Here is a 115343-nt window from a genome sequence, read left to right as displayed (position 1 = left end):
CAAGCTTGGAGCCAGCTGCTTCACCGGCAACCACGCAGTGGGTGTTCTTGGAGACACTGCCCGCCACCTTGGCGCCAAGTGCCTCAAGCTTGGTCTTGGCCTCGGTGCGGCCAAGACTGGTGAGGGTACCCGTGAGCACCCAGGTTTGGCCAAGCAGCGGCTGTGCATCGGCCGATGGCTTTTCGATGGCAGGCCAGTTCACGCCAGCATTGATCAGCGCATCTATTACCTCAAGGTTATGGGGCTGGGCAAAAAAGTGCGCCACGTGCTGAGCAACCACAGTGCCCACATCCTCCACCTGCATCAGGGCGTCCACATCGGCCTTCCTTATGGCATCCAGGCTCAGGAAATGTTTCGCCAGGTTAGCGGCTGTGGCCTCCCCTACTTCCCGAATACCCAGTGCATACAAAAACTTGGGCAAGGTGGTGGTTTTGGCCTCTTCAATGGCCGCCATCAGATTGGTGGCCGACTTGGTGCCCATACGCTCAAGCATGGTCAGCTTGGACACATTGAGCTTGAACAGATCCGCCGGGCTTTCCACCAGCTCTTTATCGATAAGTTGCTCAACCACCTTGTCACCCATGCCATCGATATACATGGCCTTGCGGGAGGCAAAGTGCTTGATGGCCTCACGGCGCTGGGCTTCACAGAAAAGCCCGCCACTGCAGCGTGCCACAGCCTCGCCTTCAATCCGCTCCACCAAAGAGCCACACACGGGGCAAGTATCGGGGAACAGGATATCCTGCGCATTCTCGGGGCGGCGCTCCGCCACCACGGCCACAATTTGCGGAATAACATCTCCGGCGCGGCGAATAATCACGGTATCGCCAATCTTCACCCCAAGACGGGCAATTTCATCGCCATTGTGCAAAGTCGCGTTGGATACGGTCACGCCGCCCACAAAGACAGGTTTTAAGCGGGCGACAGGGGTGACGGCGCCAGTGCGGCCCACCTGAAAATCAACGCCTTCCAGCAAGGTCATTTCTTCCTGTGCCGGAAACTTAAAGGCAATGGCCCAACGCGGCGCTCGGGCCACAAACCCGAGCTGCTGCTGGGCTTCGATGTCGTTAACCTTGATAACCACGCCATCGATTTCAAAGGCAAGCTCGTCACGTCGCTTGAGGATGTCGGCGTAGTAGGCCATCACCTCGGCAAGGCCTTCACAGAGTTTCACTTCCTTGCTCACCGGCAAACCGAAGGCTGTAAGGCGCTCCAGCTGGCCTTTGTGGGTGGGCGCCAGCACCAAATCGGCACCGTTGTCGTCCTGCACTACGCCCAGGGCGTAGGCATAAAAGGCCAGTGAGCGCTCGGCGGTTATCTTGCTGTCCAGCTGACGCAGGCTGCCGGCGGCGGCATTGCGGGGATTGACGAACAGCTTGTCACCTCTTGCCCGGGCGCGGTCGTTCAGCGCTTCAAAAGCAGCCCTTGGCATAAAGACCTCGCCACGCACTTCCACCAATGCCGGTATATCATCGCCCTGCAGTCTCAAGGGCACCGACTTGATGGTGCGCATATTCACGCTGATATCTTCCCCGACGGCGCCATCGCCACGGGTAGCGGCACGCTCAAGCACGCCATGTCGGTAAATCAGGCTCACTGCGAGGCCATCGAGTTTGGGCTCGGCGCAGTACACCTGGGGACCCACCTTGTCGGTCAGGCGCTTATCAAAGGCAACAAAGTCTTCTTCATTGAAGGCATTATCCAGGCTCAGCATGGGTTTGAGGTGGCTGACCTGCTCAAATTTATTCAGTGCCGCGCCGCCCACACGCTGGGTGGGCGAGTCTGGCTCGGCAAACTCCGGGTGCTCGGCTTCCAGCGCTTTGAGCTGGTTCATCAGCCGGTCGTATTCCGCATCGGGAATACTTGGCGCATCCTGCACATAGTAGGCAATGTTGTGACGATTGATTTCAGCGGTAAGACGTTGAATTTCGGCTTTGACTTGCATGATGGTACCTTGGAAATGCGCGGGGCCGCTCATGCGGCCCCACTTTGTAAATCAATAACTTGTTATGCGCTGGCGCGGATGCGGGCGAGATACTGCGCCTTGGTGGCATCGCTCCAGAGTTGGCGCTGACCGTCAAGCACCAGTGCATCGAGGTCGTCCGCGAGCTGACAGGCAGAGTTCAGCATCAGTGAGAAGTTCATCACCGCTTCACCGTGGCATGGCAGTGTCATAAAGAGCACTATGCCGTGGGTGTTGAACTGCTCCATGGTGTCGGGATCGAAGGTGCCAGGCTTAAGCATATTGGCGAGCGAAAACAGTACCTTGCCGTTACCGGCGTTATCTTCATGGCGATGGAATATTTCCATGTCACCGTATTTGAAATTCAGTTCAAGCAGGCAGGGCAGCAGCTCGGCACCGGCCAGTACCTGGCCTTCCCGGGCCACCACGTGCAACACCAGCACATCGCGGGGATCCGGCAGCGGCTCTTCAGCCTTCACTTGAGGCTCAGTCTGCGTCGCCTGTGCATGAGTCGCTTGCCCCTGGGCAGTCTCTTGAGGATTTACGGACGCAGGCTGGTTTTCATAGGCGTCATACTCATCTTCGTAGTCGGCGCCCGAGGCGTTTACATCTTCATACAAGTCGCCTTGAGAAGGCTCCTGATCCAGCTCGTCCAGAAGTCCCAGCTGTACCTGTCTGGCACTGGGTGAAGGCTCTTCATGGCGGCGAAGCTCATGAACTGTATGGCTTGGTGCCGTTTCAGGGCGCGACTCCAACACGGGTTCCTGACGCTCTTTAACACGGCGAACCTTGGGCTCGTCAGACAGGGAAAAGGCATCGTCCTGAGTCACTTGCACAGGCTCTGGCTTTTTATCGTCAGGGGCCAGTTTACGCACCCTCACTTCACCAATGCCATCGGCATCAAAGCCTTCGGCGTCACGACGCCCGGGAGACATGGCGTAAGGGGTTCTGGGTTGTTCTTTAATGGTTCGGGGCTGCTGCTTTCTAATAGACCAAAACCCATGCACAAGCACCGCCACAATCGCGATGGCACCGAGCACAAACAAAACCAGTTGTAAATCTTCCATTGGATACCCTGTCTTTCCTGAATTCATTCCGTGTGTGCCATGGCCACGGCTTCTTCGATGTCCACCGCAACGATGCGGGATACGCCGGGCTCATGCATGGTCACACCTACCAACTGATCAGCCATTTCCATGGTTATCTTATTGTGGCTGATGTATATAAACTGCACGCTGGCCGACATTTCCTGCAGCAGTCTGCAGAATCGATCAACGTTGGCATCATCCAGCGGTGCATCGACCTCGTCGAGCATACAAAAAGGGGCTGGATTCAACCTGAAAATTGCGAACACCAATGATAAAGCGGTCAGCGCCTTTTCACCACCCGAGAGCAGGTGAATTGTGGAGTTCTTTTTCCCGGGCGGCCTCGCCATGATGGTCACACCGGTTTCCAGTAAATCATTGTCTGTGAGCGCAAGATAAGCACTGCCGCCACCAAACACCTTGGGGAACAAGGTCCCAAGATCGGCATTGACCTGTTCAAAGGTCGCTTTGAAGCGGCTGCGGGTTTCCCTGTCTATCTTGCGGATAGCCTCTTCAAGGCTTTCCAGCGCCTGCTCGAGATCCCTGTCCTGCTCATCCAGATAATCTTTGCGCGCCTTGGCTTCATCGTACTCTTCAATCGCCGCCAAATTTATGGCGCCCAAGCGACTGATTTTACTTCGAAGCTTCTCCAATCTTTGCTGCCACTCCTCCACTGAAGCGTGGGGAGGTACGCTTGGCAACACCTCATTGAGTCGAATATTAGCCTCGGCCAACTGCCCAAGTTGAGTGTCACCCTGCCCCTTTAAACCTTCCCGTCGTAGCTTTAACGATTCGAGGGTATGAGTCAAGTGGTCTATCTTGCCAACTTCTTGTTTTTGCTTCAATAGTAAAGCATCAATCTGTTCCTGAACCTGAGCCTGCCGACTGCGGTTTTCCGCCAGTGCCGTTTGCCTTGTTTGCTGGGTGGCAAGCTGCTCACGCAATTTCATGGATAAGGCTTCGCGGTCGGCGTCACCACTGTGCTCAGACTGGGCTTTAAGTTCGGCATCCAGGGTCGCTTTTTGCGTCAATAATTTTGACAGTTGCTCCTTTCCCGATGCCATTTGCTGGCTGATAAGGGCCAGAGACGTGGCCATTTCGGCACGTGTCGCCTTAGCCGCTTCGACGGATTTATCAATATTTGCGACCGAGGCTCGCCGCTCTTCCGCCATGCGTCTGGCCGGGATGAGTTGCTCCCGTGCCTGTGCCAAGGCCTCTGCCGCCTGCTCCAATGCTTCTTCCTGCTGCATCAGGGCTTCGTCTGCCACTTCCAGCTCCAGCACCGACTGCTCGTGCTGCTGGGTCAAACGCTGGATTTGTTCATCGATGAACGCTCGCTGTTTGGCGCGCTGGGCCTGGTGAGCGACGCTCGCCTCCCACAGGGTTTGCTGGCGAGCCTGAAGTTGTTTGGCTTCAAACAGCTCTGCTTCAACGGCTTCCCGATGAATACGGGCCAGATTCAGCCCATCACGCTGCTCTGCCACTGCCCGTTCAAGTTGAGCAAGCTCAGCCTGTATCAGGCCAAGGCGGGCACCCAGTGCTTCAGCCTCTGCTTTAAGTGCCACCTTGTCGGTGCCGGCACCCTGTTGTTGCAGCACCAATCCATGGCCGACCAGATAGCCGTCCCTGGTGGCGATGAGCGTGCTTTGTGCTGTACCAACCAGGCGCTCCTGTGCCACATTCAAGCTTTCGGCAAAGCCAACGTTATCCAGCCAGGGCGCAAGATTGACCGGCGCCCGCATAATGCCCCAGTCGCGCTTTTCCTGATAACTGAATCCCTGACCATCAAACGCGTCCTGACCAAAGGCGGTGTCTTCAAACAGGGGCTGCTCCAACAGATGCCCAAGCAGTAGCTCTGCGGTCTTCTCCCAGCCCGCTGCCACATCAAGACGCTGCCAGAGTTTGGTACGCGCAGGTCCGGCTGCATTGCCTGCATTGTCTTCAAGCAATCTGGACAGCACCGAATAGCGCCCCTGAGCTTCGCTCTGTTCGCCACGGCACTTTGCCAGTGCCTGTTCACACTCGGCGAGTGCCGTCTTTGCCTGGGCCTGTGCCGCTTTGGCGTTATCCAACCTTTCCATCAGCGGCGCCAGACTTTGCTGCGATGGCGGCGTAACAGAGTCAACGTTCTCATCCACATGGGACGCTTGCTGCTCCCGGTATCCCGACAGCGACTGCGCTTTTTCCTGGCTCACCTGTTTAAGATGGACGAGTCGCTGGGAAGTCAGCTCGCATCTTGCTTTCGTCTCAGCATGGCGGCGCTCTGCCTGGGTCACGGTATCCTTGAGCTGCTCCAACGCGTCTTCGGCGTCTTCCGCACTCTGACTCCAGGCGTCCTGAGTTTCTTCCAATCCCAGTAAGACTTCTTCCTGCCCGGCAAGCTTGTCGGCCGCGTCTTGCTGAGCTGCCTCGAGCGACTCCTGCCTTGCCATGAGCCCGGAAATCTCCTCTGCAAGGCTATCTCCCCGGCTTCGCAGACTGTGACTGCGCTCTTCCAAATGTGACAGTTGCTGCTCAAGGCGCGCCACTTCGGTGCCGGCCAGATAGTAGGCTTCGAGGGTGTCTTGCTCTTCATCCACCAAAGCCGCGAGCACGAGTTTTTGCTCATCGAGCCTGGCGGCGGTGGTATCAAGGGAGGTTTTGGCGCTCTGGTATAAAAATTCCTGCTGCGCAATTTCGCGGCCAAGGGCATCGGCCTGCTGACAGATTTCCTGATAGCGCATCACCAGCAGCTCGGCGTGGGTGGTACGCTCGGCCTGTTTGTATTCGCGGTAACGTTTAGCGGCCTCGGCCTGCACCGCGAGCTTGTCGAGCTGTTTACCCAGCTCCAGTCGAATATCCCCCAGGCGTTCCAGGTTTTCGCGGGTATGGCGGATACGGTTTTCGGTGTCGCGGCGACGCTCTTTATAGCGGGAGATACCGGCGGCTTCTTCGATAAAAACCCTGAGTTCCTGGGGCCGGGATTCAATCAGGCGCGAAATCATGCCCTGTTCGATAATGGCGTAGCTTCGCGGCCCAAGGCCGGTGCCCATAAAGAGATCTGTGATGTCCTTGCGGCGACATTTCTGGCCGTTGAGAAAATACAGCGACTCGCCATCGCGACTGACCTGACGCTTTACCGCAATTTCTTCATAGCTGGCGTACTGGCCGCCAAGACGCCCTTCTCTGTTATCAAATACCAGCTCTACCCCGGCAACAGACACTGGCCTGCGGGCACTGGAGCCATTGAAGATAACGTCGGTCATGGAATCGCCGCGAAGGTGCTTGGCGGAGCTTTCGCCCAGCACCCAGCGCACAGCATCAATCACGTTGGATTTACCACAGCCATTGGGGCCTATGATGGCTGTTAGGGGATTGGGGAATGGGATCCTGGTGGGATCGACAAACGACTTGAAGCCAGCAAGTTTTATTTGTTTCAGTCTCATAATGCCAGTCAAATCGCTTCAGTGGCCGCCAACGCAGCCGTCGCGCCGATGAAAAAATTGCCCCGCCGGTTGGCGAGAGCTTTCATTCCTGTTGTTTGCTGCCAACTTTACCAAAGCCCATTTGAATTTGTAACGTTTTTATCACCCTAAAAGAGGCCCCGGCCACACAAACAGGCGTCAAGGTGAATACGGCTAGGAGTGCCGGACGTATTTCGCCACAATTTCAACCTTGCAACCTTGGCGGACCTTGGCCGACAATGCCTGCAAACACAAACGTTTGGAGCAAAGCCCCTTATGTCACGACCGTCGCTTTCATCTACCCGGGAATCCGCCCGCCAGGCCAAGAGTGGTTTTAACTACTTTGTGGAAGGCTTTCATCTTATTCGCCGCCCCGGCCTGCGTACCTTCGTCTTTATTCCACTGATGATTAACCTGCTGCTGTTTGCCGGTGCCTTTTACGTGGCGTTTGGCCAGCTTGAGCAGCTTTTTGCCTACATCAGCGGCCAGCTGCCCGAATACCTGTCCTGGCTTAACTTTTTGTTGTGGCCGCTGGCGGTCTTGACCATGTTGGTGGTGATGGCCTTTATTTTCAGCTCAGTAATGAATTGGCTCGCCGCCCCCTTCAATGGTTTGCTCGCGGAAAAGGTAGAGCAGCTGCTCACCGGCAAGCCTCTGTATACAGGAACGACTTCGGACTTAATCAAAGACTTGCCGCGGATCCTTGGCCGTGAATGGCTCAAGCTCAAGTACTACCTGCCCCGCGCAATCCTGTTTTTACTGCTGTTTTGGGTGCCGCTTGTTGGGCAAACCGCCGCCCCTGTGCTGTGGTTTTTGTTCAGCAGTTGGATGATGGCGATTCAGTACTGTGATTATCCCTTCGATAATCACAAGGTCCCGTTTAACGACATGCGTTTCGCCCTGCGGCAAACCAAGGGCACCAGCATGAGTTTTGGTGCCGCCGTCACCTTGTTTTCGATGATCCCTGTGGTGAATTTTATTGTGATGCCAGTGGCCATTTGCGGCGCCACCGCCATGTGGGTTGACCGTTATCGCGAAGCCTACCGCCACCCCAACATAGCGCCGGAATAATCGGCCTCAACTTTGCAATCCGCACCACAAAACGCCCGCTTATATGCGGGCGTTTTATTTCCATTCAGAATTTGTAACAAATCCACCTACATAGCGACCTTCGGCTGGGTTACACTCGCCCACAAAATAATGACAAGAACACACTCAATGAAACCCTTTCGTTTCCCTTTAGCCCCCGCTGCGGCGCTGCTGTTTGCCTTAACCCCAGAGCTCAGCCTTGCCGGCAGTGCCAGCCAATTTGATATTCGCATTCCCTCACTTGCCACAGAGGCACAGATTAACGGCGATCTCAGCGACCCTGTTTGGCAGCAGGCATCCAGCACTTTTCTGACATTCGAAACCCGTCCGGCCGAAAATGCCCCCGCAACAGTGCAAACCCAGGCATGGGTATATGCCACAGACTCCACCCTGTATGTGGCATTCAAGGCTGACGATCCCAACCCGGGCGACGTCCGGGCCCACTTACGCCCCAGAGACGATATCTGGGGCGATGACATGGTCGGTATCAAGTTGGATACCTTTAACAATGCCCGTCTTGCCTATCAGTTTTTTATCAATCCACTGGGGGTTCAACTCGACTCCATCGAAAATGAGCTTAATAAGACTGAAAGTGCCGCCTGGGATGGCATCTGGCAGAGCGCGGGGCAAATCACAGACACAGGTTATCAGGTTGAAGTGGCTATCCCACTGTCGCAATTGAGTTTTGATGATAGCCCCGGTGACAAAACCTGGGGATTTGAGCTCATCCGCTTTCATCCCAGAGACGCCGAGCGCAGGCTATCGACCCACGCCATTTCCCGGCAAAACAGCTGCCAGTTGTGCCAGCTCGGTGTGGCGAGCGGTTTGGCCACGGTCAATCTTGGCAACGGGCTTCAGGTGACGCCCTCCCTCGTCGCCAAGGGCCACAGAGTTCGAGGACAAGCCCCCGGCAGTGAATGGCAGGATGAGCAGGATGTGGATGCGGGCGTGGACCTTCGCTGGGCGCTGAGCCCATCTTCCTTGCTCAATGCCACCCTGAATCCCGATTTTTCGCAGGTGGAAGCCGATGCCGGCCAGCTGGATGTCAACTCGAGTTTCGCTCTGTTTTTCGATGAAAAGCGCAGTTTTTTCCTTGATAACAAAGAGTATTTCGACTCTCAGGTCTCACTGCTGCATACCCGCAATCTGGTTGACCCGGACTATGGGGTAAAATTTACCCACAAGTCAGAGGCACACACCTTTGCATTTTTGGGTGCCAACGACAGCGCCAGCCACTTTCTGGTGCCCGGTAACCTGGGCTCTTCGGTTGCCACTATCGACAGCGAGAGCCACAACCTTGCCGGCCGCTATCTCTACACCAGCAGTGAGCGGCTTGCCGTAGGTGCAGTCATCACCGGCAAGCGCAGCAACGATTACCACAATCTGGTGGTGTCGGCGGATATCAAATACCAGCCAACGGCCCAGGACACCTTTATCGGCCAGTTTGCCAGTTCAGACACCCAGTATCCCGTCGATTTGTATCGGGACTTTTGTGGTTCTGATGATGACTGCCTGCCGGCAGACAGCTGCAATCTCAATGATTGCCAACTTAATGAACAGGTACTCAGAACCCATAAAGAGGGTGCGCTTCGGGGCGAGATGTACCGGCTTGGCTATAAGCACGCCACCAGAGACTACTACCTCAAGGCCGATTACGAGTCGGTGGGTGAAGATTTTCGCGCCGATCTGGGCTTTATCGAGAAAGTCGACCAACGTAAAGCCGTGCTGGGAGGCGGTTATATCTGGTACCCCACCGACAGTTGGTTCAATGAAGTGGAGCTTGGCGGCGACTGGGACATTACCCAAAACCAGAATGGCGAGAAAATCGAGCAGGAGCTGGAAGGCTGGCTCTCGGCTGAAGGTGGCTGGCAAAGCTGGGTAGGCGGTGGCTGGTTAACCCGTGAAAAGGTGGGGCGTCGACTCGATGCAAGCTCACTCGCCATTGACGGCAACACAACCCTGTTTGATGAAACCCGTTTCTGGGCTGAAGCCAGCGCGCATCCGCTGTCGTGGGTTGGCGGGGGTCTGGCCGCATCCTGGGGAGACGAAGTTGACTTGCAAAATAACCGCCTGGGAACCAGCCTGCGGGCCAGCGGCGAGCTTGAGCTCAAGCTGACCGACGGCCTGATGATTGAGGCAAGCCACGCTTACTATGCCCTCGATGTGGACGAAGGACGACTCATCACCGCCAATCTCACGGATGTGCGCATCAACTGGCAGCTGAATGTAGAAAGTTTCATTAGATTTTCAGGTATTTATACCCACATTCGCCGTGACCCTGGGCTTTACCTTTACCACACGCCGGATAACCTCAGCAAAGATTTGGGCACAGAGCTGCTGTATGGCTATAAGCTCAACCCGCTCAGTGTGTTTTATCTGGGTTATGCCGATGGCATGCAGGCGGACGACCATTGGCCGGGCTTGACCCGTACCGAACAATCGCTGTTTATGAAGATGAGTTACGCGTTTATTTTGTAACTGACTGAAAGGTATTAAAAAGCGCAGCATGGTTCATCTGCTGCGCTTTCAGTACTCCTGCGACGCTTTCAAAACGAACTTACTCTGCCAACACGCAGCGATTACGCCCGCTTGTTTTGGCTTGGTAGAGTGCCACATCGGCACGTTTTATCAGGCTATCCAGAGTATCCCCGCTGCCTTGCCCAAGCTCAGCAATGCCTATGCTTGCGGTCAATCTCAGTTCCAGCTCACCAAACACAAATGGCTCCATCGCCAGGCGTTCACGAAAGCCTTCCATCAGTGCCAGCACACGCTTGCCGTCCAGCCCTTTCAAAGCCACTACAAATTCCTCGCCGCCAAAACGGGCCACGGTAAAATGTTGCCCGAGCGACTGCTTCAAGCGGGAAGCAAACTCAGTGAGTACAAAATCGCCGACATCATGGCCATGGTTATCATTGACGTCTTTAAAAAAATCGATATCCAGCACAGCGAGCGAAAAACTCGCGCCCTGCTGCCCCAGCACTGGCACCTGCTGACTGAAGCGATTGAAGAAAAAACGGCGGTTATACACTGAAGTCAGGTAATCCAGATTGGCCTGCTCCCAGAGCTGCCTGACCATCTCAAGGGATTCCAGGGTGTTGCTGACGCGACAGTGAAACTCTTCGTGTACAAAGGGCTTTTGCAAAAAATCATTGGCACCGTTTTTAATAAATCGCGCCGTGAGGGTTTCGTCTGTGTCGTTTGAAAGACCGATAATCGCCATTTCCTCACGGCTGAATTTTTCCCGGGCCTTTAGGATAAGTTCAAAACCATCGATACCCGGCATATTGTAATCGGCAATAAGCAGGCGAATGCCGGGCACGGCGTCAAGCAGCTCCAGGGCCCTGGTACCGTTTTCGGCTTCAATCACTTCAAAAAGATGCAGCTCCAGCAGGTTACGGACAAACTTGCGGCTGAGGGCCGAGTCGTCGGCCACCAGCACCTTGGTGTGGCGGTTGCGGGCAAGGGTGGCGATGAGTTTGACGACGTACTCGTAACTGTAACGGTTTTCCTTGTAGACATAATCCACTATGCCCATTTGCAACAAGCGCCGTCGCTGCTGCGCATCCAGGCTGCCGGTCAGCACGATACAGGGCGTTTGACTGCCAAGCACCAGCTCGACACTCTCCCCGCCCGGTGCATCGGGCAGGTTGAGATCGCAGATGGCCACAAAATAGTCATGCTCGGCGAGCAGAGCCGCGGCGCTGGCTAAGTCCGGCGCAACGTCAATGCTGCACTCGAGCTGATGGGTCAGCATATGCTTGAGGACGCGTGCTGCCACGCTGCTGTCTTCGACGACCAGAATCCGCACCCTGAGACTCCTTACACTGCCCGCAAAATAAAGCTGCCAATGGAATAACCCGCGCCGAAGGAGCACAGAAGTCCCAGGTCGCCACTGCCAAGCCCTGCTCTGTGCTGATGCAGCGCAATGACAGAGCCGGCCGATGCCGTGTTGGCATAACGGTCGAGCACCACCGGCGCCTTATCTGCACTCACATCATCCCCCAGCAGCTTCTTCACCACAAACTGGTTCATATTGATGTTGGCCTGATGCAGCCACAGCCGCTTCATGGCCTCAGGCGTGAGGCCTGCCTCAGCAAACTGACTGTCGAGATGACTGTAGATCATAGGCAAGAGTTCTTTGAACACTTTTCGGCCCTGCTGATGGAACAGCTTGTCGGCGTCGTAGGCGGTAGCCGGATCGCAGCGATTGAGAAAGCCAAAATTGCTGCGAATGTTGTTGGAATACTGGGTCACACAGCGATGCCCGAGGATTTCGAAGCTCTGGTGGCTGCGACTGCCGACCAAAGGCTCTACCACCATGGCTGTGGCCACATCACCAAAAATAAAATGGCTGTCGCGGTCTCGGTAGTTGACCTGCGCCGAGCAAATTTCGGGGCAAATTACCAGGGCGCGTCTGGCACTGCCTTGGGCAATCAAGCCCTTGGCGGCAGCCAAACCAAAGGTGGCCGAGCTGCAGGCCACCTGCATATCAAACCCGAAGCCCGATGTACCCAGGGCCTGCTGAATCTCGATGGCCATGGCGGGATACGCCCTTTGGGTATAGGCGCAGGCGACTATGACCAGGTCGATATCTGATGGTTGCAGCCCGGCATTGGCCAGAGCCTCCTGAGCGGCCAACACCCCCATTTCACCCTGCAGTGACAGGGCATCCGCTGGCCGCTCCGGGATCAGCGGCATCATGATTTCAGGGTCGAGGATCCCGTCTTTCACCATCACATAGCGATGCTTAATCCCCGAGGCCTTTTCAATAAATTCGCTGGAAGAGTAGGCAAGTGGCTCAATGTGGCCAAGGTCGATTTGGCCTTCATGCTCCCGGTTAAAGAGATCGACATAGGCATTAAAGCTGGCGACAAGGGCATCATTGTCTATCCCCTCCGGCGGCGTAAAAACGCCGGTGCCGGTAATGGCAATTGACTGAGTCATGTTTTGTTTCCTTCTGGATCTGGGGTCTGCCGTGGTTTGGTTAAATCAATCACCACGGTGGACGATATCTTGTCCTGAATGGCCTGGCGGTTTGCGTCCCAATACACCTGCAAAAAACCCAATAGTCCGGTCGCGAACCCGGCGCCATAGCCGCCATAGCGGCCAAAAGCAGCCCAGAGTCCCAACTTGGAGCCGTCCAATGAAATCACCCGGATCCCAAGGAGTTTTTTGCCCAGTGTCTGGCCATCAAACCAGGCGGTAAACACAGTAAAGTAGAAAGCGGCCCAGCCGAAACCGAGGCCAAGGTCGTTTAAAATGCCTTTTACCCACTGAATGAGGCTGTAATTGCCTATGGGGGCGGCCTCGAAATCTTTAAATCCACTGCCAGACTGGATGTCTCTTTCATCATCCCCAGGGGACATCTTCATGGTTGCGGGCGATGTATCCTGAGACTGTGCAGCGTCCGGAGCCGAACCAGTCTGCAACACGGCTGAAGTGGCTTTATCTTCTATCAAGGCCGCGCTGCCGCGTTCTGGTAACCCGGCCAAATGCACCTTTAGCCGCTCTTTCAGCGCCATACGCTCCGCATCCGTCAGCGAAACCTCATCGAGGGTGCCAAAAAGCAACGCCTCGGCTTCTTCCCGGGACAGTGATGAGGTCGACAGCTTTTGGGCAAGGGCATCTGCCTGTTCCTCGGCACAGCGCTGGTTTTCGCAAAGCGCAAGTGCGGTTGTGTTTGGCGCCAATGCGATTAACTGGGTCACCGATATGCCATCGGACTGTTGCGCACCGGCATTTTCTGCGCCGTCGCCACGCTGCGCCAGCGACTCAGATAACACATAGAGCATAACCAGGGTCATCAAGAGGTAGATAGCCAGCTTGGCATAGCGGCCAACACTGGTGAGGCGTTTATTCAGATAAGAGGCGAGCAATACCAGTAGCACAAACACCACACCGGCTTCCTCTGCGAGCACAGTAATCACCAAACCATCGATGGTGATGGCAAGGGCACGTTTCAGGGGGGATGCCAGCGGCGTGTAAAGCAGGCCTTCATTCACACTGAAGGCGTGGGGCGTAATGATGGTGCGGGGGTCCTTGCCACCGGGCAAGGCACCTGTGTGATTGGCTTGAGGCTCTGTCATGCTTGTGTCCGGCGGTTGTACACCCGTGGATGACAACTCTCTTATTATTGATTCGAGGTTATCACATTCAATTGCCGAACAAATCAGACATTATGAATAAAAGAGGATGCTTTAATAACTAAAAGAAATAACGAAGAACAAAGAATCACTTCTCAACGGCGTAACAGCGATTATGCTTAAATGCGATAAAGTCACAGGAGCTGCATTCCCATGAGCAAAATCTTTGAAGATAATTCATACACGATTGGCAATACCCCCCTGGTGCGTTTGAACCGCGTCAGCAACGGCAAGGTGCTGGCCAAGGTTGAAGCACGTAACCCCAGCTTCTCTGTAAAGTGCCGCATCGGCGCCAACATGATTTGGGATGCCGAAAAGCGTGGTGTGCTGACCAAAGACAAGGAACTCATCGAACCAACGTCCGGTAACACAGGTATTGCGCTGGCCTACGTGGCAGCGGCCCGTGGTTACAAGCTGACCCTGACCATGCCCAACACCATGAGCCTGGAGCGCCGTAAGCTGCTCAAGGCACTGGGTGCCAACCTGGTGCTGACCGAAGGCGCCAAAGGCATGAAAGGAGCTATCGAAAAGGCCGAAGAAATCCGTCAATCTGCACCGGAAAAATACGTTCTGCTGCAGCAGTTTGACAACCCTGCCAACCCGGAAATCCACGAAAAAACCACAGGCCCCGAGATCTGGAATGATACCGACGGTGCCGTTGACGTGGTGGTGGCCGGTGTGGGTACCGGTGGTACCATCACAGGTGTGAGCCGCTACATCAAGAAGGCACAGGGCAAGGCCATAGTGTCTGTGGCTGTTGAGCCTGTAGACTCACCGGTGATCAGCCAAACACTGGCCGGTCAGCCAGTACAGCCTGGTCCACACAAAATTCAGGGTATCGGTGCCGGTTTTATTCCTGGCAACCTTGACCTTGAGCTGATTGACCGTGTTGAAACCGTCAGCAACGAAGACGCCATCGAAATGGCCCACCGCCTGATGAAAGAAGAAGGCATTCTGGTGGGTATTTCTTCCGGCGCTGCCGTGGTTGCCGCCAACCGCATCGCTGCCCTGCCCGAGTTTGCCGACAAAAACATCGTGGTAGTGCTGCCGTCAGCTGCCGAGCGGTACCTGTCTTCTGTACTGTTCCAGGGTCAGTTTGGCGATCAGGAAAACGTGCAGTAACAAGCACCGGTAAATGTCTTACGATGGGTTGTTCATTTGGCAACCCACACAAAAAAGCCCGCCCCCAATAATTTGGGGGCGGGCTTTTCACATAAAGTCGTTATGCAGAAATCGCGGCGAATTGGGATTCGAGCAGGGACGTCACGGCGCTCTTGCACTCTTCTTCGTCCCATGGCCGCACTGTATAGCGATACTCCAGCAGCCTGATAAGTCCCAGCATCTGACACGCCAGCGCCCGCGGCGCACTGGCACCGATTTGACCGAAAAAGCCCATCATGGGGCCGAAAATGGCATCATCGAGTGCGACTATGGCCTGGGCCAGCGCTGGGTTACGCAGCGCCTCTTCATGGAAAGCCAACTCAAGTAACCGCCCTTCCCTGTCTTTGGCATGGCCCTTGATGTGCTCGCAAACAAAGCCGCCCAGCATGGCCACCAATTGCGCCCGGCGACTGCGGTCTTTAAGCGAGGCCGCGTTAAACTCTCCCAGCGCGGCAAAACTCCGCTTTTCCAGGGCCAGATTGGCCGCCATGGTTTTTTCCACGTGAAATGTCAGGGCATCGTGGATCAATTCTTTGATATCACTGAAGTAATACGTGGTTGATGCCAGTGGAACCTGGGCCATTGAGGCCACCGCCCGGTGGCGTACTCCGCGGATCCCTTCGGCCACTATCAGCTTAAGGGTAGCCTCGAGAATGGCAACTCTGCGGGCCTGGCCATCACTGCGACTCGCTTGCCGGCCGATATAAAGTAAGGGTTGTAACATTCGCGCTTCCTGACGTTGGGCCTCACCGCCTTTGTTTTTAAAAGCTATCACCTTTACTGCCTGCATTAAATTCCTGTTTTGAATATTAAAGGGTGATTGCATCCCGCGGTTTATGGCTATTTCCGTGCAGTTCGGCTGCCACAATGGCCCACTGCCGAGGCTTATACCAATTTCGACAAGCCATCTTGTCGTTACACTAAAAACTGCTAATATAATCCATAAGAATTTCATATAACCAATAATTATAACAATTCAACACGAGCACAGAAAAAGCCATGAGCCAGTCAAAGCCGTTGATCTATCTCGACGCCAACGCCACCACTCCCGTATTACCCGCCGCTGCCAAAGCCGCCATGGATGCCATGGAGCATATCTACGGGAATCCCTCCAGCAGCCATATTACGGGTCTGCAGGCCAAAGCCCTGATGGAACAAACCCGCGCAGCCGCCCGCAAACAACTGGGTTCCGGTGCAGGTAAACTGGTGTTCACCAGCGGTGCAACCGAAGGCATCCAAACCGCCATTTTGTCTGCACTGGTGGCAGCCAGGGACAAGGGCGTCACAGCAGGGGCCTGCTTACTGTATGGCGCCACCGAGCACAAGGCCGTTCCTGAATCCCTCAAACACTGGAACAAGGTCCTTGGCATCAATGCCGAGGTGCTGGCGATTCCGGTGGATACCCAAGGTCGTCTGGATATGGCGTTTATCCGCGACAAGGCCCCCAACGCGCTGCTTATCTGTACCATGGCGGTGAATAACGAAACCGGCGTGTATCAGGATCTGAATGCCCTTTCACACTGCATCAGACAGGCCAACCCCACGGTCTTCTGGATGGTCGACTGCGTGCAGGCACTGGGAAAACTCGCTATCGATTTGGCCTGCAGCGGCATTGACTACGCGCCCTTCAGTGGCCATAAACTCTATGCCCCCAAAGGCATTGGCATGCTCTATATTCGCGACGGCGCTCCCTTTACACCCTTTATCGCCGGTGGTGGTCAGGAAGGCGGATTGCGTTCAGGCACCGAAAACCTGCCGGCCATGGCGGCGCTCAAAGTAGTGCTGGATATGCTCAATGGTGATGCCCAGGAGCGCTTTGAGTCCAAGGAAACCCTCAAGGGCTATCGTCTCAAGTTGCTTGCGGCACTTGAGCAAGCCTTCGGCGAAGTGACGCTGAACCACAGCCTGGAAAACACAGTTCCTACTACCCTGAACTTTGCTATTCCGGGCTTTTCCAGCAAGGAAATCATGGATCTCTTTGATGCCGCCGGGATCCGTGTCAGCTCAGGCTCTGCCTGCAGCTCTAAAGTCACCCGCAGCTTTGTGCTGGATGCCATGGGATTGCCCCGCTGGCAGAGTGAATCGGCTATTCGCCTGTCATTTGGCCCGGCCATGACAGCTGCCGAACTGGATGCCGCCTGCGAGCGTATCGTGACCGCCGCGTCCTCCCTGACCCATTCCTGTTTGCTCACCCGCGACTCCCGCAGCAGCGAAGCAGACCGCGAGCCGCTGCAAGGCCTGGTGCAATTTAAAGACGACGGTGCCTGCTGCTGGGTGTACACCGATAAAGACAGCCGTGAAACCCTGATAGTTGACCCGCTGCCAGCCCTGAAACACCGTTTGCTCAATCTGGTTCGTTGTCAGGAACTCAAGGTGGTGGCCGTGCTGGATACCCATGGCCATGGCGACCATCAGAGCATACGTACCGAGCTGACCGGCGAGCTTGGTCTCACAGAAACGTGCGATCACCTGGGCTGGCCTTTGAGCAGTAAAGGCCAGATGTGGCATGACGAACAGGTAAAGCGTCTGGTGCTTGGAAACCAGACCCTGATATCACTGCCAAGCCCCGGTCACACAGACGACAGCCACAGCTTTATCATGCTGGACGATGCTGACACACCTCAGTTTGCCTTTGTGGGCGATACCGTGTTGCCGGGCAGTATTGGCCGCAGCAACTTCCCATCCTCTTCCAGCGTGGCACTCTTCCATACCCTCAAGCGTCTGTACCGGGTGTTGGGAGACCAGAGCCTGCTGCTGTCTTCCCATGATTACCACAATGATTTCTTCACTAATTTTGGCGTCGAACTTAAACAGTCAGCGCTGCTAAAGGACGTTCTGACCGGCGCATTGGATGAAGCAACCTTTGTTGCCCGTAAAGACGCCATGGATGCAACTCTTCAGGATGTGCAGGGTGAAACCATCATGTGCGGTGCCTATGGTCAGTGCCAACAGGCTAAAGGGGTCGAAGAATACAGTGTCGATACCCTGGAGCAGTTGCTTCACAGCAATCCAGAGGCTTTGGTATTGGATATCCGTGAACCTCATGAGTACCAGCTATCCCATCGTGAGAGCCGCTGCGTTAACGTCCCCCTCACCCGCCTGGCCGGGTTTGTGGCGCGGGAGCCTGATGCCCGCAGTCTCCCCCTGGTTTTGATTTGCCGCAGTGGCAGTCGCTCACTGGTGGCAGCAAGGGCTCTCGAGCGTTTCGGTTTCAGCGCAGTTGCCCACGTGGCAGGGGGTTATGCCTTAAGTCAGCGCTGATTGGGCTGATGGCATGAAAACAGCAAAAAAGCGCCTGTGGGCGCTTTTTTTTACTTTCGCGACATGAGCTGCCGCCCACTGTTGCAATCAAGGACACCAAGGCCAGGGCTTTTTTACCCAAGCCTTGGCATAGATCATAAGCCAGGCCAGCAAAGCCTGATACAAATGGCCTTTTTGAATTCAGGGCCGAGCTATGCCTTTCTATTCCAAGCCAAAAGCGCTGCATGCATTCGATGCCAAATGTGAAGCGCAGAAAATCGCCTTTGCTCCTATCAGTTTCCAGGCCGCGCGCTGTCTGCTGCGCTTTGGTGTCCTTGATGCCATAGACCAGACCGGGGGCGCGAGCGTTGCGGAAATACACCAGAAGATCCAGTTTGCCGGCGAGCCATTATCCCCGTATGCACTCGGTGTCTTGCTGGACATGGGACTCAGTATGGGTTTGTTGTGGCACGAAGACGGCAAATATCAACTGGACAAAACCGGCCATTTTTTACTCCACGATGGCATGAGCCGGACCAACCTCGAGTTTGTGCATCATATTTGTTATCAGGGCATGTTTAAGCTGGAAGAGTCATTACTGAGCGGCACCCCGGCCGGACTGAGTCAGTTTGGCGATTGGGACACCCTGTATCCTGCACTGTCATCCCTGCCCTTGGCGGCAAAAGAAAGCTGGTTCGCCTTCGACCACTTCTATTCAGACCATGCCTTCGACAGCCTGTTGCCTCTGGTATTGGCAGATAAGCCCGCGCATCTGGTCGATATCGGCGGTAACACCGGCAAGTGGGCCAGGGCCTGCTGCGGTTATCAGGCAGACCTCAAAGTCACCATCATGGACTTACCTCAGCAACTTGCGCTGGCTAGCGTGGCCTGTGCGGAGGCGGGCTTTGCCGAACGCATCCATTATCACCCGGTGGACTTACTTACCGAGGCTCCGAGTTTTGTCCAAGGCGCAGATGTGTACTGGATGAGTCAGTTTCTCGATTGCTTCAGCGAGGCGCAAATCCGCGCCGTGCTCAGCCACACCCGCGAGGCCATGGGCAGGGACAGCCGTCTCTATATTCTGGAAACCTTCTGGGATAAGCAGCCCAATGAAGCATCCGCCTACTGTGTGAATGCCACCAGTCTCTACTTTACCGCCATCGCCAATGGCAACAGCCGTATGTACCACTCCAGTGTGTTTGAGCGCCTTATCGCTGAGACCGGGCTCGCTATCAGCTGGCAAAAGCACAATATTGGCCTGGGCCATACCCTGCTTTGTTGCGAGATTAAATAATACTTACCTTACGATTAATAACATTCAAATATGATTACCATAGCACCCACCTTAAACTGTTTTCACCCAGGGACCGATTCAGGTTCAGGAACTGACTGTTTATGAGGAGTGCTATATGAACCGGCAATCCATGCAAACCAACCCGACACAGGGCGCCTTTGAGACGGGGCTGCATAAACGCCTCCACGCAAGCGCGGCCAAATTGCCCAGTCCACTGGGGGGGCTGGCACTGGCCATTGCCAGCCTGGGCTGGACGCTGGAGAATGTCCTTCCCTCAGCAAACGGGATGGCCCAGCTTGCGGGCAGCCTGCTCGGTGCCATTTTGCTGATGGCCCTGACCATCAAGTTTATCCTTCACCCCAAAATCCTGGCCGAGGAGCTGGCCCATCCGGTGTTGGGCAGTGTTATCCCCACCTATGCCATGGGATGGATGGTGGTGTCCCGCTGTCTTGGTAATTATGTTGCCGGCGCAGGTGAGTTGCTGTGGTTATTGGCCGTGGCCGCACACCTGGGCTTTCTGACCGTCTTTAGTGTTCATCGCTGCCGTAATTTTTCTCTGGATAGCATGGTACCCAGCTGGTTCGTGCCCCCCATTGGCATCATAGTGGCGGCGGTGGCCTTTCCTCCCCATGGCCCAAGAGTGCTTGCAGAGGCTCTGCTGTGGTTTGGTATGCTGGCCTACCTTGTGATGCTGCCAGTGATGCTGTACCGGCTTATTTTTCGCGCCGCAGTGCCCCAGGCCGCTCAGCCAACCCTGGCGATTCTCGCCGCCCCGGCAAGCCTGTCATTGGCGGGTTACCTGAGCCTTATCCCCGAACCTTCGGTGGTAATAATAGGTTTATTGCTGACCCTGGCAGTGCTGATGACCAGTATCATCTATCTTGCCTTCTTCCATTTGCTGCGGTTGCCCTTCAGCCCGGGGTTTGCGGCCTTTACTTTCCCCATGGTCATTGGCGCCACGGCTCTGTACAAAACCCACGATTGGCTGGCTGGCCAAGGGTATGTCAGCAAGCTGACTCAGGGGCTGTCACATCTGGCAAATCTTGAGCTGACTGTCGCTGCGGCAGTGGTACTTTTTGTGAGCGCAAAATATCTGGCTTTCTACTTCAAACAGCACAAAAGTTAATATTTGAGCAGATTAATTCAATCAAATTTATTAACAACTCCCCAAATGATATTTGTTAACAAATAGGAGTATTTAAAATATTCCGAGGTGGAGCCGACAAAATATACAGAATAGCGACCCTTATATACTTGAAAAAATCTCTCTTTTTGCAGATTTTTTGCTCTTACACATTTTTTTAATTATGACAATTTGTTACTTTTCATTGCGATTTAAAGGAATTTATATCTTCGTAAACACACTAAAAATACGATAATGAAACCTTTATTAAATAATAAAAAACCTTTTATTAACACCTGAAACCATTTAAACCAAAGCCAACGTTCACAAAACGTCACATTGTTTTATTTGTGTTATTTTTTGGTTTTATTTTTGGTTTATATTCATAAACTTCTAATACTTTAGCTCTGTGTTGCACATGTAAATTCGGTGTGGTTATATCTCCAGCCAGACGAATTTCGATCACGGATTTAATTAATTTGTATCGGGATATCGTCCTATAAAAAGCAAAACACATTTAAGTGTCAGGGAGATTATCATGCTCGTTAACAACACTCTGGCCAAAGCGGTACGCTTTGCGCTGATCGGTGGTGCTGCTTCTGTAGCTATCACCAGCGCTACCGCCTTTGCCGAAGAAGCCGATGGTGCAAAAGTAGAACGCATCGAAGTAACAGGTTCACGTATTAAGCGTACCGATCTGGAATCAGCAACGCCTGTTACCGTTCTTAGCTCTGAAGAAATGGCCAAGCAAGGTTTCACCACTATTCAGGACGCTCTGGAAAGCCTGACTTCTACCACAGGCGCCATGACCACTCAGTCTGTGCACGGCTTTACTCCAGCCGCTTCTTCTATCAGCCTGCGTGGCGCCGGTGCCAGCCGTACTCTGACGCTGATCAACGGTAAGCGTCTGAACCAGTATCCAAAGCCAGCCGGCGGTACTGACAACTTCGTTGACACGGCCAACCTGCCAATGGAAGCCGTAGCCCGTATCGAAGTACTGCAATCCGGTGCTTCTGCCGTATACGGTGCTGACGCCGTAGGTGGTGTGGTTAACATCATCCTGAAAGACGATTTCGAAGGCGTTGCCCTGAAATACCGTCACGGTGACACCACTGAGGGTGGTGGCGGTTCAGATCGTATCGCCCTGTCTCTGGGTGCCTCTTCTGACCGTGGTAACGTGTCTACCTTTATCGAATTCACCGATAACGAGCGTCTGAGAGCCTCTGACCGTGAAGTATTCGGTCTGCACACTGATAAAGTGCCTTACAGCGAATACTCTGCCTACAGCTCTTACGGTGCCCGTATCGCCGGTGGTCCAAAAGGCAACACCTTTGCCGGCAGCATCCCAATGGAGCGCTGTATTGCTGAAGGTTACCTGTGGGTAGCCGAGAAGAACCTCTGTGGTTTCGACCGCTCTGCGTGGCGCGATCTGGCACCGGAAAGCAGCCGTTTCATCAGCTCAACCAACTTCACCTATGAGCTGTCTGACGACCTGTCTTTCGTAGGCCGTATGGATTATGCCAAGGCACAGTCCACTACCCGCATCGAACCAATGGGTATCGACAACTACACAGTAACTGTAGCCGGTGACCAAATCACCCTGGGTGTTGACCTGGATCCAAGCCTGACCAAGAGCTTCAACAAGACCACTGGTCTGGGCGGTGACTTTGCTGATGCTCCCGATGGCGAATACTACTATGTTCGTCGTCTGCACGAGTTCAGCAACCGCAGCGGTGAAACCAACACCCAAAACTTCTTCTTTACCGCTGGTCTGGAAGGTGTGATTGCCGACAGCTACAACTGGGATGCGTCTGTTAACTATGGTCGCACTGAACTGGATATCTTCAGCTCAGGTTACGCCAGTGTAGGCAGCATGTTCAGCTACCTGTCTCAGGGTGAGAACGGTGTTTCTGCCCTCAAGCCTATGACTGCCGCTGAAGTAGCCAGCGTGGCTTACTCTCCATTCGAGCGCGCTCAGTCTACCCAGAAAAACGTACAGGCCAACATCTCCGGTACTGCGTTTGAACTGCCAGCCGGTGACGCTGACTTCGCTTTCGGTGCTGAATACACCAAGCAAGACTACGAAACTGACACAGATTCTGAGTCCAAGAAAGGTAACATCCTGAGCCGCGGCGGTTCATCAGGTGCCGGTGAGCGTTCTTACTGGGCAACTTACCTGGAAATGCGTCTGCCAGTTCTGGAAGATCTGGTTGTTGATGCCGCTGTACGTTATGACCGTTACTCAGACTTTGGCGGCAACCTGACTCCTCAGGTAGCTATCGAGTACCGTCCAATGGACGAGCTGCTGGTACGTGGTACCATCGGTAAGGTATTCCGCGCCCCAGACATGCACCGTGTATACGGTGATGCCACCAAGGGCTTCGCCACTGTAATCGACTTCAAGAAGTGTCAGGAACTGGGCGGTTCTCCAGGTAAGACACATCCTGATGCCACCATCAACACAGTGTGTAACGAACTGCACATCGACTCTACCACCGGTGCCAACAAGGACCTGAAGGCTGAAGAAGGCTACACTGCCAACATCGGCGCGGTATGGGGCGGTGAGAGCCTGAACGCCTCTATCGACGTGTGGGAATGGAAACTGGATGACATGGTGAGCGATATCAGCGCCAGCAAAGCTGCCCGCGAATACGAAACCTATGCCAACATGATCACCCGTGATGAGACCGGTACCATCACTCACATCAACGCCGTTGCCCAGAACCTGGCTTTCCAGAAAGTTCGCGGTATCGACGTGACTGCCGGTTACGGTTGGGATATCAACGAGTTCGGTGAACTGAAACTGAACTTCAACGGTTCTTACCTGCTGAAGTCTGAAGGCCAGACCGATCCTACCGCTGCGGTAGATGACGATCTGGACGATGGCGGCCTGCCACAGTACCGCGCCAACATGGTGCTGAGCTGGTTCATCGAAGACTTCGAAGCCACTGTGGGTGCCTACCACACTGCACGCATGCACGGTTCTTCTTACAAGTCATTCAAGTCTGACAGCCCTGAGTTCAACGAAAGCGATTATGAAGTTGCTTCTCAGACCAAGTGGAACCTGACTGCCGGTTATAACATCACCGACGGTATCAAGGTTAAGGCCGGTGTTGTGAACCTGTTCAACGTAGGTCCTAACTTCGACCCAACTGACACCTCTTGGCCACACTACCCACGTTCCGTGTACAACGCGCGTGGTCGTGAGTGGTTCGTAGAAGGCGAAGTGAAGTTCTAATCGACGCTGAGTCCTGAATAAAAACGGCACCCGTGGGTGCCGTTTTTTTTATGTGCTTTGATAGGTTCAATGCCTGAAAGCGCGCTATTCATGTTGCCTGGTTGTTAGTCATAGGCTTACAGGACTTCAGGAATTAGACCTGTAATCAGACAGCTGGCGTTAGATAGGCAGCCGCGCTTAGACTGCAAACTGCGGCGCTTAAATCACCAGTCACCAGAGCGAAGCGGCATTTTTCCGTCAGTTGAAGCCGAGGTAATGTGCCCCAATTACCATCACACTGGCGGCAATCAGCAGCAACAGCATAAAGCGCCAGATAAATTTCACCCAGGCGCTGAATTCAACCCGGCATACCCCCAGGGTTGCCATCAAAGAGGCCGATGTAGGCACCAACACATTGGTAAAACCATCACCCAACTGAAATGCCAGCACAGCCACCTGACGGCTCACGCCGACGATATCGGCGAGCGGCGCCATCAAGGGCATGGTCAGCGCCGCCTGGCCAGAGCCTGAGGTCACAAAGAAGTTGAATACCGACTGAAACAGCAACATAAACCAGGCCGACAGCGCATCGGGTAAATGCCCGATAAAGCCGCCTGCAGCCGAGAGAATACTGTTGAGCACCGAAGGCTCTGTGGGGCCGCCCTTGCCAAGCAAAATCAAAATACCCGCGGCACTGCCCACCAACAAACAGGGCTCCAGCATGGTGGCTGCACCATCTTTAAAGGCCCTGGCCATGCCATTGAGGGTGAGGCCGTTTAAGTTAAAGATCACTGCAATCAAACCGGCAACCAGCCCCATGGTGAAAAATTGGCTGGCAATCTCAGGGATAAACCAGTGTTTGGCTACCACGCCCCAAATCACCCACACCATGGTGGCGATTATGGTGGCGAGCACCAAATAATCACCCAGATTAAACCGGCTGTTGCCAGCATGGTTTTGGTCGTCACTGCCCTGCTGGGCCTGTCTGAAGTGGGTGTCGGTGGCATAGCTGTATGACAACGCCGGCGCTGCCTTGATTTTACGGGCATAAATCATGGTAAAAGCGATGCCAAGCAGGGTAAAACCTATCCACATGGGGATACGCACCGCTGCGCCCGAGAGCACGGGAATACCGGCAATCCCCTGGGCAATGGCCACACTGAAAGGATTCATCCAACTGGCACCGAAGCCCACCTGGGTAGCCACATAGGTCACCATCACTGTGGTAATGCCATCATAGCCAAGACGTATCATTAACGGGCAGATGATGATGGCAAAGGCAATGGCCTCTTCCCCCATGCCGAACACGGCGCCGCCGAGGGAAAACAGGCTAAAGAGCACGGGAATAAACAAAAACTCCCGCCCCTGGGTGTGATGAATAAGCCGCAATATGCCGTTATCTATGGTGCCTGTGGCCATCACAACCCCGAAGGAGCCGCCAATCACCAGCATAAACATGATTACGCCAACGGCACTGCCCCATTTGTCGCCGGATACCAGGCCTTCAAACATGTAGTTGAAGAAGCCTTTACCCTGAGGGTCGAAGGCAGGGATCGGTGCCAATTTCGGCTCACCCTGTTCATCGAGGTCGTAACGGAACGAATCCGGGTCGACCACCTGACGGGTTTTCTCCACCCCGTCCTGCACAAAGGCCACTGTCTGGGTATCAAAAGACCCCACTGGCACCAAATAGGTCATGAGTGCGGCAAAAAGCGCCACAAAAAATATGATCACCAGGGTGTCCGGCATCACCCAGGTACCCGTCCGGGGCGGTGGCGCAATGGCAGTGGCACTCGGTGAAGGGTCAGGTCTGGTCGTCATCGTCTGTACTTATCCAGTTAATCATCCACGAATACATTACATATCCATGAACGCATTGAAACGAAAGGCGCTGACTATACCTCAAAAGCCTTTAACTGTCCTTAACACCGCCCACACCAACAAGGCTCAATAATTTTTTATGCGGTTGAATAAAAAGTAAAAATATAAAGCCACATCACGATTTCCAGGCAGTAGATATCGGCGCCACAGTCTCTGTGGCAGAAAGCCCACGCCCAAAGTGTGCGCCGGGCTGCAGAATTCAAAAACTCTGCCATGGGCCATTTAAGGCAAGGCCGCGCGCCTTATAGAATGACAGGAAACCATCAATTCCTCTGATAGCTGCTGTCATGAAATACACCCTCAAACAAATGTCGGTATTTGATGCTGTCGCCAGTCTCGAAAGTGTGTCCGGCGCAGCCCGTAAACTGTCCATGACCCAGTCCGCCGTCAGCATGTCGCTGCAACAACTGGAAAGCTTGCTCGGCAGGCCGCTCTTTATCCGTCAGGGAAACCGGCTGATGTTGAGCCATTGGGGACACTGGCTCAGACCCCGCGCCCGCAAGCTGTTGGCCGATGCTCAACAAATTGCCATGGGACTGCACGACCAGCACCTGCTATCCGGCAGTTTGTCCATGGGGGCCAGCCAAACGGCGGCTGAACACCTGCTTGGGGATCTCATCAGCCGTCTTGATAGCGACTTTCCACAAATCCATATTGAGCTGATGGTCGAAAACACCGAAAACGTTATCACGGCGGTGCAGGAGTATGAGGTGGACTTTGGCATCATCGAAGGGCGCAGCGACGATGCCCATTTGGTGTTGGAGCCCTGGCTTGACGATCATCTGGTGGTGATTGCCGCGCCCCACCATCCCTACGGCAAGTACGGCAATGTCAGCCTGTCACAGCTGGAGCAGGCCAAATGGGTACTGCGGGAACAGGGCGCCGGAACCCGGCGCATTTTCGATGCTGCTATCCATGGCAATCTCGACAGATTAAACGTATGGCGGGAGTATGAGCAGGTACCTGTGCTGAAGGCGCTGGTAAAAAATGGCCCCTACCTCAGTGCACTGCCCTATTTGGATGTGGAGCGGGATGTGGCAGCCGGGCAACTCATTATCCTGTCAACGCCCAAACTGAACATGAAGCGCCAGTTGTCTTTCGTATGGCGCGCCGATGCCACCGAAAACCCGCTGCGTGACTGTGTAATATCCGAAGCAAAAAGGCTCGCGCGCCACAGGCACACGAGCCAGGAGAAAGTCTGAAAGGAGTTATTCGGGGACTTTTTCTCTGACACTTTGCAGCAATCGCAGCAAGGCATCACGGTGAATGACGCCCTTTAGCACCCCGGCGTCCACCACCGGCAAGGTTGCGGGACTGGCTGCCACAGCGCCCCTCAGACGCTCTTCGTAGGCCTGATATCCCGTTCCCAGCCAATGCCCTTCGCCCGTCACCGGAAAGAGCCGCTGCCTGTCGACCACCCAGTATTCAAGCACGGTCAAAAGCGGCTCATCTGCAGCGACTGTATGCAGCACTTTTTGCATCATGTCCCCTACCCGGTAACTGCCATCGGCGGCAAACTCCTCCGCCCACAGGCCCCGCATGGCGTCCTGGGGTGCGAGCATTCCCACAAGGCGGCCACCGTCGGCCACCACAGGACAGGACACGCCACCCGCACTTTCCATCAGTGCCAACGACTGCCACAGGTTCATATCTGGCGTTAAGGTGACAGCTGGCTCCAACAAGGCGGAAACGGTAAGGGTATTCAGGTGTTTATTCATCATGGTTTGCTCCAACGATAAGGGTGACGCTGCCGCAGGATGAAGCCCATCGGGCAGTGGTGTCAGACAAGGTGAACTGGGTGTGGGTTTTAAATGCGTGTTGGTGAACCGGCTTGGCTGCCCGGAATGGCGGAGGTCTGCCGGAGCACCATCGGCAACAGATACGCAGGCTTCGGTGGTAACCAAACTAAGCCCTGCCCCAATATTGGCAGCGGTAGCAGAGACAGAGTGCGCCGAGCGCTCTCCCAACCTGTGCACGCCCAGGAGCCCCATCCCCACCAGCACAGCGCCGCCAACGATGTTGCCGAGGGTGACGGGCAGCAGATTGAGTTGCAGCATGTTGGCGGGTGTCAGCTCAGCAAGCCGCGCCGGCTCAATGCCATGGGTAAGCAATAACGTATCCGGGATGTGCTGAGCCAGCATGCCGGCAAGAGGCAGCAAAAACAGGTTGGCAATACTGTGCTCAAAGCCGCTGCTCACAAAAAGCGCCACCGGCAGCATCAGGAGCAGCGCCCGGGTGCCCGGATTAGCACTGAGAAAACTGAGCCAAACCCCAAGGCAAACCAAAAAGTTACAAAGTACCCCCAGGAAAAACGCCTCCCACCAGCCGTGGTGCAGCTTGTGAAGTGCCGTGGATATCAGATTAACCCCCCACAGCCCACCATCGAGTTGCCACACTCCCGCAAGCAGCACCAATACGGCCAGACTCAGCGCCCCCAAGGCGTTGCCACAATAAACGCAAAGCCAGCTTTTAAGCAGGGTCGATAACCGGGCCGAGCCCTGAACCCAGGGGATGGCGGTCAGCACTGTGCCCGTAAAAAGCTCCATTCCCAGCAGTACCACCAACATCAGCCCCAAACTGAAGGCGAGCGCACCGGCGAGACGCACCATGCCCCATGGCGCGCCGGCGCTGCCTGTGGTCACCGTCAGGTAAAAGACAAACCCCAGACCGATGAAAATCCCTGCATACACGGCCTCGGCAAACCGTTGCCGCTGTCCCTTGGCAAGCTTCTTTCGGCTTGCATAACAGATATCGGCCATCAGGCCGCCATCGCGTGTCCCGGGCGGTGTCGCGCCCTTGGTTGAGCGCGGCGGCGCCAACGGCGTTTTACGCTGGTGGAGATGAGTTGGCATATCTGGCACCCATATCAATAAAAAGTTTCTGTACCAACAGCTTGGCTGCTGCATTGCCCCAAATGTAGCAAGCAGCAACCATGAGCAATATCGAATACTTTTGATGCTGGATATCAGTTTGTTTGATGGAAAGAGATTGAAAGCGACTTTTTGAACAAGACTGAGTGTCAGTCAGAACACTCGGTAGTCGCCAAAGTCACAAAGTTCACAGAAATAAAGCCAAGAAGTTGAAAATAAATGAAAAGTGCAGAGTTTGGGTTTTCAATTACATCCGTGGCCTGCACGGGCTCGTGAGTGAACCCAGACATGTGAAGCACCTGGCAGTGAAACAAGCCGGTCATGCCGGGATGGCACCTCCGGAATAATCACTCCCAAACCGGTGAGCAGAGCCTTGAAGCAGTGCGCAGAGCTTTTAAGGTAAAAAGGTGGCAATAAGCCAGACTAGCTGACGCGGGATAATTGATACTCAGGTAAAAAGCCGGTGTTCTTCCCTACGTCGGCCCTGCGGCTGCGCCTGGTTGCGGGTGTTACCCCCTGAAACCCTCTCCCCTACGCAATTATTGTGCCCCAGTGCAATAGACTGCATGGCCCAACATCCAGCTATGTTAGCTGTGTCGCAAATCCGTCATCAGGGTGCTTCAGAAAGATTGATAGTTGATGAGAGGCTATAACGGCTGTGGTAACATTTTTAACAGGTAAATTGGTATGACCAATTTGAGCAGATTTTAGGACCCCGGGTTTGGGGTGGTAAAACAGACGCGTTTTTACCATCTAAACCGTTTCTGACAGGCTTTTTACGACAGTAACAGGCCAGAGCAACAAGGATGCTTTCAAAGCTGGTCAAGCAGGCTCAACACGCTGTTGTTTTGGGGATTAACATGTCAGAAACAGCATATCAACCTGAGGCCATCGGCCTCACCGAGACCGACACGGCCACCAGCGATAACGCGGAAAAAAGCTACCGCGAGCTCCATCGTCCTGCGTCGGAGTTTTCATCCCGTGAAGCCTATCTGGATCATGAACTGAAAATCATGAATCCCAGACGCTGGGGCCTCAACCTGCCCGGTCGTGACTTTAACTTTGAATGGGAAGATTTGGTTCCCGCCATTGCCGGCACCATCGGCATTACCGTGATGTATTCTGCCGTGATGGCGGCCTGGGCCTCGGGTCTTACCGAGCGCTGGGATCACATTAACCTTGGTGCCGACTTTATCATCTCTGTGGTGCGGGTCGAAATGCTCATTCCCGCCCTGCTCTTCTGTATCATCAGCTCCGGCTTTATCAATCCCCGCGCCAACCTTGGCGGTAACCATGGCCCCATGATCCCGCTGATTGGTGCCATCGCGCTGGCCGGTGCTCACCCACTGGCACTGGCAATTCTGTTGGGGGTATTTGGTCTCTTGCTGTCCTTCTTTAAAGGGGGGTCGCGGCTGGTGAATCTTACCAGCAGCGGGGTCGCCGGGGGCCTATTGGTGTTCCTCGGTTTTATGGGGGCCAAGAGCCAGATTGAATCCTTGTTCAGCTGGGCTGGCGGCCTCGAAGCCAAGCACGCGCTGGATTACTCCTTAGGCTATGTCGCCTTCTTTATTCTGCTCGCCAACGTGGTGATTTACGCCCTGCTTGCCAAGTTCGGAAAACGCTGGCTCGCCATTCCACTGTGCTCCATTGCCGCCATTGTGATGGCCTTTGCCCTGGGCGCCGGACTTGATCTTAAATTCACCACGGCCCCCGGTTTACCCAACCTGAACCCTGTGTACTGGTGGGGCTCTACCGAAACCGGCTGGCAGCTTGGCCTGCCCAATATGCAGCACTTTATCGCATCTCTGCCCTTTGCCATTCTGGCGGTTGCCATGTGGTCCCCGGACTTCCTCGGCCACCGTATTTTCCAGGAGCTGAACTACCCAAAGGGCGCGGAAAAAGTACTGATGGACGTGGATGACACCATGACCACCTGCTCACTGCGCCAAATGGTGGGTACTGCCGTGGGCGGCGGTAACATTACATCGAGCTGGGGTACATATATGATCCCGGCCGCCATCGCCAAGCGTCCTATTCCTGCCGGTGCCATTTTGCTGGGTAGCCTGTGTATTATCGTGGCGATTGTAGGTTATCCGATGGATCTGACCACCTGGCGTCCAGTGATGTCCATTGCCCTGCTGGTAGGTGTATTCCTGCCGCTGCTGGAAGCCGGTCTGCAGATGGTGAAAGACAACCAAAGCAGCCAGGCTGCCGGGATCTGTATCTTCGGTTCGTTCGTGGCCAACCCTGTGCTGGCCTGGGCACTGACCATGCTTTTGGACAACAATGGCCTGATTGGTGACAAAGAGCGTGCCGCCAACCTGTCATTCGTTGACCGGGTCGTTATTCCCGGGCTCGCGTTCGTTATCTGCCTTGCCGCCATGCTGGCCGTGGGCATGATTGAAGGCATTCCAGCGCTGCTGTAACACTCATGCATAAGATAAAAAAGGGGCAAATGTGCCCCTTTTTCTTATTGTGCTTTCATGGTCTTGAGCGCTATCTAATATGCTGAGCAAGGTGAATTTCAGCGTTATCTGATGCCAACTTGTCATTGCCGGTTAAAAACTGCTAACTCGGTAACAATTTTCGCATTAATCGCCTTAATCTCGAACGCTTTTGGATGCGACCCTATGGGGCTTATGTTAATATGCAAATGGACAATTGGTCTTACCAATTAAATTGGAGATTGGTAAGGCGTTCACGGAATCCACCGGAAAGTCTTCCGGGGTCCTGGCTTCATCAGGGGATGTTTCGCCGGGATGTAACAAGACTCACAAGGGGAAACATCCCCAACCCTTTTCTCAAATAGAAGGTGAAGTACGATGACCGATAAAACTGAGCTGTTCCAAACCGCGTGGGAAGGATTCGTTCCCGGTGATTGGAAGTCCGATGTCAATGTACGTGACTTTATTCAGACCAACTACACCCCCTATGAAGGTGACGACAGCTTCCTGGCCGGTCCCACCGCCGCTACCAACGCCCTGTGGGCCAAGGTAATGGAAGGTATCAAGGAAGAGAACCGCACCCACGCGCCGCTGGATTTTGATACCGACAAGGTATCTACCATCACCTCCCACGATGCCGGTTATATCGAAAAAGCGCTGGAAACCATTGTTGGTCTGCAAACCGATGCGCCACTCAAGCGCGCCATGCTGCCAAACGGCGGTATCCGTATGGTGGAAAGCTCCTGCGCCGCCTACAACCGTGAACTGAATGCCGACATCAAGTATGTCTATTCTGAGCTGCGCAAGACCCACAACCAGGGCGTATTCGACATCTATACCCCGGAAATCCTTGCCTGCCGTAAATCCGGCGTACTGACCGGCCTGCCCGATGCCTATGGCCGTGGCCGTATCATCGGTGACTACCGCCGCGTGGCCCTGTACGGTATCGATTACCTGATGGCCGACAAACTGAAGCAATTCACTTCGCTGCAATCCCGTTTTGAAGAAGGTGAAGATCTGCAGGCCACCATGCAGCTGCGCGAAGAAATCGCCGAGCAGCACCGCGCCCTGGCTCAGATGAAGGAAATGGCCGCCAAATACGGCTACGACATCTCTGGCCCTGCCAAAAACGCCCAGGAAGCCATCCAGTGGACCTACTTCGGCTACCTCGCCGCGGTGAAGAGCCAAAACGGTGCCGCCATGTCACTTGGCCGTACTTCCAGCTTTATCGACATCTACATTGAGCGCGATCTGAAAAACGGTACTCTGACCGAAGAGCAGGCGCAGGAGATGATTGACCACTTCGTGATGAAGCTGCGTATGGTGCGCTTCCTGCGTACCCCTGAGTACGATGAGCTGTTCTCCGGCGACCCAATCTGGGCCACTGAATCAATCGGCGGCATGGGTCTCGATGGCCGTACTCTGGTCACCAAGTCCAGCTTCCGCTTCCTGCACACCCTGTACAACATGGGCCCAAGCCCTGAGCCAAACATCACTGTGCTCTGGTCTGAAAAGCTGCCAGAAAACTTCAAAACTTTCTGTGCCAAGGTGTCCATCGACACCAGCTCCATCCAGTACGAAAACGATGACCTTATGCGTCCGGACTTCGAGTCTGACGACTATGCCATCGCCTGCTGCGTGAGCCCCATGGTGGTGGGTAAGCACATGCAGTTCTTCGGTGCCCGTGCCAACCTCGCCAAGACCATGCTGTATGCCATCAACGGCGGTGTGGACGAAAAGCTGAAAGTGCAGATAGGTCCTAAATCTGAGCCTATCACCAGCGAATATCTGGACTATGACGATGTAATGAGTCGTCTGGACAACCTGATGGAATGGCTGGCGACCCAGTATGTCTCCGCGCTCAACGCCATTCACTTTATGCACGACAAGTATTCATACGAAGCCGCGCTTATGGCACTGCACGACCGCGACGTGCGCCGTACCATGGCCTGTGGTATCGCCGGTCTGTCGATTGCTGCCGACTCCCTGTCTGCCATCAAGTACGCCAAGGTGAAGCCGGTACGTGACGAGCAAGGCATCGCCGTTGACTTCGAAATTGAGGGTGACTATCCCAAGTTCGGTAACAACGATGCCCGCGTGGATGATATCGCCTGTATGCTGGTTGAAGGCTTTATGGCCAAAATTCGCAACAAGAAGATGTACCGCAACGCCATCCCAACCCAGTCTATCCTGACCATCACCTCCAACGTGGTGTACGGCAAGAAGACAGGTAACACCCCCGATGGCCGCCGCGCCGGTGCACCTTTTGCCCCGGGTGCCAACCCAATGCACGGCCGTGATGAGAAAGGCGCCATCGCCTCACTCACTTCAGTGGCCAAGCTGCCCTTTGCCCACGCACAGGATGGTATTTCTTATACCTTCTCTATCGTACCCAATGCCCTGGGTAAGGATGAAAAGGCCCGTGAACGCAACCTGGCAGCCCTGATGGACGGTTATTTCCGCCACAGTGAAAGCCGCGAAGGTGGCCAGCACCTGAACGTGAACGTGATGAACCGTGAAATGCTTGAGGATGCCATTGCAAACCCTGACAAGTATCCACAGCTCACCATCCGTGTGTCTGGTTATGCAGTGCGCTTTAACTCACTGACACCAGAGCAGCAGCAGGATGTGATCACCCGCACCTTTACTCAAGGTTTGTAATTCAGGCGCTGGTAATTCACCGGTCGCTAAAGGACAATTGTGGCTCGCCACAATTGTCCTCAGTTTCAGCCAATCCCAGGAGTTTCAATGACAGTCACAGGCAGGGTTCATTCAGTGGAATCCTTCGGCACAGTGGACGGTCCCGGCATCAGGTTTATCACCTTTATGCAGGGTTGTCTGATGCGCTGCCAATACTGCCATAACCGTGATACCTGGGATTTGGATGGTGGCAAGGAAATGCAGGTCGATGAGCTGATGAGTCAAATCCTCAGCTATCGACCTTTTTTGGATGCCAGTGGTGGCGGTGTCACAGCCAGTGGCGGTGAGGCCATACTGCAGGCCGGGTTTGTGGCCGAGCTCTTCAAGGCCTGCCGCGCCGAGGGCATTCATACCTGTCTGGATACCAATGGTTTCGTGCGCAAGTACACGCCCGCCATTGATGTACTCTTGGACAACACCGATCTGGTGCTCTTGGATATCAAACACATAGATGATGCCAAACATCAGGATTTAACCAAGGTCAGTAATCATCGCACCCTGCAGTTTGCCGAATACCTCGCCAAACGCGGCCAGAAAACCTGGATCCGTTACGTGGTCGTCGCCGGGTTCACCGAAGATGTAGAAAGTGCTGAAAAACTGGCCGATTTTATCGCGCCCATGGGCAATGTGGAAAAGGTGGAACTGCTGCCCTACCACGAGCTGGGCAAGCACAAGTGGGAGGCCATGGGTGAGGAGTATCCGCTCAAGGGTGTTCATCCGCCCACCGCCGATACCATGGAAGCCATCAAGGCCGTGTTTACCCGCCGCGGACTGACCGCGACTTATTAAGACGGTTACAGCGGAATACTCGCAGTTACCGAGGTACTCGTTGAGCCTTGAAGAGGCTCAAAGCTCGTCCCAGTAACTTGCATCGAGTCGGTCGAAGGCTATCTTCAAGAGATTGGCCATATCGAGGTAGCAGGCCTTGGCGCCAAGGGGAATGTAAGCCACGCCTATGGCTTGAAGTCGTTCCTGCACTTGGTTGCCAAAGCTTAACAGAGACAATGGCAACGGATGACGGGCACGCTGCCCAAGCCACAGCATGCCCTGGAGTGGCAGACTGAAGAAAAACAGGCCAATGGCAATCGCCTGAGGCAAAAATGCCCAGCCATGGAGATAAATTTGGCTGGCTGCCGCCAAGAGTGCGAAAGGCGGCATAAAACGTATGGCGAGGGACGTTGCCTTAACGACGCGATATTCCGGGAAAAAATACCCCAGAGGTTTCGCCATCGGCCAGGCCTTCATATAACGATGGCCATCTCGCAGGGTGGAAAACAGCTGCAATTTCATCAACCCGGGAACCTATCGACAACACAGACTGCTTTAACCTTAGCACAAAGGCAGTCGGCTTCCCAAGCGTGGCTCAGGGAAGCAGATGACAAGTTTTAATGGCCTGCCCGCCAGGCAAAGTCGCCGGAACAAGACCCGGCCAACTATTTCATGACGCAAGAAGGTTTTATCATGTCCAATACTTTGGTTCTGGTACTCAACTGTGGCAGCTCTTCACTGAAGTTTGCCATTCTGGACGCCACCAATGGCGACGAAAAAATTTCAGGTCTCGCCGAGTGCTTCGGTCTGGAAAATGCCCGTATCAAATGGAAATTACGTGGCGAGAAACACGATGCCAGTTTGGGCGCCTTCAGCGCTCACCGCGAAGCGGTGGAATACATAGTCAACAAAATTCTGGTGAATGAGCCTGAACTGAAAGGCCAACTCATCGCCATTGGTCACCGTATCGTGCACGGCGGCGAAAAGTTTACCCACTCCGTCATTATCGATGATGCGGTACTCAAGGGCATTGAAGACTGTGCCTCGCTGGCGCCACTGCATAACCCGGCGCACCTTATCGGTATTCGTGCCGCTCAGGCCTCGTTCCCGGCGCTGCCTCAGGTGGCCGTGTTCGATACCGCTTTCCATCAGAGTATGCCAGACCGTGCCTATATCTACGCCCTGCCCTATAAGCTCTATCGTGAGCACGGCATCCGCCGCTACGGCATGCACGGCACCAGCCACCTGTTTGTCAGCCGTGAGGCTGCCAAGGCCCTTGGCAAAGACGTGAGCGACACCAATGTAATTTGTGCCCACTTGGGTAACGGCGCCTCTGTAACCGCCGTGAAAGGTGGCAAGAGTGTAGACACCTCCATGGGTCTGACTCCGCTGGAAGGCCTGGTAATGGGGACGCGCTGTGGCGATCTCGACCCCTCCATCATCTACCACCTGGTGCATCAGCTGGGTTACACCCTGGATGAAGTGAACAACCTGATGAACAAGCAAAGTGGTTTGCTCGGTATTTCTGAGCTTACCAACGATTGCCGTGGTATCGAAGAAGGCTACGCCGAAGGCCACAAGGGTGCGACCCTGGCGCTGGAAATTTTCTGCTATCGCCTCGCCAAGTACATCGCCTCCTACACGGTGCCACTTGGCCGTTTGGATGCTGTCGTATTCACCGGCGGCATCGGCGAAAACTCAGACCTTATTCGCGAGAAAGTACTGAACCTGCTTGAAATCTTTAAGTTTGAAGTCGACAGCGAGCGCAACAAAGCCGCCCGGTTCGGCAACCAGGGCGTGATTACCAAAGATGGCAGCCCCATTGCCATGGTGATCCCCACCAACGAAGAGTGGGTCATTGCCGAAGACTCGCTGCGCCTGGTTAACAAATAAGGCGCCTGCCGCCCCGCGGACACCCGCGGGCGGTTTTGCATTAAAAGCATCTGATGGCCCGACCATCAAAGCAACACCACAAGAGGTACTTTATGTCCCGCAACATCATGTTGGTTCCCATAGGCACAGGCGTTGGCCTCACCTCTCTGAGCCTGGGTATGGTGCGCGCACTGGAACGCCACGGCGTGAAGGTGCAGTTCTTTAAGCCCATCAGCCAGCAGCGCCCTGCCGACTCAGGCCCGGAGCGCTCAACCACTATTCTGTCCAAGTCGCCCACGGTGAACCCGCTTGAGCCCTTCGACATGCAGCACGCCGAGTCGCTTATCCGTACCGACCAGACCGATGTGCTGATGGAGCAAATCATTGCCCGCGCCAGCGAAATTGCTGCCAACACCGAGACTCTTATCATCGAAGGTTTGGTGCCAACCCGCAGCCATTCGTTCTCCGATGACGTGAACTACGCCATCGCCAAGGCGTTGGATGCAGACGTGATTTTCATCGCCACCCCGGGTAACGACACCCCGAACGCGCTGATGAACCGTTTGGAAATCGCCTACAACAGCTGGGGCGGCGCCAAAAACAAACGTCTGATTGGCGCTGTGATCAACAAGATTGGGGCACCGGTGGACGATGAAGGCCGCACCCGCCCTGATCTGTCGGAAGTGTTCGACCATCAGGACATCCAGAAAGGTGATGCCACGGCCATGTTCCAGCTGCCCGGCAAGAGCAAGCTGCGTATTCTCGGCAGCGTGCCTTACAACCTGGATCTGGTTTCACCCCGCGCATCGGACCTTGCCAAGCACTTGCATGCCCGCATCCTGAACGCCGGTGAAATGAACACCCGTCGCCTGCGTAAAGTGACCTTCTGTGCCCGCTCCATTCCCAACATGCTGAGTCACTTCCGTACCGACTCGCTGCTGGTGACTTCAGGCGATCGCTCAGATGTGATTGTGGCTGCCTGCCTTGCAGCCATGAACGGCGTGAAGATTGGTGCCCTGCTGCTGACCGGCTCCTACGAGCCTGAGCCGGAAGTACTGAAGCTGTGTGAACAGGCATTCGAGACCGGCCTGCCGGTGTTTATGATAGACACCAACACCTGGCAAACCTCGCTCAATATTCAGCGCTTTAACCACGAAGTACCCGTGGACGATGCAGTACGAATTGAGCTGGTACAGGAATATGTGGCAAGCCACATCGACCAGAGCTGGATTGAAAGCGTGACCGAAAACTCGCCACGCGAACACCGCCTGTCTCCACCGGCCTTCCGCTACAAGCTGACTGAACTGGCCCGCGCCGCCAAAAAGTGCATTGTACTGCCGGAAGGCGACGAGCCGCGCACCATCAAGGCCGCCAGCATCTGCGCCGAGCGCGGTATCGCCCGCTGTGTACTGCTGGGTAAGAAAGACGATATTTTACGTATTGCCGCAGCACAGGATGTGGTGCTGGGTGAAGGCGTTGAGATCCTCGACCCTGAAGATATTCGCGAGCAGTATGTCGAGCCTATGCTGAACCTGCGCCGCCACAAGGGGCTTACCGAAGTGGTCGCCCGTGAGCAACTGGAAGACAACATGGTACTGGCCACCATGATGCTGGCCGAAGATGAAGTGGACGGCATAGTGTCAGGTGCGGTAAACACCACAGCCAATACCATTCGTCCACCGCTGCAGCTGATTAAAACTGCCCCGGGCTCAAGCCTGGTATCGTCAATCTTCTTTATGCTGATGCCGGATCAGGTACTGGTATACGGTGACTGCGCCATTAACCCGGATCCGAACGCCGAACAGCTGGCCGATATCGCCATTCAGTCCGCTGAGTCTGCCAAGGCCTTCGGCATCGAGCCCCGCGTCGCCATGATAAGCTACTCCACCGGTAACTCGGGCACTGGCTCCGATGTGGACAAGGTTCGCGAAGCCACCCGCATTGCCAAAGAGAAACGCCCCGATCTGGTTATCGATGGCCCGCTGCAGTATGACGCTGCCGTGATGCCAAACGTGGCACGCTCCAAAGCACCCGACAGTCCTGTTGCCGGTAAGGCTACCGTGTTTGTGTTCCCCGACCTCAATACGGGCAACACCACATACAAGGCCGTACAGCGAAGCGCTGAGCTTATCAGCATTGGCCCTATGCTGCAGGGCATGAGAAAGCCTGTGAACGACCTGTCCCGCGGCGCCTTGGTAGACGACATCGTCTACACCATCGCCCTGACAGCCATTCAGGCGACGCAGCAGTAAGCCTGCAACCCATAATGAAAACGCCGTCAACTGACGGCGTTTTTTATGGCTCGCTCATTGACGGCTTTTACGATCCACCAACGTTAAAGGGATCAGGTAAGGGATCTTCGGCGTGGGAAATCGGGAAATGAAGGCGTAGAAAAGTCGACCAAAAAACGTCGAACAAACAAGCGACAATTTTTTAGCCAACCGTCAAAATACTGCGGTAGCAACCACTTAAGATAAATATCCTCATTCTTCAACATACTTGTCCACAGATTCTGTGGATAAGATGCCAAGCACAGCTTTACAGATATGACAGTTTTCGTTGCAGATCGCAAGAGATCAAATCCATCCCTTGTACTGAAAGCTGAAATTTCTGATACTTAGGGTGTTAATCATCAGTCAGCAGGTACCCATGCGCGCATTTTTGTTGATAGTGTTTTTCATGCTTGCAGGTTGCAACGAGTCCGTTGAAAGCGCCACAAGCCCAAACCTGACGCCCGAGCAGGTTAGCCTCGGCTTTTTCAGTGCCATCTATGTCAACCGTGATGTGGCAGAGGCCAAACGCTTTGTGGATGCCCCCATGCAAGAAGTGCTCGGTCACTACCATATTGCCGCCTCTGTGCAGCGGCACATGTTGAATCTGTCAATGACGGATGTGGAGTTGGAAATCGAAGAAATCGATATCGACTTCTTTCGCAAATTCACCGACGACGTCACCGTAAAGGTGAAGCTCAAGGGTCTTAAAGGCGGCCAGCCCTGGCTGGATGACAGAACGGTAAGACTGAACAAGCGCGGAAAAAACTGGGTAATTGTTGAGATAATGACCGAAAAACGCGCCGCGAATGGCTGATACGCCACCGACCATGAAAAAGGCCACCCGAGGGTGGCCTTTTTGCTGATTATTATTTTTTTAGGTCTGCATGTCCCGGGACATGGAGGATTCTCAATCCAAAAACGCTTCTTCGTCCTTTTCCAGAGGCAAAGACTCAATCACTTCATCCTGCACCTGATAATACGCGTTTTCGTACTCATGAATTTCCATAACGGACTCCAGCTTTGGTTTGGGTCGGGTACTGAGGTTCTGTCTATTCTTCGCAGACATGAACTCGGTGTAATCCTTGTCTGAGGGCTGACAGCGCCAACTCTGTGCACATCCCGATGACGTTCCTTACGGTTGAAGGCATCTTGTCCAAGGGTATCGCGAGTGGCTCGATTACGGGGCGCAGTATACCAACTCAAAACCAAAAATTACAGTTTACTTTCACTTTTGTTTCCATTTTTTGGCTAGATGCCACAAAAAAGCGCTCAAAAAGTCACCAATCAGTAGCCTTGCATGAAAGTCTTTCAGAATTACGGGTATTTAAGCGCTCTTATCCTCCTTGCCAACAACAGCTGAATTTATTTGGTAGGGATTGATTTTTACAACGAAACAGTCTAGGCGCTGAGCCTACTGCGGTGCTATTAGTTAAAAGTCAACTGTTGGAGGCTGTCATATGAATGCGCTGATAGACTTTCAAGCCGGTAGGCTTGCGGCCCTTATAGGACGTGGGGACATGTTGGGGATGAGGATGTTTATGGAAAACATGCATATCCCGCTGGATGTACAAGACAGGTTATGTAATGAGATGCACAGTTTGAACGACCCAATGCGCGTCGCATCCTGGCTCGAAAATAACGGACAATCTCTGATCCCGGAACGTTTAACTTACTGACTCAACAGTCAAAAGGGCCAATCATGGCCCTTTTGTTTGCTACTGATTCGACTGCTGTAACCACACAAAACCACCCACACTGATAGCCTCGCCCTGCAAACATCGGGTATCAATAGCAGGTTTCAATAGCCAGCATCAGGCTTCAATGTCGGATGTGCGCTTTTGATAGTGCAGCACCTTCAAGGACTTCTCCTCATCCACGTCGGCATACACGGCTGGATTGGCGATACGTGTTACAAACGCCAGAGATGGTGCCGTCTCTGCGACCTGCGCCATCAAAAAATCACTCCCCAGCTCAGGGGCATTAAGGCACAACAACAGCTCGCCACCTTCTTTTACCAGCTCAGGTAAGCGTCGCAATAAACGCACGTAATCTTTGGTGGCGATAAAACTGCCCTTCTGATTGCTGGGAGGATCGGCAATCACCAGGTCGTAGGGACCGTAGCGGGTCAGTTTGCCCCAGCTACTGAAAATATCGTGACCCAGAAAGCGTGCGCCCCCCACCAGGCCATTGAGTTCATGGTTTTGTTTGCCAATGGAAAGCGCGCCCTTTGCCATGTCGATATTCACCACCTCGGTTGCGCCGCCGGCAAGGGCTGCCACCGAAAAGGCGCAGGTGTAGCTGAAAAGATTAAGGACCTTCTTTCCCCTGGCATGCTCATGTACAAAGCGGCGACCTTCGCGCATATCGAGAAATAGCCCGTGATTCTGGCCACGCATCAAGTGCACCCGAAATTTAAGTCCCTGCTCTTCTATCACGTGATCGTTCGGCAATTCACCGCAGAGGCATTCTGTGCGGGTACCGGCACCACTGCGATACTGATACACCAGTGCCAGGGGAGCGGCTTCTCCCACCCGCTGCCAAAACGTCTCCAAGGCAGCTTTTGCCGTCGCCAGCTCATCTGCGCTGAGTTCACAAAACGAGGTCAACAGCAACGCCGGTGCATACCAGTCAAGGCACAGGTGCTCAGCGCCGGGATAACGGCCACCTCGGCCGTGAAACATACGTCGGCAGTCATCCGGTAATTCGGCCGTCGCTAAAAAGTCGATAAAAGCCTGCATGAAAACCCGGTTCCTCTAAAAAAATAGGCTTCTGAAAATACAATGGGCGGCCAGGCCGCCCATTACTGAAATAGGTTTGGCGTTCAGCCCTTGTCGACAGGTGCGTCATTGGCCGGTTTGAGCTCTGAGTCCACATCATCGGCGAGCAATATCGCCAGCCAGCGGCCACTGCTGCTTCGCTCCAGGGCAATTTTTACAATCATGGTCAGGGGCACCGACAGGAGCATGCCCACAGAGCCAAGGAGCCATCCCCAGAATATCAAGCTGAGGAACACCACCAGGGTCGACAACCCCAGTCCGCGCCCCATGAATTTGGGCTCTATCACGTTGCCCATCACCATGTTGGTGCCAAGGTAGAGCAGCGCTGTGCCCCCGGCAGCGGCGGGACCAAGCTGAATAAAGGCCAGCAGAATAGCGGGAATGGCAGCGATAATCGAGCCTATATTGGGGATATAGTTAAACAAAAAGGCAATCACCGCCCAAAGCAGTGCATAGTCAACGCCAATGGCCGCCAGGCCAATCCCCACCACGACACCGGTAGCCAGGCTCACCAGCGTCTTAATCACCATATATTGGTTAACCGAGTGCAGAAACTTATCGATTTGCTGCAAGCGCATCTCCGGGTCATCCAGCGCCAGGTGCACTTTTTTCGGCAGGGACTGGGCTTCGAACAACATAAAGACAATGGTGAGGATAATCAGGAACAGGTTCGCCATCACGTTCCCCACCCCCGACAGCATGTTGGTCGTCATCGACAGAGCCATGCCCGGGTCAAAATAAGCCAGCACCTGCTCTTTGGAAATGCGGATATTTAATGTCTGCAGCTTTTCCAATATCCAACCGAATTGCTGGATCAGCTGATCCCGATAGTGGGGCAACTGTTTGGAAAACTCGTTGACGGAACTGCCCACCAGGGTGGCGAGCCAAAGCCCCAACATCACAATAAAAAACATCAGCAGCATCACCGCGAGCCATTTGGGCACCCGAAAACGCATCATCCAACTGATAACCGGGTTACAGATCACCGCAATAAAGGCCGACAACACAAAAGGAACCACGATGGGACTGGCCGCTTTAATGCCGGCCAGGATGACCACCACGAAGGCCATGATGGCAAAACCACGGAAGGCTACCGAGGTCTGTTCAAAGGGGTTTGGCAAAATAAAATCCTTCTATTTCAAACAAAACTTGCTAACCTTGCCCTCAATTTCCATTGAAGACAGACAAGTGGACAGGGTTATGAAATCAGAGATCGCCACGATTCGCATCAAAAATCTGCGCCTGCGTACCCATATAGGTATCAAAGAGGACGAGATCCAGAATAAACAGGACGTTATCATCAATGTGGTCATCGCCTATCACGCCGGACGCGCTCAAATGAGCGACAACATGGACGATGCACTGAACTATCGCACCATCACCAAACGCATCATCTCCCTGGTGGAAGAAAACCGCTTTTCATTGCTTGAACACCTGACCACACGGGTACTGGATATCGCCTCTGAGCACGAAAGCGTTATCGACGCGCGGGTGGAAGTCGATAAGCCACACGCACTGCGTTTTGCCGATTCAGTTTCCATGGAGCTCAGTTACCACAAAGACGCCTGATCTCATTATGCCTTTTCAGAGTATATGCTTGTAAGAAGCGGTTTTTTCGGAGCAGCGTATGAACATATTACTGACAGGCGGCACAGGTTTTATTGGTCGGGCACTGGTCAGTGCCCTGTCTGATCACCAACTCACCATCCTCACCCGGGACACCGGCGCCGCAGCTGAGTTATTGGGCGAGCAGCACCATTACCTGCGCTCTCTCGATAAACTGGAAAACCTCAATGGTTTCGATGCCGTAATCAACCTCGCCGGAGAGCCCATAGTCGGCAAACGCTGGAGCGACGCCCAGAAAAAACAGCTCTGCCACAGTCGCTGGGACATGACCGCCTTGCTCACGGGCCTTGTCCAGCAAAGCAGCGAGCCGCCAGCGGTGTTTATCAGTGGTTCGGCTATCGGCTATTACGGTGCCCAGGGTAGCCAAACGCTCACCGAATCCTCAAGTCCACACAGCGAATTTACCCATATGCTCTGCGAAAAATGGGAGCAACTGGCACTGGATGCCGCAAGTGACACCACCCGGGTGTGTATTTTGCGCACCGGTATTGTGCTTGGAAAACACGGCGGCGCCCTGGCCAAGATGTTGCCCCCCTTCAAACTCGGTTTGGGTGGCCCCATCGGCAGCGGTCAACAGGGTATGAGCTGGATCCATATGGCCGATATGATTGGCCTGATACGTTTCCTGCTAAATAACCCCAAATGCAGTGGCATCTTTAACGCAACTGCGCCGAATCCCGTGAGTAACCGAGTCTTTTCGCAAACATTGGGTGAAGTGCTTCACCGCCCGGCTCTGCTCCCGGCGCCCGCCTTTGCACTCCATGCCCTTTTGGGGGAAGCCGCCATCATGGTGCTCACCGGTCAGTACGTGCTCCCACAGAGGGCAATGGAGGCGGGGTTCGGCTTTCGTTTTCCCTATTTACGTCAGGCGCTGGAAGATCTGCTTTAACGCTCAGGTCTCGGTGCGAAGCAGCGACAGGCAGCTCTGGGACAACAGCTCTCTGCAGCGCCAGTAACCGAGCACAGCAACCAGTGCGGCCCCCAGCAGCGGGGCCTGCAGCCACCACTGCAGATGCCAGTTCACGCCAAGCTCGAACACCCAGGTTTTGAGCAGATAAAGCACGGCTTCAGTGACTACCACGGCCACAATCCCTGCCACGGCGCCAAGCACAGCAAACTCAAGCGTGGTTGCCAGCCGCAACAAGCGCCCACCGGCGCCAAAGGTGCGCAGTACCGCAAGCTCACGTCTTCGCACCGACATGCCTGCTTCGGTCTGCGCCCACAGCACCAGGCTGCTGGATGCAATCACCAGCGCCAGCACAACCCCGAGTGCCAGCGACACCTGGGACACTATGCTTCTGAGCTGGGCCACCATGGCGCCTACGTCTATCACGGATACGGTGGGGAATTGCTTAATCAGCGACACGACCAGGGGCCGCTTGGCCTCTTCGAGGTGAAAACTCAGCATCGAGGTGTAGGCAAAGGGTGCCAGGGCTTCTTTTGAAAAAATCATAAAGAAATTGGGCTGCATGGTCTCCCAGCGTACTTCCCGCAAGCTGGTCACCCGCACATCCAGGGTCTGGTTATCGATAACAAAACTGAGACGATCCCCAAGCTTCAGCCCCAGCCGCTCGGCAACCTTGGTCTCCACCGACACCCCATCTGCGGCATTATCAAACTCGCCTGCAATCAGCCGGTTATTGGGTGGCAGACTGTCCCGCCAGGTCATGTTGAGCTCGCGGCCAATCCCTACCCGCCCGGAAGCACCTTCTTCGGCCTGGCGTTCACTGATGAGCGCCTCACCGTTGATGGCCGAAAGCCTGCCACGGATAACCGGATAAATATCGGTGCGTTCGATATGATTTTCAGCCAGGAAATCGGCCATGGGCGCTTCATCTTCCGGGCTGATGTTCACCAAAAAGAAGTTGGGTGCCCCCTCAGGGAGTTGCTGCTGCCAGTCTTCCAGGAGGTCCTGGCGCAACGCAAATATGGTCAGCAGCAACACCAACGCGGTGGAAAAGCCCACCAACTGCACCGAATTTTGCGCCGCGCGGCGCCTCAGCCCCGCCAACGCCAATTGCAGCGGATTGGTGGTTTTAAGCCCGGCGCCATGGCCAAGGCGGATCATCACAAACCCCAACGCAAACAAAATCAATCCCAGCAGCAAAGCCCCAAGTACCACAGCGCCGGTCAGCTGCCATGAGCGGGAATAGGCATACCCCAGCAGCGCCATGGCACTGAGGCTCAGCGCCGCATGCAGCCAGACACCGGCACTTCGCCCGGTGAGTTCACGCTGAAGCACCCGAAGGGGCGGAATGGCGAGGAGGCGCAGCAGCGGATAGGCCGAAAACATCAGCGCACTGATGCTGCCTGTCAGTACGCCAAGCAGCACGGGTCTGAGCAGCGGCGCCTCATAGGCCGTCAGCTCCGGCGGCAAAAAGCGGGCTATCACCGCATCCAGCCCAAGCCCCCCAAGAATACCCACCAATACGCCAAAAGCAGTCACCAAAGACAAATGCAGCGCAAACAGGGTGCGGATTTCCTTTGCTGAAGCGCCAAAGGTTTTGAACATGGCCACCACGTCGTAGTGACGCTGGCAGTATCGCTGCGCGGCGATACCTATGGCAGCGCAGGCAAGCGCAATGCCCAGCAAACTTGCCAATAACAGGAAGCGTTCGGCGCGGGCAACGGCGCTGGCGATGGGGGAATCACCGGACTTTACATCCCGAAGGCGCTGAGAGCTGGTGAGTTCGGCCTTGAGCAGCTCATCCAGTTCAGCCAAGCGCGCGCTGTCACCACTGAACTGATACAAATAGGTGACCCGGCTGCCGGGGCCAACAATGCCGGTGGAGGCCACATCATCCAAGCCCATCAACACCACGGGTGACGAAGCGAAGGGATTAAAGCCTGCATCGGGTAAACGTTTGATTTCTTTGGCTAGCTTAAACTGCCTGTCACCCAGCTCCAGTGACTCTGACTGGCCAATCAGGCCCGCCAGTCGCCCTTCGTACCAGAGAGTACCGGCCTCGGGCAGCGTCTGCGTTGGACCATCCGCCAGCTCAATTTCGCCTTTGAGCGGGTAGCTGTTGCCCACGGCACGCACCGTGACCAATTGAAAGGCATCCCCCGACCAGGCCATGGAGTTGAATAACACGCTGTCGGAACGCTCAAGGCCGATAGCGTCTATCCTGCTCAGCAGCTCTGTACTGAGGGGTTGGGGTGAGTCCACTATCCTGTCGGCGGCGGTAAATTTGGCCGCTTCGCCGCTGATGGCAACCTGCAGCCTTTCACTCACCCGGGCGAGGCCTGTAACAGCCAGCACGGCCAGGGAAATGGCAAACAGGATAAGCAGCAACTGCCCTTGTCTGAGCTCGCGCCAGAAGAGTCGCAATGCCAGAGACTTCAGCATGCGGCCTCCTTCATTTTGGTGTCGCCCTGTGCCGCTGCTTCCTGTCCAGAAGCTTCCTGCCCTGCGGTTGTCTCGGCAAGCTCGCCTTCGGTCATGGTGAACTGCCGCTGGCAGCGCAGCGCCAGTTGATTGTCGTGGGTTACCAGCACCAGAGTAGTACCAAGCTCAGCGTTGAGGGCAAACAGCATATCTGCCACCTTGTGGGCATTGCCGCCATCGAGATTGCCGGTGGGTTCGTCGGCAAAGAGGACCTTGGGTTCACAAATAAAGGCGCGGGCAATGGCCACCCGCTGCTGCTCGCCGCCGGAAAGCTGTTTGGGCAAATGATTTACCCGGTGGGAAAGCCCTACCCGCTCGAGCATGGCTTCGGCCTTGGCTTTGGCATCTTTCATCCCGGCAAGCTCGGCCGGCAGCATCACGTTTTCCAGTGCAGTTAAGGTATCAACCAACATAAACGACTGGAAAATAAAGCTGATTTTTTTCTTTCGCAGGGCCGCTTTGGCTTCTTCACCAAGTTTGGACAAGGCGCTGCCGTCCAGCCAGATCTCTCCTTCCGAAGGTGTATCCAGGGCCGCCAGCAGCCCCAGCAGCGTGGACTTGCCCGAGCCGGATGGCCCGATAATGGCCACACTTTCTCCCGGCTTGACTTCCATATCCACGCCTTTCAGGATAGTGAGCTCCCCTTCCTGGGTTTGAACCTTTTTCTTGAGGTGGACGACTTTGATGGCATGCATGTGTGACATATTTTCCTGTTTCCGTAAATCCCGTGGTGTGGCCGCTTTGCTGGCCTGCCTTGTCCTGGCGTTCCCCCTGAAGGCCGAAACTATATTAATCCTCGGTGACAGCCTGAGTGCAAGTTACGGTATGGAAGAAAACCAAGGCTGGATCAATTTGATGCGCCCTGAATTGCCATCCCATACCCTGATTAATGCCGCCGTAAGCGGCGAAACCAGCGCCGGTGGTCTGCGCCGATTGCCCGCCCTGCTTGAGTCTGCCAAACCCGAGCTGGTGTTTGTGATGCTGGGGGGAAATGACGGCCTGCGGGGTTTTTCACCCGCAGAGCTGAAAAAGAATCTTACAAAAATCATTGACCTGAGCATAGCGTCCGGCGCCAGGGTGCTCTTAAGCGAAGTCATGGTGCCCACCAATTACGGTGGGCGCTACGCCAAAGCCTTTGCCGACGTCTATCAAGAGTTGGGGAGGCGTGAAGGGGTTACCCTGATGCCATTTTTCATGACAGACATCATTGTCGACCCGGCGCTGATGCAAAGGGATGGCATACATCCAAACGAAGCGGCTCAGCCAAAGATAGCCAAGATTATGCTGCCCTATTTCAGCGGCGCACTTACAGCCAAATGAGGGATTGACTTGAGGAGAGTGCCCGGCTCCTCTATAAGCTGTTAGGTAACAGTATTGAGTGATTGTTGAAGGACGCAATCCCGGTCGGATGACATTGCAAGGAGCATCAAAGTGAAATCATCCCCAATCGGCATCAGCACGGCCCCGCAGGCCGCCAGTGTGCCCAAGGCCATCGCCAATCCCAATTTGGCCTGTCTGCTCGCCATTGCCACAATTTTTACGCTGCAAACGCCGCTGGCTCAGGCGGCGCCTCCGCCCTTTGAGGTTTCGGTCGACAGCCAATACGATTGGCTGCTTTTGTCTTCCAATGAATTGCTCAAAGGGGAAATCAAGCACCTCTACGACGACAGACTGGAGTTTGAAAGCGATAAACTCGACACCCTGATTATCGATTGGGAAGACATCAAGGCCCTGAAAAGTGCCGGTACCCTGTCGGTGGGCCTGGTGGACTTAAGCACACTCACCGGTCAGCTCGAAATCCGCAATCAATCGGCCTGGCTGGATGGTAAGCCCTTTGACCGCAGTCAAATCCTCACCATCATTCCCGGCGTACAGCGGGAAGCAAACTATTGGTCGGCCAAAGTATCCCTCGGAGCCAACCTGCGTTCGGGTAACACCAGTCAGGTGGATTACAGCGCCAGCGCTTCCATTAAGCGGCGCACAACCGAATCACGCCTGAACAGCGACTACATTGGCAAATATTCGAAAAGCGAAGGCGAAAACACAGTAAACAACCACAGGCTGGCCGGTAACTTCGACTGGTTTATCTCAAAGCGTTTTTACCTGCGCCCGGTATTTGTGGAGTATTACCGCGACCCGTTTCTCAATATCGACACCAAACTGACCCTGGGTGCCGGTGCGGGGTACGATCTTATCGACACATCCAAAACTGAGTGGACCATAGGCGGCGGTCCGGCCTACAGCTATACCCGCTTCGTTGAAGTGGGTGCCGGTGAGCCTGAAGATGAAAGCTCTGCGGCACTGGTATTGGATACCCGCTTCGAGCACGAGCTGACCGACGATATCGACTTCAATGCCCGCTACCAGATGCTCTATGGCAGCGAGGCCTCAGGGGGATATTCCCACCATGCACTCACCGGTTTTTCCATCGATTTAACCGATATCTTTGATTTGGATGTGTCCCTTGTCTGGGACAGAACCAACAAACCCAAGGCGGATAACGACGGCGCAGTCCCCAAGAGTAACGACTATCAGCTGATTATTGGGTTTGGCATCGATTTGTGAGAATCAGCTCACACATATGCCAAACAGCAACGAAATCCCGCTCACAACCGAGCTTGAGCACCCGCTTTTTAAGCGAAAACTCATGCACCGGGAATAAAGTGAACGAAAGTGTGTGCCGGAACAACATTTCTGCAGCAATTCCCCGGTAGGATCCGCTGCAAAGAAACCAGTCAATGGTTATTGTACCCAAGGAGTGACTATGTCTTTTAACCATCAGCAAAAAGTCTATCTGCCCACGGACGCCCGTACTAACCAGTACATTACGGCAGAAATCAAACTCACGGACGCCCTGCTGAACCAATATCCTGATGTCATGAGCTGCTATCAGGCGCTGGCAAAGCAGTTCTTCGAACTGGCCGAACGCCATGACTTGCGAAACGTTCATGTTATCGCCAACGATAAACTGCCTGTTGTTCGATTTCACACCGAGGCCTACTGTCTGGAAACTGATCAGCAGGTCATTTTCTTCTACAACCCCCGCTACCACGAAGCACAAAACCTGTTTGCCCGCGCCGATTACCGCACCCGCAAAATTCGTTTCCTGTTCCTGGCCGTGGGTGACGAGCTGCGCGCCAACTCCGCCAGCTTCCACACCCAGGTACAGGAGCTGCTCAAAGAGCTCGCGCCCCAGCTGGCTCTGGAGCAGCCCATTAAAATCCGCGACCACCAGCACCTGACCTACGATTTGTTCGCCCGCGCCAAGGGCAACAAGAAAACCTACGGTTACAAGCTGCGTGGGATCCCTCAGCGCTACAAGGCCCGCAAGTGCGAGCTGCCCGCGGATGTGAGCGCGCTGAGCTACGCCACTGTGACTCTGCCGCTGGGTCGCCGCCTCAAACAGCGCCTGGGTGGTGAGCATCCCAGCAACTACGGCGATATCTACGCCAAATTGCAGGACAGCTTCCAGAAGGCCGTACTGGATCATGGCTTTAAACGCGCTGCCATGGTCGCCAACGGTCTGCTGCCCTTGGTCAGAAACAGTAAGTTTGATCGCCTGGAATCCAATAAAGGCGTGCAGATGCTGGGCTTTGATCCCAACGCCAGCGAGCCCCAGTTTTTGGCTCACTGGCAGCCGGACAACCTGGTAGAAACCGCCTACTTTGTGATTGCAGCCGGCAGTGAAGATCACACAGATGCAGGGTTTGGCCGCTTTATGAATGAAGTGGAAGATGCACTGCGCCAGTTTGCCCGGGACATAGATCTCGATGGCGAACGTCAGGACCTGGTTATCCGCTTCCACCAACACATCAGCTACAAGCGTTGATGACATGTGTCACTGCCAAATAATCATCTGCTTTAGATGATTAAAAAGGAGCCTCCGGGCTCCTTTTTTGTTTCCTGTCAGTGTTGTTCTCCCATTCAGAATAAGCCAACGCCTTGGTGCCAACGTGCGCCATCACGCGGGGGCTATTGCCAAGCCCCTCTGGCAATGATAATAATCAACACCGCGTTCAATAAAACAAACAACAAGGAGCCATCACATGACCGCGAGCGGGATCAGTTCACATGCCGTAGAGACGTTTATGAGCCATGAGCGAAGCCACTTCATCGAGCGAAACCCCAAGTCCCGCAGTTTGGCCGAACGTGCTCAAAAATCTCTCTATGGCGGCGTGCCCATGCACTGGATGGCAGACTGGTCAACGCCCTTTCCACTGTTTGTTGAAAGCGCCAGCGGCGCCCGTTTCCGGGATGTGGATGGCCACGAATATGTGGATTTTTGCCTTGGTGACACCGGCAGCATGTTCGGCCACTCGCCCGCACCTGTGGCCTCTGCACTGGCGCGCCAGTCGACCAAGGGCCTCACCACCATGCTGCCCGGCGAAGATGCCATTGTGTGCGGCGAGATTTTAAGCGAGCGCTTTGGTCTGCCTTACTGGCAGGTGACCGCCACCGCTACCGACGCCAACCGCTATGTGGTGCGCTGGGCCCGGGCCATCACCCAAAAGCCGGTACTGCTGGTGTTTGACGGCTGTTACCACGGCACAGTTGATGATGTCATGGTGCGCACACAGGGTGACCAAACCGTGCATCGCCCGGGTTTGGTGGGCCAGGTGTATGACTTAAGTCAGTACAGCCGCGCTATTCCGTTCAATGACCTTGATGCGCTCGAGCAGGCGCTGAAGCAAGGGGATGTGTGCGCCCTCCTGTGCGAACCGGCCATGACCAACATAGGGATGGTGATGCCGGATGAAGGCTTTATGCAAAAGTGCCGTGAATTGACCCGTCAATACGGCGCCCTGTTTGTGGTTGATGAAACCCACACCATTTCCACCGACATAGGTGGCTGTACGCGTCTGTGGCAACTCGACCCTGACTTCTTCGTCATGGGCAAACCCGTCGCCGGCGGCGTGCCCTGCGGCGTATTCGGTTGCAGCGAGGCCATGAGTCAGGCCATGCAGGCAGCCAAAGCCAGAATCAATCAGCAGTCCCACGGCCATGGTCACAGCGGCATGGGCACCACACTGTCGGCCAATGCGCTCGCCATGCACTGCATGCGTGCCAATCTGGAAGAGGTGATGAATCAAAGCGCATACGACCATATGCTGCCATTGGCAAAACGCCTCGCTGCAGGCTTTCGCGATGTTATCGCGAAGCACAGGCTGCCCTGGTCTGTGACCGAGCTTGGCGCCCGCTGCGAATTTCAGTTCTGCCAGACACCGCCGCGCACCGGCGCCGAGGCCGAAGCCGCCTTCCACGATGAGCTGCAAATGGCATTGCATTTGTACTTTATCAACCGCGGCATTCTGATAACCCCGTTCCACAACATGACGCTGTGCTGCCCCCACACCAGCGTTGCCGATGTGGACAAGCTGGTCAGCACACTCGATGAAGCCCTGACCAGCCTCCTTGCCATCGAGGGAGCCAGGTTGTAAGCCTCTGGAGAACTGTGGAAGCCAAACTGTCACAGTTCTCCCACGTCTGTACTTTTACGGCTCAGTCTTTAGGCTGTAGCTACCGGGGCCCATCATGCTAAACTCGCGCCATAGATGGATTTTATGGTAACGGGACTTTGGCAAAACGCGCTGTTCGCCTACTTGGGATCTTGCTCCTGTGCTTGCTGCTGCTCATCACGGGCACAGCGACGTTGCTGTGGTATCAGGGCAAAGACTGGCTGACCTCTCTTGCCCGGCAGGAGCTGGCCAAGTCCGGCGTCACCCTCAACAGCCTCGCCTGGCGACTCGAGCCCCAGGGCATCACGCTGGAAAACCTCAATCTGGACATCGAAGACAGCCGCTTGCAGCTTGCCGGACTGCGCATTACCTTCGACATGCCCCTCACCGAGCTCACCCAGAAACTCATCACCGACTATTTTAATGGCGAACTGAGCCTTCCCCTGCCCCAAAGTATCGCGCTCGAGCACAGCTACGTATTTCTGGGCAGTCGCTCACTGATGGCCGCCGGCACCCATCAGGCCGACGACAGGCCCGCCATGGCGCTGAATTTGAACAAGCTGCCCCATATTGCACTGGGCCCTGTGGAGATAGACACCCAACAAGGTAAGCTGCTGCGACTGGACTATCTGTCACTCAGTGAAGACAGACGACTGTTCAGCCGGATCGCCAATCCGGATGGCCATAAAATACTGGATTTACAAGCAACACTGGGGAAAGACGCCTGGCAAACGGAGCTGGGGCTATCGCTGCCTGCCGCCCATGGGTTACTCAAACGACTGGCCGATACGGCCCTGCCCATCACACCGGACAACCCGCTGTTTGGTTTTTTGCAGCAGGTGCGTGTGCTTGAGACCCAACTTGGGCCCTCCCTCACCGGTGAGCTCGCAATCCAAAGCAGCCTCATTCTGAAAACGGCGGCGCTAAGGAGTGAGCTTACTCTTAAAGAGGCTGGCCTGACTCTGAATGCACTGGAGCAAGTCTATTTCAGCCTGAGCGACACCCAACTGACGGCAAATGTCGATGCAGGAATGGCCCGAGCCCAGTTAAGCCCGATGCGGATTAACACCACATTGAGCCATTCCCAGCGCCAGGCGCTGCTGGCAGCGTTTGGCCCGGAGCCTGACGCTGACTCGGCAAGGCTTCCGACAAACCCGGGCCCAGCGACAAACCCGGGCCCAGCGACCAATGCTGCAGACACTAAAGCCCCCCATGCCTGGCTGACAGGGCTCGACTCGGCGCTGCTTGAGGCAAATCCACTTAGCCTGAGCCTTGCTTTGCCAAAGGGCATTTCCGTCGCAAGCGGTGAGCCCCTGACCGCCGATATCATTGCCGATGCCAGCGCTGGCCCATGGCAGCTGGCAGTGGCCGCAACCCCCACAATCAATGGCGATTTACAGCAGCCGCTTAATGACCTGCAAAGCCCCGTTGAAATAAAACTTGCCCATAACGGCGAGCTGATTCTCAGCGACCTGTTATCCAGGCTCGGCCTGACACTGGTGTCAGATACAGCTCAGGCGACAGACACAGGCCATACGGTAAGCGTCAGCCTCGACAAGCCTCAATTGGCCCTGACGGCTCAATTAGCTTCACAGCTGGCTTCAAAACAAGCATCCCAGCCGATATCACAGAAAAGCGGTGGGGAGGCCACAGACGATAACGCAGGCAATTCGGGCAGCTCAAGCACGTCAACCCTCATTGGGCTTGGGCTTGAGCTTGATGCATTCAGGCTGGGCTTTGACAGCGGCGCACTGACTGCCCCACACGCAGAAAATCAGTACCAGTTAAATCTGGGTGAAAGCCTGTTTCATCTGAATAAAGGCCCTGCAAGCCACATCAGTGCGAGCTACCGTCCAGCCACAGCATCCCATCCGGGGTCCCTTGATGTGGCGCTGGGCGTGAAAGGCGCAGAGCCGCAAAGGACAGCGCTTGAATTGAGGTTGCGCGGCGTGTCCATCAGCCAACAACCCGCAACGCAGGCGGCTTTGGCGCAAGCACAAGCTCAGGCACCAGCGCAAGCTCAGGCCCTGACCAAACTCGACGTGGGTGACATCACCTTAAACTCCGCCGTACAAAAGCCCTGGGCATTCTCACTGCCACTGGACTCAGCGCCCACAAAGAGTGCGCTGCTCGAACCGCTGTTGTCAGCCGTGCCGGAACTCGCCTCAACGCTGAACCTCAGTGACATCAGGGCGCAGCGGCAGGTGCCACGCAGTGCCGGCAGCAAGCGCCTTAAAACCACCCGCGTCGATGTGGACTGGGTAGAACTTACGCAGCGGCTCACCGCTAAGCCGGGACAGATACAAACCCACGAGCAGTGGCAATTCGGTCAGCATCAGCCGATACGGCTGCAAAGCCAACACCGACTTGGCTTAACAGCAGGTGCAGTGCAAACGCTTAACGCCAGTTGGCAGGGCGATAACAGGCTTGGTAATTGGCGTGAGGCCCTAGCCGGCAGCCTGAATTTTTCAAGTGACGTCCCCCTCTCCGGCGATACCCACCTTAGCGCCGAGATTGCCTTGGATTTGGCCAAACACACCACAGATATTCGGCTGAAAACCGACTTATCAGAGCTTGAAGGCAGCGTGGGCAGCTATCCATTTCGGGGCGGCAACCTCAGTGCCACCTGCGGCCTGTTTCAGGACAAACGCCGTGACAGTGATTTTCGCCTGGGCTGCGACAACCTGAGCTGGTCCCTTGCCCATTTTCAGCCGGGTATCATTCTCAGCGACATCCGTGGTCAGGGTACACTTGCGCTGCAAAGTGCCGAGGATGGCACCTTATCCGAGTTTGATATCGACCTGACCAGCCGCGGCAAATTGCTGGAGGGCGAGTTTTTACTCCCCCTGTTCAAACTCAATCTCAAGCAACCCTCCCACGCCTATCTGGTACTCACAGGCCTTAGCCTCAAGGAGCTACTGGCGCTGCAGCCGGTAGAAGGTATCCGCGCCGATGGCATTTTTGATGGTGTACTGCCGGTGGATGTGCGAGAGCGCAAAGTCAGCGTCACCGGGGGCCGCATTGCCGCCCGCGCTCCGGGAGGATTGATAGAAGTCTCCAACAACCCGGCGGTGGATGAACTGGTGGCGTCACAGCCCCATCTGGCGCTGGTATTTGATGCCCTTAAGCATCTTGATTATTCGAGCCTTGCCGGCAGCTTCGACATGGTAGAGAGCGGCGATGCCCTCATCAGTGTCGAAGTAAAGGGTAAGAGTGAGGGCATTGAACGCCCTATACACTTGAATTACTCTCATGAAGAGAACTTACTGCAGCTTATCCGAAGCCTGACCATAAGCGAAAAGCTGCAAAGTCATATTGAACAGAGTGTTAACTGAGGGACTCGCCCGTGAAATTAGTCGCACCCGGCCTTATCGCCATGATGGCGCTACTGATAACAGCCTGCTCGCCGACGGTCAAAATTGAGCCGCCCGACAAGCCGATCGTTATTAATCTAAACGTGAAAATTGAACACGAAATCCGCATCAAGGTGGACAAGGAGCTTGATGCCCTGCTCGCCGACGACCAGCTGTTCTGACCGGAGAATGCGATGAAAAGATGGATACTGATGACAGCCGCCGCCCTGCTTTCTTTCAATGTGTTTGCCATGGATCTGCAGCAGGCCAAATCGGAAGGTTTTTTGGGTGAGCAGCAAAATGGCTACCTGGGCCTGGTAAAAGACAACCCGGACGCCCGTGCGCTGATGGACGAAGTGAACACCAAGCGCCGCGCCCACTACGAAAAAATTGCAGCCAAAAACAAGATTGCCACCTCAGATGTGGCCAAACTCGCCGCCGAAAAGGCCATCAAAGCAGCCGACAAGGGACACTTTATTCAGGACCCTTCGGGGAAGTGGATAAAGAAATAGTTTTTCGCCATTAGCACAAACAGCGTTTCACTACCTGACGGAGTACCCAAATCCCGGGTACTCCGTCATTGCTTATTATCCTTGAGGTATTGGTCAGTGGATCTGCGGCTCGGAGTGATTAAGCGTTGGCGCCATAGGCGTCAGGACGCACTCAGAGACTTGGCGTAATGCCGCTTGAAGCGAAGGGCCAGGTTAACCAGCAGGATAAGCACAGGTACCTCCACCAGCGGACCTATCACACCGGCAAACGCCTGTTCTGAACTCAAACCGAATACCGCAATCGAAACGGCAATGGCCAACTCAAAGTTATTTCCCGTGGCGGTAAAGGCTATGGAGGCGTTTTTATCGTAGGGAAGCCCAAGATTTTTACCAATAAAGAAGCTGGAGAAAAACATCAGCACAAAGTAGAGCACCAGAGGAAGGGCCACCCGCAGCACATCCATGGGCAGCTGAACTATCATTTCCCCCTTGAGACTGAACATCAGCACTATGGTTGCCAGGAGCGCTATCAGCGTGATGGGTGAAATAGCCGGGATAAAGCGTTCTGTGTACCACTGCTCGCCCTTCGCCCTAATCAAGTATTTACGGCTCAGGAAACCTGCAATAAAGGGAATACCCAGATAAATGAGCACGCTCTTGGCAATATCAAGCATGGTGATATCCACGGCAAACCCCTGCAGCCCAAACAGTGGGGGCAGGACTGTAATAAACAGCCACGCCATAAAGCTGTAAGTCAGAATTTGAAACGCGCTGTTTAAGGCCACCAGTCCTGCGCCATATTCCTTGCTGCCGCCGGCAAGGTCATTCCATACCAGCACCATGGCGATACAGCGGGCAAGGCCAATCAAAATCAGGCCGACCATATAACCCGGGTAGTCCCGTAAAAACAGCAGCGCTATGGCAAACATCAATATCGGACCAATCAACCAGTTCATCAGCAGCGACAGGGTGATGGCACGGCGATCCCTTGCCATGGTGCCCATGGTGGCATAGTTCACCTTCGCAAGTGGTGGATACATCATCAGGATAAGGCCAATCGCCAGTGGCACGTTGGTAGAGCCAACGGACATTGCCTCATTAAGCTGCGCAATACCGGGAAACAGATAGCCAAGTGCCACCCCCAAGGACATGGCGACAAAGATCCACAGGGTCAGATTGCGGTCGAGAAAACTCATCTTTTGGCTGACAGGCACATTTGGACAACTATTGGTGGTCATCGAAAGACTCCACAAAACTCAGATAATTCATAATATCAATGACATGGTAAACCAATCGACATCAGGGCCACCATCAAAAACGCATACCTACATAAGGCCAATGTACGCCCCAATACCCCGAAGAAAGCACGAATAAGTCGCAGATTTTCGTTTTTGTTCGACTCGCAAAACCATGAACAAAGCGCAGGATGAACCATCCCAGTCCATCATACCGCCATGAATACCCAGCTCCCTTGGGCGGAGGTGCCAGTGGGGTGAGCGGCAAACTCAAATAAAAAACCGGCGCATGGCGCCGGTTTTTTCTGCCCTTACTTTTCAAAGGGCCGAGCGGTAAACATCTCCTGCACAGCCAGTCAGTCAGAGTGCAGGCCGTTTGCTGTGTGCTTAAAAGCTTAAGCTGGTACTGTCGGTAGCCCCATAGTTGTCAGTCACTGTGAGGTTGACCTCAGTGGCACGGCCAGCGCGGCGCAGCACCACGGAGCTTGCGAAACGGACGCCGTCGTTAAACTGCCACAGCTGCTTGCGGATGCGACCATCGGTATCGTAGCTTGCTGAAACGAACATATGGAACAGACCAAAATCCAGATGTTCGATGGCAGCCACAGGCGCCTGGTTGTCGGCGTTTACGCCAACCCCTACCTGCTGTGTCACCGTGGTGCTGCCACCCAGATTGTCGGTCACGGTCAGGCTCACCTGATACACACCGCGCTTGGCAAACTTGTGCTCAACCGCATCCCCCATGGCCTCAGTACCATCACCAAAGTTCCAGTGAATGGCGACTATGTCACCATCGGCATCGGTGGCATTGGCCACGAACGCCGCCTTGCGACCACGCACCTCATAGCTGAAGTTGGCAACAGGCAGTTCATTGGCGCGTTCCAGCTGCAGTGAAATCACCACAGGGTCGTGATCCGATGAACGATAGGCATCCATGCTGTAGAGGGACTCCACCTGCCCTGCACTCTTGAACTCGACGTTGTAGTCAAGAACGCGTGGCTCGTCGGTGTTGATGTGCCATTCGGTCACATCCACCACCTTGTCCAGCAAGGCGGCGCTCGCCAGTGCATGGTCGAGCTGACCAGACTCACCGGAGAACACATAAGAGTAGGCCGCTTCTTTACCCAGATGAGCAAAGAGCTCGGTCAACCCGGCCTCATTCAATGCCGTCAGTGGGTTTTCCATGGCGTAGGAGTTAAGGTCGCCAATCACCAGCACAGGGGCGTCAGCAAACTCAGTGTCCAGGAACTCTCCCACGGCTTTGGCGGCGCGGGTACGGGTCAGGTTACAGTTGCCCTGGCCATCACCCAGATCCGGGTCATTTTCGGCCACACAGTCACTGCCCTTGGACTTGAAGTGGTTTACCGCAACCACCACAGACTCGTCAGTTTCCAGATGACGGAAGGCCTGAGCCAGCATGGGGCGGTTTTTCTGGTCGTTGAACAGTACCTTGCCTTCTTCATCCACAGCCGAGTTGCTGCTGTCGAGAATGGCGGCAGCGCCTTCTGGCGTCACCCGGTCAGCGCGATAGATGATACCCACGCTGATGGCATCTGTGCCTATGGCTGCCACACCCGGATTGATATAGCTGTAGCGACCCGCTTCGGTGGCAGCATTCAAACCGTTGACCAGATCGGCAATGGCCGACTCGCTGCCGAAGCCATCATTTTCGATTTCCATCAGGCCCAGTACATCGGCATCGATGGCCTTCATGGCACTGATGATTTTCGCGCGCTGGCGCTCAAATTCCACGGCAGTATTAGCACCGCGCGCTGTGGGGAAACCGCCGCCCAGGCCATCACCATTGAAGTAATTCAGCACGTTGAAGCTGGCGACCTTGAGGTTACCCGCATCCAGCGCCGGTGCATCGGTGCGCGGATTGCTGGCAACAAAGTTGACTGTATCCACAGGCATCAGGCGGTACACACCAAAACCATAGTGCATGACGGCAGTCAGGTTGGTCACGGTATCACCTACACGCACAGTGTTAGTGGCACTGAGGCCGGGCGCAGGGTAAATCACGGGATCAGGATTCTGGCTGGTGCGGCCATCGTCCAGCAAAATGCTGTCACGCTGGTTGGCGGCGGTGACGGCAACGGCATCGGCGCCGGGGGCAGCAACCTGAGTACCGATAAAGTGACGACTGCCACCCAACATGATTTCGCCGTAGCGGCCCAGGTTATAAACCTCATTCACCACCAGATTCTGGCTGAAATTAACCAGCATGCCTTCAAAGGCTTCAAGCTCGGTCACATCGGTTACCGGCAGGCTGAGGGCGGCAGCAGTTGGCAGCGGCTGAGCCGTGGCGCAAAGCGTCTTGTCGGTGAGGTTAGTCAGCTCGGTCAGGCCCTGATATTCCACCACCTTGGCTTTGACGCGAACCCGGTCGCCCACCTGATAGCCAGTAGGTGCGTTGCCGGTATACAGGAACACACCTTCGGAGGTTTGTGCATCGCTATCCTGCTCGGCGTCCGCCATTTGCAGGAACACGCCCTTGAGGCCTGCCTCCTGATTACTGACGACCAGGGCTTCCACTTCTACAATCTGGCCAACCAGAGGGCTGGCTGCATCTGCGCCCTGAATGCTGTGGATGGCAGTGGCGGACGTACCGCACACCAGGCCCTCTGCCGGTGGGTCAGTTGGGTCAGTGGGATCGGTTGGACCGCTGGAAAACTGGCCCAGGTTGGAGAAATCGTCCTGGTCAAACCCAATCCAGGTGCTTAAGGTCACAGCATCGAAGGGATCTGTGTCAGCAATCAGGTTGGCGGCATCACGGCGCAGAGTGTTGTCGGCAGTGGACAACAAACCGCTGCCCCACTGGCTGCCTGGATCCACACCAATCTGGCCCAGGCTGTCGATAACACTGCCAAGGTGTTCAAGCACTATGGCATCGTCACCGTTAAAGAAGCTGGCATTACTGGCAAGTTGGGTACGACTTAAAATGTCGGCGCTGGCATCGTTGTCGGCAACCACAAAGGTGGCGCCGGGGGCAAGGATACCGCTGAGAGCAATGTTGCTGCCTGCGGTGGTGTTGCCGTTAAAGTAGAACTTAAGCTGATATTGGCTCAGGTCTACCGCAGCCGCGGTTGGATTGTAGAGTTCAATGGCTTTGTTGTTACTGGAACCTTCGACATATTCGGAAATGACGAGGGTGTCGGCGGCAAAGACATTGGCAGAGACACCCGCCAACGCCAGAGCGACCAGGGACGCTTTGGTTTTCATGTGTTAACCCCTAAAAATTGTGGATGTGCTTTTTATATAATTATCCGCACAACATACTTTATCGTATTGATTTACCCAGACATTCTGCGAAAATCGGAACCGATTCTACATCAGAAATGTTACAGATGGGTGTCATATGTAAAGCAATTACCACTTTTGTATGGTTAACCTCAGAAAGTATCAAACCCGGCTAAGGACGGTGCGTTCCAGTAGCGTTCCAGACCCTGCTCCCATTACACAACCTGGCTAATTTTTATAGCTATAACACATTGAATTGCTCGTCCAGCAGGGCGCTGAGCAGCACTGTGCCATCATCGCCCAAGCGGAACTCACCGTACCTGGCGATATCGAAGCGCGCAGCACTGCCTTCTTCAAAAAACCAGGCGTTGCTGGCCAGCTTTATTTGTCCGTCCCGCAGCCGGAATTGTACGCGCTGCACATCGGCAGGCTTTGGCTCCCCTCGGTCAATGGCGACAAAGTGCGCCTGGGCATGCTCATCTAGGGTCACCCACACATAAGCATTCAGGCTGCCGGCACGCTCTTCCTCCGTCAGGGCGCCCAATATGGGCGTTTCGAGTGCATATGCGAGCGCCATATAGTCGCCCTGCATTAAAGATCTTGGATCGACAGGGGCCAGAGCAAACCGCACCACTGTGCCCTCGGCAAGCTGCCGCTCCTTTGAGGCAATGTCGACATTAATTACCGCCAACAACCCGAAAGTGGCGATGAGGGTTAACCAGAATGCGTGATGTCCTTTCATGATGCCTCCCTGCGAGAAAGAATAAATCCCACCGACAGTAACAAGATACCCAGCCCCATCAGCACGATGGATTTGTACAGGAGAGTCAGCGACAACTCATAGTAGTAAGCGCTGAAATAGAGGAGCGCCGCCATAGAGGCCAGTAGCACATAGAGCCGCTCCCGGCGAAGCCAACCAAAGAGCCACAGCACCATGGCAAGGGCCAGCCCGGAAAACTGGCTGAAAAGCAGCGTTAAACCCAGTGTGCCCAATATCATGCCCAACACCGGCACCTTGAGCTGCCGGAGTAAGGCGGCACAAAAGATGATGAACACCAGGTAACTCGCGGCCTTGGCGATGCTGAGCGCCCAACCGGCCTGCCCCGCGAGTGCCCAGCCAGTCCCCAGATACAGCAGCTGCTCATCCAGCACCAGGGGTAATGTGAGTACCAGCAGCACCATCCCATGGGATAATCGCCGCGCGAACGGGTGCAAACCCCAAAGGCGCAGGCGAATCCAGGGCTGCCAAAGGCCATTGACCAATCCCAGCCCCAGTATCAATACCGGTAACACCCACTGCGCGCACTTCACACTGTCGAAAGCCTGGGTCAGCAGCACCAGAGCACCAAATACCGACAGCTGCCCATCGGCGCCGTAACGGCAAAACCAGCCGTTCAGCGCCAGCAGGCAAGCACCGGACAACCAATACACAACACCTGGATCGTCAAAGTAATGGGCAAGCCCCCACAGGGTCGCGAGCATGGCGGCAAGGTTAATGGCAAAACCAAGCTGAGTGAGAAACTCCACTCCCTTGCTCTGGCTGTAAATGCCCCTGGCAATAACGGCGTAAATCAGCCCCACTACCAAGGCCATCTTGTCTTCAAACCGGGAAAACTCTTCCACCAGAACCACAGAAAACCCCAGAAAAAAGAAGGCGGCGACCCAACCGGACAAGCCGGTAAGCAGGGTTAACCACAGAGGTCCATGATGATGCTCGGGCAAGGTGTCCCGGGTTGTCAGGCCTTGCTCAACAAGCCCCTGCCAAAGCTTCGATTTATCCACCATGTTGCATCTCCTGCTGCTTGCCATCCCGAACCAGGCCCTTGAGATAAATAGCAAGGCCGCTGCTGCAACCAATCACATAGCAGCCCACCAGCAAAAAACTGCCCGCTGGCTCGCCTCCCTCAAACAGCAGCCTCGCCAGCAGCATGCTTGACTCGGCAATGATGGCAAAGCCCCAAATGCCCAGCGCCGTCACCCGCAGGCACCATCGCCGATACACAAGATACAGCAGTGGCACCAGGGCCAGCAGCGCGAAAAAGAGTGCCCCATGTTGCCAGCCAAGTCGGCTATCCAGGGTGTGATAGGCGCCAAACCAGGCTAAACCTGCCACGCCCGTCGTCAGCGCCAGGTTATTGGCAAAGGGCTGGGTAAATAGGTGCAACCTGCGTCTTTGCCCGACTTCAAGGAGCCCATGCAGGCCCAGGTTACAGACAGCAATAATGAGTATCGCCCAACCGAAGTCAGCCACTATGCCCCAGAGACTGCCAAGATCGGCAAAATGGAGCCACAGCGCCAGATTGCTCTGGGCCCAAAAGGCGCTCCAGAGCATATCGCTGCGATATGCGAGTGCGGGCAGCAAGGTAAATGCCGCCCAAATGGCAAAGAGCTGCCAGGGATCGGCGCCAGTTTGATATACCTGCCCCACCAGCGCCAACAAGGCGCCCACCAGCAGGTCCAGCAGCAGTAACAGGGCACCCGTAAGCCAATGAGAGACCTGTCTTCCCGGCGCTGACCGACTCACGGTATACAGACCCAGCACGGCGAATGCTATGGCCGCTTCCACCAGGGCAAATTTGGTAAAATGATGCAGATTCGCCCAATTGTAGGCAAAAAAGAAAATAATCCCGGCCCCCAGGGACAAGGCGCCCAGGTACAGCATCATGGTGTAAAGGGGCTTTAACCAGTGTTGTGGATACCGGGACTCACAGGCTTCCACGAGCGCGGGCAATTGAGATAGGGCGCCCTTGCGTAAATATCCACCATCGAGCCAATGTGCCAACTGAGCACGAACAGAGGGAGACGCCGGCAAGAGTGGCGGCTCCATAGGACTGGGTTTATCGGGTGGCGCTGCGTTTCCCTGCATACTTGCTCCTGGTTGATTTTCTTCATAAGGCTCATCCCTGCCTGCTACTCATCCGTGCCTAATGCAGAGCGCTTAAAGGGACCTGCCTCGATGAATTTTACCGTCAATCACACGTCAAAGGTCTATTTTAAACTTGAGTGTGCTCGGGTTATGCTTGCCCGTAGCTGAACCATTGTCTCAGGGCCTGTGAATTCATGACTCTCTTTCGCCGCTGCGTGACCCTATTGCTGCTGACACTCAGCTGTGCCATCACGGCCAGTGCCTGGGCCACGCCTAAAACCGTCACCGTTGGCGGCTACTCGTTTCCACCCTATGTGGTTGAAAAGCAAGGCGACTACTCTGGATTGGTGCCGGAGCTTATCGACACCCTGAACAGGCTTCAGGGGGACTATGAATTCGTTTTCGTCCCCACCAGCATTGAGCGGCGATATGAAGCGTTTGAGCGCCGCCGCTTCGATGTCATTCTGTTTGAAAGCCCCGATTGGGGCTGGCAACAGATCCCAAAGGCGGTACTGCCTCTGGGGATCCTGGACAGTGAGGTGTTTGTGGGCCGAAGCCCCGAGGCCAACAGCGAGGGCTTCTTTACCGATTTGGCCCAGCGGCGGCTGCTTCTGGTGCGCGGGTATCATTACCGCTTTGCCGGATTCAACTCCGACGAACACTTTTTAAGGACTCAATTTCTGGCGGAGCTGGTGCCCGACACTCGCGCTGCTGTTGAGGGTTTGCTGCTGGGGCGGGCCGATGTAGCCCCCATCAGCCAGGCCTATATCAGTTATTTTCAGCGCAGCTTCCCGGACAAAGCGCAAAAACTGGTGGTGTCGACCATAGTGGACCAGCAGTACAAACACACCGCCCTGATACACCCACAGAGCCCGCTGGATTTAAACAATCTGCAGGCCTTGTTTGGGCTGCTGGAGAGTTCCGGTGAACTCGCCCGGCTATTGAGCGAGTATCGCCTGTCCCGCGAGGCCCTCGTCAGTCACGCTGGAGTGCCACAATAGGGTCGAGCCTGGCGGCCTTTTTGGCTGGATACAGGCCAAAGCCTATCCCCACAGCCATACACACCAAGAGTGACAAAAGAATGGCGAACACCGACCAGGCCACTGGCCAACCGGCCGCCGCCGAAATTACCAGCGCCAGCAATAATCCCACACCAATACCAATCAGGCCTCCGGTGGCCGAAATCACCATGCTTTCTATCAAAAACTGTCTGGCGATGTCCTTTTGAGTGGCGCCAAGCGCCCGCAGCAAACCGATTTCGGAGGTGCGCTCCAGTATGGTGGCCAGCATGATATTCATGATCCCTATACCGCCCACCAGCAGCGAAATTCCCGCCACACAGGCCATGACAATATTGAAAATTTGCTGGGTCCGCTGATGCTGAGCGAGCAGATCGGCGGGCACCACTATGTCGTAGTCCTGCTCATTGCCATGACGACGGGATAACAGATGATCCACGCTTTGCGCAGCAAGTGAGGGGTCAATTCCCTCTTTCAGGGCAAATTTGATGGTATCCAGCTCGTCTTCAAGGGGCTTGAACTGCATTTTTTTCAGCGCAGTCGCCAGCGGAATAAACACCTGATTACGCTCGCCGCCTACCTTGACACCTTCGATGGCCGACTTGCCCTTTTCGCCTTCATCAAGCACCCCAACCACGGTAAACCATTGATGGTTGATTTTGATGCGCTGACCAACGGCGTCCCCCCGGGGGAACAGGCTGCGTGCCGCTTCAGGCCCCAGTACCGCCAACTGCCTGAAGTGCTGTTCATCTTCTGCGCTGAGGAGTCGGCCCTCGGCTAGCTTCAGGGCGCTCAAATCAAAATAGCTGGGGGTTACGCCCTGCACCAGCGCGTCACTTCGGCCCTGCACACTGAAAAGCCCAAACACCTTGACCTGCTTACCGGCGCTGTAGGCCTCGATAAAAGGCAGGGTTTCCATGGCACTCTCGATGTCGCGCACACTCAGGCCGATGCTGTGTTCGCGGACGGTTTTCAGGGCTTCCCCTTCCGATTGGCGTGCATTGACCACCAGGTTTTTAATCCCCATGGACTCAATCATTTTCAGGGCTTCGCGCTCGGCGCCCTCGCCCACGCTGAGCATGGCAATCACCGCCCCTACCCCAAAAATCATCCCCAGTAGCGTCAGGGCCGTGCGTAATTTGTGGTGCAGCATCTCACCCAGGGCTTGCACCACGCCCGCCCGATATTGACGAAAAGTATCCTGCATCATGCCTGTGCTCTCCTGCGCGGTACTGTCAGGGCGACCACATCCCCTTCTTTCAGGCCTTCAAGGATCACGGTTCGGTTCAGGCTGCGACTGCCGGGGGTAACCGTTTGTTCGATAAATCCGTCCGCTGATTTGACATACACCCAGTAGCGGCCTTCACGCTGAAAAATGGCCTGATTGGGCACGGCCAGCACCTGGTCTTCACTCAGCGCCGACACCCTTGCCTGCACCTGACGGCCGGGCAACATGATTTGGGTGTCGGTGTTATCCAGGGTGACCGTAAATTCAAAGTAATTAACCGGGCTGTCCCTGTCTTTGGGCTTGGCGAGAGCATCCACCTGGGTCACCTTGCCGGTAAAGGGCTTATCGGGGTACGCATCCAGTGTCAGCACCACGGGCTTGTCTACGGCAAGTCCCACCGCCTCGGACTCGAGCACCCAGAGCTTTGCCTGCATCACAGAGGTGTCCGGCAAGGTGCCCAGCGGGATCCCCGACCACACCATGTCACCGGCCATGGGCAAGGCGCCGCTCCAGCCGGGCTGCATGACAAACAGGCCGTCGTGGGGCGCCGTAATTTCCATCTGGGACAGGTTGTTTTGGTAGGTGGCGATTTTTGCCTGAATTCCTTTTTGCTTCAATCGGATAAGGTCAAGCTCGGCGGTTGCCTGGGCATCATGACTGCCCTTACCCCAATCGAAATACCCCAAACGCGCCTGCAGATAATCCTTGTTGCGCATCTGATCTATGATGTCGATTTTGGTGTATACCCGCTCATCGTCGGTGAAAAAGCGCTCCGACAGGCTGAGCTCTTCTTCGGTTACATCCCTGCCTATCACCAGCTCCTGGGCCGTGGTGAGATTTTTTTCGGCCTGAATGTCACCATCCAGTGCCAGCTTGTTGAAATCGTATTTTTCAAGCTCAAGCTCCAGCGTCTCGCGGCGGCCATCGAGCCTGGCCACCACATCCCCGGCCTTCACCTCAGAAAAATTGTCCAGGATCCAGGCAAGGGACTGGGGACCTCTAAGCCCGCCCGGCACAGACACTGGCGTGGCGCTTTTGGCCTCTAGCTCGCCACGGGCAGGTATTTCTACCTTGAAATCGCTGCGGCTTACTTTCATGGTGAGAACCGCTGTTTCCGTGGATTCCTGACAGCCCAGCAGCAGCGCCATTGGCAGCAGTGGTAATAACAGTAGCCGTTTCATTTCAGTATCACCTCATCCCCCACAGCCAAGCCGGAAAGCACTACCACCCGGTCGCGCCCTGAGTCGCCCAGTGCCACATATTGGCGACTGTCACCAAAGAGTCCCGATTGCCACACAAAGGGACGTCCTTCTTCGTAATGCACCGCCTCCAAAGGCAACAGCAGTGCAGGCTTTTCCTGTACCACATCGATATTGATTTTCGCGGTCATCCCCGGACGCATCAGCTCCTTGTCCACCTCATCAAAGCGGGCCACGGCGTCAAACACCACCAGCGGGATATCGTCATTTTTACTGCGAAACACGGCGCCGGTTTCCGACAAGGTGCCGTGAAACACTCGCTCAGGGTTGGCATCCAATCGAATCTTGACCCTGAGGCCCGCTCGCACCCGGTTGGCCTCTACTTCGGGTATGGCCATGGCTACCTGCATCCGGTCCAGATCCGGCATGGAAAACACCGCGTCCCCGGCAAACACCGATTGGCCTTCCTTGATTTTGTTGCCCTGGGGGTCAGTGCCATACACCACCATGCCATCGCGGGGCGCTTTGAGGCTCATGGCGGCGATGCCCTGCTTGAGGGCCGCCACCTCGGCCGCAAACTTTTGCCTGTCGCCATCGAGCATGGCCATGCGGCCCTTGATGCTTTCCTGCTCCAGGGTGAATTTACGCTCGATAAGGGCCACTTTCTCGGTGGCGATAATGGCATCGCGCTGGTACTTTTCTTTGTCGATGGCCGCCACAGTTTCGTCTGACAGTTCAAACTTGCGCAGCGCCTTTTCTTCTTCCATCCTGGCTTCGGCAAGCTCGAGTTTAAGCTCCTCAAGCTTTTTGGCGTTTCTCAGGCGCGAGGTTTCTATGTCCTGCACAGTCGCCTCAAGCTCGGCACTTTTTACCTGCAGCCGTTGATTCAGCTCCGAGGTATCAAGCCTTGCCACCACTGAGCCCTGTTTCACTTCCTTGCCCTCGGGGGCGAGGCTCTTGACCTGATACTGCCACACCCGGCGCATGGCCGGCGGCATCATCGACAGGGTGTCGGCAGAGGTTAATACCCCTGTCACCTCAACCTGCTGCACCAGTTGCCCTTCGGCGACGGCGACAGTCGCACTGTCGCCGCAGCCCCCCAGAAGCGCAGCACCAATGCACAGTGACACCGCCTTCAATCCGGTTTGCATCCGCTTGCTCATGGCTGCACCTCCACCATCACGCTCATTCCAGGCGACAGCTCAAGCCCTGCGGCATCACTCAAGGCCACTTCGACTCGGAACCATTTGCTTTGCCCCCAGGCGCTCTTGGTCACCGCCTGACGTCCAATACTGGCCACCTTGCCCTGCACCTGCAGGCCGGGCTTGGCATCCAGCGACAGGCATACCGGCTGACCCAGGCGAATTTTATCCACATCAACTTCGTTGGCCCATGCCGAGGCCTCAAGACCATCCAGCGCGGGAATGCTGGCAATCTGGCGACCAAACTGCACCGTGTCACCGGCCTGGTATTTCTTTTCGTTCCAGTCGCGGCCAATGATCACAGGCCCCGCGATGTCGGCCTTAAGCTCAAGCGCATCCAGCGCCGAGAGTGCGGCGCCGAGCTCGACTTCGGCCTTGCGCTTTTCTATGGCCAATTGCTCAAGGCTGGACTTGCGCTTTTCAACGGCTTCTTTCAGCGCCTGATTGGCCTTCTCCAGCTCGGTATTGGCCTGCATCAGTTTGAACTGGTTATCGGCATATTCCTTGGCAGCAATATATTCGGCGGGAATAGAGGCATCGAGGCGGGCTTTTTCCACCGCCAGGGTGGCACGGCGCACCTCAAACTGGGCAGAGAGCAAGGCCGATTCAAGATCTATTCCCTGACTTTGTTCCTGGGCTTTTACCCGAAGCAGACTGGCTTCGAGCTGCTCTATCTGATTGGCAATCTGGCTCTTGTCGAAAATCACTATGGTGTCCCCCACGCTGGCAAGTTTGCCTTCGGGAAACAGCCACTGAATTTGATGGCGCCAGGAGTCGCCGGCTTTGGGCACGGCAAAGGGCTGTGACTTGGCTGAACTGATGCTGCCGGTGAGCAGCAGGCTTTGATCACCGCCGCCGCACTGGGCCTGTGCCCCGGCGACAGGGCTGAAAAAGGGTAACAAGGCCAGGGCAAAAACGAATGGCTTGGGATTAACCATTGCTCACCTCCCGGTTTTTTTGCTTGTCCTGTTGCACCACACCATCGCGCATGCGGATGATCCGCCCGGCGCACTCGGCCACTTCTTCTTCGTGGGTCACCAGCACTATGGTTTGGCCGCTTTGATGCAGCTCATCGAACAGCGCCATGATTTCCACCGAGGTTTTGGAATCCAGCGCCCCCGTAGGTTCATCGGCAAGCAGCAAGGTGGGGCGATTGACCAGCGCCCTTGCAATGGCCACCCGCTGACGTTGACCGCCGGAGAGCTGATTGGGGCGATGGTCTAGCCGCTGCCCCAAACCCACCCGCTCCAGGAGTTCGATGGCGTGTTGCCTGTCGCCCCGGGGCGTTTCGGAAAACCGCAGCGGCAAGAGCACATTGTCCAGCGCAGATAGGCGGGGAAGCAGATGAAAACTTTGAAAAACAAAGCCAATTTCACGATTGCGCACCGCAGAAAGCGCATCGTCCGACAAGCCGCCCACGGCACTGCCATTAAGCAGATAATTACCTGACGTGGGCCGGTCGAGACAGCCGATGATGTTCATGAGTGTGGATTTGCCAGAGCCTGAGGGGCCCATGATGGCAACAAATTCGTTTTGGCGGATATGAATGTCGACGCCCCGGAGAGCCTGAACTTCGGCGTCCCCCATCCTGAAGGACTTGGTCAATGCCTGTAGCGATATCATGACGGTTTGCTCTTACGTCCTATCCTGGACGTTTAAGTGATGGTATTCGATTTAGTGCCCCTGTTTTCTAATAAATTCACCTGCTTTGCAATAGAGATTTACGTTTCATTACAAAGAGATTGAATCGAAGAGGCCGCAGGCTAGCAAACTGGCAAGGCAAAGCCCAGCGCTACCCAGCCACAGCCAACGACTCCCCATGGATTGGGGTAACTCCTCCAGCCAGGCGAGTCCGGCCAGCCACACCGCTTGCACACCGTAAAAGAGGGCAAACACGCAGCAGAGCACCATCGCCTGAGTTGGTGAAAAAAGATTCAGCGAGGCGCCAAACAGCATGAGATTCACGCAGGTCAGCAGCAGGACAAGGGCACTGGCGAGCCCCGAGTGTAACGAGCCCTGAGGCAAGGCGTGAGACTCCCGCCTGACACAGCGCCACAGCCAGATAACATAGCCCATGGCAAGCACTACCACCCCAAGTAATCCCATGTTCATCCCTAACCTCCATTAACCTGAGTCCAATAACCTTAGCTTCACTGTGATATCAGCTGAATACCTTATGCACGCCGTTTCAGGCTGGGACAATCACACCAAGGGCATTTTCCGGTCTTAAAGGTATAGACAGTCCCGGCGCGTTAAGGCTTTCGCTTAGCCATAAAAAAACGCCCTTACGGGCGTTTTGGAAAATGGATGATGGCCTTACATGGTCGCCATTTGCCAGTATTCAAGCCTGGCGTTGGGGTTTGCCAGCAAGGTCTTGCAACTTTCCTTGTACTTGGCCATCAGGTTACCAAGACTGGATGAACCCGCCATGGAGGCTATCTGCCGGTCGCGGGTATCTTTGAGCGCCGCATCCAGATCGCCTTCACCGTAGTATTTGCCTGCCAGAGCCAAACTTTCATCGGCAGAGGCCTTAAGACGCTCACCCACCGCCTTCATTTGCGGCGCATTCATGGCGGCAATGGCCTCTGAGCTGATTTGATAATAGGCCGCACATTCCAGCAGTTCACCTGCCAGGGCTTTTTCGGCTTCGCCTGCCAGCGCTGGCACACTGATGGCCGCAGTCAGGCCCAGGGAGACTAAAAGATGGGAGAATGTAACGCGCATTGAAGCCATAACTGTGATTTCCTTCAAGGTTTTTGGCAAAACTACACGAAGCGGTGGACGACAATCAAGTATTGATTGCCGTAAGACTTTGCCTGAGACCGCCTTTTGCCAGCGCTTTATCACGCACTGGCATGACGTGCCAGACGGAAGCGCAAGTGTGTGCGGGCCGCTGGCCACTCAGTGTTCAAAAGCGAAAACACCACTGTGTCTCTCAAAGTGCCGTCTTTCATAATTTGGTGATTTCTCAGCACACCATCCTGTCTTGCTCCCAAACGGGCAATGGCCTCGCGGGACGCCTGATTATGCCAGTGGGTTCGAAACTCCACGGCAATGCAATCGAGTTCATTAAAGCAGTAGTCGAGCAGCAGCAACTTGGTCTCTGTATTGATGCCACTGCGCTGCATACTCCTGCCATACCAGGTGTAGCCAATCTCAGCCCGTCTGTGCTCAAGCACCCGATTGCAAATGCGGGTACAGCCCACCACTTCACCGCTGTGACGCGCCCTGACGGCAAAGGGAATGGCACTGCCCTGCGCTTGCTGCGCCAACGCTTTTTCGACATAGGCCTTTACGCCATCGGGCTCAGGCACACTGGTGTACCACAGCTCCCACAGTTTGCCGTCAGTCACGGCCAGTTGCAGCGCCGGAACATGATTCAGACTGAGGGGTTCGAGAACAACGAGTTCTCCAGACAATTGTGGCACAGTGAGGTTCAACATCAGACTTCCCGGGAGTGTGAATGGCTTCCCCTGTTTTATCAGAAAAAATCGATAAAACCATAGCGACAGCGAAAGAAATACCCCTTACCTATCATACTTTATACCCTTGTAAATCATCCTTTCGCACGAGTCCAAAGCAGCAAAAAGCCGCCTACTCTTTTTTGAGTACCTCAAACCAGCCAAGCGACTGAATCGAGGCAAATTTCCATCAGCACTCGTTCAGCCACGCGGTTTTATTCCATTGACCGGAATGTAACGACAAGGATCCGCCATGAACGCACCTCGCATCACCCGTGTAGCCCAAGCACTTAGTCCACTTTTTGTCGCCTTGCCCACCCTGGCACTCTTATCGGCCTGCGCCGCGTCGGCGCCCGAGGCAGAAAGTGCCGCGCCTGCAGAAAAGGCCATGGTCGCCAGCACGCGCACCCTGGCGTCTTTCAAGCTCCCCCCCGAGGAGCAGGCTTGTTACGATCGCGAGAAAGAGCCCTATACCTCGGTGGTGGATGCCCACTTTCACCCAAGGCCCTTTGGCGGCGCGGCCATCCCACCCGAGGAGCTGTTCGGTCTCTTTGATAAAACCAGCGTGCGTTTTGTGAACTATTTCGGTATTGGCCAGGTGCTTGACCTCAAGTCAGGCTGTACCTACTACCTCGACTGTCAGGGCGTACCCGCCTCGCCCAGTATCAAGAATGACTTTGTCAACGGTATGGAAGTGGTGGCGTATCCCCACGACAATCTGCATATCACGCTGTCGATGACCTTTATGGATCTTGCCCATCCGGAGAATATTGTCCAAATCATCGAGCTGTATGACAAAGAATACCCCGGCATGTTCAGCTGGAGCGGTGAGCTTAACGTGATGAAACAGGCTCTGGTCGGCAACCTCCATGAACCTGCCACCTTCGAGAGCATCGATGGCTGGGCACCATTTATGGCGGTACTGCGTGAGCGCAATATTCCGGTGACCCTGCACTCGGATCTCGGAAAGGATGAAGACCCCACCAAGTATCTGCCCCTGATGGAATACCTGCTGGATAAGTATCCCGACAATAAAATTGTCTGGGCCCACATGGGACTGTCGAAAGAACTCACCACCATTCCGCCCAACCTGCACGTGTCCATCATGAAGGACTTGCTGGATAAGTATCCCAACCTGATGCTGGATATCTCCTGGGACGTGCTCTACAACGCGTACCACCAGTGGGGGCCGATATTTATCGACTTCTTCAACGCCTACCCCACCCGCATCTTGCCGGGCTCTGACTTTGTGGCCGCCAATACCAAGGCCAGAGACCAATACGCCAAGGAGCTTGATGTCACCGGCAGAGCCCATAAGTTCATGGATGACAAAGCGTTTCGTCATATTGCCCTGGGGGAAAACTACTTCCGCCTGATGAACCTCGATTACCACGCCCCTCAAGTCTGCAAGAAGACCGGCAACTAAGGACGGACTATGGCCACGAAATCATTATGGCTCGTGGCCTGTGTGCTGACCCCGGCGGTGACTGTGCCTGTCACTGCCCTGGCTCAGCAGCAGGTATCAGACGAGCGCGATCATGAACCGAATCAGCAAAGTGATGTAAACCCCATAGAAACCCCGGACACGGATAAGGCCGCCTTTTGGGAGGACACCAGCCTTATTCTCAAACCCCGAACCTATTATCTCGACAGAGACAGGGATACCAAGGCTGACAGCGTTGGCTGGGCATTGGGGGGGGCACTGGAGTACAAATCAGGCTGGCTGGGAGACTGGCTCAGAGTCAATGCCACCCTGTACACCTCACAAAAGCTCTATGGGCCGGACGACAAGGACGGCACGGGTCTTTTCAAGCCGGGGCAGGAGAGTTTTACCGTGCTCGGCGAAGCCAACCTGACGGTGCGCTTTGCCGAAAATCACGGTATGCGCATAGGCCGTCAGCGCTTCGAACTGCCCTATCTTGGCAGCCACGATATCCGCATGGTGCCCAACACCTTTGAGGGCATTGCCATCGGCAACACCTCCAAAACTGGCTTTGGCTACATGGCAGGCTACGTGGACAAGATAAAGGGCAAAAGCGACGATGATTTTATCTCCATGTCGGAGGCCGCGGGCGCAGAGGGCAGCGATGAGGGCACAGGTTTCGCCGGTGCCAGATACATAGCAGCGGGTGGCACGACTGTGGGCGCCATATATCAGCGCACCTTCGACACCTTCGACACCTTCTTTGCCAAGGTCGAACACCCCTTCGAAATCGTCAAGGGCAGTACCATCAGTGCCAACCTGCAGTACACAGCCCAGCAGAGCAGCGGTGATGAACTCATTGGCGACTTTGACACCCAGATGTTGGCCGCCAAGGTCGAGCTGAAGCATGGGCCATTCAGCTGGCGCTTTGGCGCCAGCACCACAGATGAAGACCATGGCATCATCAAGCCCTTTGGCAACCCGGCCAACTACCTGTCAGTGATTGTGGATGACTTTGACCGGGCCGGTGAAGATGCCTATATGTTGGGTTTTTCGCTGGATTTGGGCCGGGTGGGCCCGGGGGACATGAGCCTTTTCACCAATATCGTTCATGGCGATACCCCTGAGACGGGCCCGGCCGCCAGCGCCGATGAAACCGAATACGACCTGACTCTGGATTGGCGACTCAAAGAGAGTTGGAGTGACCGCATTTGGCTGAGGATGCGTGCAGCCTATGTGGATCAGGACAACGACTTTGCCGGCGCTGACGATTTCCTCGATTTCAGAATCATCGTCAATTACGACTTCAACCTACTGTGATCCCACGAACGACAAGGAAAGCCCCATGAAACCATCCTTAACAGGCATCCTGGTGACCGCAGCGCTGCTGGCCCCCGGGATGTCATTGGCGGAAATCAGCGACAAGCGCGCCGAGGAGATAGCTAAAGAGCTGGCAGCCCTCAAGGCCATGAAAGCGGAGCTCGATGCCCAAAGCCGCGAGTTTGAACGCCGTATCACATCACTTGAGTCTGAAGTGACTGAAGCCTCGCCGGAGTCGGCGGCCATCCTGAGTGCCCAGGCCAAGGGTGTTGACAATCAGACTCCGGAAAAACGCCCGCCGCCAAAACCCCGGGTAGAGCCCAAACGGGAAAGTGGTATTTTTGAGCCCGGCAAGGGCTTTGTTCTCGCCCGTGATGAGTGGGGCGAACTGGATATCAGCGCCTTTACCTATGCCCGCTATCTCAATCAAAAGGGGCTGGATGAAAGCTACACAGACAGCTTTGGCCGTACCAGCAATCTGGATATCCGCAACGATCTGCAGTTTCAGAAAATCACCCTGAACTTTAAAGGCTGGTTGTTTGACCCCAGATTCCGCTACCTGCTGTATGCCTGGACCTCGAACACCAGTCAGGGCGACCCGGCGCAGGTGGTGCTCGGCGGCAATATGGGTTTCCAATTTGATGAAGCCTTTAATCTCTACGCCGGTATCGGTGCCTTACCATCCACCCGCTCCACCAACTACACCTTCCCCAATTGGCTCAAGAATGACCATCGCACCATAGCCGATGAGTTTTTCCGCGGCTCTTACACCACGGGGATCTGGGCCAACGGTAAACTGGCCGAAGGGCTTGAATACCGCGCCATGATAGGGAACAACTTAAGCCAGCTCGGGGTGAATGCTGCCCAGCTCGACGGCGAGTTCAATACGATGTCCGGCGCGCTCTGGTGGATGCCCACTACTGGTGAATATGGCCCGGGCCAGGGCCTCGGTGATTATGAATACCATGACGAATTTGCCACCCTCTTTGGGGTTCACTTCACCCACAGCCGCGAAGATGCCCAGGGCCAGCCCGGTACCGAAGGCTTTGAAAACAGTCAGTTGAGATTGTCAGATGGGACACTTATTTTCAGAACCGATCCCTTTATGACGGGTGGAGACATCCGTAAAGCGACCTATCAGATGGCGGCGGTGAACGGGGGCTTCAAGTACAAGGGATGGTCGCTGGAAGCCGAGGTGTACCAGCGCTGGCTGGACGACTTTGTGACCACGGGCCCCATTCCGGTGGACTCGGTGGACGATTCGGGCTTCCAAATCCAGGGCAGTGCCATGGTGATCCCCAATAAGCTGCAAGCCTATGCAGGCTATTCGCAAATATTTGGTGATTATGGCGATCCGTACGATATCACCGTAGGGGTGAATTATTTCCCGCTGGGACGGCGTGAGTTGAGGTTAAACTTCCAGGGGCTGTACCTGAACGATTCACCCGTGGGCTACTCCAGCGTGCCATTCCAGGTGGGCGCCAATGGCTGGGTGTTCTCGAGCGACCTGATATTGGCGTTCTAATGCACTACCATGCAAAAAAAGGATGCCGTTGGCATCCTTTTTTATTGGGGCAAACTCAGCCTCGTGTCAGTCAGCACTTAAAAGCCGTGCTGGCTGCCCGCGACCCTGAACCAGCCCGCGATACTGGCTCTGTCGACTTTTGTGGGCATCACTTCGTGGGGAAAGCGCTCCGACAGGAAAATGACCAAGCGCCCCATCAATGGCGCCAGCTCTTCAATCAGACTGTCGTCTTCTTCGTAGAGCTTGAGCACGCCGCCGTGCTCTGGCTGCCAATCCGGATTCATAAAAAAGACCGTCGTTAAAATACGATTCTGGCTGCCTTTTAAGGCATCGACGTGTTTTTTATAGAAAGCACCGGGACGGTAGAGCGCATAGTGGCTTTCGTAGTCGAACAGCCCCATAAACAGGCGGCGGTTAAGGCCATTTTTAAGCGACTCCATCAGCGACAAATAGCTATTGTCCACCGCGCAATGGGGCTCGAGCCAACGAATGCTGTCGCGGCGAATGTCGGTATTGCGGTGCAGCTCTTGGCCCCTGCCAATACTGGCGGGTTTAAAGGTTTCGTCAGCCTCGGTAAAGACCTTATCCCTTAATCTGGCAACTACCCCGGGTTCGAACAAATCATCGATACAAATATAACCGCGATCGACAAGCGCATCTGCGATGCCATCGAGCACAGACTCACTGAACTCACAAACCATGATTGCAAGACTCAAACAAAAGCCACGCTTTCGCTGTACTCAAGGGTCCGGGCGGGAAAATGGACCATTATTTCGAGGTAGGGCGTCAATACGGCCTTCGCAAATCAGTCGCTGCAAAGGCCCCGGAAAACGCGCAAATTTTAGTGGAGAAACGACTCAGTGACAATCAAAATAGATTGTTATAAATCAGTCAGATAGAAGCTTGTAAAGTCGTACGTCCACCGCAGGTTCGCCAAAAGGGATGTGACCCGAGAACTGCAGACCCAATTTTTCCAACAACCGTTGGGACGGCAGGTTATCTTTCGCAACGATGGCGATCACCTGCGCCAAACCAAAATCCCGCCGCATTGCCATACAGGCTCTGGCAGCTTCGATGGCAAACCCCTGTCCGTAAAACTCGGGTAGCAGCGCATAACCTATGTCCACTGCCGGCAGAGTATCGCGCCGGATAAGGCCGCAGGTACCGATAAAGCGGTCGTCCCCGGCAAGCCCAATGCGCCAAAGCCCAAAACCATGCTCGCGATAACTCTGCAGAGGGCCGTCTTTGAGGTAGCTGTGGGCACTTTCAAGATCCTTGACTCCCCTGTCGCCAATATTGCGAATAAAGTCTGGTGTGGTGAGCAGCGCAAGAATGTCATCGGCATCTGCCAGAGTGAATTCGCGCAACATTAAGCGCTCAGTGAAGATGGGCTCCAAGGTAACTCCTTCAGCAAGGCCGCAGGATTTTTCTTCGCGGCGCAAATTTATTAACCCTGACTATACTTTAGCTGTCATCGGGAAGGAAATTCATCATGCAGAATATTTCTCAGGGACGACGGCCCTATTATGTGACTGCGGCCATGGTCGCCGCAGAGCTGAACCACACACTCGCCAGCTGCAAGGAAATTAATCTCACCGCCAGCAACGCCCAGGCCGCCTCAAGCCGGATTGGCAGTGCCGCCCTCGGATTCAAGGCGTTAACCCACTATATCGATGAGCTGGCCGGTTACACCAAGCGTGCGGCCAACGAAATCAATCAGCTGGCAAAGGAAGCCAGCAAGCTGGCCACCCGCACCGCACGCACCGCCACGGCCCTGCATTATTTTCATGCCGCCCGCGATAAAGCCAGCACAGCCACCTACGCCTACAGCATGGCTGGCGCCATCGAAACCACAGAAGAGCATTACGCCAAACTGGAGAGTGATTTCAATCAGGTGCTCAGCAAGATGCAGGTACAGTTGTTGGATTTAAAACAAAACCTGCGCAGCGCCAACGCCCTCGCCTCCATCTGCCGGGTAGAGGCTTGCCGGGTCGATGGACGATTTCAGACCATCTTCGTGGACGTGGCCAACAAGGTCGATACGGTTGCCGCTCAGATCCGTGAGCGGGTTGACACCGCCATACGCCTGTTCGATTCCCATTGACGTTAAGGATTAACCAATGAAGACACAATTACTGGTCGAGACCCCGACTCACAAGTGGCTGTATTTCGGCAGAGACCCTGAGAAGAACGACAAAATCATCGACACCAACCAATATCTGGTTCAAAGCGGTAATCAGTCGCTGTTAATGGACCCAGGCGGCATTGAACTCTTTGCCCCCATGCTGGCCAGTCTGGTTCGCCACATCCCCCTTGAACAGCTGACCTATCTTTTTGCCTCCCACCAGGATCCGGATATCATCTCATCCCTTGGCCTGTGGGATCAGACTCTGCCCAAGGCCAAGCTTTATGCTCCCTGGTTATGGGAGGGATTCATCCGTCATTTCGGTATGAATAACATCAGCTACGAACCCATTAAGGACAAGGGCGGCAAGTTACAGGTGGGCGACGTTGAGCTGCAGTTCATCCCTGCCCATTATCTGCATGCGTCCGGCAATTTTCACGTCTACGACCCGGTAGCTAAAGTATTGATGTCAGGGGATGTGGGCGCGGCCCTTGAGCCCGCCGAGGCCGACATCTTTGTGGATGATTTTGCGAGCCACATCAGCAAGATGGAATATTTCCACCGCCGCTGGATGCCCTCCAATCGCGCCAAGAGTAATTGGGTGGCGCGGATGCGGGATCTGGATATTCAGTACATGTGTCCCCAACACGGGCGTATCTTTAAAGGACCGCAGGTGAAATCCTTTCTGGATTGGTTCGACAGTCTGGATGTGGGTATCGGTCTGGATTAACGCAAAAAGGCCCCTGTGGGGCCTTTTTGATTTACTGCACTCGTTCAGAGGTAGCGAGCGTACTGCATGCCATCTCTGCCGGGCTTCACCGGCGCATCAACGGCGGGCGTCCCCAGGTACAGAAATCCGACTATCTGGTCCATTTCAGTCAAGCCAAGCGCCTGATGCACCGCAGGGTCAAAGGCGAAATCGCCAGTGCGCCAAATACCCCCCAGGCCCAAAGCAAACGCCGCCTGCTGCATGGCCATGGCCGCACAGCCGGCCGCAATTTGCTGCTCCAGCACTGGTACCTTGGGGTGCGTCTGGCACTTGGCCACTATGGTAATGACCATGGGCGCCCGTTTTGGCATAGACGCGGCTTTGGCGATAAAGGCCTCGTCCGCCCCCTGATTTCTGGCGGCGGACTCAAAAATGCCACCCAGTCGGTCCAGACCGTCGCCGGTGGCGATAATGAATTCGAAGGGACTCAGGGCACCATGGTCCGGCACCCGCAGGGCGGCATCGAGTATGGTTTTCAGCTCGGCGTCATTTGGCGCCGGGTCGACCAAACGGGGACAGGATTGACGGGTAAGTAATAAGGTTAAAGCATCCAATGAGTTATCCTCTTATTCATTTATCCTGTGCAGGATAGCAAATCGTCGGGGCAATGAAAGCAGATTTACCCCGCTGCCCTGCCCTTTACAACTGAATCCGGATAACCCGCTGTGCCTAGTCCTTGTGCAGGCCGAAGCGTTTTGCCAGCCACCAATCCAGACTGGTCAACCGGCCGCCCCCCATGGCAAACAGCGCCAGCAACATCACAAAATAGGTGATGGCAAATTCAATACCGTTGTTGAGCACCACAAAATTGCCGCTGCCGGTGAGCCAGTCGTAATTACCGTGCTCCTGCAGCAAACTTTTGGCTTTGGCGAGCCGCTCGGACGACGCAATAACCTGTTCGTTGGCAAGCCAGCTGGAAGGGTCTGCAATGGCAAGCCAACCATTTTGCCAGTGCACCGTGAAGGCGGCCACCAGCATGGTAATCATCAGCGGAATGGAGATAAGTCGGGTAAAGAGTCCCAATATCAGCAGGATGGCACCAAAAAACTCAGTGCCTGCCGCAAGTGCCGTCATCAGCTCAGGAAAGGGCAAGCCAAGACCCCAGTCCGGATTGCCAAACCAGGCAGCAGTGTCGTCAAAGTGGCTGAGTTTGTTATAGCCTGCCTGCATCAGCACGGGGGCCAGATACAACCTCAACGCCAGGGGGGCCACTGCCTCACCAAGATGCCGGGCTTGAAGGTTAAGAGAATGAATAAAGTGCGCCATAGGTCCTCGCCAAAATCAGATGCTGTGTGATTAAGACCTGTGACAACCCATCTTTATTGCAGGAACCTGTTTATTGCTGAAGCCTGTTTAATAAAAAGGCCGCAGAACACCTTATCTGCGGCCAGCCACCTGTTGCCAGTTTAGTCGGGCTCGTTGGCAAGCTCTGCCAGGTCTTTTGTCAGAGCATCGTATTCATGCCAGAGCTTTTTGCTTTGCTTATCGGACAGGTCCCGATAGATGCTCATGACCAAACGACCAAAATTCTCGCTGTTTTCGCGCACCGCCTGCTGATGCTTCTCTGACTTCAGGGTTTGCGGGGCTGTCATCAGGAGTTGCAGCCTGCTGCGCAGCAAAGGGGTATCGGCTCTTTGATTGAGGGCGGTTTCAAACTGTCTGAGCCATTCGTGACGGTATTCAAGCCACATATCCAGAGTCGACAGCCTTGATGTGTTGGATGCATGGATCATGGCTTTTTGCTTGTCCGATAACTTGCCTATCCACTTTTCGGCCCGTTCGGTGAGCCGTTCATCTGAGTCGGCAATCAACTCTTCCTGTGTTTTACCGGCATATTCGGCCACCAGTTTGGCCTCTTCCTTACGAAGCTGTTCGATAATGCCGGATACCTGCTCGTCTGACAGACTCTGCACAATGGGCAAGATGCCTTCAAACACATGTTCAAACAGCCGAAACCAGTGAGACTGGGCATAGTTGACCTCTTCGGCCCAGGCGGCGGGTGTTAAGGTACCGGACTGCATCTGTTGCTTGATGCTTTCCAGCTGAGCCACATAGCGGGGCAGCTCCTCACGGCGATGCCAGTCGATAAACTCGTCCAGCACCGCATCAAATTGCTTCTGCTGGTCGCGGTTTAAATCCACATAGTCATCCAACTCCCATTCGATGGCCCAATCGAGGAAGTAGTAACTCATCTTGGTCGAGCAACCCGCGAGTAACAAAAGCGCCAGACCCATTACTGCCAGAGCACGTTTCATAGATGTCCTTTTCTGTTATGGCTTAGGGAAGGGTAACAAGGGCCAGCGGAAATGGACAAGGCGTCAACTCTTGGCCAATTGTAAGTATCTGTGAAACCAGCAAAGATAGTCATCATCCCCCGACTCCCCTGCCATCAGCAGCGCCCAGATGGCGCCAAAATACCAATGCAGTGCCACCGCATCCACCACCCTCGCAGACATGGAGGACTCCAGCTGTGGATGGGCATAAAGGTAGGCGTTCTTCAGTGCAGTCCGCTCTGGCGCCGACAAATTGTGGCTTGCCAGCACGGCGGCGAGATCCCACAGGGGATGCGAGGCGCAGGCATATTCAAAATCGATGCAAAACAATTTGCCCTGATGACAAAGCAAATTATGGGGCGTGAGATCCCGATGACTGTACTGGTAAGCAAGCCCCATGGCTTCGAGGCGTGCCATGGCAGCCTCAACATTGGCAAATTCTGCAGCCAGTGCCTCATAGGCCATACACCAGCGGGGATCCCGGGCCCATTGCGATTTGCTCGCTTCCAGCGCCAACTCATAATCCTGCCACTGGGTGGCAAAACCTTTTACATTGGTCGGCACCGGCAAGGCCTGCAGTCCCAGCAGCAAGTCGAGCAGCAGCCGGGCCGCGTCTGAAGGGCCTGTGCATTCCACTGCAATTTTAGACGCCAAGGCTGCATTTGGATGGCAAGTATCCGTTTGAGACGCTAAACCGGGGCGAAATTGACTCAGGGGGACTTCCTGATAGCGTTGCTGCCAGCCACCATCGTCCAGCAAGGGAGAGAGATAACAGCGACCATCGGCGCTTTGGGCCATCAAGGTCGGTGCGAGTCCCGCTGTCGCCGCAAGGCGCCAGTTGTCGGCTTCAAAGGCCCGCTGACAAAAGGCGCTGCTCTCATCGCGGTTCACCCGCAGCACATAGGCACCTTCGCGGGCAAAGAGCGCCAGGTTATGGTTACTCAGCCCCCGGGTCAGCGGCTCGAGGCGATACCCATCGGCGAAAAAACCGGTATCGGCGATAAATGCCAGCACCTCGTCGGTAATACCCGGAAGCGATTGCATCCGGGATGCCTCGCTTGGCTTGGTCGCCAGAGGCATTGTCATGACTTAAGCGCCAGCTCGGGGGGGCGCTGCTCTGCCGCCGCCGCACGCCACACGAAGTAACCGGCCACCGCCAGCCCCACGTAGAACACAAACAGCAGGGACGTCATCATCAATCCCTTACTGAGGTAGAGGTAGATGGACACCACATCTATCACCACCCAATAAAGCCAGTTCTCCAACACCTTTTTCGCCACCAGGAAGGTGGTCATCACCGCAAAGCAGGTGGTTGCCGCATCGAGATACGGGAATGAGGCCTCGGTAAAGGTGGCCATCAAATGCCCCACTGCAAGGGATGCGATAGAGGTCAGCGCTATGATGCCCAGATGCTGTTTAAGCGGCCAACGCTGGACTTTGAGTTCATCCTGGCCATCCTGACGCCACAGCCAATAGCCGTAAATGGCCATGCCCATGTAGTACACATTCAGCGCCGACTCCATCAGCAGCGCGACTTCATAAAAGAGCACCGTGTAAATGGCTGTGCTGGCAAAGGCCGCTACCCAGCACCAGCGGCTGCGTTTCATCGCCAGCAGCAAGTAGGCCATGGCCAGTATCACGGCAACCCCTTCCCAGGCCGACAGCACCTGCATTTCACCAAAGGCGCTGTGAAAGGCTCCGCCAAGCCAGCCCCAAAAATCCGCCTGCATGGGTTACTCCGAGTGGGACAGGTCGAGTTCGCCGCCAATAAACTTGCAGACAAACACAGCCTTGCCGAATTTTTCGTGTGCCGCCTGCATTTCGCTGGCCAGCATAGCCATCACCTCGGCATAGTCGCCCTGCACCTGAGTTGCCATGGCGTTGGTGCGACGGACAATTTGCGGGTAACTGTCGAGCCTGCCGATAAACCAGCGGATGGGCTCGAGGTAATTATCATGCAGTGGATACATGCTGATTTCAGCGGTGAGTTTCATCATTAGGTTCCTCATCAAGCTTCGCGGGCGCGCTTACATGCGCGCCCGGATTCAATCATTTCAATTACAGAAAACGCACATCCAGGGTCACGCCAAAGGCGCGGGGATCGCCAAAGCGGATATATTGCTTGTCCGCCCAGCCATTATCCGGCTCATTGCCAAAATAGAATCCCCGGACACCATAATCTTCATCCAGCAGATTGCGTCCCCACACATAGACAGACCAAATATCGCCTTCATAGCCTGCGCGGGCATTGAGCACCGCATAGTCTTTGGAAACTGAGTCGTTGGAGTCTGAATAGTAGAACTTGCTCTTGCCATTGGCATTGAGGTTGGCAAAAAAGCCCGAGTCGGCACGCCAGGTAGTGCCCAGTGACCAGGTCCAGTTGGGTGCATGTGCCAACTCGCGGCCAGAGAGGTCGACCAGGCTGCCATATTTGTCCTGATAGCTGTAGTCACCGTACTCAGCTTTGAGATAGCCCAGGCTGCCGTAGAAGTGCAGGTTATCGGTGGCATACCAGTTCAGGTCAAGCTCGGCCCCGTAATTGGTTGAGCTGCCGGCATTTTCGGTAAAGAGAACGAAACGCTGGGGTTTGGCAGGGTCCTGTTGGGATGCCGATACCTGCTGATCTTGTCTGTCCATAAAGAACAGTGCCAGATTGGTGTCGAAGTTGCCTTCTAGGAAGCTCGACTTAAGACCAATTTCGTAGTTGTAGAGGACTTCGGTATCGAACTCCTTCTTATCGGCAAACTCAGCAGGCAGCGACATGTTAAAGCCGCCCGCCTTGTAACCGCGGGCAATGCGGCCATAGAGATTATGCTGCTCATTCAGCTGCTTGCCGATGGCAATATGGCCTCCCCACATGGTCTCAGATGGGTCAAAGGCATCCCCTGCATCATCGCTGTAATCGGCATCACGACGCTCAAGACGCAGCCCCACGGACAGGTTTATCTCCTGCCCCAGGTCGCTGTCGAGCTGACCGAAGATGGCCAGGTTGGTCGCTTCATAGCTGGAGCGCAGGGCTTCATCTGGCCAACCGTTGTAAAAAGAAGCAAGGTCGTTGTCTTCTTTAAGCTGCATACCATACAGGCCAACGAGCCAGGCAGTGCTGTCACCCCAAATCTTGCCGGCCTCGTTACTGGCCAAACGGAACTCCTGGGACACAGTGCTGCGATCGCCGCGCTTATCCCAGGTGTAATCGTATTCGCATGGCAGGAGCTCGGCATAGTCACCATTACCGTTGACATCGTAATCATCGGTGCACTGGCGTGCGGCCCAATATTCGGGGTTCGCCCAGTCGCCATCGTAACCGTGATGATGGTCAGTTCCGGCAAAACTGGTCAGCGAGGTTAACTCGGCCTTATCAAAGCCATCGTACAGCACCTTCAAGCCCACACCCGTGGTGCGCTGGGCATCTGTGCCCGGCATGTCGGTCAGGGTATCAAAGCCATTGTTATCCAGCGTCCAGGCATCGTAACCATTGTCAAAGTCGGCGTGCATCAGGGTGAAGTCTACCTGGGTATGGTCGTTGGCATACCAGCGCACCTTGGTTCTGAAACTCAGTTCATCACGCTCGTTGGTGTCTGAACGGCCAAGGTACAGGTTGTCACGAAAACCGTCCTGGCGGTGCTGCTCAATGGCAACACGGTACAGCAGTTCCCCAGAATCCATCATGGGGCCGGAGCTGAAACCGGCAAAGGTTCTGAGCTTGTCATTGCCGAGGCTCAGCTGGGCGCCGTGTTCAAACTGCTCTGTGGGGTCGTTGCTCTTAAGGTAAATCAGCCCAGCCAGCGCATTGGCGCCATAGCGGGTACCCTGAGGACCACGAAGTACTTCGACCTGCTGCAGATCGTACATGCTGGACACCATGCCCAGGCCTGACAGATCGATATCGTCAATCAAATAGCCAACGGATGAGTTGGGCGCGCCCTTGTAGTCTTCCTGCTCGCCTACACCGCGGATCTGAAAATAACGGGGCCTGGAGGTGCCACCGGACCAGTTGAAATTGGCCACCGAACCCAAAATATCTTCAAAGTGCTGAGCCCCTTCATCTTCTATCTTCTGAGCATCAATCACGGTCACGCTGGAGGGAATTTTTTCAACCGAGAGTCCCCGAAAATCGGCCGTCACCAGCATCACTTCCATGGGATTTTCTTCAGCGGTAGCCTTGCTGTCGGCGGCAAAGGCCATCGACGAACATACGGCCAAAGACACGGGTGCCAGGGCAAACAGGGGAATACGGGATTTAGTAAACATTTGGACCTCAACAAAATTTGTATGAGATCCGGCAAGCTCGGAGTGGCAATCAATTTGCAGTATCAGCCCATTCCTACGCCGGTATCAGCCGGATCAGGTTCTAAGGGTTTGTCCGAAGACATCTCAGTCTGCTTACAGCAGACACCCCTTGGCGCGGCCAATTATACGCCCATATTCCACCGGGATGATACTTTTGTTGCAAACCTCGGGTGGAAATTTTCACTCCCGTGACAGCAGCTCTGGGTAAGTCACCGATGTGAGAAACAGCACACAAAGGTAAAGTACACACGATAAGCCCGCAGCAACAAAAACACCGGCAATGCCGGTGTTTAATCATGACCATCGAGCGCCAGCGCAGCTTAGTTGGAAAATGCCTTGCGCACGTAGACCTCATAACGGCTGGCGGATGGATTGGGCGCCGCCGAGCTGACTTGCATCTGCTGCATGCCGTGGAGCTTAAGCGACTGCCAGCTCTGCCCTTCTCCGTCAATCACCAGTCCCTGGGTATCGTACCAGGTAAAGCGATACTGCAACCTGAGATCGGTAGCCACCCGGCTCTGAATGAGCGCATGGGCCGTGAGCAAGTCTCCGCTGCTGCTCATTTTAAGTTCCCCCACAGACACCTCTCGACCAAAGGTGCTGTTATCTACCCGGGTCTCCCCCGACGACGACGCCGAAATCCCTGCCGTATGTTTGGCGCAGCCACCAGCAAGCACCACAAGGGCCACCAATAAAACCAGCTGTGCAATCTTCATAAAACCTCCTGTTCTGCCAACCATGCGCAGCGCCTGTGCCGTCAGGCTTCAGACCAAATTAAGCATAAAAAACCTGTGTCATCCACGTCAGTGGATCTGCGTCAGTGTAGTTGCACTTTGCTGAATACCGGCTGATTAAAGTGAAGCCTACCGTATTAATCCGTTAGCTTAATCAATCAGGAAGTGCGCCCTGGCCGTGGCTATCAGCTGTTTGCGGTTGGTTTGCCAGCAACTGATGTTTACATTGGCAACCCGCCGCCCCTGCCGGGTAATAATACACTCGGCAAAGGTATCCTTATGCAGACCAGCCCTCAGATAATCAATTGAAAAGTCGACTACTTTTGGCACTCTCGAGGTTTGCATAAATACCATTAACTGCACAATTGCCGACATTTCCATAAAACCGGCAATCACACCCCCATGAATGGCGGGCAGCACGGGATTGCCAATATTGGCGTCCCGTGAGGGCAAGCGGCACACCAGCTCATCGCCAAATCGCTCTACTTCCATACCGATGAAACGGGCATAGGGCACTTGCTCCAGCAGATGACCAAAGTCATTGAGCTCGGCCACCCGGCGCACAATTTCCTTCACATCCATGGGTTTGGGACTTTTACCCTCATCGGGACAATGGGCAAGTTCAGTCACCACAGGGCCAAGGATCACGTTGTCTTCCAAGAGCGCATTTCGGAAGGTTTCCCCCACCATCTCAGGACTGATACGCATAAAGGAGCCAACCGCATGGGCAATGGGTTCATCTATGCTGTCCTGATAGGCGATGGCACGGGTAAAGGCGATGTTGGATGATAAGCGGTAGCATTCGGCAAAGGCATACACACTCTTGCCGGGTTCGGCCGGACGCATATAGTCGACCCGTAAATCCAGGGTGGGCGAAATTTCCAGGGTTTGGAATTTATCCTGAATGGCGCAGACCACGGCCGTGCCGCTGGCGGTGTCTATCAGGGTGGTAATCACGCCGCCGTGGATAACCCCGGTATCAGGGTAGCCAATCAGCGCCTGACTATAGGGCAGCTCCAAAAGTACATGATGCTCACTGCCTTCATGCACCTTGATACCCAGACGCCGACACTGGGCCAGCTGGCTGACAAAGCGTTGTGCCAGCGGCGTGAGCTCAAAAAAATCCGGATTAACTTTCATAACACCGCCAATCAGCGCTGGGCAAGCATGGGGCCCAAAGGCTCGCCGCCCACCAGGTGCATGTGAATATGGTAAACCTCCTGGCCACCATGACTGTTACAGTTCATGATGAGTCGATAACCATCTTTGGCAATGCCCGCTTCGTCTGCGAGCTTGGCGGCCACGGTAAACATACGGCCGAGGGCCAGCTCATCCGATGCCTTCACGTCATTGGCAGTGGGAATAAGATGATTGGGCACTATCAACACATGGGTAGGTGCCTTGGGGGCAATATCGCGAAACGCGGTCACCAGTTCATCCTGATACAGGATATCGGCAGGGATTTCGCGGCGGATAATTTTGCTGAAAATGGTTTCTTCGGCCATGGTGAACTCCATATGCTGTCAGGGTTGGCTATCCATTCCTGAGAAAAAAGTGGCTGTTTTCTGCCTTGAATTCAATGGCCTTATCATAGCAAGACCCAGCACATTTGGGTAAGAGAAAAGCCAACTCCCTTTGCCAACAGAGCTGGAATTTGGCAGCATGCCTGCATCATTGATTTCGGGAACCATTATGATCAGCTACCGCATTATTCCAAGTGATCCCAAGGCTCATCTGTTTGAGGTCAATCTGGAGATCCCAACCCCCAGTGTTCACCAAGTGCTTTCGTTGCCAGCCTGGATCCCGGGCTCGTATATGGTGCGTGACTTTGCCCGTAATCTGATTGGCATCAAAGCCTGGCAAGGGAATAATCCCGTCGCTCTCACTCAACTCGATAAACAACGTTGGCAAGTGGAAAACCGCTCTACAGAGCCGCTGGTACTGTCATATCAAGTGTACGCATTCGACCTGTCAGTGCGCAGTGCACATCTGGATATGACCCATGGATTTTTCAACGGCTCCAGTGTGTTCCTGGCGGTAGACGGTCAAACCGACAGGCCGCAGCGGGTTGAAATTCAGGCGCCGACCGAGATTGCCCTCAACCATTGGCGAGTGGCGACTACACTGCCAAGGCGCAGCGGTGATGCCTGGCAATTTGGCGCTTTTGAAGCCGAAAACTATGACGCCCTTATCGACCATCCGGTGGAAATGGGTGACTTTACCCAGGCAAGCTTTGAGGCCTGTGGTGTGCCCCACCACGTCGTGCTGACCGGCCGCCATCGCTGCGATATGGAGCGACTGTGCCAGGATTTAAAAGCCATCTGCGAAACTCAAATACAACTGTTTGGTACGCCTGCCCCCTTCGATGAATACCTGTTTATGACCATGGTATTGGACAACGGCTTTGGCGGATTGGAGCACCGAAGCTCCACGGCGCTGGTGTGCTCACGCAAAGATTTGCCGCTGTCCATGGATGACAAAGTCAACAAGGACTATCGCACCTATTTATCCCTGTGCAGCCATGAGTATTTCCACAGCTGGAACGTCAAACGGATCAAACCCGCCACCTTTATCCCCTACGCGCTGGACAGTGAAAGCTACACCCGGCAACTGTGGGCCTACGAAGGAGTCACGTCCTACTATGACGACCTGCTGACGCTGAAAGCAGGCAAAGTCGACACCCAAACCTATTTGGACATGCTCAGTGAAACCATGACCCGGGTATACCGTGGGGTTGGCCGTTTCAAGCAAAGCCTCAGGGATTCGAGCTTCAATGCCTGGACCAAGTTCTACAAACAGGATGAGAATGCCCAAAACGCCATCGTGAGTTACTACGCCAAGGGGGCGCTCTTTGGTCTGTACCTGGACCTCGTTATCCGAAAGGAAACCGCAGGTAAAGAGAGCCTGGACTCCCTGATGCGTCTGTTATGGACGCGCTTCGGCCTGACCGGTAAAGGCACAGAGGAAGAGAGCCATCAGGCACTGGTGGCAGAGCTTCTTGGCCGGGATGTGAGCGATATTTTTGCCTACCTGGACAACACGGACGACTTACCCCTTGCTCCACTTCTTTCCGAGTTTGGTGTTCGTATGGAGCTTAGGGCCGCCAGCGGTCAAAACGACACCGGAGGCGGTGAACCTTCACCACTGACCCTATCCCTTGGAGCCAAATTCAAGGCCGAGGCATTGGGGGTGAGAATTCAAACGGTGGCGGAATCAGGCAGTGCGCATCTGGCCGGTTTATCGTCCGGTGACTTACTGATTGCCGTGGATGGGCTTCAGGCCACTGCCAATCTTGAAAACGTGCTTAACAGTTACAACGAAGGTGATGAGCTGGCGCTGCATTTCTTCCGCCGCGACGAATTGATGACCTCAACCCTGACACTTAAGCCAGCACCGCTGGATACAGTGTCATTGCATCTGGAAGACGCCGGGGCGATCACCGCCTGGCTTGGTTAACGGCGTTTTTGCCAACAAAAAAGGCGTCCTGGACGCCTTTTTACTGCTTATCTGCATTGCTCATCACAGAACAACGTCACCGTCATACGTGGACTTCGTGCAAATGGGTTTGGGCCCAGGCGATGGCCTGACCACGGCTGGATACGCCAATCTTGCGAAATGCACGGTAAAGATGGGTTTTGATGGTACTTTCGCTGACGAAAAGTCGGTTGGCAATGTCGAGATTTGTGCTACCCGACAAGAGTGCCTGCAGCACTTCACGCTCACGAATGGTCAGTTTCTCACTGTCTTCTTCGTACTCTTCACCATTGCTGCTGCGCAGTAACTGTGCCGGAATTTGGCTGCGACCTTTCAGGATTTCACCAAGACCTTCACCAATATCTGCCAGACTGGCGTCAAAGAAAAATACGCCTGCAGTAACGGATTGATTAACGAGGAAACGCGCATCGGTTTGACGGGGGAAGTGGATAAACACCACCTTGATGGACGAATATTCCCTTTCGATATGCTTCTGCAGCTGATAGGCCTTTTGCAAGTCTACCGACGCCAGGTCAATCACCACCAGAGAAACCTGACTGAGGTGCAACTTGTTACACATCTCTTCTGGCGCCGCTTTGGTCAGCTTGACCAAAAACTCCTGTGGCCAACGGCAGTCCAGTAAATCACCCAACAAGTGTGAACGAGATACCACCATCCAATGTATTATCTTGAACATAACGCTCAACCTCCGTGTTAATTCCGGGTAAACCTGCTCTGCGCTAATCTCCAAGCAGAACACGCACAAGTTACACCAATTAAAAGGCAGTATCTACCCCTTACTTAGTAACATACCGTCAATTATTCTGCTGTCGTCCCCATGCTGCTGCCAAAGCTCTGCCCGAAGCAATCGTCTTATCGCTAAATAATATTAGTGTTAGCTGAAGTTATTTTCCATAACGCTTGAGCCCATTAATGAAAGCAATCAACCGCCCAAAGGACAAGCCACGCCACTGACAGGAGCCACATCGCAATATTCTATGATTCTGAATTCTATGCTGATTTGACTGATATCGACTTAGCGTGATTGCCGCCATGGGCTATTCGAATAACGAGAGTTTAGCCTGATACCGACGCACGTCTTCGCTGCGTGACGAAAGTGCCAGCGCCTTTTCTAGTGCTTGTTTAGCTATATCAAACTTGCCCTGAACCGCCTGTGCTTTAGCAAGCTCAAACCATCCCGGATGAAAATAAGGCGCGTTTTTCAAAAGTTTGGAAAAGTACATTTCCGCTTCGTTGTAGTTACCCTGGCGAAGGGCTTCATGACCCAGTACATAAAAATCAAAGCCACGATAATCTTCAATCTGAGCAATTCGCTTCTTCAGCATCTCGGCCAAATCGGCATTACCCGCCAACTTAGCAAGAGCACGATAATTATCCAACACAGCCAAATTATCGGGTTCAATCTCCAACGCATACTGATAAAGCGCCTCAGCGGAATGCCAGTCTCCACTGCGTCTATGGACGATTGCCGCCACATTGATAAGAGGAACATACTTTGGCGCCCACTTAAGCCCTTCGAGTGCAAGCCAATATGCATCTGCCAAACGTCCCTCAACAAGAGCATCTGAGGCTAAATTCCGATAGAACATGGCGACGAAAGTTGCTTCGTTTACCAATTTCCCCGTCAGGCTTGTTGAACTGGGAAAGTAGTCAATCGTAACGAATTGATGACCTCCCCAATAGGGACTCAGCAACCCTGTATTTTCAGGGGCGTCATATAGCAGCGTCCGAACATGGTCCGAAATAATCATGGTGTGATTGACTACATCCAGCAGCACAGGCTCACTTTGTACCATCTGAAACTGTATCGGAACCTTTAATGCTTTGGATACGGCGTAGCTTACTGCGGCCATACTCATACAATTGCCACTGTTGAGCATCAAGGCGTCTGAGGCACTCAGGCTTTGGCCTTCATAGTGAAACTCGGTCAGGGTATCAAGTAAATAATGCCTCGCCTGAATAAAAGGCGCTAATGGGGCAATATGAGGCCGCTGGATAAAGCGTTCGATGTCATCGTATTGGGACTGTGTTAGCGTAAACAGACTCGAGTAACTGATGACGTTTGCAGCCAATGAATCGGAGTAAAGTGACTTATTTATTGGGATTGGGAAAGCGTCGGCACTGTGCAAATCCCTTGTTTGACTGCAACCGCTTAGCATGACAATCAGTGTCAGTACGACTGCACCTAATCCATTCTGTACCATGGCGACATCCCTGAAATATCCCGTCAGGTAAAACTACCCTATCCTGCAGCAGTCGCCAAGCACAAAAAAGCCGGCGATTGCCGGCTCCTTAAGGTCAAAAAGCTTACTTTTTCAGTACGCTGTCTGCTGTGCGGCCATCGTCATGACAGGACTCACAGGTAGGCTTCTGGCCCACGTTATTGTCGTGTGGGGCGTGGCAGTCAGCACACACCAGATTGCCATCGTGTGGCTTGTGCACGTCGTCCATTTCAGCCAGAGTGCCGTGGCAGCTTTGGCATTGTTCGAACTCATAAGCACCGTCAGCCGAAGGAGACTCATCCTTGTGGCAAGAATCACAACCACCGTTTTCAACGTGGAACTCAGCCAGGGTCTGATCACCGGCAAAGGCCGCAGGAGACAGAGCCAGGGCTGCAAAGGCTGCGCCGAAAAGGGCGCTCAAGAGTGTTTTACTCACAATGGTATCCTCCATTAGGGACGGCGTTGTGGAAGTTCTTGTTTAAATCGACTTCCATCGTTCCGTCCAGGTCTTAGCACGACGTTCTCAATTTTGATGCCCAGGCCTGCACGGCCCAGCATCCACGTTGGCTCAGTGTAACAACTCAGGGGGCGACAAAATGTGCGCTGAATCATGTAACTGACTGCGAGAAATGGATTTTTACACCATAACAACATGCCATCCCGCTTTACTAACATAACGTAAAAAGCGTTTTCGTCAAATGCGACCTACCACTGATAATAAAAAAGAGGTCCGAAGACCTCTTTTTTATTTACTGCGCTTTGAGCGCCTGAATGCGTTTTTCCAGTGGAGGGTGGCTCATCAGCAACTCGCCGATTGAACGTTTGCCATTGATACCGAACGCTGCCATTTGAGCTGGCATGGCGCCGGTTTCCGGACCAGTACGCAACCGCTCGAGTGCGGCAACCATCTTGTGACGGCCCGCCAGCTTGGCACCGCCTTCATCGGCACGATACTCACGGATACGTGAGAAGTAAGCAACCACGATAGACGCCAGGATACCAAACAGCATTTCCAGTACAAACACCACCGCGATATAGGCAAAAGTACCCAGACCTTCACCCTCTTCATCACTGGAGAGGAAGTTATTGATAAATCCAGCTACCACACGGGCGGCAAAGATAACAAAGGTGTTCACCACGCCCTGAATAAGGGTCAGGGTCACCATGTCGCCATTGGCCACGTGGCTGACTTCGTGTGCCAGTACGCCTTCTACTTCATCCTGAGTCATGCCGTAGAGCAGACCGGTACTCACGGCCACCAGCGAGTTGTTTTTGCTGGGGCCTGTGGCAAAGGCGTTCATTTCAGGTGAATTATAGATAGCCACTTCAGGCATCTTGATACCGGCTTGCTGCGCCTGGCGGGCAACCGTATCAATCAGCCATTTTTCGGTGGCATCCCGTGGGGTGGTGATAACTTCACAACCCATGGATTTTTTCGCCATCCACTTGGAAATGGCCAGCGAGAAAAAGGCGCCACCGAAACCAAAGATGGCCGCAAACACCAAGAGACCACTCATAGAGCGAGTATCAACGCCCAGAATAGACATCACTATCGACGCAACCAGCAGCACTGCCAGGTTGGTCAACAGGAAAAGAAATACACGTTTCATTTCAGCTCCTTTATCGGGCAAATCGCCCATTCACACTCACAAGGGACATAATATGTCTTAAAATTCGATTTTCAAGGGTACACTGGTGAAAAAGCCCAAATCCCCTGTCGGAACATATGGCGGCAGTCTATGCGGGATTTCTTAAGCAAATCTTAAGATTAACAGTGTGCGCAAGCCCCCCTGACAATGGCTTGCCTTTTAGATGTTTATCACGATGAATCTTTGTTAACATTGGTCCACCCAAGCCCATTACGTCTTATTTTTACACGGGCATACAGATCTAATAACGACCTCTGAAAATCAGGAATTCCCATGACCATCCGCGCCCTGCTGCTCAGCGCTTCCCGCGTTGGCGATACCCCATATCTTGAACACACTCTGCCCTTTATCGCCCCTTTGACGGAGAATGCCCGCAATTGGGTGTTTATTCCCTATGCCGGGATCAGCCTGGGTTATGATGTGTACCTCGAGAAGGTTCGCCAGGGCCTGCGCAACCTGAATATCAACATCAGTGGCATCCACGAGCATGCCGATCCCCGTCAGGCGATTCGCGATGCCGACGGCATTTTTGTTGGCGGCGGCAACACCTTCCATCTACTGCACGAGCTGTACCGCTACGACTTGCTGTTTGTCATTCGCGAGCAGGTTGAAGCCGGTAAGCCCTATGTTGGCTGGTCCGCAGGTTCCAACATCGCTGGCTTGTCAATCCGTACCACCAACGACATGCCAATCATAGAGCCGCCGTCCTTCACCGCCCTGGGTTTGCTGCCGTTTCAGCTTAACCCCCATTACACCGATTATCAGGCCCCCGGCCATAACGGTGAGACCCGTGCCCAGCGTCTGCTGGAGTTCACCATGGTAGACCCTCTAACCCCGGTCGTGGGTATTCAGGAAGGCAGTGCCCTTTATCGCCAGGGCGACAAGCTGACCTTGTTGGGCGATAAAGAAGCTTACTTCTTTAAAGGCAGCGTTCAAAAGTCCCCTATCGCAGCAGGCGCCGATCTCAGTGAGCTGCTGTAATCGACCGTAAATAATAAAGGTCGCCAATCGGCGACCTTTTTATTTCTGGCATACCTGTGTGATAAGGCTAGGCTCATCAAACACACCTTGGCGTCTGTCAGCGCTGTTCTGGCAACAAGGGGCCTGGCTTAATAAAGTCAGCCGCATCGGCGGGCCTCGCCGAAGGAATATAAGGCACAGTCCCCAGAAAGGGCGCGTCCATTACAGACATCAGCGTCGCCAGATTCTCTTCATAGCACGCCATTTCGGGGTCAATCCGATTGGCAACCCAGCCGGCAATACGCAGTCCATCGGCCTTGATGGCCTCCTGGGTCAGCATGGCGTGGTTCAGGCAGCCAAGCTTCATCCCCACCACCAGGACAACAGGTAACTGGAGTGCCTGCACCATTTCCGGCATAAACCGCCCATTGCCAAGCGGCAATCGCCAGCCACCGGCACCTTCGACCAAACAGAAATCGGCGGCTTTCATCCGGGCCAGGTCGAGTTTGGCCATAATGGCCTCAGGGCATATATCCACCCCCACATTCGCGGCAGCAATATGTGGAGCGATGGCGGGCTCAAAGGCGATGGGGTTAACGCTGTGATAATCCAGCTTGTGACTGCTGTGGGCCATGAGCAGTTCAGCATCCGGGTTTCTAAGACCAGACTCCGTAACCCTGCAGCCCGACGCCACAGGTTTAATGCCCAGCGTGCCTGCATGGGGATTGTGTTTGGTCACCGCAGACAGCAAGGCAGCGGAGATAAAGGACTTTCCGCAGTCCGTATCGGTACCTGTCACAAAATACATCATGTCGTAGCTCCTCGCTTCTGCGCACTGACGTACAAAATCTGATAGCTCAGCGGCAAGCCCATAGGCGTTCTCATGCGTTCGGCGTTATCCACCCGCGCCTGCCAGTCTGCACGACCACGAAGGGCCTTTGCCTGCCCCGCGCCATGTCGGGCACTGGCACCCACCCCTTTAATGGAATAAAGCAGTGTCCGCAAATCGTCGAAATGGAGGGTCTCTGTCGCCACCTCGGTGGATAACTCGCACCAGTCATGGTCGCTGAAGGCCGATGCCATTTGAGGGGCCGGGGCAAAATGATTCACACAAAACCCCAATGTCTCAAGCTCAGGTAACGCGCCGTCACACACCATGGCAAAGTAACCACGGCCCCCGGGTTTAAGCACCCGATACGCCTCAGCAAGTGCCACGGTAAAGTCGGTGCACCACTGCAGCGCGAGATTGGAATAGAGGCAGTCGAAGCGCCCGTCTGCAAACGGCAAGGCGGAGGCATCGGCGCAGACAGCCTCGTAGGATGGATGAAGACTGCGAAGCCGCTGGCACATGGCAAACGCAATATCCACCGTGGTCACCCGATTGACGGGGAACAGCGAAAAATCGGTGCCCGGACCTGCGCCAATATCCAGTAAATGCCCCCGAAGTCCTGCTTTGGTTTGCAGCTTATTTGCGGTCAGTCGTTGCAGCAGGTTGTGGCAGTCGTACTGATGGGCACGGGAGAAGTGCCCAGCCACGTCGGATTGGCTTGTCATCATGGCGCGTCACAGCCTTTAACTGTGCCTTCGTTAACACCCTCGCCAAAGCCTTTTTCGATGTCCGCGAGGGCGTGTACCAACGCCTCTATGCTTTGCATGCTTTGGGCAGCACTCAGGGTTATTCTGAGCCTTGGGACAGGTACCGTGGGAGGGCGAATTGCCCCAACCAAAAAGCCTCTGGCCTTGAGGGCATTCGCAGCCATCAGGCAAACCTCTACATCAGGGACGGGTAGCAGTTGAATTGGGCTTTGAGAAGGCAGCAACTTAAGACCAGCTTCCTTGGCGCTGTTCAGGAAATGGCAGATATTCGCGGCCAGTGTTGCGTTTTGTTCGCCCTGCTGCACCAGTGAGAGCGAGAAGCGCGCCGCATAAGCCTGCGCCGGAGATAAGGCCGTAGAATAAATATAGTGCCTGGCACTCGCCACCAGACTCTCAATAAGCGCCTGGCTGCCGAGCAGTGCCGCGCCCTGACACCCCAGCGCCTTACCAAAGGTCACCAGCTGCAGCGAGATATTCACCCCTTCCAGGCGGCTGGCCCCCATCGCTTGTTCGCCGATAACACCAAAACCATGGGCGTCATCGACAATAAACAAACTGTTATGGGATTCACACAGATTTGAGAGCGCAGACAGGGGCGCCAAGTCCCCATCCATACTGAAAACACTCTCGGTGAGGAGCGCTGTGCCCGGGAACTTCGCTATCAGGCGCGCCGCGCTACTGAGATCACAATGGGGGTAACGCTTGAGGCTGGCGCCACTGCCAAGAATACCGTCAATCATGGAGGCATGGATGAGCTTATCGGCCACCAGGGTATCAGTGCTGTCAAACAGGGCATGGCACAACGCCAGGTTGGCGGCAAAACCTGAGCAAAAGAGCAGCGCAGCTTCATGGCCGGTTGCCGCGCAGAGTGCCGCTTCCAGTTCAGCGTGGGCCTCGGAATAACCACTCACCAGTGGTGAAGCGCCGCTGCCGACGCCATAGCGGCGTGCGCCTTCCGCCAGCGCCTCAACCAAACGCCTATCCCGGGCGAGCCCCAGATAATCGTTGGCAGAAAAGTCCATCAGGGCCGGGCTGTGGCGCTGACGTCGACGCCAAAGCCCCGCTGATTCGGCTTTCACTCTGGCGTCAGCCAGGCGATGCAGCAACCGATTCATCACTGTTAAATCCGGCTCACTTGGCCGCGTCGTAGAAAAGCGGTTTGGTCTTGGCCACGCCGTCAGCCTTTTGCTCCCTGGCAGCGCGCGCCACCACGGCTGCGTCTTCTTCGACGATGGCAGCCTTGCCTTGTTCTGGCTTCAGGCCCAAACGGCGGAACAGGCTCATATCATCGTTTTCTTCGGGATTTGGTGTGGTCAGCAACTTACAGCCGTAAAAAATCGAGTTGGCACCGGCAAAGAAACACATGGCCTGCAGCTCATCGCTCATGTTCTCGCGACCGGCCGACAGACGCACCCTTGAGAGCGGCATCAAAATTCGGGCCACGGCAATGGTGCGCACAAATTCCAGCGGATCCAAATCATCCACGCTGTCCAGCGGCGTGCCCGTCACCTTTACCAACATATTGATGGGTACTGAGTCGGGATGCTGCTCAAGGTTTGCCAGTTGCTGCAACAAACCGGCACGGTCGGTGGCCTGCTCGCCCATGCCGACGATACCACCTGAACACACCTTCATGCCTGCAGCACGCACGTTGGAGAGGGTATCGAGCCTGTCCTGATAGGTGCGGGTGGTGATGATATCGCCGTAAAACTCAGGAGAGGTATCCAGGTTGTGGTTGTAATAATCCAGTCCGGCTTCGGCAAGCTGATTGGCCTGATGGGCAGAGAGCATGCCCAGGGTCATGCAGGTTTCCAACCCCATGGACTTTACTTCTTTCACCATATCAGTCAGATACGGCATATCGCGCTCATGGGGATTACGCCAGGCGGCACCCATGCAAAATCGGGTGGCACCGGCATCTTTGGCGGCGCGGGCTTCGGTCAGCACCTTTTCAATTTCAAGCAGGCGCTCTTTTTCCAGACCGGTATCGTAACGGGCGCTCTGAGGGCAGTATTTGCAGTCCTCTGGGCAGGCGCCGGTTTTAATCGACAACAAGCGGCTTATCTGTACCTCATTGGGATCGAACACTTCGCGGTGTATGCTGTGGGCACGAAACAGCAGATCGTTCATTGGCAGTGCAAACAGCGCCTCGACTTCCTGACGGCTCCAGTCGTGGCGAACGGCAAAGGATGACATGGTAATACCCCAATTAATGTTTTCTGTTGGCTAGGATAACCTTGGCCCTTACACTGTCAACGCCAACCAGTTGGCAGGGTTTACTGGTGATTAATTTTTGAGCACACTAAATGAGCATAGATTTTGAGTTTGACCGTAACCACCTTTGGCACCCTTATACCTCAATGGCAGCGCCTTTACCGGTACTGGGTGTGCAAAGTGCCCAAGGCTGCCGCCTGACGCTGGAGGATGGTCGCGAGCTGGTTGACGGCACCTCTTCCTGGTGGTCGGCGATTCATGGCTATGGCCACCCTGCACTGGTTGGCGCGGTTCAAGCTCAGGCCGCCAGACTCAGCCACGTGATGTTTGGCGGCCTCACCCATGAGCCTGCCACTGACCTCGGCAAGGCACTGCTTAAGCTGGTGCACCCAAAGCTGACCAAGGTGTTTTATGCTGACTCCGGTTCAGTGGCGGTGGAAGTGGCCCTCAAGATGGCCATGCAGTACTGGCAAGGCAGAAGCGAGCCGCAAAAGCACAAACTACTCACAGTACTTGGCGGCTATCATGGCGATACCTTTGCGGCCATGAGCGTCTGCGATCCCAACTCAGGCATGCACGGCATGTTCGGCCATCTGGTACCCAAACAGATTTTCGCCAAGGCACCGCCCGCTGGTTTTGGCCACTCGGTTGAAGAGTCAGACCTGGCCGAACTGTGCACTTTACTGCAAACCCATCACCATGAAATCGCCGCCCTGATTATTGAGCCCATCATGCAGGGCGCAGGTGGCCTCAGGTTTCACAGCCCGGATTATCTGAAGTCCATTCGCACCCTGTGCGATGAGTATAAGGTGCTGCTGATTTTGGATGAGATTGCCACAGGCTTTGGCCGCACCGGCAAGGCGTTTGCCTACGAGCATGCGGGTATAGCCCCAGATTTACTTTGCCTTGGCAAGGCGCTCACCGGCGGCATGCTGAGTCTTGCGGCAACCCTGTGCACTGATGAAGTCGCCGCAGGCATATCGAACTCACCCGCCGGCGTGTTTATGCACGGCCCCACCTTTATGGCTAATCCACTCGCCTGCGCCGCCGCGCTGGCAAGCCTTGCGCTTTTTGCTGAAAACCGCTGGCCATCGCAAGTCGCCAATATTGAAGCCAAGCTGAGTCAATCGCTGGAAACCGCCAGAGTGCTGCCGCAGGTAGCCGACGTACGGGTACTTGGCGCGGTAGGTGTGATTGAAATGGTCCAAACCGTGGATACCGCCTTTGCACTAAAGGCCTTTGCCGAGCGCGGTGTGTGGGTTCGCCCCTTTGGCAGACTGATTTACGTGATGCCGCCCTACTGCATCAGTGATGACGAGCTTGGTATGCTGACCCATGCCATGGTGGAGGTCGCCGCTATGGAAGGTATCTGCAAAACGGCCCACAATCCGGCCCACGGATAACGCGATATCAGGGCTGAAAAGTCCTGGCCATACGCCTGATGGCTGCAAGTGGCACGCCGTGGCTATTTCGCTCGGCGCAAAGCGCCTGATGGCGCCTGTCGCCCGGGGTGCCTATGAGCACCTTTTCCACCTCATATCCCAGGGCTTTGGCTGCAGTCTCGTAAGCCAAATATTCCCAGTGTGCCAGATTGGTGTTGTCGCAAATCACCACAGGAGTACCCTCTGCCAGCGCCTCGATAAATTCACAGAGGTTGCGCTGATGGTATTCGGGCAACTTTTTGGCATCGAAGCAATACACACCCTCTTTGGTAAAAAACGCATCGGTGGAAAACACCCGGGCATTGGGTTTGCCCAAGTGAGCCCCTTCGGGCAACGAAGCCAGAAACGCTTTCACCCAATACGACTTTCCGCTGCCTGGCAACCCTCTGAGGATAATGGCTTTTTTCATTCTTCAGTCGGTCTCTTGCAACACATCGGCCAGGCTACACAAGCTTTTCCCTTGAAGTACAGCGCGCACCAGTCGCGGCACAATGTCACCCGCTTTGCCGGTGAGGTGCCACTGGAACTGGCTATGCCTGTCGGGAGCAGCCAGATTCACTTCCACAGTCTGGGCACCATGATGATTGGCAATATCCACAAACCCGGCAGCCGGATAGACAGTGCCCGAGGTGCCTATGGCAATAAAGAGGTCACAACGCTCCAATGCATCGTGGATACGGTCCATGCCAAAGGGCATTTCACCAAACCAGACGATATGGGGCCGCAGGCGCTGAGCAGGGATACAGCAGGTACAAACATTGTCCGGACCAAAGGGTTCGCGCAGTAAAAAGGTTTGACGTGAGCGGGGGCAACGGCCTTTATTAAGCTCGCCATGCATATGAATAAGCCGCTGGCTGCCACCGCGCTCGTGCAAGTCGTCCACGTTCTGGGTTACCAGCAAAAACTCACCGTCAAATTCGGCTTCGAGCTGGGCAAGGGCCTCATGGGCCGCGTTAGCGCTAACCTCGGTCGACTTTAACTGCTCCCAGCGCAGATTGTAAAAACGCTCCACCAGCTGCGGATCACGCTCATAACCTTCTGGGGTCGCCACATCTTCTATGTGGTGCTCTTCCCACAGGCCGTCCTGATCGCGAAAGGTACGGATCCCCGACTCTGCAGAAATGCCCGCGCCTGTGAGTACTACTATATGCCGGTACATGCTGATGCCTTCCTTATTATTTTGTTTCCAGCCTGCCATTTCCCGCAGGTCGCTGACAATTGTGCCTTGGTATAACCCTTGTCTGAATGTGCCTTTTTGACCCAATCATGGACGATTGTCTGATACACCAGTAAATATTGCCATATGAGTTCATTTAAGGGCTATCAAAGGTTTAAGTTTTGAATCCAGACACATATAATGAATTCCATTGTCCACAAAGAGCCCAATGGTTCTGCAATCAAGAGATTAACCATGACAGATGGAAATCAGGCGCTGAAAAAAGCGGGATTGAAAGTTACCCTGCCACGAGTAAAAATCCTGGAGCTGATGCAAGAACCAGACAATCAACACATCAGTGCCGAAGACCTGTATAAGAAGTTGCTTGAGATTGGTGAAGAGATTGGCCTGGCCACCGTGTACCGGGTACTGAACCAGTTTGACGATGCGGGCATTGTCTCCCGTCACCACTTCGAAAGCGGCAAGGCCGTGTTCGAGCTGTCCACTCAACATCACCACGATCACCTGGTCTGTTTGAGCTGTGGCAAAGTGATTGAGTTTTCTGATGACCTGATTGAACGTCGTCAGAATGAAATCGCCATGCGCCACAATATCAAGCTCACCAACCACAGCCTGTATCTGTACGGCGTGTGCACCAACGATACCTGTGATCACGGCGACGAGTAATCGCAATTTTCCTTAAAAAAACCAGCGCATTAGCGCTGGTTTTTTATTGTATTATCCTGAAACGCTGCTCAACAAGCGACCCGTTCAGCGGTGAAAGTCACCACTGCGTTCGGGCTGATAGGTCACTTCTTCGATTCTGACCCGGGTGGTACCGCCACCGGGACGGGGCCAGTCCATCTCATCCCCCTGGGCCAGTCCCAGCAAAGCACTGCCGACCGGCGCGAGAATGGAGACTGTGTCCCCCTTGGCCGACACATCTTTTGGGTATACCAGCCTGAGGCAAAACTCTTCCGATGACGATGACACTGTAAAGCGCACCTCGGAATTCATGGTCACCACATTGGCTGGCATTTCCTTCGACGGTCTGACCTCAGCGCGGCTGAGCTCAGCTTCCAGTGCCGCCTTGCCGACATCATTCCCCGGCAGGCTTTCCAATAATCGTTCAAGACGCTCCATATCAATTTCGGAGATCACAATCTTGGGTTGTTCAGTCACAGCAGTCCTCTACTTTCTTAAACAAGGCCACCCCATTGGGCGGCGCCCAACAATCGCGTTATCCCTTCCCCCACGGAGGGTTTAGCGCACCAAATAGTCCAAACCCGCACCTTAAAAGATGCGGGTCAGAAATAATCCAATAAAAATGTCAGGATCAGGCGAAAGAGCGGTGAGCCTGAAGGCTCTTGGTGAGGTAACCCGAAGAAAAATCGAACCCTTGCTTTGGAGTCTGACCAAGGTTACCAAGGGAGACTCTACCCCGCCTTATCGCCAAATGCCAGCAATGAAGGCGGAATTTGTGGGAAATGCAGCTAGCCTTAAAGCCACTTATGGAACACGGTCACGTCATGCTCCATAAATTTATCACGCTGCAGCGGCTCCATGCCTATGTGTCGGGCAACGCCCATGGAGCCCAAATTGCCATCAAGAATGAGCGCTATGGCTTCGTCTATGCCAAGTCTTGGCTTGAATTCGGCAATGGCGGCTGATGCAGCCTCACTGCCAATGCCCTGGCCCCAATATTCAGGCAGATAGCGGTAACCCAGCTCCACCTTGTCGTACTCTGGAATAAACTTAGGGCCACAAAAACCTATCACCTTGCCGCTGGCCTTGTGCTCTACTGCCCAGCGACCGAAACCGCGGCTGCGATAGTCTTCAAAAATCACCTCGTGCAGCAGCTTTTCAGCCTGGGCTACATCAGTGAGTGGCGCCATCGGAATATAAGTCAGTACCTCAGGAATACTGTTCATCAAAAACAGGGCTTCGATATCCCCTTCGTTGAAGTGCCTTAAAATCAGTCTGTCTGTTGTTGTAATTATCATAAAATGCGCTCCTGCACTGCCCTTCTCAGAGCTCCCCCAAAAGAGTCTTCAGCCAAAGACAAAGAAGAGTCCTCAACGCAAAAAGAGTCTTCAACCCAAAAAGAGGCCTCACGTTAACACAGTTAACCAGAAGATCACAGTCAGGATACAAAGCATGGATGACAGCACCACAGCGCCAGCAATGATGTCGCTGTCGCGCTTAAGCTGGGCCGCAATCAGGTAGGCATTCACCCCAAGAGGCGAAGCACCAAGCAGCACTGTTACCGCAAGCTCAAGAGAGGTAAGCCCCAGCAGTTTACCCGCAATCAGAATAAGCAGCGGTAGTAGCAGAAGCTTAATTGCACTTAAGACCGCCGTCAGGGCAAAGGCGCTGGAGAGGCGATATTGATTCAAATTGGCACCCAGCACAAAAAGCGCGCAAGCAATGGCAGGTTTGGCGAGCATCTCAAGACTGCTGCCAAGGGCTGTGGGCAGGCTCAGCCCGGCGACATTACCGATAAGCCCAAGGGTGATACTCGCCACCACAGGGTTAAACAGCAGCCCCTTGATAAGCTGTGCGCCCCTGCTGCCACCCTCAGTATCCGTATTACCAGATAAAGCGAAAGTCAGCCCAAACAGCACTGCGCTGTGAAAGGGAATAATCAAAAACACGCTTGCCATCTGCGCAGGGCCGAAGGCCGCCATGATCACCGGCAAGCCCACCAGCAAGGTGTTGGAATAGCTACCGCCGAGGGCCAGTACAGCGCAGTCGCGGTATGAACGTTTAAGGGCCTGGCGCGAAAGCAGCAAGGTTAATGCAAAACTCAGTATCACAGGCACATAAAAGGCCACCAGCACCGGCAGGCGGATGCTGTCCTTAAGCGGCACCTTGAGCATGGCAGAAAACAGCAGCGCGGGGATGCACACATAAAAGGCGAACTTGCTGATGCCGGCGATGTGCTCGCGGCTAAACCAGCCACTGCGGCTGGCACCATAGCCCAAAGCAGCGATAAACAGCAGCGGGAAGACGATTTCGATTACGGACATGCCACGCCTATCAATGGGTTAATACACATATCTATACCTACTTCTATACATCTATACACACAAAAAAAGGCGCCCGAAGGCGCCCTTTTTCTACCGGGTGGGATTACCAACCAGTCTTTTCACGCAGCGCCTTGCCGATATCGGCCAGAGAGCGAACGGTGGTCACACCGGCAGCTTCCAGGGCAGCGAATTTGTCTTCGGCAGTACCTTTACCACCGGCGATGATAGCACCGGCGTGGCCCATGCGCTTACCGGCAGGTGCAGTAACACCGGCGATGTAAGACACAACTGGCTTGGTCACGTTAGCCTTGATGTAAGCAGCAGCTTCTTCCTCGGCAGTACCACCGATTTCACCGATCATCACGATGGCTTCGGTCTGAGGATCGTTCTGGAACATTTCCAGTACGTCGATGAAGTTGGTACCTGGGATTGGGTCACCACCAATACCTACGCAAGTAGACTGGCCGAAACCTTCGTCAGTGGTCTGCTTAACGGCTTCGTAAGTCAGAGTGCCTGAACGGGAAACGATACCCACTTTGCCTGGCTTGTGGATGTGACCTGGCATGATACCGATCTTACATTCGCCTGGAGTGATAACGCCTGGGCAGTTAGGACCAATCATGCGAACGCCGGTTTCTTCCAGCTTCACTTTCACCTGCAACATATCCAGAGTTGGGATACCTTCGGTGATACATACGATCAGCTGAATACCACCGTCGATGGCTTCCAGGATGGCGTCTTTACAGAAAGGCGCAGGTACGTAGATAACAGAAGCAGTGGCGCCAGTGGCAGCAACGGCATCTTTCACAGTGTTGAACACTGGCAGACCCAGGTGAGTAGTACCGCCTTTACCAGGAGACACACCACCAACCATCTGAGTACCGTAAGCGATAGCCTGCTCAGAGTGGAAAGTGCCCTGACCACCGGTAAAACCTTGGCAGATTACCTTGGTATCTTTGTTGATCAATACAGACATTACTTGCCCTCCGCAGCTTTAACAACTTGCTGAGCAGCGTCGGTCAGGCTCTTGGCAGCAATGATGTCCAGACCAGATTCAGCCAGCACCTTGGCACCCAGTTCAGCGTTGGTACCTTCCAGACGCACAACTACAGGCACCTTCACGCCTACTTCTTTCACCGCACCGATGATACCTTCGGCGATCATGTCACAACGCACGATACCACCGAAGATGTTAACCAGAACGGCTTTCACATTGCTGTCAGACAGAATGATCTTGAAAGCTTCAGAAACGCGCTCTTTGGTCGCGCCGCCGCCTACGTCGAGGAAGTTGGCTGGCTTACCGCCGTGCAGGTTTACGATGTCCATGGTACCCATGGCCAGACCAGCACCGTTCACCATGCAGCCTACGTTACCGTCCAGAGCTACGTAGTTCAGTTCGAACTTGGCAGCGTGGGCTTCACGGGCATCATCCTGAGAAGGATCGTGCATGTCTTTGATTTTTGGCTGACGGAACAGAGCGTTACCATCTACACCAATCTTGCCGTCCAGGCAGTGCAGGTTACCCTCGGTAGTGATTACCAGTGGGTTGATTTCCAGCAGAGCGAAGTCGTGATCCAGGAACATCTGGGCCAGGCCCATGAAGATCTTGGTGAACTGCTTCATTTGAGTTGGGTTCAGACCCAGCTTGAAGCCAAGGTCACGAGCCTGGAAAGGCTGTGGACCGGCGATAGGATCGATGATGGCTTTGTGAATGAGCTCTGGAGTCTCTTCAGCCACTTTCTCGATTTCCACACCACCTTCGGTAGAAGCCATGAACACTACGCGACGGGTCGCGCGGTCAACTACGGCACCCAGGTACAGTTCGTTGGCGATGTCGGTGCAGCTTTCAACCAGGATCTTGGCAACTGGCTGACCGTTTTCGTCAGTCTGGTAAGTCACCAGGTTCTTGCCCAGCCACTTTTCAGCGAAGGCGCGGATTTCTTCTTTGTCGCCAGTCACTTTAACGCCACCAGCCTTACCGCGGCCGCCAGCGTGTACCTGACACTTGACTACCCACATATTTCCGCCAATACGACCAGCCGCTTCTACCGCTTCTTGAGGGGTATCGCAGGCATAGCCTTCTGACACTGGTAAACCATATTCGGCAAAGAGGGCTTTTGCCTGATACTCATGCAAGTTCATGATGATCTATCCGTATACTACGTTTTAAATCCAACTGGCCCCGAGGGGCCAGTCACGAGGTTTTTTGTCTGTACTGATTAGATGTCCAGCAGCAGACGGGTTGGGTCTTCCAGGAATTCCTTGATGGTTACCAGGAAGCCAACAGACTCACGGCCATCGATGATACGGTGGTCGTAAGAAAGAGCCAGGTACATCATGGGCAGGATTTCAACCTGACCATTGACTGCCATTGGGCGGTCCTTGATGGCGTGCATGCCGAGGATAGCGCTCTGTGGCAGGTTCAGAATTGGGGTAGACATCAGAGAGCCGAATACACCACCGTTGGTCACGGTGAAGTTACCGCCGGTCATGTCTTCCACAGTCAGCTTGCCGTCACGGCCCTTGATGGCCAGATCGCGTACTGCTTTCTCGATGTCAGCCAGGCTCATGGTGTCGGTGTCACGCAGAACTGGGGTAACCAGACCACGGGGAGTAGACACAGCGATGCTCACGTCGAAGTAGTTGTGGTAAACGATGTCATCGCCATCGATAGCCGCGTTCACTTCCGGGAAGCGCTTCAGGGCTTCGGTTACGGCTTTCACGTAGAAAGACATAAAGCCAAGACGGATACCGTGCTTCTTCTCGAAGATATCCTGATATTGCTTGCGGATATCCATGATGGGCTTCATGTTGACTTCGTTAAAGGTAGTCAGCATGGCGGTAGAGTTTTTGGCTTCCAGCAGACGGCTGGCAATGGTCTTGCGCAGACGGGTCATAGGGACGCGCTTGTCTGAGCGGTCACCAGACAGAGCCACCGGAGCAGCCGCTTTGGCCGCAGGGGCAGCAGCTTTACCGGCACCACTCTTCACGAAGGCGTCAACGTCTTCTTTGGTGATACGACCACCGACACCGGTGCCTTTGATTTTGCTGGCATCCAGGTTGTGTTCGGCAATCAGACGACGTACTGATGGGCTCAGGGCGTCGTTGCTCTCATCGCCAGCGGCCTCAGCAGCAGGGGCAGCAGCTTCGGCTTGCGCCTTGGTCACTTCCTGACCGGCAACGGCGCCGGCCACGAACTTGGCAATCACCTGCTCGGCCAGAACGGTGTCACCTTCCTGGAACAGGAGTTCACTGATGTGGCCATCTTCTGGCGCAACCACTTCCAATACAACCTTGTCGGTCTCGATATCAACCAGGTTCTGGTCACGAGATACAGCCTCACCAGGCTTAACGTGCCAGGTGGCGATAGTGGCATCAGCCACGGATTCTGGCAGAACGGGTACCTTAATTTCGATACTCATTGAAAGCTATCCTTTTTATAAATGTCTGTTACTTCAAGTTCAAAGCGTCTACCACCAGAGATTCCTGCTGGTGAGCGTGCAATTCTGGGTAGCCACAGGCCGGTGCAGCAGCAGCTTCACGGCCAGCGTAGGTCAGAGTGGCACCCTTGGGAATTGCGGCCCAGAAGTGGTGCTGACTGCAGTACCAGGCACCCTGGTTCTGCGGCTCTTCCTGACACCATACGAAGTCAGTCACGTGCTGATATTCGGCAAGTGCCGCTGCCATCTCTTCGGCAGGGAACGGATACAGCTGCTCGACACGAATAATAGCAACGTTGGTGAGGTTTTCCTTACGACGACGCTCCAGCAGCTCGAAGTACACCTTACCGCTACAGAAAACAACGCGGTTAACGGCTTTCGGATCCAGACTGTCGATTTCACCAATCACGTTCTGGAAGGTACCGTTTGCCAGTTCTTCCAGAGAAGACACGGCCAGAGGGTGACGCAGCAATGACTTGGGCGACATAACCACCAGAGGACGACGCAGTGGGCGAACCACCTGACGGCGCAGCATATGATAAACCTGAGCCGGGGTTGAAGGCACACACACTTGCATGTTGTGGTTGGCACACAGCTGCAGGAAACGCTCCAGACGGGCTGAAGAGTGCTCTGGACCCTGACCTTCGTAGCCATGGGGCAACAGCATGGTCAGACCGCACAGACGGCCCCACTTTTGCTCACCGGACGACAGGAACTGGTCAATCACTACCTGGGCACAGTTAACGAAGTCACCAAACTGAGCTTCCCAAATGGTCAGGCCACCAGGCTCGGCAGTGGCGTAACCGTATTCGAAAGCCAGTACCGAGGCTTCAGACAGCACAGAGTCAGTGATATCAACCGGGCCCTGCTCCTCTGCGAGGTTACGCAGCGGCATATAGGTGGTGGCATCGTTCTGGTTGTGCAGCACAGCGTGACGGTGGAAGAAGGTACCACGGCCAGAATCCTGACCTGTGATGCGCACGCGGTTGTTGTCTTCCAGGATGGTGGCATAAGCCAGTGTCTCGGCAAAACCCCAGTCCAGCAGCTTCTCGCCCTTGGCCATGGCCACGCGGTCGGCGTAAATCTTGGCTACGCGAGACTGCAGTGGGTGAGCTTCTGGCACATAAGCCAGTTTCTCAGCCAGTCGTTGCAGACGAGCCAGCGCAACGGTTGGCTCATAAGACACATCCCAGTCCTGGCCAATAAACGGAGACCAGTCAACGGTACGCAGTGACATGGGACGCCATTCTTTCACGACACAGTCACCCTGATCCAGGGCATCGCGGTAGCCATTAATCATGGCAGTCACTTCGTCGGCGCTGACGGCGTTTTCGGCAATCAGACGGTCGGCGTAGATCTTACGTGGGGTTGGGTGCTTTTTAATCTTCTGGTACATCAGCGGCTGAGTAGCACTTGGCTCGTCAGCTTCGTTGTGACCATGACGACGGTAACACACCAGATCGATCACCACGTCACGCTTGAAGGCGTTACGGTAATCAACGGCAACCTGAGCCACAAAGGCCACGGCTTCAGGATCGTCGGCGTTCACGTGGAAAATCGGTGCCTGTACCATCTTGGCGATGTCGGTACAGTACTCGGTAGACCGCACGTCTTGATGGTTAGAGGTGGTAAAGCCTACCTGGTTGTTCACCACGATACGGATAGAACCACCTACGCGGAAACCACGGGTCTGAGACATGTTGAATGTCTCCTGCACAATGCCCTGCCCTGCAATCGCCGAATCACCGTGAATGGTGATAGGCATAACAGACAGGCCATCTTTGCAGCCACGGCGGTCCTGACGGGCGCGGACTGAACCCATGACAACAGGGTTAACGATTTCCAGGTGCGACGGGTTAAATGCCAGCGCCAGGTGCACGTTGCCACCGGGGGTTTCGAAATCAGAGGAGAAGCCCTGGTGATACTTCACGTCACCGGAGCCTGAACTGTCGGCATGCTTACCGGCAAATTCGTCAAAGAGCTCTGCAGGACGCTTACCCAGCACGTTAACCAGAACGTTCAGACGGCCACGGTGGGCCATACCAACGACGATTTCCTTGGTGCCGGCTTCGCCTGCGCGGTAGATGATTTCGCGCATCATGGGCACCAGTGCATCGCCACCTTCCAAAGAGAAGCGCTTGGCACCGGGGAACTTGGCACCCAGGTACTTTTCCATACCTTCTGCGGCGTTCAGGCCTTCCAGAATACGGTTTTTCACACCTTTATCGAATGCGGCGCGACCCAGGGTTGGCTCGAGGCGTTGCTGGATCCAGCGTTTTTCGTCGGTGTCGGTAATGTGCATGTATTCGGCACCGATAGAACCACAGTAAGTGGCCTTCAGTGCTTTTACCAGCTCACCCAGTTTCAGGGTTTCACCGCCATAGGCGAACGAGCCGGTGTTGAATTCACGCTGCATATCATCGGCGGTCAGGCCGTGGAATGCCGGGTCGAGTTCAACTACTGCGTCACGCTTCCACAGTTCCAGCGGATCCAGATTGGCGTTCTGGTGACCACGGAAACGGTAAGCGTTGATGAGCTGCAGTACCTTAACCTGTTTGGCATCCACTTCGGGGTCGGTCACACGACCGGCGCCTTTACGTTGGCCTTCCTGGGCCAGTGAGCGGAAATAATCACGGATCTTGGAGTGGGAAGCTTCAGGTACATCAGCAGAGGCACCGTTCACGGGAGGGAGATTGTCAAACACCGCACGCCAGTCATCGGACACTGAAGTGGGGTCTTCTTGATAGGCTTCGTACATCTCCTCCACATAGGTCGCGTTCGATCCGTACAGGTGAGATGACTCCAGCCAGGCTTTCATGCTGCCTTGGTGCATTTCTTATCCTTTCAAACTTTATACACGTGCTTAGCCATGGTTTGGCATACAAGGTATGCCGACAGCCGCCCCGGGGGTTCCAATATTACGGCTTCAAGTAGTTCCTTTACACAAAAGAGCCACCATCCCCCGAAAGGGACAGTGACTCTCGCTGAGCTATATCATTATTATCGTTAGCTCATTGTCTTGCATTTACACGGCCCGCTTCAGCAGCATGGACTTGATGTGTCCAATCGCCTTGGTCGGGTTCAGTCCTTTCGGACACACGTCTACGCAGTTCATGATGCCGTGGCAACGGAACACGCTGTAGGCGTCATCAAGCTCGGCCAGACGCTCTTCAGTCGCAGTATCGCGACTGTCGATAAGGAAGCGATAGGCATGCAGCAGACCACTTGGACCCACGAACTTGTCGGGGTTCCACCAGAAAGATGGACAGGCAGTGGAGCAGCAGGCACACATGATACACTCATACAGGCCGTCGAGGTGCGCACGCTCCTCTGGGCTCTGCAGGTGTTCACGGGCAGGCTTCTTCTCATCGTTGATGAGGTATGGCTTGATCTTCTCGTACTGCTTGTAGAACTGGGACAGGTCTACCACCAGGTCACGTACCACGGGCATACCGGGCAGTGGGCGGATTTCAATCTTCTTGCCCTTGAAGGTAGAGATAGGCGTGATACAAGCCAGGCCATTCTTACCGTTCATGTTCATACCGTCCGAACCACACACACCTTCACGGCATGAACGGCGGAACGACAGTGTGGGATCGATTTCTTTCAGCTTCAACAGTGCGTCAAGCACCATCATGTCTGAGCCATCAGGCACTTCGAAGCTGTAATCCTGCATACGTGGCTTGGTATCTACGTCAGGATTGTAACGATAAACTGAAAACTCCAACTTCATCTTCGCAACTCCTTAGTAGGTACGCTTCTTCGGTGGGAAGGCTTCACGGTGCTTGGGTGACATGTTCACTTCGCGCTTGGACATAGCCTCAGTCACGGGGTCGAACAGGCTGTGGCACAGCCAGTTGTCATCATCACGCTCGGTGAAGTCTTCACGGCTGTGAGCACCACGGCTCTCAGTACGGAAGTTAGCGGCGTAAGCAGTCGCGATGGCGGTGGCCATCAGGTTATCCAGCTCCAGACACTCGATACGTTGAGTGTTGAACTCTTTGGAGTTGTCAGACAGCTTGGCATTTTCCAGACGCTTGCGGATGGCTTGCAGCTGCTCGAGGCCTTCGGCCATGGCTTCACCGGTACGGAACACAGAGAAGTTAAGCTGCATACACATTTGCAGGTCTTTACGGATTTGCGCTGGATCTTCGCCGTCTTTATTGCTTTCCCAACGGTTCAGACGAGCCAGTGACGCGTCGATGTCTGCGTCGGTAGCAGCTTTAGGATCGGCTGTCTCGTCCAGGGCTTTACCCAGATGCTGACCAGCCGCACGGCCGAATACTACCAGATCGAGCAGTGAGTTACCGCCAAGACGGTTGGCACCGTGAACAGACACACAGGCGATTTCGCCCACTGCGAACAGACCAACGATATCGGTTTCACTGCCATCTTCATTCTTACGGATCACCTGACCGGATACCTTGGTCGGCAAACCACCCATCATATAGTGACAGGTTGGGATCACAGGGATTGGACCATCGGCCGGATCGATGTGAGCAAAGGTACGGGACAGTTCACACACGCCTGGCAGGCGGGCTTCCAGGGTTTCTTTACCCAGGTGATCAAGCTTGAGCTTGATGTGTGGACCCATAGGACCATCACAGCCACGACCTTCACGGATTTCGGTCATCATGGAACGGGCCACTACGTCACGGGACGCGAGGTCCTTGGCGTTTGGCGCGTAACGCTCCATAAAGCGCTCACCGTCTTTGTTCAGCAGGTAACCACCTTCACCGCGGCAACCTTCGGTTACCAGTACACCGGCACCGGCAATACCGGTTGGGTGGAACTGCCACATTTCCATGTCCTGCAGCTGAACGCCGGCACGGTAAGCCATACCAACACCGTCACCAGTGTTGATGTGAGCGTTGGTGGTAGATGCGTAGATACGGCCAGCACCACCAGTAGCCAGAACAGTGGCCTTGGCTTTGAAGTAAACGATTTCACCGGATTCGATGTCGATGGCAGTACAGCCTACGATGGCGCCATCTTCGTTCTTGACCAGGTCAAGAGCGTACCACTCAGAGAAAACCTGAGTCTTGTTCTTCACGTTCTGCTGATACAGACAGTGCAGCAGGGCGTGACCGGTACGGTCGGCAGCGGCGGCAGTACGAGCAGCCTGCTCACCACCGAAGTTTTTGGACTGGCCACCGAAAGGACGCTGGTAAATCTTGCCGTTTTCGAAACGGGAGAATGGCAGACCCATATGCTCCAGCTCGATAATGGCTTCAGGACCGGTTTGACACATGTATTCGATAGCGTCCTGGTCACCGATAAAGTCGGAACCTTTTACGGTATCGTACATGTGGTATTCCCAGTTATCTTCGTGGGCGTTGCCCAGCGCTACTGTAATACCACCCTGGGCAGATACAGTGTGAGAACGGGTTGGGAATACTTTAGACAGGAGCGCACAGCTCTTGCCTTCTTTGGAAATCTGCAGTGCAGCGCGCATACCGGCACCGCCGGCACCAATCACGACTGCATCAAACTCGCGAACTGGAATACTCACCTTAAACCCCCCACACAATCACAATGCCGGCGGCCAGATAAGCGAAGGCAGTCACGACAAAAGTAAACTGTAATACACCACGCAGCGCTGTTTGCTTGACGTAGTCAGTCAGCACTTGCCAGATACCGATCCAGGCATGGATCAGCAGGGCAATCAGAGCCAGCAGGGTGAACACTTTCATCGGCAGGGTGCTGAACAGCCCGTGCCAGATTTCGAAAGTGAGAGGCGCGCTCAGTGCAATAAAGCTCACCAAGAAGATGGTGTAGCAGGCCAGAATGACCGCACTGGCACGAAGAAGGATAAAGTCATGGACACCACTGCGTCCGAAACTTGCTGCATTGGTTACCATACCCAGATCCCCGCAATGATAGAAAAGGTAATCGCCAGCACGAATACAGCCTTGGCTGATGCGTTACCAGAGCCCAATTCTTCCCAGCGGCCGGTGTCCATCACCAGATGACGGATACCGCCAAGCAGGTGATAACCCAGTGCTGTCAGAATGCCCCAAATAACAAACTTCACCAGGAAGTTGTCAAACAGAGCCTGAACGCCTTGGAAGCTCTCGGCGGATGCCAGAGACGCATGGAGCAACCAAATCAGGATACCCATGGCGAACAGCATGATCACACCAGAGACGCGATGAAGAATGGACACTTTCGCTGTTGCAGGAAAGTGGATGGTTTGCAGATCTAAATGGACAGGTCTTTGCTTTTTCACGTTCTGCTCACTCAGCTCCATTGAGCATTTTATTGTTATGCGAACCGCTTCTGGTCAAACTTTGAACCATGATTTCGGTCACGGCGACAGTCGTCACAAAAGAAAAAGGTGTTATCTCCAGAGGGCTGTTTTGGCTGCCGTTTTTTCATGCAGAGAAAAGGTGCCTAAAGCCTTCTGTAATCAGCCCTTTCGAGCCGCAGCAAGTATACTCGCCGCAAAAGTCAAATACAAACGTCACATTATGCATATTTAGTTTTTTTGGCCTTTTTCTGGGATAAGTACTAGTCTTGACAGGGAAATTGGTCAGACCTATACCATGGTCTAAGGAATTTAAACGCTTATTTAAATTGAAATGTGATCTCGATTGCTTGTAAAGTAGTGGCCGTTTTGACATGCCGCACTCACCACAAGAATGAAGTAAGGAGAACGGGGTATGGCTGATTTGAAAGCCAAATTGGAATTACCGGGGAACGATTCAATTGAACTGCCGGTTAAACAGGGCACCGAAGGTTTCGATGTTATCGATATCAGCAAGCTGGGCAGCAAAGGTTTTTTCACCTTTGATCCAGGGTTTCTGGCCACAGCTTCCTGTGAATCAGCAATTACCTATATCGACGGCGACAAGGGTATTTTGCTGCACCGTGGCTACCCCATCGAGCAGCTGGCAGTAGAATCCAACTATCTGGAACTCTGCTACGCCCTCCTGTACGGCGAACTGCCGTCTAAAGCGCAATACGAACAATTCGCCCACACTGTGAAGAGCCACACCATGGTTCACGAACAGTTGGCATTTTTCTTCCGCGGCTTCCGTCGCGACGCACACCCCATGGCCATGCTTTGCGGTGTGACCGGTGCCCTGTCTGCCTTCTACCAGGACTCTCTGGATGTGAACGACGCCCGTCACCGTGAAATTGCTGCCTATCGTCTGGTATCCAAGATGCCGACGCTGGCCGCCATGTGCTACAAGTATTCCATCGGCCAGCCATTCGTTTACCCACGTAATGACTTAAGCTATGCCGGTAACTTCCTGTCGATGATGTTTGCCGTACCTTGCGAAGAGTACAAGGTAAACCCAATCATCGAGCGCGCCATGGACCGCATCTTCATCCTGCACGCTGACCACGAACAGAATGCCTCTACTTCTACTGTGCGTCTGGCAGGTTCCTCCGGTGCCAACCCATTCGCCTGTATCGCGGCCGGTATTGCGTCTCTGTGGGGTCCTGCCCACGGTGGTGCCAACGAAGCCTGTCTGCGTATGCTGGAAGAAATCGGTACTGTTGACCGTATTCCTGAGTTTATCGAACGCGCTAAAGACAAGAATGATCCATTCCGTCTGATGGGCTTCGGTCACCGCGTATACAAGAACTTTGATCCACGTGCCAAGGTAATGCGTGAAACCTGCCACGAGGTGCTGAGCGAGCTTAAAGTGAACGACCCTCTGCTGGACGTTGCCATGGAGCTTGAGCGTATCGCCCTGAATGATGAGTACTTTATCTCCAAGAAGCTCTACCCGAACGTAGACTTCTACTCTGGTATCATCATGAAGGCCATCGGCATTCCTACCAGCATGTTCACCGTGATCTTCGCTCTGGCCCGTACCGTTGGCTGGATCTCTCACTGGAAAGAAATGCTGGATCAGCCTGGTCACAAGATCAGCCGTCCACGTCAGCTGTACACCGGCGAACACAGCCGCGACTTTGTCAGCGTCGACAAGCGATAACGTCTGTTCCTGTTCAAAAAGGCGCCTTTGGCGCCTTTTTTGTTTCTGTATCGCCCTTCCAGCTTCATCTTTTGTTGCAATTACTGCCTTGAAGTTCACTTGTTAACAGTCTTTAGTATTTCTCACCAACGGATAAACAATTTCACCACTTTTTTACAGTTTGCATGGCGATAAACGCAGCCAATTTACCGCTATCTTATTGTAATAAATGAATTATCCAATTATGGCACGGAAGCTGCTTTTAAAGCGCAACACAGTTAACAGTACAGGTATAACAATGGAAGCCCGCAAATCATTCAAACTCGCCCTCCCCTTACTGCTTGTTGGTGTACTTGCCGCGTGTGGACAGGAAGAAGCCAAGAAGGAAGAAGAAAAATACGCCATACCTGTTGAAACCCAGTTAGTGGTTCAGGGCAACGTTTCCTCATTCTATTCCACTACCGCCACCCTCGAAGCGCCCGTTGAAGCCCATGTGGTCACCCGTATCGCCGGCCTGATAGAAGCCCTGCATGTGGAAGAGGGTGACAGGGTCAAGCAAGGACAATTACTGGCTGTTATCGACGCCAAGCGTCAGCAGTATGAGCTCGACCGCTCCGAAGCCGAAGTACTCATTATCGAGCAGGAG

95 protein-coding genes and 1 riboswitch (2 of these 96 cut by a window edge) are annotated in these 115343 nt (G+C 54.6%); of the genes, 35 read left to right on the top strand and 60 right to left on the bottom strand.

The genetic code is table 11. The features are described from left to right. From ligA to K0H79_RS07715, 3 genes are all read right to left on the bottom strand, one after another. On the bottom strand, positions 1-1945 hold the 5' portion of the coding sequence (ligA, locus tag K0H79_RS07725; protein WP_258405495.1) for an NAD-dependent DNA ligase LigA. Its footprint begins 68 nt before the window's first position; only the first 1945 of its 2013 coding nucleotides appear in the window; its start codon is at positions 1943-1945; its stop codon lies beyond the left edge, outside the window. 62 nt (positions 1946-2007) lie between these two features. Then, a complete protein-coding gene (gene zipA / locus K0H79_RS07720; RefSeq protein WP_220077863.1) occupies positions 2008-3030 on the bottom strand; it encodes a cell division protein ZipA in 1023 nt (340 codons plus the stop codon). A gap of 23 nt (positions 3031-3053) precedes the next feature. Next, positions 3054-6473, bottom strand: a complete 3420-nt coding sequence (locus K0H79_RS07715) for a chromosome segregation protein SMC (protein ID WP_220077862.1) — start codon at positions 6471-6473, stop codon at positions 3054-3056. Between the two features lie 294 nt (positions 6474-6767). On the opposite strand from K0H79_RS07715, the gene cysZ reads away from it, so the two are divergent. Both cysZ and K0H79_RS07705 read left to right on the top strand, forming a co-directional pair. Beyond that, positions 6768-7562 carry a sulfate transporter CysZ gene (gene cysZ, locus K0H79_RS07710; RefSeq protein WP_220077861.1) on the top strand — a complete coding sequence of 265 codons (795 nt, stop codon included), beginning with the start codon at positions 6768-6770 and terminating at the stop codon, positions 7560-7562. Positions 7563-7709: 147 nt separating this feature from the next. Further along, on the top strand, positions 7710-10058 hold the full coding sequence (locus K0H79_RS07705; RefSeq protein ID WP_258405494.1) for a carbohydrate binding family 9 domain-containing protein: 2349 nt from the start codon (positions 7710-7712) through the stop codon (positions 10056-10058). A gap of 79 nt (positions 10059-10137) precedes the next feature. On the opposite strand, the gene K0H79_RS07700 is transcribed toward K0H79_RS07705, so the two are convergent. The 3 genes from K0H79_RS07700 to K0H79_RS07690 are packed head-to-tail and all read right to left on the bottom strand — an operon-like array spanning position 10138 to position 13666. Continuing rightward, positions 10138-11388: a response regulator gene (locus K0H79_RS07700; protein ID WP_220077859.1), complete on the bottom strand. Its 1251-nt coding sequence runs from the start codon at positions 11386-11388 to the stop codon at positions 10138-10140. An 11-nt stretch (positions 11389-11399) separates the two neighbouring features. Further along, on the bottom strand, positions 11400-12524 hold the full coding sequence (locus K0H79_RS07695) for a beta-ketoacyl-ACP synthase III (RefSeq protein WP_220067492.1): 1125 nt from the start codon (positions 12522-12524) through the stop codon (positions 11400-11402). Then, positions 12521-13666, bottom strand: coding sequence for an RDD family protein (locus K0H79_RS07690; protein ID WP_220077858.1), 1146 nt, complete (start codon positions 13664-13666; stop codon positions 12521-12523). The genes K0H79_RS07695 and K0H79_RS07690 overlap by 4 nt, the downstream gene beginning before the upstream one ends. Before the next feature lie 210 nt (positions 13667-13876). Between K0H79_RS07690 and cysK the strand changes: the two genes are divergently transcribed. Next, complete coding sequence (gene cysK, locus K0H79_RS07685) at positions 13877-14845, top strand: cysteine synthase A (protein ID WP_220067491.1); 969 nt, start codon at positions 13877-13879, stop codon at positions 14843-14845. Positions 14846-14945: 100 nt separating this feature from the next. On the opposite strand, the gene K0H79_RS07680 is transcribed toward cysK, so the two are convergent. Next, complete coding sequence (locus K0H79_RS07680) at positions 14946-15608, bottom strand: TetR/AcrR family transcriptional regulator (protein ID WP_220077857.1); 663 nt, start codon at positions 15606-15608, stop codon at positions 14946-14948. A gap of 275 nt (positions 15609-15883) precedes the next feature. Here K0H79_RS07680 and K0H79_RS07675 point away from each other — a divergent pair, with 275 nt between their 5' ends. The 4 genes from K0H79_RS07675 (at position 15884) to K0H79_RS07660 (ending at position 23779) form a co-directional block, all read left to right on the top strand. Then, positions 15884-18145, top strand: a complete 2262-nt coding sequence (locus K0H79_RS07675; protein WP_220077856.1) for an aminotransferase class V-fold PLP-dependent enzyme — start codon at positions 15884-15886, stop codon at positions 18143-18145. Positions 18146-18338: 193 nt separating this feature from the next. Beyond that, positions 18339-19418: a methyltransferase gene (locus K0H79_RS07670; protein WP_220077855.1), complete on the top strand. Its 1080-nt coding sequence runs from the start codon at positions 18339-18341 to the stop codon at positions 19416-19418. A 115-nt stretch (positions 19419-19533) separates the two neighbouring features. Then, entirely contained in the window at positions 19534-20544 is a 1011-nt protein-coding gene (locus K0H79_RS07665; RefSeq protein ID WP_220077854.1) for a TDT family transporter, read from the top strand. Between the two features lie 535 nt (positions 20545-21079). Beyond that, complete coding sequence (locus K0H79_RS07660) at positions 21080-23779, top strand: TonB-dependent siderophore receptor (RefSeq protein WP_220067486.1); 2700 nt, start codon at positions 21080-21082, stop codon at positions 23777-23779. Between the two features lie 237 nt (positions 23780-24016). On the opposite strand, the gene yfcC is transcribed toward K0H79_RS07660, so the two are convergent. Beyond that, a complete protein-coding gene (yfcC, locus tag K0H79_RS07655) occupies positions 24017-25579 on the bottom strand; it encodes a putative basic amino acid antiporter YfcC (protein ID WP_220077853.1) in 1563 nt (520 codons plus the stop codon). Between the two features lie 347 nt (positions 25580-25926). Here yfcC and K0H79_RS07650 point away from each other — a divergent pair, with 347 nt between their 5' ends. Beyond that, positions 25927-26841: a LysR substrate-binding domain-containing protein gene (locus K0H79_RS07650; RefSeq protein WP_220067484.1), complete on the top strand. Its 915-nt coding sequence runs from the start codon at positions 25927-25929 to the stop codon at positions 26839-26841. Between the two features lie 6 nt (positions 26842-26847). Here K0H79_RS07650 and focA read toward each other — a convergent pair whose 3' ends face one another. Then, positions 26848-28491: a formate transporter FocA gene (gene focA / locus K0H79_RS07645; protein ID WP_220077852.1), complete on the bottom strand. Its 1644-nt coding sequence runs from the start codon at positions 28489-28491 to the stop codon at positions 26848-26850. Positions 28492-29369: 878 nt separating this feature from the next. Here focA and K0H79_RS07640 point away from each other — a divergent pair. From K0H79_RS07640 to pflA, 3 genes are all read left to right on the top strand, one after another. Beyond that, positions 29370-30935: a DUF3360 domain-containing protein gene (locus K0H79_RS07640; protein WP_258405493.1), complete on the top strand. Its 1566-nt coding sequence runs from the start codon at positions 29370-29372 to the stop codon at positions 30933-30935. Between the two features lie 396 nt (positions 30936-31331). Further along, positions 31332-33614: a formate C-acetyltransferase gene (pflB, locus tag K0H79_RS07635; RefSeq protein ID WP_220077851.1), complete on the top strand. Its 2283-nt coding sequence runs from the start codon at positions 31332-31334 to the stop codon at positions 33612-33614. Between the two features lie 87 nt (positions 33615-33701). Further along, positions 33702-34442 (top strand): pyruvate formate lyase 1-activating protein, encoded by a 741-nt coding sequence (gene pflA, locus K0H79_RS07630; protein WP_220067481.1) that lies wholly within the window; start codon positions 33702-33704, stop codon positions 34440-34442. A gap of 57 nt (positions 34443-34499) precedes the next feature. Here pflA and yfbV read toward each other — a convergent pair whose 3' ends face one another. Beyond that, a complete protein-coding gene (yfbV, locus tag K0H79_RS07625) occupies positions 34500-34943 on the bottom strand; it encodes a terminus macrodomain insulation protein YfbV (protein WP_220077850.1) in 444 nt (147 codons plus the stop codon). A gap of 171 nt (positions 34944-35114) precedes the next feature. Between yfbV and ackA the strand changes: the two genes are divergently transcribed. The 3 genes from ackA (at position 35115) to K0H79_RS07610 (ending at position 39380) form a co-directional block, all read left to right on the top strand. Then, entirely contained in the window at positions 35115-36314 is a 1200-nt protein-coding gene (ackA, locus tag K0H79_RS07620) for an acetate kinase (protein ID WP_220067479.1), read from the top strand. A 92-nt stretch (positions 36315-36406) separates the two neighbouring features. Then, positions 36407-38545 (top strand): phosphate acetyltransferase, encoded by a 2139-nt coding sequence (gene pta / locus K0H79_RS07615; protein WP_011759609.1) that lies wholly within the window; start codon positions 36407-36409, stop codon positions 38543-38545. A gap of 397 nt (positions 38546-38942) precedes the next feature. Next, positions 38943-39380 (top strand): hypothetical protein, encoded by a 438-nt coding sequence (locus K0H79_RS07610; RefSeq protein ID WP_220067478.1) that lies wholly within the window; start codon positions 38943-38945, stop codon positions 39378-39380. A 997-nt stretch (positions 39381-40377) separates the two neighbouring features. Here the strand turns inward: K0H79_RS07610 and K0H79_RS07605 are convergent. After that, the gene (locus K0H79_RS07605; RefSeq protein ID WP_220077849.1) at positions 40378-41304 is read right to left on the bottom strand and encodes a class I SAM-dependent methyltransferase; all 927 of its coding nucleotides are present in this window, start codon (positions 41302-41304) and stop codon (positions 40378-40380) included. An 83-nt stretch (positions 41305-41387) separates the two neighbouring features. Then, on the bottom strand, positions 41388-42413 hold the full coding sequence (locus tag K0H79_RS07600) for an AI-2E family transporter (protein ID WP_220067851.1): 1026 nt from the start codon (positions 42411-42413) through the stop codon (positions 41388-41390). A 130-nt stretch (positions 42414-42543) separates the two neighbouring features. Here K0H79_RS07600 and folX point away from each other — a divergent pair, with 130 nt between their 5' ends. Together folX and K0H79_RS07590 are read left to right on the top strand one after the other, a co-directional pair. Further along, complete coding sequence (gene folX / locus K0H79_RS07595) at positions 42544-42912, top strand: dihydroneopterin triphosphate 2'-epimerase (protein WP_220067476.1); 369 nt, start codon at positions 42544-42546, stop codon at positions 42910-42912. A 58-nt stretch (positions 42913-42970) separates the two neighbouring features. Further along, a complete protein-coding gene (locus K0H79_RS07590) occupies positions 42971-43858 on the top strand; it encodes a TIGR01777 family oxidoreductase (RefSeq protein WP_220077848.1) in 888 nt (295 codons plus the stop codon). 3 nt (positions 43859-43861) lie between these two features. Here K0H79_RS07590 and K0H79_RS07585 read toward each other — a convergent pair whose 3' ends face one another. Both K0H79_RS07585 and K0H79_RS07580 read right to left on the bottom strand, forming a co-directional pair. Next, complete coding sequence (locus K0H79_RS07585; protein WP_220077847.1) at positions 43862-46318, bottom strand: ABC transporter permease; 2457 nt, start codon at positions 46316-46318, stop codon at positions 43862-43864. Further along, a complete protein-coding gene (locus K0H79_RS07580) occupies positions 46312-47061 on the bottom strand; it encodes an ABC transporter ATP-binding protein (RefSeq protein ID WP_220077846.1) in 750 nt (249 codons plus the stop codon). The genes K0H79_RS07585 and K0H79_RS07580 overlap by 7 nt, the downstream gene beginning before the upstream one ends. Between K0H79_RS07580 and K0H79_RS07575 the strand changes: the two genes are divergently transcribed. From K0H79_RS07575 to K0H79_RS07545, 7 genes are all read left to right on the top strand, one after another. Next, the gene (locus tag K0H79_RS07575; RefSeq protein WP_258405492.1) at positions 47051-47677 is read left to right on the top strand and encodes an arylesterase; all 627 of its coding nucleotides are present in this window, start codon (positions 47051-47053) and stop codon (positions 47675-47677) included. The two genes, K0H79_RS07580 and K0H79_RS07575, sit on opposite strands and share 11 nt — an antisense overlap. Before the next feature lie 111 nt (positions 47678-47788). Continuing rightward, complete coding sequence (locus K0H79_RS07570; RefSeq protein WP_220077845.1) at positions 47789-48922, top strand: DUF481 domain-containing protein; 1134 nt, start codon at positions 47789-47791, stop codon at positions 48920-48922. Between the two features lie 199 nt (positions 48923-49121). After that, entirely contained in the window at positions 49122-50186 is a 1065-nt protein-coding gene (locus tag K0H79_RS07565; protein ID WP_220067471.1) for a DUF3083 family protein, read from the top strand. 217 nt (positions 50187-50403) lie between these two features. Then, positions 50404-51795, top strand: a complete 1392-nt coding sequence (locus tag K0H79_RS07560) for an aspartate aminotransferase family protein (protein ID WP_220077844.1) — start codon at positions 50404-50406, stop codon at positions 51793-51795. Positions 51796-51932: 137 nt separating this feature from the next. After that, a complete protein-coding gene (locus K0H79_RS07555) occupies positions 51933-55148 on the top strand; it encodes a YdbH domain-containing protein (RefSeq protein WP_220077843.1) in 3216 nt (1071 codons plus the stop codon). A gap of 41 nt (positions 55149-55189) precedes the next feature. Then, entirely contained in the window at positions 55190-55348 is a 159-nt protein-coding gene (locus K0H79_RS07550) for a YnbE family lipoprotein (RefSeq protein ID WP_083766438.1), read from the top strand. Between the two features lie 12 nt (positions 55349-55360). Continuing rightward, positions 55361-55678, top strand: coding sequence for a YdbL family protein (locus K0H79_RS07545; RefSeq protein ID WP_220067468.1), 318 nt, complete (start codon positions 55361-55363; stop codon positions 55676-55678). A gap of 140 nt (positions 55679-55818) precedes the next feature. Here the strand turns inward: K0H79_RS07545 and arsB are convergent, their stop codons facing one another. From arsB to K0H79_RS07520, 5 genes are all read right to left on the bottom strand, one after another. Next, positions 55819-56895 carry an ACR3 family arsenite efflux transporter gene (arsB, locus tag K0H79_RS07540; protein ID WP_220077842.1) on the bottom strand — a complete coding sequence of 359 codons (1077 nt, stop codon included), beginning with the start codon at positions 56893-56895 and terminating at the stop codon, positions 55819-55821. Between the two features lie 384 nt (positions 56896-57279). Beyond that, positions 57280-60114, bottom strand: coding sequence for an ExeM/NucH family extracellular endonuclease (locus K0H79_RS07535; protein WP_220077841.1), 2835 nt, complete (start codon positions 60112-60114; stop codon positions 57280-57282). Between the two features lie 259 nt (positions 60115-60373). After that, complete coding sequence (locus tag K0H79_RS07530; RefSeq protein WP_220067465.1) at positions 60374-60874, bottom strand: GDYXXLXY domain-containing protein; 501 nt, start codon at positions 60872-60874, stop codon at positions 60374-60376. Continuing rightward, entirely contained in the window at positions 60871-61917 is a 1047-nt protein-coding gene (locus K0H79_RS07525) for a DUF4401 domain-containing protein (protein WP_220077840.1), read from the bottom strand. The genes K0H79_RS07530 and K0H79_RS07525 overlap by 4 nt, the downstream gene beginning before the upstream one ends. Further along, positions 61907-62998: a DUF2157 domain-containing protein gene (locus K0H79_RS07520; protein ID WP_220077839.1), complete on the bottom strand. Its 1092-nt coding sequence runs from the start codon at positions 62996-62998 to the stop codon at positions 61907-61909. Before K0H79_RS07520 ends, K0H79_RS07525 begins: the two co-directional genes overlap by 11 nt. A 194-nt stretch (positions 62999-63192) precedes the next feature. Between K0H79_RS07520 and K0H79_RS07515 the strand changes: the two genes are divergently transcribed. Next, a complete protein-coding gene (locus K0H79_RS07515; protein WP_220077838.1) occupies positions 63193-63999 on the top strand; it encodes an ABC transporter substrate-binding protein in 807 nt (268 codons plus the stop codon). On the opposite strand, the gene K0H79_RS07510 is transcribed toward K0H79_RS07515, so the two are convergent. The 8 genes from K0H79_RS07510 to K0H79_RS07475 all read right to left on the bottom strand — a co-directional run bounded on the left by K0H79_RS07510 (position 63974) and on the right by K0H79_RS07475 (position 71089). Beyond that, positions 63974-65227 carry an ABC transporter permease gene (locus K0H79_RS07510; RefSeq protein WP_220067461.1) on the bottom strand — a complete coding sequence of 418 codons (1254 nt, stop codon included), beginning with the start codon at positions 65225-65227 and terminating at the stop codon, positions 63974-63976. The genes K0H79_RS07515 and K0H79_RS07510 overlap by 26 nt on opposite strands. Then, a complete protein-coding gene (locus K0H79_RS07505) occupies positions 65224-66426 on the bottom strand; it encodes an efflux RND transporter periplasmic adaptor subunit (protein WP_220077837.1) in 1203 nt (400 codons plus the stop codon). Before K0H79_RS07505 ends, K0H79_RS07510 begins: the two co-directional genes overlap by 4 nt. Further along, positions 66423-67607 carry an efflux RND transporter periplasmic adaptor subunit gene (locus K0H79_RS07500; protein ID WP_220077836.1) on the bottom strand — a complete coding sequence of 395 codons (1185 nt, stop codon included), beginning with the start codon at positions 67605-67607 and terminating at the stop codon, positions 66423-66425. The genes K0H79_RS07505 and K0H79_RS07500 overlap by 4 nt, the downstream gene beginning before the upstream one ends. Continuing rightward, positions 67604-68584 (bottom strand): HlyD family secretion protein, encoded by a 981-nt coding sequence (locus K0H79_RS07495; RefSeq protein WP_220067458.1) that lies wholly within the window; start codon positions 68582-68584, stop codon positions 67604-67606. The genes K0H79_RS07500 and K0H79_RS07495 overlap by 4 nt, the downstream gene beginning before the upstream one ends. Beyond that, positions 68577-69269, bottom strand: a complete 693-nt coding sequence (locus K0H79_RS07490) for an ABC transporter ATP-binding protein (protein WP_220067457.1) — start codon at positions 69267-69269, stop codon at positions 68577-68579. The genes K0H79_RS07495 and K0H79_RS07490 overlap by 8 nt, the downstream gene beginning before the upstream one ends. Positions 69270-69377: 108 nt before the next feature. Beyond that, the gene (locus tag K0H79_RS07485; RefSeq protein WP_220077835.1) at positions 69378-69758 is read right to left on the bottom strand and encodes a hypothetical protein; all 381 of its coding nucleotides are present in this window, start codon (positions 69756-69758) and stop codon (positions 69378-69380) included. A 204-nt stretch (positions 69759-69962) separates the two neighbouring features. Then, positions 69963-70379, bottom strand: coding sequence for a hypothetical protein (locus K0H79_RS07480; protein ID WP_220077834.1), 417 nt, complete (start codon positions 70377-70379; stop codon positions 69963-69965). A gap of 110 nt (positions 70380-70489) precedes the next feature. Further along, entirely contained in the window at positions 70490-71089 is a 600-nt protein-coding gene (locus K0H79_RS07475; RefSeq protein WP_220077833.1) for a GNAT family N-acetyltransferase, read from the bottom strand. A gap of 271 nt (positions 71090-71360) precedes the next feature. Here K0H79_RS07475 and K0H79_RS07470 point away from each other — a divergent pair, with 271 nt between their 5' ends. The 3 genes from K0H79_RS07470 to K0H79_RS07460 are packed head-to-tail and all read left to right on the top strand — an operon-like array spanning position 71361 to position 75375. Beyond that, a complete protein-coding gene (locus tag K0H79_RS07470; protein ID WP_220077832.1) occupies positions 71361-72533 on the top strand; it encodes an amidohydrolase family protein in 1173 nt (390 codons plus the stop codon). Positions 72534-72542: 9 nt separating this feature from the next. Further along, positions 72543-73850: an OprD family outer membrane porin gene (locus K0H79_RS07465; RefSeq protein ID WP_220077831.1), complete on the top strand. Its 1308-nt coding sequence runs from the start codon at positions 72543-72545 to the stop codon at positions 73848-73850. 25 nt (positions 73851-73875) lie between these two features. Next, positions 73876-75375, top strand: coding sequence for an OprO/OprP family phosphate-selective porin (locus K0H79_RS07460; RefSeq protein WP_220077830.1), 1500 nt, complete (start codon positions 73876-73878; stop codon positions 75373-75375). Between the two features lie 77 nt (positions 75376-75452). On the opposite strand, the gene K0H79_RS07455 is transcribed toward K0H79_RS07460, so the two are convergent. Next, entirely contained in the window at positions 75453-76076 is a 624-nt protein-coding gene (locus K0H79_RS07455; protein WP_220078115.1) for a 2OG-Fe(II) oxygenase, read from the bottom strand. A gap of 186 nt (positions 76077-76262) precedes the next feature. Beyond that, positions 76263-76772 (bottom strand): GNAT family N-acetyltransferase, encoded by a 510-nt coding sequence (locus K0H79_RS07450; protein ID WP_258405491.1) that lies wholly within the window; start codon positions 76770-76772, stop codon positions 76263-76265. A 95-nt stretch (positions 76773-76867) separates the two neighbouring features. Here K0H79_RS07450 and K0H79_RS07445 point away from each other — a divergent pair, with 95 nt between their 5' ends. Both K0H79_RS07445 and K0H79_RS07440 read left to right on the top strand, forming a co-directional pair. After that, positions 76868-77479 carry a chemotaxis protein gene (locus tag K0H79_RS07445; protein ID WP_220077829.1) on the top strand — a complete coding sequence of 204 codons (612 nt, stop codon included), beginning with the start codon at positions 76868-76870 and terminating at the stop codon, positions 77477-77479. 16 nt (positions 77480-77495) lie between these two features. After that, entirely contained in the window at positions 77496-78230 is a 735-nt protein-coding gene (locus K0H79_RS07440; protein WP_220077828.1) for an MBL fold metallo-hydrolase, read from the top strand. A 44-nt stretch (positions 78231-78274) separates the two neighbouring features. On the opposite strand, the gene K0H79_RS07435 is transcribed toward K0H79_RS07440, so the two are convergent. From K0H79_RS07435 to hinT, 10 genes are all read right to left on the bottom strand, one after another. Continuing rightward, positions 78275-78823, bottom strand: a complete 549-nt coding sequence (locus K0H79_RS07435; RefSeq protein WP_220077827.1) for an NAD(P)H nitroreductase — start codon at positions 78821-78823, stop codon at positions 78275-78277. Between the two features lie 115 nt (positions 78824-78938). Further along, positions 78939-79535, bottom strand: a complete 597-nt coding sequence (locus K0H79_RS07430; RefSeq protein ID WP_220077826.1) for a DoxX family protein — start codon at positions 79533-79535, stop codon at positions 78939-78941. Between the two features lie 140 nt (positions 79536-79675). After that, entirely contained in the window at positions 79676-80524 is an 849-nt protein-coding gene (locus tag K0H79_RS07425; protein ID WP_220077825.1) for a DUF6279 family lipoprotein, read from the bottom strand. Between the two features lie 63 nt (positions 80525-80587). Then, positions 80588-81586 (bottom strand): phosphotransferase, encoded by a 999-nt coding sequence (locus K0H79_RS07420; protein WP_220077824.1) that lies wholly within the window; start codon positions 81584-81586, stop codon positions 80588-80590. Positions 81587-81624: 38 nt separating this feature from the next. Continuing rightward, positions 81625-82272 (bottom strand): nicotinamide riboside transporter PnuC, encoded by a 648-nt coding sequence (gene pnuC / locus K0H79_RS07415; RefSeq protein WP_220077823.1) that lies wholly within the window; start codon positions 82270-82272, stop codon positions 81625-81627. 3 nt (positions 82273-82275) lie between these two features. Beyond that, complete coding sequence (locus K0H79_RS07410; RefSeq protein WP_220067443.1) at positions 82276-82536, bottom strand: hypothetical protein; 261 nt, start codon at positions 82534-82536, stop codon at positions 82276-82278. 64 nt (positions 82537-82600) lie between these two features. Next, on the bottom strand, positions 82601-84793 hold the full coding sequence (locus K0H79_RS07405) for a TonB-dependent receptor (protein ID WP_220077822.1): 2193 nt from the start codon (positions 84791-84793) through the stop codon (positions 82601-82603). A 53-nt stretch (positions 84794-84846) separates the two neighbouring features. Continuing rightward, positions 84847-84952, bottom strand: a riboswitch (TPP riboswitch). Between the two features lie 200 nt (positions 84953-85152). Continuing rightward, a complete protein-coding gene (locus K0H79_RS07400) occupies positions 85153-85548 on the bottom strand; it encodes a YcfL family protein (RefSeq protein WP_258405490.1) in 396 nt (131 codons plus the stop codon). Between the two features lie 168 nt (positions 85549-85716). After that, complete coding sequence (locus K0H79_RS19390; RefSeq protein WP_220077820.1) at positions 85717-86706, bottom strand: PaaI family thioesterase; 990 nt, start codon at positions 86704-86706, stop codon at positions 85717-85719. 11 nt (positions 86707-86717) lie between these two features. Then, positions 86718-87071, bottom strand: a complete 354-nt coding sequence (hinT, locus tag K0H79_RS07390; RefSeq protein WP_011759563.1) for a purine nucleoside phosphoramidase — start codon at positions 87069-87071, stop codon at positions 86718-86720. Between the two features lie 187 nt (positions 87072-87258). Here hinT and K0H79_RS07385 point away from each other — a divergent pair, with 187 nt between their 5' ends. Continuing rightward, positions 87259-89022: a M61 family metallopeptidase gene (locus tag K0H79_RS07385; protein WP_220078113.1), complete on the top strand. Its 1764-nt coding sequence runs from the start codon at positions 87259-87261 to the stop codon at positions 89020-89022. A gap of 82 nt (positions 89023-89104) precedes the next feature. On the opposite strand, the gene K0H79_RS07380 is transcribed toward K0H79_RS07385, so the two are convergent. From K0H79_RS07380 to htpX, 4 genes are all read right to left on the bottom strand, one after another. Next, entirely contained in the window at positions 89105-89737 is a 633-nt protein-coding gene (locus tag K0H79_RS07380) for a LuxR C-terminal-related transcriptional regulator (protein WP_220067439.1), read from the bottom strand. 361 nt (positions 89738-90098) lie between these two features. Next, positions 90099-91265 (bottom strand): lipopolysaccharide assembly protein LapB, encoded by a 1167-nt coding sequence (locus K0H79_RS07375; RefSeq protein ID WP_220077819.1) that lies wholly within the window; start codon positions 91263-91265, stop codon positions 90099-90101. A 103-nt stretch (positions 91266-91368) separates the two neighbouring features. Continuing rightward, positions 91369-91719 carry a tetraheme c-type cytochrome CctA gene (gene cctA, locus K0H79_RS07370; RefSeq protein WP_220067436.1) on the bottom strand — a complete coding sequence of 117 codons (351 nt, stop codon included), beginning with the start codon at positions 91717-91719 and terminating at the stop codon, positions 91369-91371. A 313-nt stretch (positions 91720-92032) separates the two neighbouring features. Continuing rightward, the gene (gene htpX, locus K0H79_RS07365) at positions 92033-92893 is read right to left on the bottom strand and encodes a protease HtpX (protein WP_220067435.1); all 861 of its coding nucleotides are present in this window, start codon (positions 92891-92893) and stop codon (positions 92033-92035) included. Between the two features lie 312 nt (positions 92894-93205). Between htpX and pepE the strand changes: the two genes are divergently transcribed. After that, positions 93206-93913 (top strand): dipeptidase PepE, encoded by a 708-nt coding sequence (pepE, locus tag K0H79_RS07360; RefSeq protein WP_220067434.1) that lies wholly within the window; start codon positions 93206-93208, stop codon positions 93911-93913. A gap of 97 nt (positions 93914-94010) precedes the next feature. On the opposite strand, the gene bioD is transcribed toward pepE, so the two are convergent. Genes bioD through bioB form a run of 4 tightly spaced genes read right to left on the bottom strand, consistent with a single transcriptional unit; the run spans position 94011 to position 97684 of the window. Then, positions 94011-94700, bottom strand: a complete 690-nt coding sequence (gene bioD / locus K0H79_RS07355) for a dethiobiotin synthase (protein ID WP_220078112.1) — start codon at positions 94698-94700, stop codon at positions 94011-94013. Then, complete coding sequence (locus K0H79_RS07350; RefSeq protein WP_220077818.1) at positions 94700-95449, bottom strand: methyltransferase domain-containing protein; 750 nt, start codon at positions 95447-95449, stop codon at positions 94700-94702. Before K0H79_RS07350 ends, bioD begins: the two co-directional genes overlap by 1 nt. Continuing rightward, entirely contained in the window at positions 95446-96603 is a 1158-nt protein-coding gene (locus K0H79_RS07345; protein WP_220078111.1) for an 8-amino-7-oxononanoate synthase, read from the bottom strand. Before K0H79_RS07345 ends, K0H79_RS07350 begins: the two co-directional genes overlap by 4 nt. A gap of 16 nt (positions 96604-96619) precedes the next feature. After that, entirely contained in the window at positions 96620-97684 is a 1065-nt protein-coding gene (gene bioB, locus K0H79_RS07340) for a biotin synthase BioB (protein ID WP_220067430.1), read from the bottom strand. A 110-nt stretch (positions 97685-97794) separates the two neighbouring features. On the opposite strand from bioB, the gene bioA reads away from it, so the two are divergent. Next, on the top strand, positions 97795-99105 hold the full coding sequence (bioA, locus tag K0H79_RS07335) for an adenosylmethionine--8-amino-7-oxononanoate transaminase (protein ID WP_220077817.1): 1311 nt from the start codon (positions 97795-97797) through the stop codon (positions 99103-99105). A gap of 7 nt (positions 99106-99112) precedes the next feature. Here bioA and K0H79_RS07330 read toward each other — a convergent pair whose 3' ends face one another. Both K0H79_RS07330 and cobB read right to left on the bottom strand, forming a co-directional pair. Beyond that, complete coding sequence (locus K0H79_RS07330) at positions 99113-99553, bottom strand: ATP-binding protein (protein WP_220067428.1); 441 nt, start codon at positions 99551-99553, stop codon at positions 99113-99115. A 3-nt stretch (positions 99554-99556) separates the two neighbouring features. Then, the gene (gene cobB, locus K0H79_RS07325) at positions 99557-100303 is read right to left on the bottom strand and encodes a Sir2 family NAD+-dependent deacetylase (RefSeq protein ID WP_220077816.1); all 747 of its coding nucleotides are present in this window, start codon (positions 100301-100303) and stop codon (positions 99557-99559) included. A gap of 252 nt (positions 100304-100555) precedes the next feature. On the opposite strand from cobB, the gene fur reads away from it, so the two are divergent. Then, entirely contained in the window at positions 100556-100987 is a 432-nt protein-coding gene (gene fur, locus K0H79_RS07320) for a ferric iron uptake transcriptional regulator (protein ID WP_203326716.1), read from the top strand. 84 nt (positions 100988-101071) lie between these two features. Here the strand turns inward: fur and rnk are convergent, their stop codons facing one another. The 11 genes from rnk to sdhC form a co-directional block, all read right to left on the bottom strand. Beyond that, positions 101072-101443, bottom strand: coding sequence for a nucleoside diphosphate kinase regulator (gene rnk / locus K0H79_RS07315; RefSeq protein ID WP_258405528.1), 372 nt, complete (start codon positions 101441-101443; stop codon positions 101072-101074). A gap of 356 nt (positions 101444-101799) precedes the next feature. Beyond that, positions 101800-102303 (bottom strand): GNAT family N-acetyltransferase, encoded by a 504-nt coding sequence (locus K0H79_RS07310; RefSeq protein ID WP_220077815.1) that lies wholly within the window; start codon positions 102301-102303, stop codon positions 101800-101802. A gap of 108 nt (positions 102304-102411) precedes the next feature. Beyond that, positions 102412-103329, bottom strand: a complete 918-nt coding sequence (locus tag K0H79_RS07305) for an AEC family transporter (protein ID WP_220077814.1) — start codon at positions 103327-103329, stop codon at positions 102412-102414. A 103-nt stretch (positions 103330-103432) separates the two neighbouring features. Next, the gene (gene sucD, locus K0H79_RS07300; protein ID WP_220067423.1) at positions 103433-104305 is read right to left on the bottom strand and encodes a succinate--CoA ligase subunit alpha; all 873 of its coding nucleotides are present in this window, start codon (positions 104303-104305) and stop codon (positions 103433-103435) included. Beyond that, a complete protein-coding gene (sucC, locus tag K0H79_RS07295) occupies positions 104305-105471 on the bottom strand; it encodes an ADP-forming succinate--CoA ligase subunit beta (RefSeq protein ID WP_011759544.1) in 1167 nt (388 codons plus the stop codon). Before sucC ends, sucD begins: the two co-directional genes overlap by 1 nt. A 77-nt stretch (positions 105472-105548) precedes the next feature. Next, on the bottom strand, positions 105549-106751 hold the full coding sequence (odhB, locus tag K0H79_RS07290) for a 2-oxoglutarate dehydrogenase complex dihydrolipoyllysine-residue succinyltransferase (protein ID WP_220067422.1): 1203 nt from the start codon (positions 106749-106751) through the stop codon (positions 105549-105551). 28 nt (positions 106752-106779) lie between these two features. Next, positions 106780-109602 carry a 2-oxoglutarate dehydrogenase E1 component gene (gene sucA / locus K0H79_RS07285; RefSeq protein WP_220077813.1) on the bottom strand — a complete coding sequence of 941 codons (2823 nt, stop codon included), beginning with the start codon at positions 109600-109602 and terminating at the stop codon, positions 106780-106782. 192 nt (positions 109603-109794) lie between these two features. Beyond that, positions 109795-110502, bottom strand: a complete 708-nt coding sequence (locus K0H79_RS07280) for a succinate dehydrogenase iron-sulfur subunit (protein ID WP_126166581.1) — start codon at positions 110500-110502, stop codon at positions 109795-109797. Positions 110503-110514: 12 nt separating this feature from the next. Further along, positions 110515-112281: a succinate dehydrogenase flavoprotein subunit gene (sdhA, locus tag K0H79_RS07275; protein WP_220077812.1), complete on the bottom strand. Its 1767-nt coding sequence runs from the start codon at positions 112279-112281 to the stop codon at positions 110515-110517. A 1-nt stretch (position 112282) separates the two neighbouring features. Further along, a complete protein-coding gene (gene sdhD / locus K0H79_RS07270; RefSeq protein WP_011759539.1) occupies positions 112283-112630 on the bottom strand; it encodes a succinate dehydrogenase, hydrophobic membrane anchor protein in 348 nt (115 codons plus the stop codon). After that, on the bottom strand, positions 112624-113019 hold the full coding sequence (sdhC, locus tag K0H79_RS07265) for a succinate dehydrogenase, cytochrome b556 subunit (RefSeq protein ID WP_011759538.1): 396 nt from the start codon (positions 113017-113019) through the stop codon (positions 112624-112626). The genes sdhD and sdhC overlap by 7 nt, the downstream gene beginning before the upstream one ends. 412 nt (positions 113020-113431) lie before the next feature. On the opposite strand from sdhC, the gene K0H79_RS07260 reads away from it, so the two are divergent. Both K0H79_RS07260 and K0H79_RS07255 read left to right on the top strand, forming a co-directional pair. After that, complete coding sequence (locus K0H79_RS07260) at positions 113432-114718, top strand: citrate synthase (protein WP_220077811.1); 1287 nt, start codon at positions 113432-113434, stop codon at positions 114716-114718. A 277-nt stretch (positions 114719-114995) separates the two neighbouring features. Beyond that, on the top strand, positions 114996-115343 hold the start of the coding sequence (locus K0H79_RS07255; protein WP_220077810.1) for an efflux RND transporter periplasmic adaptor subunit. Its footprint extends 717 nt past the window's final position; the window shows 348 of its 1065 coding nt (coding positions 1-348); it begins with the start codon at positions 114996-114998; its stop codon lies off the right edge, out of view.

The sequence above is a fragment of the Shewanella sp. FJAT-52076 genome, from assembly GCF_019457455.1.
Classification (GTDB): Bacteria; Pseudomonadota; Gammaproteobacteria; order Enterobacterales; family Shewanellaceae; genus Shewanella; species Shewanella zhangzhouensis.
The sequence above is the reverse complement of the archived record's forward strand: the minus strand, read 5'-3'. Positions and strand labels throughout refer to the sequence as shown.

What these genes read in the sequence shown, in the direction of transcription:
- K0H79_RS07675 (WP_220077856.1), top strand. Translation starts at nt 15,884, where the DNA reads ATGAGCCAGTCAAAGCCGTTGATCTATCTCGACGCCAACGCCACCACT.
- K0H79_RS07545 (WP_220067468.1), top strand. Translation starts at nt 55,361, where the DNA reads ATGAAAAGATGGATACTGATGACAGCCGCCGCCCTGCTTTCTTTCAAT.
- K0H79_RS07490 (WP_220067457.1), bottom strand. Translation starts at nt 69,269, where the DNA reads ATGATATCGCTACAGGCATTGACCAAGTCCTTCAGGATGGGGGACGCC.
- K0H79_RS07605 (WP_220077849.1), bottom strand. Translation starts at nt 41,304, where the DNA reads ATGCAGGCTTTTATCGACTTTTTAGCGACGGCCGAATTACCGGATGAC.
- K0H79_RS07485 (WP_220077835.1), bottom strand. Translation starts at nt 69,758, where the DNA reads ATGAACATGGGATTACTTGGGGTGGTAGTGCTTGCCATGGGCTATGTT.
- yfcC (WP_220077853.1), bottom strand. Translation starts at nt 25,579, where the DNA reads ATGACGACCAGACCTGACCCTTCACCGAGTGCCACTGCCATTGCGCCA.
- K0H79_RS07400 (WP_258405490.1), bottom strand. Translation starts at nt 85,548, where the DNA reads ATGAAGATTGCACAGCTGGTTTTATTGGTGGCCCTTGTGGTGCTTGCT.
- K0H79_RS07375 (WP_220077819.1), bottom strand. Translation starts at nt 91,265, where the DNA reads ATGGTACAGAATGGATTAGGTGCAGTCGTACTGACACTGATTGTCATG.
- K0H79_RS07690 (WP_220077858.1), bottom strand. Translation starts at nt 13,666, where the DNA reads ATGACAGAGCCTCAAGCCAATCACACAGGTGCCTTGCCCGGTGGCAAG.
- K0H79_RS07410 (WP_220067443.1), bottom strand. Translation starts at nt 82,536, where the DNA reads ATGAAACTCACCGCTGAAATCAGCATGTATCCACTGCATGATAATTAC.
- K0H79_RS07470 (WP_220077832.1), top strand. Translation starts at nt 71,361, where the DNA reads ATGAACGCACCTCGCATCACCCGTGTAGCCCAAGCACTTAGTCCACTT.
- K0H79_RS07600 (WP_220067851.1), bottom strand. Translation starts at nt 42,413, where the DNA reads ATGGCCTTCGTGGTGGTCATCCTGGCCGGCATTAAAGCGGCCAGTCCC.
- K0H79_RS07530 (WP_220067465.1), bottom strand. Translation starts at nt 60,874, where the DNA reads ATGAAAGGACATCACGCATTCTGGTTAACCCTCATCGCCACTTTCGGG.
- K0H79_RS07455 (WP_220078115.1), bottom strand. Translation starts at nt 76,076, where the DNA reads ATGGTTTGTGAGTTCAGTGAGTCTGTGCTCGATGGCATCGCAGATGCG.
- cysK (WP_220067491.1), top strand. Translation starts at nt 13,877, where the DNA reads ATGAGCAAAATCTTTGAAGATAATTCATACACGATTGGCAATACCCCC.
- K0H79_RS07345 (WP_220078111.1), bottom strand. Translation starts at nt 96,603, where the DNA reads ATGAATCGGTTGCTGCATCGCCTGGCTGACGCCAGAGTGAAAGCCGAA.
- sucD (WP_220067423.1), bottom strand. Translation starts at nt 104,305, where the DNA reads ATGTCTGTATTGATCAACAAAGATACCAAGGTAATCTGCCAAGGTTTT.
- K0H79_RS07585 (WP_220077847.1), bottom strand. Translation starts at nt 46,318, where the DNA reads ATGCTGAAGTCTCTGGCATTGCGACTCTTCTGGCGCGAGCTCAGACAA.
- K0H79_RS07430 (WP_220077826.1), bottom strand. Translation starts at nt 79,535, where the DNA reads ATGGCGCACTTTATTCATTCTCTTAACCTTCAAGCCCGGCATCTTGGT.
- cysZ (WP_220077861.1), top strand. Translation starts at nt 6,768, where the DNA reads ATGTCACGACCGTCGCTTTCATCTACCCGGGAATCCGCCCGCCAGGCC.
- rnk (WP_258405528.1), bottom strand. Translation starts at nt 101,443, where the DNA reads ATGGAGCGTCTTGAACGATTATTGGAAAGCCTGCCGGGGAATGATGTC.
- hinT (WP_011759563.1), bottom strand. Translation starts at nt 87,071, where the DNA reads ATGGCCGAAGAAACCATTTTCAGCAAAATTATCCGCCGCGAAATCCCT.
- folX (WP_220067476.1), top strand. Translation starts at nt 42,544, where the DNA reads ATGAAATCAGAGATCGCCACGATTCGCATCAAAAATCTGCGCCTGCGT.
- K0H79_RS07665 (WP_220077854.1), top strand. Translation starts at nt 19,534, where the DNA reads ATGAACCGGCAATCCATGCAAACCAACCCGACACAGGGCGCCTTTGAG.
- K0H79_RS07425 (WP_220077825.1), bottom strand. Translation starts at nt 80,524, where the DNA reads ATGAAACGTGCTCTGGCAGTAATGGGTCTGGCGCTTTTGTTACTCGCG.
- bioA (WP_220077817.1), top strand. Translation starts at nt 97,795, where the DNA reads ATGAGCATAGATTTTGAGTTTGACCGTAACCACCTTTGGCACCCTTAT.
- K0H79_RS07420 (WP_220077824.1), bottom strand. Translation starts at nt 81,586, where the DNA reads ATGCAATCGCTTCCGGGTATTACCGACGAGGTGCTGGCATTTATCGCC.
- K0H79_RS07480 (WP_220077834.1), bottom strand. Translation starts at nt 70,379, where the DNA reads ATGGCTTCAATGCGCGTTACATTCTCCCATCTTTTAGTCTCCCTGGGC.
- K0H79_RS07660 (WP_220067486.1), top strand. Translation starts at nt 21,080, where the DNA reads ATGCTCGTTAACAACACTCTGGCCAAAGCGGTACGCTTTGCGCTGATC.
- sucA (WP_220077813.1), bottom strand. Translation starts at nt 109,602, where the DNA reads ATGCACCAAGGCAGCATGAAAGCCTGGCTGGAGTCATCTCACCTGTAC.
- K0H79_RS07405 (WP_220077822.1), bottom strand. Translation starts at nt 84,793, where the DNA reads ATGTTTACTAAATCCCGTATTCCCCTGTTTGCCCTGGCACCCGTGTCT.
- K0H79_RS07475 (WP_220077833.1), bottom strand. Translation starts at nt 71,089, where the DNA reads ATGTTGAACCTCACTGTGCCACAATTGTCTGGAGAACTCGTTGTTCTC.
- pflB (WP_220077851.1), top strand. Translation starts at nt 31,332, where the DNA reads ATGACCGATAAAACTGAGCTGTTCCAAACCGCGTGGGAAGGATTCGTT.
- K0H79_RS07610 (WP_220067478.1), top strand. Translation starts at nt 38,943, where the DNA reads ATGCGCGCATTTTTGTTGATAGTGTTTTTCATGCTTGCAGGTTGCAAC.
- K0H79_RS07590 (WP_220077848.1), top strand. Translation starts at nt 42,971, where the DNA reads ATGAACATATTACTGACAGGCGGCACAGGTTTTATTGGTCGGGCACTG.
- zipA (WP_220077863.1), bottom strand. Translation starts at nt 3,030, where the DNA reads ATGGAAGATTTACAACTGGTTTTGTTTGTGCTCGGTGCCATCGCGATT.
- bioD (WP_220078112.1), bottom strand. Translation starts at nt 94,700, where the DNA reads ATGTATTTTGTGACAGGTACCGATACGGACTGCGGAAAGTCCTTTATC.
- K0H79_RS07525 (WP_220077840.1), bottom strand. Translation starts at nt 61,917, where the DNA reads ATGGTGGATAAATCGAAGCTTTGGCAGGGGCTTGTTGAGCAAGGCCTG.
- K0H79_RS07550 (WP_083766438.1), top strand. Translation starts at nt 55,190, where the DNA reads ATGATGGCGCTACTGATAACAGCCTGCTCGCCGACGGTCAAAATTGAG.
- K0H79_RS07280 (WP_126166581.1), bottom strand. Translation starts at nt 110,502, where the DNA reads ATGAAGTTGGAGTTTTCAGTTTATCGTTACAATCCTGACGTAGATACC.
- K0H79_RS07505 (WP_220077837.1), bottom strand. Translation starts at nt 66,426, where the DNA reads ATGAAACGGCTACTGTTATTACCACTGCTGCCAATGGCGCTGCTGCTG.
- K0H79_RS07670 (WP_220077855.1), top strand. Translation starts at nt 18,339, where the DNA reads ATGCCTTTCTATTCCAAGCCAAAAGCGCTGCATGCATTCGATGCCAAA.
- K0H79_RS07715 (WP_220077862.1), bottom strand. Translation starts at nt 6,473, where the DNA reads ATGAGACTGAAACAAATAAAACTTGCTGGCTTCAAGTCGTTTGTCGAT.
- K0H79_RS07565 (WP_220067471.1), top strand. Translation starts at nt 49,122, where the DNA reads ATGTCTTTTAACCATCAGCAAAAAGTCTATCTGCCCACGGACGCCCGT.
- K0H79_RS07680 (WP_220077857.1), bottom strand. Translation starts at nt 15,608, where the DNA reads ATGTTACAACCCTTACTTTATATCGGCCGGCAAGCGAGTCGCAGTGAT.
- ackA (WP_220067479.1), top strand. Translation starts at nt 35,115, where the DNA reads ATGTCCAATACTTTGGTTCTGGTACTCAACTGTGGCAGCTCTTCACTG.
- htpX (WP_220067435.1), bottom strand. Translation starts at nt 92,893, where the DNA reads ATGAAACGTGTATTTCTTTTCCTGTTGACCAACCTGGCAGTGCTGCTG.
- sdhC (WP_011759538.1), bottom strand. Translation starts at nt 113,019, where the DNA reads ATGGAGCTGAGTGAGCAGAACGTGAAAAAGCAAAGACCTGTCCATTTA.
- K0H79_RS07520 (WP_220077839.1), bottom strand. Translation starts at nt 62,998, where the DNA reads ATGCAGGGAAACGCAGCGCCACCCGATAAACCCAGTCCTATGGAGCCG.
- K0H79_RS07650 (WP_220067484.1), top strand. Translation starts at nt 25,927, where the DNA reads ATGAAATACACCCTCAAACAAATGTCGGTATTTGATGCTGTCGCCAGT.
- sucC (WP_011759544.1), bottom strand. Translation starts at nt 105,471, where the DNA reads ATGAACTTGCATGAGTATCAGGCAAAAGCCCTCTTTGCCGAATATGGT.
- K0H79_RS07705 (WP_258405494.1), top strand. Translation starts at nt 7,710, where the DNA reads ATGAAACCCTTTCGTTTCCCTTTAGCCCCCGCTGCGGCGCTGCTGTTT.
- K0H79_RS07495 (WP_220067458.1), bottom strand. Translation starts at nt 68,584, where the DNA reads ATGGTTAATCCCAAGCCATTCGTTTTTGCCCTGGCCTTGTTACCCTTT.
- pepE (WP_220067434.1), top strand. Translation starts at nt 93,206, where the DNA reads ATGACCATCCGCGCCCTGCTGCTCAGCGCTTCCCGCGTTGGCGATACC.
- K0H79_RS07695 (WP_220067492.1), bottom strand. Translation starts at nt 12,524, where the DNA reads ATGACTCAGTCAATTGCCATTACCGGCACCGGCGTTTTTACGCCGCCG.
- pta (WP_011759609.1), top strand. Translation starts at nt 36,407, where the DNA reads ATGTCCCGCAACATCATGTTGGTTCCCATAGGCACAGGCGTTGGCCTC.
- K0H79_RS07535 (WP_220077841.1), bottom strand. Translation starts at nt 60,114, where the DNA reads ATGAAAACCAAAGCGTCCCTGGTCGCTCTGGCGTTGGCGGGTGTCTCT.
- K0H79_RS07310 (WP_220077815.1), bottom strand. Translation starts at nt 102,303, where the DNA reads ATGATAATTACAACAACAGACAGACTGATTTTAAGGCACTTCAACGAA.
- K0H79_RS07500 (WP_220077836.1), bottom strand. Translation starts at nt 67,607, where the DNA reads ATGAGCAAGCGGATGCAAACCGGATTGAAGGCGGTGTCACTGTGCATT.
- K0H79_RS07460 (WP_220077830.1), top strand. Translation starts at nt 73,876, where the DNA reads ATGAAACCATCCTTAACAGGCATCCTGGTGACCGCAGCGCTGCTGGCC.
- K0H79_RS07445 (WP_220077829.1), top strand. Translation starts at nt 76,868, where the DNA reads ATGCAGAATATTTCTCAGGGACGACGGCCCTATTATGTGACTGCGGCC.
- K0H79_RS07580 (WP_220077846.1), bottom strand. Translation starts at nt 47,061, where the DNA reads ATGTCACACATGCATGCCATCAAAGTCGTCCACCTCAAGAAAAAGGTT.
- K0H79_RS07350 (WP_220077818.1), bottom strand. Translation starts at nt 95,449, where the DNA reads ATGATGACAAGCCAATCCGACGTGGCTGGGCACTTCTCCCGTGCCCAT.
- K0H79_RS07510 (WP_220067461.1), bottom strand. Translation starts at nt 65,227, where the DNA reads ATGATGCAGGATACTTTTCGTCAATATCGGGCGGGCGTGGTGCAAGCC.
- odhB (WP_220067422.1), bottom strand. Translation starts at nt 106,751, where the DNA reads ATGAGTATCGAAATTAAGGTACCCGTTCTGCCAGAATCCGTGGCTGAT.
- pflA (WP_220067481.1), top strand. Translation starts at nt 33,702, where the DNA reads ATGACAGTCACAGGCAGGGTTCATTCAGTGGAATCCTTCGGCACAGTG.
- yfbV (WP_220077850.1), bottom strand. Translation starts at nt 34,943, where the DNA reads ATGAAATTGCAGCTGTTTTCCACCCTGCGAGATGGCCATCGTTATATG.
- pnuC (WP_220077823.1), bottom strand. Translation starts at nt 82,272, where the DNA reads ATGCAGGCGGATTTTTGGGGCTGGCTTGGCGGAGCCTTTCACAGCGCC.
- K0H79_RS19390 (WP_220077820.1), bottom strand. Translation starts at nt 86,706, where the DNA reads ATGAAAGTTAATCCGGATTTTTTTGAGCTCACGCCGCTGGCACAACGC.
- arsB (WP_220077842.1), bottom strand. Translation starts at nt 56,895, where the DNA reads ATGACCACCAATAGTTGTCCAAATGTGCCTGTCAGCCAAAAGATGAGT.
- K0H79_RS07260 (WP_220077811.1), top strand. Translation starts at nt 113,432, where the DNA reads ATGGCTGATTTGAAAGCCAAATTGGAATTACCGGGGAACGATTCAATT.
- focA (WP_220077852.1), bottom strand. Translation starts at nt 28,491, where the DNA reads ATGCCAACTCATCTCCACCAGCGTAAAACGCCGTTGGCGCCGCCGCGC.
- K0H79_RS07330 (WP_220067428.1), bottom strand. Translation starts at nt 99,553, where the DNA reads ATGAAAAAAGCCATTATCCTCAGAGGGTTGCCAGGCAGCGGAAAGTCG.
- K0H79_RS07380 (WP_220067439.1), bottom strand. Translation starts at nt 89,737, where the DNA reads ATGTTCAAGATAATACATTGGATGGTGGTATCTCGTTCACACTTGTTG.
- sdhD (WP_011759539.1), bottom strand. Translation starts at nt 112,630, where the DNA reads ATGGTAACCAATGCAGCAAGTTTCGGACGCAGTGGTGTCCATGACTTT.
- K0H79_RS07465 (WP_220077831.1), top strand. Translation starts at nt 72,543, where the DNA reads ATGGCCACGAAATCATTATGGCTCGTGGCCTGTGTGCTGACCCCGGCG.
- K0H79_RS07560 (WP_220077844.1), top strand. Translation starts at nt 50,404, where the DNA reads ATGACCGCGAGCGGGATCAGTTCACATGCCGTAGAGACGTTTATGAGC.
- bioB (WP_220067430.1), bottom strand. Translation starts at nt 97,684, where the DNA reads ATGTCATCCTTTGCCGTTCGCCACGACTGGAGCCGTCAGGAAGTCGAG.
- cobB (WP_220077816.1), bottom strand. Translation starts at nt 100,303, where the DNA reads ATGTACCGGCATATAGTAGTACTCACAGGCGCGGGCATTTCTGCAGAG.
- K0H79_RS07575 (WP_258405492.1), top strand. Translation starts at nt 47,051, where the DNA reads ATGTGTGACATATTTTCCTGTTTCCGTAAATCCCGTGGTGTGGCCGCT.
- K0H79_RS07515 (WP_220077838.1), top strand. Translation starts at nt 63,193, where the DNA reads ATGACTCTCTTTCGCCGCTGCGTGACCCTATTGCTGCTGACACTCAGC.
- K0H79_RS07305 (WP_220077814.1), bottom strand. Translation starts at nt 103,329, where the DNA reads ATGTCCGTAATCGAAATCGTCTTCCCGCTGCTGTTTATCGCTGCTTTG.
- K0H79_RS07640 (WP_258405493.1), top strand. Translation starts at nt 29,370, where the DNA reads ATGTCAGAAACAGCATATCAACCTGAGGCCATCGGCCTCACCGAGACC.
- fur (WP_203326716.1), top strand. Translation starts at nt 100,556, where the DNA reads ATGACAGATGGAAATCAGGCGCTGAAAAAAGCGGGATTGAAAGTTACC.
- K0H79_RS07440 (WP_220077828.1), top strand. Translation starts at nt 77,496, where the DNA reads ATGAAGACACAATTACTGGTCGAGACCCCGACTCACAAGTGGCTGTAT.
- K0H79_RS07385 (WP_220078113.1), top strand. Translation starts at nt 87,259, where the DNA reads ATGATCAGCTACCGCATTATTCCAAGTGATCCCAAGGCTCATCTGTTT.